Source organism: Bacteriovorax sp. HI3 (assembly GCF_059738875.1).
In genome coordinates this window covers 230,686-345,531 of sequence record NZ_AP026946.1, presented here as the reverse complement: position 1 = coordinate 345,531, position 114,846 = coordinate 230,686, and the positions used below count along the sequence as shown (strand labels likewise).

General features: G+C 40.8%; 107 protein-coding genes, 2 tRNA genes, 3 rRNA genes and 1 riboswitch (2 of these 113 cut by a window edge). Of the genes, 26 read left to right on the top strand and 86 right to left on the bottom strand.

Translation table 11 applies throughout. The features are described from left to right. Window positions 1-122, top strand: partial view of a dTDP-4-dehydrorhamnose reductase gene (rfbD, locus tag AC6JA8_RS01620; RefSeq protein WP_497975469.1) — the end only. 703 nt of this gene lie to the left of the window's left edge; only the last 122 of its 825 coding nucleotides appear in the window; its start codon lies beyond the left edge, outside the window; its stop codon occupies window positions 120-122. Here rfbD and AC6JA8_RS01615 read toward each other — a convergent pair. From AC6JA8_RS01615 to AC6JA8_RS01560, 12 genes are all read right to left on the bottom strand, one after another. Further along, the gene (locus AC6JA8_RS01615) at window positions 115-870 is read right to left on the bottom strand and encodes an oxidoreductase (RefSeq protein ID WP_497975468.1); all 756 of its coding nucleotides are present in this window, start codon (window positions 868-870) and stop codon (window positions 115-117) included. The genes rfbD and AC6JA8_RS01615 overlap by 8 nt on opposite strands. Then, window positions 867-1,562, bottom strand: a complete 696-nt coding sequence (locus AC6JA8_RS01610; protein WP_497975467.1) for an acylneuraminate cytidylyltransferase family protein — start codon at window positions 1,560-1,562, stop codon at window positions 867-869. The genes AC6JA8_RS01615 and AC6JA8_RS01610 overlap by 4 nt, the downstream gene beginning before the upstream one ends. Then, complete coding sequence (locus AC6JA8_RS01605) at window positions 1,559-2,470, bottom strand: Gfo/Idh/MocA family protein (protein WP_497975466.1); 912 nt, start codon at window positions 2,468-2,470, stop codon at window positions 1,559-1,561. The genes AC6JA8_RS01610 and AC6JA8_RS01605 overlap by 4 nt, the downstream gene beginning before the upstream one ends. Beyond that, on the bottom strand, window positions 2,467-3,516 hold the full coding sequence (locus AC6JA8_RS01600) for a nucleotidyltransferase family protein (RefSeq protein WP_497975465.1): 1,050 nt from the start codon (window positions 3,514-3,516) through the stop codon (window positions 2,467-2,469). The genes AC6JA8_RS01605 and AC6JA8_RS01600 overlap by 4 nt, the downstream gene beginning before the upstream one ends. Next, the gene (gene neuC / locus AC6JA8_RS01595; RefSeq protein ID WP_497975464.1) at window positions 3,509-4,651 is read right to left on the bottom strand and encodes a UDP-N-acetylglucosamine 2-epimerase; all 1,143 of its coding nucleotides are present in this window, start codon (window positions 4,649-4,651) and stop codon (window positions 3,509-3,511) included. Before neuC ends, AC6JA8_RS01600 begins: the two co-directional genes overlap by 8 nt. Further along, window positions 4,648-5,652 carry an N-acetylneuraminate synthase gene (gene neuB / locus AC6JA8_RS01590; protein WP_497975463.1) on the bottom strand — a complete coding sequence of 335 codons (1,005 nt, stop codon included), beginning with the start codon at window positions 5,650-5,652 and terminating at the stop codon, window positions 4,648-4,650. Before neuB ends, neuC begins: the two co-directional genes overlap by 4 nt. Continuing rightward, a complete protein-coding gene (locus AC6JA8_RS01585; RefSeq protein WP_497975462.1) occupies window positions 5,645-6,625 on the bottom strand; it encodes an NAD-dependent 4,6-dehydratase LegB in 981 nt (326 codons plus the stop codon). The genes neuB and AC6JA8_RS01585 overlap by 8 nt, the downstream gene beginning before the upstream one ends. A gap of 11 nt (window positions 6,626-6,636) precedes the next feature. Then, a complete protein-coding gene (gene rfbB, locus AC6JA8_RS01580; protein WP_497975461.1) occupies window positions 6,637-7,626 on the bottom strand; it encodes a dTDP-glucose 4,6-dehydratase in 990 nt (329 codons plus the stop codon). After that, a complete protein-coding gene (gene rfbA / locus AC6JA8_RS01575) occupies window positions 7,619-8,512 on the bottom strand; it encodes a glucose-1-phosphate thymidylyltransferase RfbA (RefSeq protein WP_497975460.1) in 894 nt (297 codons plus the stop codon). Before rfbA ends, rfbB begins: the two co-directional genes overlap by 8 nt. A 90-nt stretch (window positions 8,513-8,602) precedes the next feature. After that, a complete protein-coding gene (locus tag AC6JA8_RS01570; RefSeq protein WP_497975459.1) occupies window positions 8,603-9,808 on the bottom strand; it encodes an O-antigen ligase family protein in 1,206 nt (401 codons plus the stop codon). 89 nt (window positions 9,809-9,897) lie between these two features. Then, complete coding sequence (locus AC6JA8_RS01565) at window positions 9,898-10,578, bottom strand: peptide arginase family protein (protein WP_497975458.1); 681 nt, start codon at window positions 10,576-10,578, stop codon at window positions 9,898-9,900. Further along, window positions 10,575-11,462: an aldose 1-epimerase family protein gene (locus AC6JA8_RS01560; protein WP_497975457.1), complete on the bottom strand. Its 888-nt coding sequence runs from the start codon at window positions 11,460-11,462 to the stop codon at window positions 10,575-10,577. Before AC6JA8_RS01560 ends, AC6JA8_RS01565 begins: the two co-directional genes overlap by 4 nt. A 68-nt stretch (window positions 11,463-11,530) precedes the next feature. Here AC6JA8_RS01560 and AC6JA8_RS01555 point away from each other — a divergent pair, with 68 nt between their 5' ends. From AC6JA8_RS01555 to AC6JA8_RS01545, 3 genes are read left to right on the top strand one after another with little or no spacing between them, the layout of a single operon-like run. After that, window positions 11,531-12,478: a methylenetetrahydrofolate reductase gene (locus tag AC6JA8_RS01555; RefSeq protein WP_497975456.1), complete on the top strand. Its 948-nt coding sequence runs from the start codon at window positions 11,531-11,533 to the stop codon at window positions 12,476-12,478. A 3-nt stretch (window positions 12,479-12,481) separates the two neighbouring features. Beyond that, window positions 12,482-16,165 carry a methionine synthase gene (gene metH, locus AC6JA8_RS01550; RefSeq protein WP_497975455.1) on the top strand — a complete coding sequence of 1,228 codons (3,684 nt, stop codon included), beginning with the start codon at window positions 12,482-12,484 and terminating at the stop codon, window positions 16,163-16,165. Then, complete coding sequence (locus tag AC6JA8_RS01545; RefSeq protein WP_497975454.1) at window positions 16,152-16,619, top strand: hypothetical protein; 468 nt, start codon at window positions 16,152-16,154, stop codon at window positions 16,617-16,619. The genes metH and AC6JA8_RS01545 overlap by 14 nt, the downstream gene beginning before the upstream one ends. 95 nt (window positions 16,620-16,714) lie before the next feature. On the opposite strand, the gene AC6JA8_RS01540 is transcribed toward AC6JA8_RS01545, so the two are convergent. The 3 genes from AC6JA8_RS01540 to AC6JA8_RS01530 all read right to left on the bottom strand — a co-directional run bounded on the left by AC6JA8_RS01540 (window position 16,715) and on the right by AC6JA8_RS01530 (window position 17,934). Further along, window positions 16,715-16,927, bottom strand: a complete 213-nt coding sequence (locus AC6JA8_RS01540; RefSeq protein WP_158649518.1) for a hypothetical protein — start codon at window positions 16,925-16,927, stop codon at window positions 16,715-16,717. A gap of 127 nt (window positions 16,928-17,054) precedes the next feature. Further along, window positions 17,055-17,576 carry a hypothetical protein gene (locus AC6JA8_RS01535; RefSeq protein ID WP_497975453.1) on the bottom strand — a complete coding sequence of 174 codons (522 nt, stop codon included), beginning with the start codon at window positions 17,574-17,576 and terminating at the stop codon, window positions 17,055-17,057. A 22-nt stretch (window positions 17,577-17,598) separates the two neighbouring features. Beyond that, entirely contained in the window at window positions 17,599-17,934 is a 336-nt protein-coding gene (locus AC6JA8_RS01530) for a hypothetical protein (protein WP_497975452.1), read from the bottom strand. A 149-nt stretch (window positions 17,935-18,083) separates the two neighbouring features. On the opposite strand from AC6JA8_RS01530, the gene AC6JA8_RS01525 reads away from it, so the two are divergent. After that, window positions 18,084-18,863, top strand: a complete 780-nt coding sequence (locus tag AC6JA8_RS01525; protein WP_497975451.1) for an endonuclease/exonuclease/phosphatase family protein — start codon at window positions 18,084-18,086, stop codon at window positions 18,861-18,863. On the opposite strand, the gene AC6JA8_RS01520 is transcribed toward AC6JA8_RS01525, so the two are convergent. After that, complete coding sequence (locus AC6JA8_RS01520) at window positions 18,834-19,742, bottom strand: phosphatidylserine decarboxylase (protein ID WP_497975450.1); 909 nt, start codon at window positions 19,740-19,742, stop codon at window positions 18,834-18,836. The two genes, AC6JA8_RS01525 and AC6JA8_RS01520, sit on opposite strands and share 30 nt — an antisense overlap. A 69-nt stretch (window positions 19,743-19,811) precedes the next feature. Here AC6JA8_RS01520 and AC6JA8_RS01515 point away from each other — a divergent pair, with 69 nt between their 5' ends. Then, a complete protein-coding gene (locus AC6JA8_RS01515) occupies window positions 19,812-20,879 on the top strand; it encodes a S1C family serine protease (RefSeq protein ID WP_497975449.1) in 1,068 nt (355 codons plus the stop codon). On the opposite strand, the gene AC6JA8_RS01510 is transcribed toward AC6JA8_RS01515, so the two are convergent. Genes AC6JA8_RS01510 through AC6JA8_RS01500 form a run of 3 tightly spaced genes read right to left on the bottom strand, consistent with a single transcriptional unit; the run spans window position 20,876 to window position 23,609 of the window. Beyond that, window positions 20,876-21,589: an ABC transporter ATP-binding protein gene (locus tag AC6JA8_RS01510; RefSeq protein ID WP_497975448.1), complete on the bottom strand. Its 714-nt coding sequence runs from the start codon at window positions 21,587-21,589 to the stop codon at window positions 20,876-20,878. The two genes, AC6JA8_RS01515 and AC6JA8_RS01510, sit on opposite strands and share 4 nt — an antisense overlap. Further along, window positions 21,586-22,545, bottom strand: a complete 960-nt coding sequence (locus AC6JA8_RS01505; protein ID WP_497975447.1) for a FecCD family ABC transporter permease — start codon at window positions 22,543-22,545, stop codon at window positions 21,586-21,588. Before AC6JA8_RS01505 ends, AC6JA8_RS01510 begins: the two co-directional genes overlap by 4 nt. Then, on the bottom strand, window positions 22,542-23,609 hold the full coding sequence (locus AC6JA8_RS01500) for an ABC transporter substrate-binding protein (RefSeq protein WP_497975446.1): 1,068 nt from the start codon (window positions 23,607-23,609) through the stop codon (window positions 22,542-22,544). Before AC6JA8_RS01500 ends, AC6JA8_RS01505 begins: the two co-directional genes overlap by 4 nt. Before the next feature lie 73 nt (window positions 23,610-23,682). Further along, window positions 23,683-23,757: riboswitch (adenosylcobalamin-variant (AdoCbl-variant) riboswitch) on the top strand. Between the two features lie 22 nt (window positions 23,758-23,779). Between AC6JA8_RS01500 and AC6JA8_RS01495 the strand changes: the two genes are divergently transcribed. Further along, window positions 23,780-25,591, top strand: coding sequence for a TonB-dependent receptor plug domain-containing protein (locus AC6JA8_RS01495; RefSeq protein ID WP_497975445.1), 1,812 nt, complete (start codon window positions 23,780-23,782; stop codon window positions 25,589-25,591). On the opposite strand, the gene AC6JA8_RS01490 is transcribed toward AC6JA8_RS01495, so the two are convergent. The 9 genes from AC6JA8_RS01490 to AC6JA8_RS01450 all read right to left on the bottom strand — a co-directional run bounded on the left by AC6JA8_RS01490 (window position 25,588) and on the right by AC6JA8_RS01450 (window position 32,774). Next, window positions 25,588-26,607, bottom strand: a complete 1,020-nt coding sequence (locus AC6JA8_RS01490) for an ABC transporter permease subunit (RefSeq protein ID WP_497975444.1) — start codon at window positions 26,605-26,607, stop codon at window positions 25,588-25,590. The genes AC6JA8_RS01495 and AC6JA8_RS01490 overlap by 4 nt on opposite strands. Next, window positions 26,604-27,635, bottom strand: a complete 1,032-nt coding sequence (locus AC6JA8_RS01485) for an ABC transporter permease subunit (protein WP_497975443.1) — start codon at window positions 27,633-27,635, stop codon at window positions 26,604-26,606. Before AC6JA8_RS01485 ends, AC6JA8_RS01490 begins: the two co-directional genes overlap by 4 nt. A 13-nt stretch (window positions 27,636-27,648) precedes the next feature. Continuing rightward, window positions 27,649-29,277 (bottom strand): ABC transporter substrate-binding protein, encoded by a 1,629-nt coding sequence (locus AC6JA8_RS01480; RefSeq protein ID WP_497975442.1) that lies wholly within the window; start codon window positions 29,275-29,277, stop codon window positions 27,649-27,651. Between the two features lie 59 nt (window positions 29,278-29,336). Continuing rightward, window positions 29,337-30,026: a hypothetical protein gene (locus AC6JA8_RS01475; protein WP_133566673.1), complete on the bottom strand. Its 690-nt coding sequence runs from the start codon at window positions 30,024-30,026 to the stop codon at window positions 29,337-29,339. A 69-nt stretch (window positions 30,027-30,095) separates the two neighbouring features. Further along, complete coding sequence (locus AC6JA8_RS01470; RefSeq protein WP_497975441.1) at window positions 30,096-30,608, bottom strand: hypothetical protein; 513 nt, start codon at window positions 30,606-30,608, stop codon at window positions 30,096-30,098. Continuing rightward, window positions 30,592-31,005 (bottom strand): hypothetical protein, encoded by a 414-nt coding sequence (locus AC6JA8_RS01465; protein ID WP_102242085.1) that lies wholly within the window; start codon window positions 31,003-31,005, stop codon window positions 30,592-30,594. The genes AC6JA8_RS01470 and AC6JA8_RS01465 overlap by 17 nt, the downstream gene beginning before the upstream one ends. Window positions 31,006-31,024: 19 nt before the next feature. Further along, a complete protein-coding gene (locus tag AC6JA8_RS01460) occupies window positions 31,025-31,495 on the bottom strand; it encodes a hypothetical protein (protein WP_497975440.1) in 471 nt (156 codons plus the stop codon). Window positions 31,496-31,537: 42 nt separating this feature from the next. After that, on the bottom strand, window positions 31,538-32,350 hold the full coding sequence (locus tag AC6JA8_RS01455) for a matrixin family metalloprotease (protein ID WP_497975439.1): 813 nt from the start codon (window positions 32,348-32,350) through the stop codon (window positions 31,538-31,540). Window positions 32,351-32,432: 82 nt separating this feature from the next. Further along, window positions 32,433-32,774: a hypothetical protein gene (locus AC6JA8_RS01450; RefSeq protein ID WP_102242082.1), complete on the bottom strand. Its 342-nt coding sequence runs from the start codon at window positions 32,772-32,774 to the stop codon at window positions 32,433-32,435. Between the two features lie 284 nt (window positions 32,775-33,058). On the opposite strand from AC6JA8_RS01450, the gene AC6JA8_RS01445 reads away from it, so the two are divergent. Next, on the top strand, window positions 33,059-33,976 hold the full coding sequence (locus AC6JA8_RS01445; RefSeq protein ID WP_497975438.1) for an alpha/beta hydrolase: 918 nt from the start codon (window positions 33,059-33,061) through the stop codon (window positions 33,974-33,976). On the opposite strand, the gene AC6JA8_RS01440 is transcribed toward AC6JA8_RS01445, so the two are convergent. The 5 genes from AC6JA8_RS01440 to AC6JA8_RS01420 all read right to left on the bottom strand — a co-directional run bounded on the left by AC6JA8_RS01440 (window position 33,966) and on the right by AC6JA8_RS01420 (window position 37,674). Further along, window positions 33,966-34,400, bottom strand: coding sequence for a hypothetical protein (locus tag AC6JA8_RS01440; protein ID WP_497975437.1), 435 nt, complete (start codon window positions 34,398-34,400; stop codon window positions 33,966-33,968). The two genes, AC6JA8_RS01445 and AC6JA8_RS01440, sit on opposite strands and share 11 nt — an antisense overlap. Before the next feature lies 1 nt (window position 34,401). Beyond that, window positions 34,402-34,827 carry a hypothetical protein gene (locus tag AC6JA8_RS01435; protein WP_497975436.1) on the bottom strand — a complete coding sequence of 142 codons (426 nt, stop codon included), beginning with the start codon at window positions 34,825-34,827 and terminating at the stop codon, window positions 34,402-34,404. A gap of 253 nt (window positions 34,828-35,080) precedes the next feature. Continuing rightward, window positions 35,081-35,524: a hypothetical protein gene (locus AC6JA8_RS01430; protein WP_497975435.1), complete on the bottom strand. Its 444-nt coding sequence runs from the start codon at window positions 35,522-35,524 to the stop codon at window positions 35,081-35,083. A gap of 185 nt (window positions 35,525-35,709) precedes the next feature. Next, complete coding sequence (gene groL / locus AC6JA8_RS01425; protein ID WP_497975434.1) at window positions 35,710-37,353, bottom strand: chaperonin GroEL; 1,644 nt, start codon at window positions 37,351-37,353, stop codon at window positions 35,710-35,712. Window positions 37,354-37,386: 33 nt separating this feature from the next. Further along, the gene (locus tag AC6JA8_RS01420) at window positions 37,387-37,674 is read right to left on the bottom strand and encodes a co-chaperone GroES (RefSeq protein ID WP_491633723.1); all 288 of its coding nucleotides are present in this window, start codon (window positions 37,672-37,674) and stop codon (window positions 37,387-37,389) included. 170 nt (window positions 37,675-37,844) lie between these two features. Between AC6JA8_RS01420 and AC6JA8_RS01415 the strand changes: the two genes are divergently transcribed. Beyond that, window positions 37,845-38,255 carry an OsmC family protein gene (locus AC6JA8_RS01415; protein WP_497975433.1) on the top strand — a complete coding sequence of 137 codons (411 nt, stop codon included), beginning with the start codon at window positions 37,845-37,847 and terminating at the stop codon, window positions 38,253-38,255. On the opposite strand, the gene polA is transcribed toward AC6JA8_RS01415, so the two are convergent. Together polA and AC6JA8_RS01405 are read right to left on the bottom strand one after the other, a co-directional pair. Further along, entirely contained in the window at window positions 38,247-40,907 is a 2,661-nt protein-coding gene (gene polA, locus AC6JA8_RS01410; RefSeq protein ID WP_497975432.1) for a DNA polymerase I, read from the bottom strand. The two genes, AC6JA8_RS01415 and polA, sit on opposite strands and share 9 nt — an antisense overlap. A 30-nt stretch (window positions 40,908-40,937) precedes the next feature. Then, window positions 40,938-41,441 carry an RDD family protein gene (locus tag AC6JA8_RS01405; RefSeq protein ID WP_497975431.1) on the bottom strand — a complete coding sequence of 168 codons (504 nt, stop codon included), beginning with the start codon at window positions 41,439-41,441 and terminating at the stop codon, window positions 40,938-40,940. A 165-nt stretch (window positions 41,442-41,606) separates the two neighbouring features. On the opposite strand from AC6JA8_RS01405, the gene trxA reads away from it, so the two are divergent. Together trxA and gmhA are read left to right on the top strand one after the other, a co-directional pair. After that, window positions 41,607-41,930, top strand: coding sequence for a thioredoxin (gene trxA, locus AC6JA8_RS01400; RefSeq protein ID WP_497975430.1), 324 nt, complete (start codon window positions 41,607-41,609; stop codon window positions 41,928-41,930). A 3-nt stretch (window positions 41,931-41,933) separates the two neighbouring features. Then, the gene (gene gmhA, locus AC6JA8_RS01395; protein ID WP_497975429.1) at window positions 41,934-42,515 is read left to right on the top strand and encodes a D-sedoheptulose 7-phosphate isomerase; all 582 of its coding nucleotides are present in this window, start codon (window positions 41,934-41,936) and stop codon (window positions 42,513-42,515) included. 71 nt (window positions 42,516-42,586) lie between these two features. Here gmhA and AC6JA8_RS01390 read toward each other — a convergent pair whose 3' ends face one another. From AC6JA8_RS01390 to AC6JA8_RS01355, 8 genes are all read right to left on the bottom strand, one after another. Next, complete coding sequence (locus AC6JA8_RS01390) at window positions 42,587-43,033, bottom strand: hypothetical protein (protein ID WP_497975428.1); 447 nt, start codon at window positions 43,031-43,033, stop codon at window positions 42,587-42,589. Between the two features lie 113 nt (window positions 43,034-43,146). Next, window positions 43,147-43,422, bottom strand: coding sequence for a hypothetical protein (locus AC6JA8_RS01385; RefSeq protein ID WP_497975427.1), 276 nt, complete (start codon window positions 43,420-43,422; stop codon window positions 43,147-43,149). Between the two features lie 3 nt (window positions 43,423-43,425). Further along, window positions 43,426-44,355, bottom strand: a complete 930-nt coding sequence (locus AC6JA8_RS01380) for a tetratricopeptide repeat protein (RefSeq protein WP_497975426.1) — start codon at window positions 44,353-44,355, stop codon at window positions 43,426-43,428. After that, the gene (locus AC6JA8_RS01375) at window positions 44,352-47,243 is read right to left on the bottom strand and encodes a tetratricopeptide repeat protein (RefSeq protein WP_497975425.1); all 2,892 of its coding nucleotides are present in this window, start codon (window positions 47,241-47,243) and stop codon (window positions 44,352-44,354) included. The genes AC6JA8_RS01380 and AC6JA8_RS01375 overlap by 4 nt, the downstream gene beginning before the upstream one ends. Next, window positions 47,243-48,661 (bottom strand): tetratricopeptide repeat protein, encoded by a 1,419-nt coding sequence (locus AC6JA8_RS01370; protein ID WP_497975424.1) that lies wholly within the window; start codon window positions 48,659-48,661, stop codon window positions 47,243-47,245. The genes AC6JA8_RS01375 and AC6JA8_RS01370 overlap by 1 nt, the downstream gene beginning before the upstream one ends. A 20-nt stretch (window positions 48,662-48,681) precedes the next feature. Further along, on the bottom strand, window positions 48,682-49,395 hold the full coding sequence (locus AC6JA8_RS01365; RefSeq protein ID WP_491633717.1) for an outer membrane beta-barrel domain-containing protein: 714 nt from the start codon (window positions 49,393-49,395) through the stop codon (window positions 48,682-48,684). 71 nt (window positions 49,396-49,466) lie between these two features. Beyond that, on the bottom strand, window positions 49,467-52,736 hold the full coding sequence (locus AC6JA8_RS01360) for a UvrD-helicase domain-containing protein (protein ID WP_497975423.1): 3,270 nt from the start codon (window positions 52,734-52,736) through the stop codon (window positions 49,467-49,469). Next, on the bottom strand, window positions 52,726-54,963 hold the full coding sequence (locus AC6JA8_RS01355; RefSeq protein WP_497975422.1) for a PD-(D/E)XK nuclease family protein: 2,238 nt from the start codon (window positions 54,961-54,963) through the stop codon (window positions 52,726-52,728). The genes AC6JA8_RS01360 and AC6JA8_RS01355 overlap by 11 nt, the downstream gene beginning before the upstream one ends. A 97-nt stretch (window positions 54,964-55,060) precedes the next feature. On the opposite strand from AC6JA8_RS01355, the gene AC6JA8_RS01350 reads away from it, so the two are divergent. Beyond that, the gene (locus AC6JA8_RS01350) at window positions 55,061-55,897 is read left to right on the top strand and encodes an Hsp33 family molecular chaperone HslO (protein WP_497975421.1); all 837 of its coding nucleotides are present in this window, start codon (window positions 55,061-55,063) and stop codon (window positions 55,895-55,897) included. On the opposite strand, the gene AC6JA8_RS01345 is transcribed toward AC6JA8_RS01350, so the two are convergent. Continuing rightward, a complete protein-coding gene (locus AC6JA8_RS01345) occupies window positions 55,894-56,925 on the bottom strand; it encodes a hypothetical protein (RefSeq protein ID WP_497975420.1) in 1,032 nt (343 codons plus the stop codon). The genes AC6JA8_RS01350 and AC6JA8_RS01345 overlap by 4 nt on opposite strands. A 157-nt stretch (window positions 56,926-57,082) precedes the next feature. Between AC6JA8_RS01345 and AC6JA8_RS01340 the strand changes: the two genes are divergently transcribed. The 6 genes from AC6JA8_RS01340 to AC6JA8_RS01315 all read left to right on the top strand — a co-directional run bounded on the left by AC6JA8_RS01340 (window position 57,083) and on the right by AC6JA8_RS01315 (window position 67,000). Further along, the gene (locus tag AC6JA8_RS01340; RefSeq protein ID WP_497975419.1) at window positions 57,083-59,110 is read left to right on the top strand and encodes a heterodisulfide reductase-related iron-sulfur binding cluster; all 2,028 of its coding nucleotides are present in this window, start codon (window positions 57,083-57,085) and stop codon (window positions 59,108-59,110) included. A 7-nt stretch (window positions 59,111-59,117) separates the two neighbouring features. Beyond that, on the top strand, window positions 59,118-60,956 hold the full coding sequence (locus AC6JA8_RS01335) for a hypothetical protein (RefSeq protein WP_497975418.1): 1,839 nt from the start codon (window positions 59,118-59,120) through the stop codon (window positions 60,954-60,956). Between the two features lie 7 nt (window positions 60,957-60,963). Then, window positions 60,964-62,058, top strand: coding sequence for a hypothetical protein (locus tag AC6JA8_RS01330; protein ID WP_497975417.1), 1,095 nt, complete (start codon window positions 60,964-60,966; stop codon window positions 62,056-62,058). After that, the gene (locus AC6JA8_RS01325) at window positions 62,051-62,950 is read left to right on the top strand and encodes a hypothetical protein (protein WP_497975416.1); all 900 of its coding nucleotides are present in this window, start codon (window positions 62,051-62,053) and stop codon (window positions 62,948-62,950) included. Before AC6JA8_RS01330 ends, AC6JA8_RS01325 begins: the two co-directional genes overlap by 8 nt. A gap of 70 nt (window positions 62,951-63,020) precedes the next feature. Further along, window positions 63,021-64,331: a histidine--tRNA ligase gene (hisS, locus tag AC6JA8_RS01320; protein WP_497975415.1), complete on the top strand. Its 1,311-nt coding sequence runs from the start codon at window positions 63,021-63,023 to the stop codon at window positions 64,329-64,331. A 2-nt stretch (window positions 64,332-64,333) separates the two neighbouring features. Beyond that, complete coding sequence (locus tag AC6JA8_RS01315; RefSeq protein ID WP_497975414.1) at window positions 64,334-67,000, top strand: valine--tRNA ligase; 2,667 nt, start codon at window positions 64,334-64,336, stop codon at window positions 66,998-67,000. Window positions 67,001-67,056: 56 nt separating this feature from the next. Here AC6JA8_RS01315 and tig read toward each other — a convergent pair whose 3' ends face one another. The 19 genes from tig to AC6JA8_RS01220 form a co-directional block, all read right to left on the bottom strand. After that, on the bottom strand, window positions 67,057-68,340 hold the full coding sequence (gene tig / locus AC6JA8_RS01310; protein ID WP_497975413.1) for a trigger factor: 1,284 nt from the start codon (window positions 68,338-68,340) through the stop codon (window positions 67,057-67,059). Window positions 68,341-68,447: 107 nt separating this feature from the next. Continuing rightward, a complete protein-coding gene (truA, locus tag AC6JA8_RS01305; protein ID WP_497975412.1) occupies window positions 68,448-69,215 on the bottom strand; it encodes a tRNA pseudouridine(38-40) synthase TruA in 768 nt (255 codons plus the stop codon). After that, complete coding sequence (locus AC6JA8_RS01300; protein WP_497975411.1) at window positions 69,202-70,173, bottom strand: hypothetical protein; 972 nt, start codon at window positions 70,171-70,173, stop codon at window positions 69,202-69,204. The genes truA and AC6JA8_RS01300 overlap by 14 nt, the downstream gene beginning before the upstream one ends. A 35-nt stretch (window positions 70,174-70,208) precedes the next feature. Then, complete coding sequence (gene pssA / locus AC6JA8_RS01295) at window positions 70,209-70,967, bottom strand: CDP-diacylglycerol--serine O-phosphatidyltransferase (protein WP_497975410.1); 759 nt, start codon at window positions 70,965-70,967, stop codon at window positions 70,209-70,211. Window positions 70,968-70,979: 12 nt separating this feature from the next. After that, window positions 70,980-71,639 carry a phosphatidylserine decarboxylase gene (locus tag AC6JA8_RS01290; protein ID WP_497975409.1) on the bottom strand — a complete coding sequence of 220 codons (660 nt, stop codon included), beginning with the start codon at window positions 71,637-71,639 and terminating at the stop codon, window positions 70,980-70,982. Next, window positions 71,640-72,230, bottom strand: coding sequence for a hypothetical protein (locus AC6JA8_RS01285; protein ID WP_497975408.1), 591 nt, complete (start codon window positions 72,228-72,230; stop codon window positions 71,640-71,642). Beyond that, entirely contained in the window at window positions 72,230-73,804 is a 1,575-nt protein-coding gene (rseP, locus tag AC6JA8_RS01280) for an RIP metalloprotease RseP (protein ID WP_497975407.1), read from the bottom strand. The genes AC6JA8_RS01285 and rseP overlap by 1 nt, the downstream gene beginning before the upstream one ends. 24 nt (window positions 73,805-73,828) lie before the next feature. Beyond that, window positions 73,829-74,659, bottom strand: coding sequence for a phosphatidate cytidylyltransferase (locus AC6JA8_RS01275; RefSeq protein WP_497975406.1), 831 nt, complete (start codon window positions 74,657-74,659; stop codon window positions 73,829-73,831). After that, the gene (gene uppS / locus AC6JA8_RS01270; protein WP_491633698.1) at window positions 74,659-75,420 is read right to left on the bottom strand and encodes a polyprenyl diphosphate synthase; all 762 of its coding nucleotides are present in this window, start codon (window positions 75,418-75,420) and stop codon (window positions 74,659-74,661) included. Before uppS ends, AC6JA8_RS01275 begins: the two co-directional genes overlap by 1 nt. 11 nt (window positions 75,421-75,431) lie before the next feature. Beyond that, window positions 75,432-75,989 carry a ribosome recycling factor gene (frr, locus tag AC6JA8_RS01265; RefSeq protein ID WP_497975405.1) on the bottom strand — a complete coding sequence of 186 codons (558 nt, stop codon included), beginning with the start codon at window positions 75,987-75,989 and terminating at the stop codon, window positions 75,432-75,434. A 35-nt stretch (window positions 75,990-76,024) separates the two neighbouring features. Next, window positions 76,025-76,735: a UMP kinase gene (gene pyrH, locus AC6JA8_RS01260; RefSeq protein WP_102242045.1), complete on the bottom strand. Its 711-nt coding sequence runs from the start codon at window positions 76,733-76,735 to the stop codon at window positions 76,025-76,027. Between the two features lie 71 nt (window positions 76,736-76,806). Further along, on the bottom strand, window positions 76,807-77,463 hold the full coding sequence (gene tsf, locus AC6JA8_RS01255) for a translation elongation factor Ts (protein ID WP_102242044.1): 657 nt from the start codon (window positions 77,461-77,463) through the stop codon (window positions 76,807-76,809). A 38-nt stretch (window positions 77,464-77,501) separates the two neighbouring features. After that, window positions 77,502-78,299, bottom strand: a complete 798-nt coding sequence (rpsB, locus tag AC6JA8_RS01250) for a 30S ribosomal protein S2 (RefSeq protein WP_497975404.1) — start codon at window positions 78,297-78,299, stop codon at window positions 77,502-77,504. A 172-nt stretch (window positions 78,300-78,471) separates the two neighbouring features. Continuing rightward, window positions 78,472-80,898, bottom strand: coding sequence for a DNA translocase FtsK (locus tag AC6JA8_RS01245; RefSeq protein WP_497975403.1), 2,427 nt, complete (start codon window positions 80,896-80,898; stop codon window positions 78,472-78,474). Window positions 80,899-81,065: 167 nt separating this feature from the next. Continuing rightward, window positions 81,066-81,182: ribosomal RNA gene (gene rrf, locus AC6JA8_RS01240) — 5S ribosomal RNA — on the bottom strand. 135 nt (window positions 81,183-81,317) lie between these two features. Next, a 23S ribosomal RNA gene (locus AC6JA8_RS01235) occupies window positions 81,318-84,236 on the bottom strand. Between the two features lie 138 nt (window positions 84,237-84,374). Further along, window positions 84,375-84,451: transfer RNA gene (locus AC6JA8_RS01230), tRNA-Ile, on the bottom strand. A gap of 119 nt (window positions 84,452-84,570) precedes the next feature. Continuing rightward, window positions 84,571-86,121, bottom strand: a 16S ribosomal RNA gene (locus tag AC6JA8_RS01225). The 16S, 23S and 5S rRNA genes sit together here with 2 tRNA genes alongside, the layout of an rRNA operon. 271 nt (window positions 86,122-86,392) lie before the next feature. Then, window positions 86,393-86,468 (bottom strand) — tRNA-Ala (locus AC6JA8_RS01220). Between the two features lie 200 nt (window positions 86,469-86,668). Between AC6JA8_RS01220 and AC6JA8_RS01215 the strand changes: the two genes are divergently transcribed. After that, window positions 86,669-87,259, top strand: a complete 591-nt coding sequence (locus AC6JA8_RS01215; protein WP_497975402.1) for a peptidylprolyl isomerase — start codon at window positions 86,669-86,671, stop codon at window positions 87,257-87,259. Window positions 87,260-87,376: 117 nt separating this feature from the next. Next, complete coding sequence (locus AC6JA8_RS01210) at window positions 87,377-88,144, top strand: hypothetical protein (protein ID WP_497975401.1); 768 nt, start codon at window positions 87,377-87,379, stop codon at window positions 88,142-88,144. 50 nt (window positions 88,145-88,194) lie between these two features. On the opposite strand, the gene ygiD is transcribed toward AC6JA8_RS01210, so the two are convergent. Further along, window positions 88,195-89,058 (bottom strand): 4,5-DOPA-extradiol-dioxygenase, encoded by an 864-nt coding sequence (gene ygiD, locus AC6JA8_RS01205; RefSeq protein WP_497975400.1) that lies wholly within the window; start codon window positions 89,056-89,058, stop codon window positions 88,195-88,197. A 172-nt stretch (window positions 89,059-89,230) separates the two neighbouring features. Here ygiD and AC6JA8_RS01200 point away from each other — a divergent pair, with 172 nt between their 5' ends. Then, on the top strand, window positions 89,231-89,947 hold the full coding sequence (locus tag AC6JA8_RS01200; protein ID WP_497975399.1) for a protein-tyrosine phosphatase family protein: 717 nt from the start codon (window positions 89,231-89,233) through the stop codon (window positions 89,945-89,947). On the opposite strand, the gene AC6JA8_RS01195 is transcribed toward AC6JA8_RS01200, so the two are convergent. From AC6JA8_RS01195 to cyoE, 8 genes are all read right to left on the bottom strand, one after another. Then, window positions 89,939-90,379 (bottom strand): hypothetical protein, encoded by a 441-nt coding sequence (locus tag AC6JA8_RS01195; protein WP_497975398.1) that lies wholly within the window; start codon window positions 90,377-90,379, stop codon window positions 89,939-89,941. The genes AC6JA8_RS01200 and AC6JA8_RS01195 overlap by 9 nt on opposite strands. A 111-nt stretch (window positions 90,380-90,490) precedes the next feature. Continuing rightward, window positions 90,491-90,781, bottom strand: a complete 291-nt coding sequence (locus AC6JA8_RS01190) for a cytochrome C oxidase subunit IV family protein (RefSeq protein ID WP_158649515.1) — start codon at window positions 90,779-90,781, stop codon at window positions 90,491-90,493. An 18-nt stretch (window positions 90,782-90,799) separates the two neighbouring features. Then, complete coding sequence (locus AC6JA8_RS01185; RefSeq protein ID WP_102242036.1) at window positions 90,800-91,513, bottom strand: SCO family protein; 714 nt, start codon at window positions 91,511-91,513, stop codon at window positions 90,800-90,802. Between the two features lie 3 nt (window positions 91,514-91,516). Then, window positions 91,517-92,401, bottom strand: coding sequence for a c-type cytochrome (locus tag AC6JA8_RS01180; protein WP_497975397.1), 885 nt, complete (start codon window positions 92,399-92,401; stop codon window positions 91,517-91,519). 11 nt (window positions 92,402-92,412) lie between these two features. Further along, window positions 92,413-92,994 carry a cytochrome c oxidase subunit 3 gene (locus AC6JA8_RS01175; RefSeq protein ID WP_102242034.1) on the bottom strand — a complete coding sequence of 194 codons (582 nt, stop codon included), beginning with the start codon at window positions 92,992-92,994 and terminating at the stop codon, window positions 92,413-92,415. Between the two features lie 5 nt (window positions 92,995-92,999). Continuing rightward, window positions 93,000-94,727, bottom strand: a complete 1,728-nt coding sequence (locus AC6JA8_RS01170) for a cytochrome c oxidase subunit I (protein WP_497975396.1) — start codon at window positions 94,725-94,727, stop codon at window positions 93,000-93,002. A 37-nt stretch (window positions 94,728-94,764) separates the two neighbouring features. Next, window positions 94,765-95,580 carry a cytochrome c oxidase subunit II gene (locus tag AC6JA8_RS01165; protein WP_497975395.1) on the bottom strand — a complete coding sequence of 272 codons (816 nt, stop codon included), beginning with the start codon at window positions 95,578-95,580 and terminating at the stop codon, window positions 94,765-94,767. A 312-nt stretch (window positions 95,581-95,892) separates the two neighbouring features. Further along, window positions 95,893-97,719, bottom strand: a complete 1,827-nt coding sequence (gene cyoE / locus AC6JA8_RS01160; protein WP_497975394.1) for a heme o synthase — start codon at window positions 97,717-97,719, stop codon at window positions 95,893-95,895. A gap of 125 nt (window positions 97,720-97,844) precedes the next feature. Here cyoE and AC6JA8_RS01155 point away from each other — a divergent pair, with 125 nt between their 5' ends. Together AC6JA8_RS01155 and AC6JA8_RS01150 are read left to right on the top strand one after the other, a co-directional pair. After that, window positions 97,845-98,945, top strand: coding sequence for a tryptophan 2,3-dioxygenase family protein (locus tag AC6JA8_RS01155; RefSeq protein WP_497975393.1), 1,101 nt, complete (start codon window positions 97,845-97,847; stop codon window positions 98,943-98,945). Then, window positions 98,938-100,095: an aminotransferase class V-fold PLP-dependent enzyme gene (locus AC6JA8_RS01150; protein WP_497975392.1), complete on the top strand. Its 1,158-nt coding sequence runs from the start codon at window positions 98,938-98,940 to the stop codon at window positions 100,093-100,095. The genes AC6JA8_RS01155 and AC6JA8_RS01150 overlap by 8 nt, the downstream gene beginning before the upstream one ends. On the opposite strand, the gene AC6JA8_RS01145 is transcribed toward AC6JA8_RS01150, so the two are convergent. From AC6JA8_RS01145 to AC6JA8_RS01110, 8 genes are all read right to left on the bottom strand, one after another. Next, on the bottom strand, window positions 100,092-100,619 hold the full coding sequence (locus tag AC6JA8_RS01145) for a DUF420 domain-containing protein (RefSeq protein WP_491633682.1): 528 nt from the start codon (window positions 100,617-100,619) through the stop codon (window positions 100,092-100,094). The two genes, AC6JA8_RS01150 and AC6JA8_RS01145, sit on opposite strands and share 4 nt — an antisense overlap. 5 nt (window positions 100,620-100,624) lie before the next feature. Further along, complete coding sequence (locus AC6JA8_RS01140) at window positions 100,625-100,843, bottom strand: hypothetical protein (protein WP_497975391.1); 219 nt, start codon at window positions 100,841-100,843, stop codon at window positions 100,625-100,627. Between the two features lie 6 nt (window positions 100,844-100,849). Then, entirely contained in the window at window positions 100,850-101,482 is a 633-nt protein-coding gene (locus tag AC6JA8_RS01135) for a cytochrome c oxidase subunit 3 (protein WP_497975390.1), read from the bottom strand. A gap of 10 nt (window positions 101,483-101,492) precedes the next feature. Continuing rightward, entirely contained in the window at window positions 101,493-104,306 is a 2,814-nt protein-coding gene (locus AC6JA8_RS01130) for a c-type cytochrome (protein ID WP_497975389.1), read from the bottom strand. Between the two features lie 58 nt (window positions 104,307-104,364). Further along, entirely contained in the window at window positions 104,365-105,447 is a 1,083-nt protein-coding gene (locus AC6JA8_RS01125; protein WP_491633678.1) for a cytochrome b family protein, read from the bottom strand. A gap of 32 nt (window positions 105,448-105,479) precedes the next feature. Next, window positions 105,480-106,262 (bottom strand): cytochrome b N-terminal domain-containing protein, encoded by a 783-nt coding sequence (locus AC6JA8_RS01120; RefSeq protein WP_497975388.1) that lies wholly within the window; start codon window positions 106,260-106,262, stop codon window positions 105,480-105,482. A 48-nt stretch (window positions 106,263-106,310) separates the two neighbouring features. Then, a complete protein-coding gene (locus AC6JA8_RS01115) occupies window positions 106,311-106,811 on the bottom strand; it encodes a QcrA and Rieske domain-containing protein (protein WP_497975387.1) in 501 nt (166 codons plus the stop codon). Window positions 106,812-106,929: 118 nt separating this feature from the next. Continuing rightward, window positions 106,930-107,820 (bottom strand): HEAT repeat domain-containing protein, encoded by an 891-nt coding sequence (locus AC6JA8_RS01110; protein WP_497975386.1) that lies wholly within the window; start codon window positions 107,818-107,820, stop codon window positions 106,930-106,932. A gap of 136 nt (window positions 107,821-107,956) precedes the next feature. Between AC6JA8_RS01110 and AC6JA8_RS01105 the strand changes: the two genes are divergently transcribed. Continuing rightward, window positions 107,957-108,502 (top strand): hypothetical protein, encoded by a 546-nt coding sequence (locus AC6JA8_RS01105; RefSeq protein ID WP_102242021.1) that lies wholly within the window; start codon window positions 107,957-107,959, stop codon window positions 108,500-108,502. A gap of 3 nt (window positions 108,503-108,505) precedes the next feature. On the opposite strand, the gene AC6JA8_RS01100 is transcribed toward AC6JA8_RS01105, so the two are convergent. Beyond that, on the bottom strand, window positions 108,506-109,807 hold the full coding sequence (locus AC6JA8_RS01100) for a hypothetical protein (protein WP_497975385.1): 1,302 nt from the start codon (window positions 109,805-109,807) through the stop codon (window positions 108,506-108,508). After that, window positions 109,807-110,982 carry a thiolase family protein gene (locus tag AC6JA8_RS01095; protein ID WP_497975384.1) on the bottom strand — a complete coding sequence of 392 codons (1,176 nt, stop codon included), beginning with the start codon at window positions 110,980-110,982 and terminating at the stop codon, window positions 109,807-109,809. The genes AC6JA8_RS01100 and AC6JA8_RS01095 overlap by 1 nt, the downstream gene beginning before the upstream one ends. 90 nt (window positions 110,983-111,072) lie before the next feature. Between AC6JA8_RS01095 and AC6JA8_RS01090 the strand changes: the two genes are divergently transcribed. Both AC6JA8_RS01090 and AC6JA8_RS01085 read left to right on the top strand, forming a co-directional pair. Then, complete coding sequence (locus AC6JA8_RS01090) at window positions 111,073-111,492, top strand: hypothetical protein (protein WP_102242018.1); 420 nt, start codon at window positions 111,073-111,075, stop codon at window positions 111,490-111,492. A 23-nt stretch (window positions 111,493-111,515) separates the two neighbouring features. Next, entirely contained in the window at window positions 111,516-111,947 is a 432-nt protein-coding gene (locus tag AC6JA8_RS01085; RefSeq protein WP_102242017.1) for a FliG C-terminal domain-containing protein, read from the top strand. Here AC6JA8_RS01085 and AC6JA8_RS01080 read toward each other — a convergent pair. The 4 genes in view from AC6JA8_RS01080 to AC6JA8_RS01065 are tightly spaced (at most 9 nt apart) and all read right to left on the bottom strand, a layout consistent with a single transcriptional unit that may run on beyond the window. Next, entirely contained in the window at window positions 111,944-112,414 is a 471-nt protein-coding gene (locus AC6JA8_RS01080; protein ID WP_497975383.1) for a Crp/Fnr family transcriptional regulator, read from the bottom strand. The genes AC6JA8_RS01085 and AC6JA8_RS01080 overlap by 4 nt on opposite strands. Then, window positions 112,392-113,312: a Ppx/GppA phosphatase family protein gene (locus AC6JA8_RS01075; RefSeq protein WP_497975382.1), complete on the bottom strand. Its 921-nt coding sequence runs from the start codon at window positions 113,310-113,312 to the stop codon at window positions 112,392-112,394. Before AC6JA8_RS01075 ends, AC6JA8_RS01080 begins: the two co-directional genes overlap by 23 nt. Then, a complete protein-coding gene (mtnA, locus tag AC6JA8_RS01070) occupies window positions 113,309-114,355 on the bottom strand; it encodes an S-methyl-5-thioribose-1-phosphate isomerase (RefSeq protein ID WP_497975381.1) in 1,047 nt (348 codons plus the stop codon). The genes AC6JA8_RS01075 and mtnA overlap by 4 nt, the downstream gene beginning before the upstream one ends. Before the next feature lie 9 nt (window positions 114,356-114,364). Continuing rightward, on the bottom strand, window positions 114,365-114,846 hold the 3' portion of the coding sequence (locus tag AC6JA8_RS01065; protein WP_497975380.1) for a hypothetical protein. It continues 1,801 nt past the right edge of the window; the window shows 482 of its 2,283 coding nt (coding positions 1,802-2,283); its start codon lies off the right edge, out of view; its stop codon occupies window positions 114,365-114,367.

Genomic DNA, 114,846 nt, shown 5'->3' with positions numbered 1-114,846 from the left:
CAACAAAGGCCGTGCGTCCCCACTTCAGCTTATTAAGTAAAAGAAAAATCAAAAATGATTTAAATATGCAGATTACTCATTGGGTAGACACCCTTCATGAAGTTGCTCATCAAATTAAATAGAGAACCCATCATCAACAACAATATTTTGTCCGTTGATATAAGTTGAATCCTGCGACAGTAAAAAGATCAGACTTCCTGTAATGTCATCTGCATTCAGCATTCCCTTATTAAGACAGTTGTCCTTATATTTTTGCAGGAAGGCTTCTGGTTGGGCATCCAATAGCCCCCCAGGGCTTATACAGTTCACACGAATATTTTTGCCTGCCGTATATTTTGCCATGTATTTGGTCAGATGGATCAGACTCGATTTAATCGCCGCGTACTCCACTGGCATTGTCATGTGAGTGTCTTTATATATTTCAAACTTAGGTGCGACGACACCATAAATTGAAGAAATACTGACTATGTTTCCAGAACCTTGAACTTCAAAAAATTTCATAAAACATTGGGAAGTTAAAAAGTATCCCCCAATATTAAGATTTAAGTTTTCGCAAAAATCATTATAAGTTACGTCATAGAACTTCTTACCGTAATTCTTATTACGAGGATACGCATTGTTTACAAGTCCATCAATATGGCCAAACTTCTTAGACAAATCCTGGATAAGAGAATCTAGTGATTCTTTTGACGTAATATCTAATTTAGCAGGATAAGAATTGGCAATTCCTGATGAAACCTTTGAAGCTCTATCAAGATCTATATCAGCAATTACGGCAATTGCGCCTTCTGCTGAAATTTTTTTACAAAAGGCCTGACCTAATAATCCTGCCCCACCTGTCACGACAATAACTTTATCTTTTAATTTCATTGATGTTTTTCCATGAGTAATTTTACAATTTCAAAATCAAGGTCGGAATCAATGTCTATTGATCTCTCCTCAGGCATTACAAAAATCTTTGTACGCTCATTTAGAACTGATTCTAACTTAAAGAATTCTTCGCGCTTCCATGAATAAATTGAAGCGTTCATATCAAAGCATTTAGGGGCATCTTGACGTCTCACAATTGGTCTGTCGAGTTTTTTGGCCAGATTAACAAAGCCATTTTCGTTCATCTCAACCAAATTAAAATAAGGCGATCGCCTTGCCGTCATACCTGTAATGACGTTACTGCAATCATCAACTTCAGTCATCTCGACAACACCTTTGATATCTTCAATAGTTCTAAGTGGCGACGTACAATCCAAGTCGACAAATACATCAAATTTTTTATTCGTTATTTTCTCGGCCATCATTGCACAGTGTTTAATTACGGGAAGTTTTGCTGCAGTATCTGTTGCTAACTCCTCCGGTCTCTGAACAGTAAAGTCAGCTCCGTACTCCATCGCGGCATTCAAAATATCTGGAGAATCAGAACTCACCACAACATATTCAAATAGCCCTGAAGCTTTTGCTTGCCTGATACTGTGAGCGATTAATGGAAGACCTCCGATAACTTTTAGGTTTTTCCCTTTAACACCCTTTGAGCCTCCGCGAGCACAAATTGTACATAATCTCATCATAGTTTTATAACCTTCCCCTCTGCAGAGGAGCTTTCAGCAGCCTTAATTAATAGAAGAGTGTTCATGGCATGCTCGTAAGTACAAAAGTTTTCAAACGTGTTGTTTAAAATATTTTCGACTTGGCTTAAGTAGGTATTAACTGCCTTTACACCTGTTAGTATCACTGTGCTGTCTTCTATTAATTCTCCCTTGATTAAGTCAAGGTTGTAAGTGTGATCGTTTGTATTGATAATAATTTTTCTAGTTGGACTTCTATCGAGATAATTAACTGTGATATTCACAGAAGCAGCATTAGTGCATTTGCCTATTAAGTGAAAAACATCGTCACTAGCAATTTCCAGGTTGCTAAAATGCCCTCCAAGAGCTGAAACAAATTCAAATCTACCAGTCAACCATGTCGTATAATCCAACTCATGGCTGAGGTCACGAATGACTCCTCCGCCTAGTTCTTTTTTTGCTGAATATGTCTCTTTGTAATCCCTACCAGGGCGCCATGTTGGCAAATACTGGCCACAGTAAACATTGGCAGAAATAATCTTTTGATCTTTTAATTTTTCCTTTAAAGATAAAAGCAAAGGGCTCATTCTCAAATTATAGAGCACAAAAATATTTTTGAAGTGATGATCCAGTTCGACAGGCTCTTCAAAGATCGGTTTTTCAACAAAAACACTCTCAGTGAAACGAGCGGCCACCAAATCAGTGAGCGACTGAAAATGTTTACTTGTTTCATTAGTAATTAAAACAATGTCTGGAGAAAAATTCTCTACTGCTTCTTTTACATTCGAAAAAGTCTCAAAAGGAGTGCCTGTCTGAGAGGAAACTAATCCAACTTTGGCGGACTGGGACTTAAAAAGCTCAGCGTGTCTTTTTCCAATTGAACCATATCCTATCAGAAGAACTTTTTTCATTTTCTATCCACTGAATAAAATTCTCTGGCATCATTTAAGTCTGACTCTCTTCCCACATCAATCCAGTTTTCAATGATAGGGAAACATGCAATGCTCATTTTCTTTTCCAGCATACAGTTAAGTAACGTCGACATGTCGTAATAGCTGCCTTGAGGTATGTTTAAAATAATTTCAGGCTCAATTACGTAAATCCCGGCATTAACATTGAAATTATAGACAGGTTTTTCAATGAATGAATTAACCATACCATCTTTGATATCCACGACTCCAAAAGGAACCTGGATCTCATGCCCGCGAATGCCCATTGTAATTTTAGACTTATGTTCATAGTGAAATTTGAGCAACTGCCCCAGATCTACCTGGGTCAACAAATCTCCATTCATAACGATAATTGGAGACGAAATATTTTTTGGCAATAGAGACAGCGGCCCAGCTGTCCCTAGCCTTACGTTTTCTTTCAGATATGAAACGTTACAGTTAAACTTTGATCCATCTCCAAAATGATTTTCAATGATTTCCGCTTTGTAGTTCAAAGAAATAAAAAAATTACTGAATCCTTGATCAATAATTTTCTTCATAATCCTTTCAAGCATTGGTTTACCTGCAACCTCTACCATTGGTTTGGGAATATGTTCTGTAATCTTACCTAAACGAGTTCCCATACCTCCGGCCATCAAAACAACATAAATGTCATCGTGATTTTTATTGCTTTCAGTACTAAAAATATCTACCAATTGTTTTTTTTCATTCAGGATTGGAAACGATTGAATATCTTTTAATTTTAGAAGATCTTTTTTTTGAGATTCGCTAAGCGACTCATTACCATAAATAAAATTTTCTTGCATCGCGGTCGTAACGCTGTCATTCATTGAACAACCTTTAAGCAACGCTCTTCTAATATCTCCGTCTGTAACTGAACCACAAACAGTATGAGTATCTGTTATAACGTAAATTCCTCGATGGCCGCCTAATCCGTTAAGCTGCTCCATAGCGTCTTTAATAGTCTTATGATGAAGGATCGTAAAACCTTTTAATCTATCATGCATTAACTCGCTCCAGATCATGAAATTTCTTTTGATTGGTAAATTTTAGCTGCGAAATCAGTTTTATAAATGGCTTTGCGAAATTCCCCGTTCCATACAGAAGGGAGTTTTGTTTTGTATAGGGCTCTTTTAAAAGTGTATTAAGTGCTTCATAAATTTCTTTTTCACGACATTCCACATGAGTCACAATCTCATCGTCATAAAGTCTGCCTTTTTGCCTCTCTCCAATATTGAGGGTTTTTGTTCCAACAAAGGGGCTTTCTAAAATACCACTTGAAGAATTTCCAACAACAAGATCAGCAATCTTTAGCATACTTGAATATTTAAGTGGCCCAAGATTTGTGAATAAAAAAACATTTGGATTTTTAGCTGCATAGTCTTTAAGGCTGGTCGCAATTTTTGAATACCCTGGATCGGAGTTTGGAAGAGAAATAAACTGTCCGACATTCGGAAATTTCTCTAATGCTCTAAGAAGGTTTGAAATATCTTCACTGGCCCCAGTAACCGGGTGAAAAGTTACCAGCACATTTTTACTTAAAAATGTTGCCCCTAAACTTTTTGCCAGCTCTTCCTTACTCATTAAGTTTTGTTTTAAAAAATTTTCTAATCCGGGAGCTCCAAGATTAAAAACTCTTTCAGGGGCTTCCCCCAATTGAATAACTCTCTGTCTATAAACTTCAGTCGAAGTAATATGATATTGGCTTAGCTTTGTAATACAATGGCGAATAACATCGTCAAAAGCACCTTCAGTCTTCTCTCCCCCGTGCAAATGAATAATTGGAATCGAAAGAAAAAAGGCTGCCTGAGCAGCTCCCAAGATTTCATAACGATCACCAAGTAAAACCACAGCGTCAGGCTGAAGCCTGATTAGGGCCTGAGAAATGTTTTTCACAGCTTCAGACAGCTGAAGATTAACTGAGTTTACAGAATCATCCAATGATCCTAAAGAAACTTTCTCATCGACCTGAATCTGGTCAATTTCAATTTCTTTATATGTTTCACCAAAGACTGGAGATAAGTGCATACCTGTCGCAATAACTTGCAATTGCAAATCCGCAGAAGACTGGACTTCTTTCATGGACCATTTTAACAATCCATAATCAGCTCTTGTCGATGTAATGAAACAAATTTTTTTCATAGTTCTACAATCTCATCCTCTGAGAAATTTCTCTTGGCCGTTTTTCCATAAATTTCTTTAATTTTCATTGGAGAGATCCCTGTGCCAGGTCTTTTTGTCGTAAGATTCTCTTCCGAGAAAATGTCCCCTGCTTTGATCTCTTTTCTGGCAACCACTGACTTTCTGGCAACTTTGATATTTTCAAGTTCATTAGCCGTGGGCTTCTTATCTTTTGATCCAAGAGCTTTTTCAATGTTTCTGACTGAATCGACAAGATTTTTTAATTCTTCCGGATTCAATGAAGCTTTATGGTCAGGTCCCGGCATATTTTTATCAAGAGTAAAGTGCTTTTCGATAACTGTCGCACCAAGCGCGACAGCTGCAATAGCAACCTCAATTCCATTCGTATGATCAGAATATCCAACGGGCACCCCAAATCTTTCAGCGATTGCTCTCATTGCATTTAGATTAACATCACTAAAGCTTGTCGGATAATCAGTAGTACAGTGAAGGACAACTAGCTTTTCTCTTGAAGCACCAGCTTCAATTAGAGCCTTTAAAGCAGCATCTACTTCCTCAAAAGTGCACATACCTGTCGAGACAATAATAAGTCCGCCTTCCTTGCCTATAAATTCAAGATACGGCAGGTTTGTAATCTCCCCTGAAGGTATTTTCCACAAATTCATTTTAAGAGTTTTTAAAAAATTTAAACTCTCAAGATCAAATCCCGTTGAAAGAAATTCAATTCCCTTCAATTCACAGTATTTTTTCAGCTCAATGAACTCTTCTTCATTTAACTCAAGACGCTTAAGCATCGCAAACTGCGATTCACTAACGTTTGTATTTTTTGTCTGATATTCGGCCATTTTTGCGGACTTCGTTACCAGGTTTTCAGCCTTAAAAGTCTGAAACTTTACAATATCAGCCCCGGCCAACAAGGCTTGGTCCACTAATTCTTTAGCAATCTTGATATCACCATTATGATTAACACCTGCTTCTGCAATAATAAGAACTTTAGACATTATAAATTCCAGCTTTATATTGTTTAAGATTCTCTTTATTGAGAAACCATTCAACTGTCTTTTCCAGACCAGCTTCAATTGAAATCTCAGGAACGTATCCGGTCAGTTGCTTAATGAGAGTATTATCACACCATAACCTATGGACTTCAGATTTTTCCGGACGTAGTCTTTGCTCATCCAACAGGAAAGTCACGTCACTGTTCATAATTTTTTTAATAATATTCAGAGTATCCCCAATAGAAATCTCGTAATTTGAACCAATATTAACTGATTTTCCAATCGCTTCTTCACATTCTGCGAGTGCAATAAAACCACGGCAGGTGTCTGTCACGTAATTAAAATCTCTTGTTGGTGTCACATCACCAAGCTTGATTTCTTTCATCCCTGAAGCAATTTGAGAAATAATTGTCGGAATAACTGCGCGAGCAGATTGCCTAGGCCCATAAGTATTAAATGGCCTCGCAATAGTTAGTGGAAGAGAAAATGAATTAAAAAAACTCATTGCCATTGCATCGGCTGCAATCTTCGAGGCGCTATAAGGTGACTGTGGTTGCATCGGATGTTTTTCATCGATTGGCACATACAAAGCAGTCCCGTAAGTTTCACTAGTTGAAGTATGAATTACTCGCCTAACTTTATTTTCCATTGCAGCTTTGCAAATATTAAGAGTTCCATTGATATTTGTATCAACATAACTTGCTGGTGCTGAATAGGAGTACGGAATCGCGATAAGCGCTGCCAGGTGATAAACGGTATCAATTCCTTTTGTAATTTCATTACAAAAAAATGGGTCTCTAACATCACCAGTAACCACTTCTACCTTATCGATACATGCAATTGAATCCAGCCATCCCCAGCTGTTAAATGAATTATAAAGGGCAAGAGCTCTTACAGAGTATCCTCTGGCAACAAGCATCTCAACTAAGTGTGAGCCGATAAAACCGTCTGCACCTGTCACTAAAACTTTTTTCAACGAACAGCCCCCTAAGATTTAAATTTTTCTTTGTAATAAACAATTGTCTTCTTAATGCCTTCTTCAAAAGTTATTTGCGGTCTCCATCCGAGATCACGTGTCGCTTTTTCAAAGTTAATTGCATATCTGAAGTCATGGCCCTTTCTATCTTCAACAAATGTAATCAATGATTCAGGTTTACCAGTTGCTGCTAGAATTTTTTTCGTTAATTCTAAATTTGTTAACTCTGTAGCTCCCCCCAGGTTGTAAACATTTCCTGGAGTTCCTTTAACAAAGGCCAGCCATGCGCCAACATTATGGTCATCAACATAAATCCAATCGCGAATATTAGAACCATTTCCATAAACAGGAATAGATTCATCATTCATAGATTTTTTTAATACTACTGGGATAAATTTCTCATCAAACTGATATGGTCCATAATTATTTGAACATCGAGTGATAATCACGGGAAGTTTATGAGTTTCATAGAAGCTTCTTACCAGACAATCTGCTCCTGCTTTTGAGGCAGAATAAGGACTATTTGGCTCAAGTGGGTTATTTTCCGTGAAAGCTGGGTCTGTGGCTGAAAGTGTTCCATAAACCTCATCAGTAGAGATTTGCAGATAACGAAACTCTCCTGTTGCTTTGAATCTATTTAAACTCGAGTTTAACAGATTCATAGTCCCCAGAACGTTTGTTTCAACAAAAAGATTTGCTGATTCAATTGAGCGATCTACGTGAGACTCTGCCGCAAAATTAATACATCCATAAAAATTTTCAGATTGAAAAAGCTTCTCAATCTGATCACCATCTCGAATATCCATTTTCACAAAACTTAAACTCTCTGGATATTGATTTAGCTCAGGTTGAATGTTCTCCAGTCTAGCTGCGTATGTAAGAGAGTCGAGAATAACAAAATTGTACTCTGCTAATATTTCTTTTTGCGTACAAATATTTTTTACAAAATTCGAACCAATAAATCCTGCACACCCAGTTAATAAAACTTTTTTCTTAAGCATGTTGCCCCTCGATCTCACTCGCTACATTTTGCAGGTATTTTTTATATGGACACTCCGGAAGTGTTCCAACAATTTTGTTGTAATTATCAATCGTAATAAAATCCATCCTCAAAGCAATCTCTTCAAGACAAGCAACTTTCAATCCTTGTCTTTCTTCGATTGCTGAAATATATGCGGAAGCCTCCAGCAGTGATTTCGGTGTCCCCGTATCAAGCCAAGCTACACCTCTGGAAATAACCTGTGCCTGAAGCTCTCCTTCCTGCATGTACATTTTCAACAACTCTACGATTTCTGTTTCACCGCGAGCACTTGGTTTAATTTTTTTTGCTTTTTCACTTACCGAATTATCAAAAATATATAATCCAGGAATTGCGTATTTTGATTTTGGGGCCTTTGGTTTTTCTTCAAGACTCAATACTTTTTGTGTCTTTGCTTCAAACTCAATAACACCATATCTTTCAGGATCGCTTACGGGATAAGCAAAAGCTTTTGCTTTAGCCGGTGAAAGAAGAGCATTCTTAAAAAATTTAATATCACCGTAAAACATATTATCGCCAAGAATAAGCGTAACGTTATCGTTGCCAATAAACTTCTCACCTAGAATAAATGCATCAGGTAGTCCTGTTGGTTTTTCCTGGATAACATACTCAAGCTTAATGCCCCACTGGCTCCCGTCACCTAAAAGACTTTTAAAATGTACTTGATCATGTGGTGTTGTAATAATTAAAACTTCTCGAATCCCACCCAGCATTAAGAGACTCAAGGGATAAAAAATCATTGGCTTGTCGTAGATGTTAAGAAGTTGCTTAGTGATAATTTTTGTCAGTGGATAAAGACGTGTCCCCGATCCACCAGCCAAAATAATGCCCTTTGTTACTTTGTTCATAATTACCTAGTTTTGCATATTAAATTTATCGCAAAATAGTATTAAAAAAATAGGTGTAAGAAAAGAGAATTACATTGGAGAAAATAGTTTTTAGGAGTTTGAGATCTCTTTCGTTTTCACTTGAACAAAGGAGCTTATTGAATAGGCTGCAATTATAAAAAAGAGATTAATTCCAAGGCTGATTGTTGACTGGGTCAAACCGCCTATAAAAAATGTAACAATGAAAGGCAGTCCAATCTGAGCAAGCACATCCGATCTGTTATAAAGTTCTTTAAACCAAAGAACTAACCATAAAATAAAAGTTGTAACCCCTAATAGCCCTGTAGATCCAAGCATTTCAAAAACATTATTATGAGCATGTCCTTTAAAGTCAGGAACCAGAAAATGGTATCGTTGCTTAATATTCACAGAGTGTTTTTCAAAATTTAAATATCCATACCCAAACACTGGCCTCTCTTTAAAAGCTGCAATTGCGGCCTGCCACTGCCCGAGCCTGGTTGCGTCATAATCCTTCCTATGCATCGCTTGTCCCGCTGCAAAGTAGACAATCGCTCCAAAAACAATGATTCCTCCAACCGCAGCAACGAACCATTTTTTATGATTTTTGAAAAAGTAGAATGGAATCGCAAATAAGAAGCCTAGCCAGGCCCCTCTAGTATAAGAAAGATAAAGACCGGCAAGATTTATAATGAAAACGGCATAGACAAAATTCATATTGATATATCTTTTGCACTTTTCTCGATAAATAATTACTCCCAAAAGAATAATTAAAAAATAAGACATGTTATGAGCGTAATTCATCAACATACCAAAAAAGCCACCAACACGTGTATCGTTAGTTGGCGCACCAATAAAAATCAAGCTATGACCAAACTTAATTTTTAAAATTCCATACACCGTTGCTAGCGTTGTTCCCAAACATAATGCATACAAAATATAAGATATTTTTTTTTCGTTAAAATGATTTTTAAAAACCCATGCAAGAGGCCCTAGAGAAACAAAACCAAAAATAAAGTATTTTGCTTTCGCTATTGGAACATAACCTCTCACTGCAATATCTTGATTCACTAATACGGACAAAATAATGACAATGTTCATCGCTAAAAGCGCCCATGCACTTTTGGGCCATGAGGAATAATTTGTTCTAGGAATGAAATAAAGAGCAGGCAGGATCATCAAAATATGAGACAGTGCCAGGATAGTAGGCGACGTCAAAAGTCCAATGGCCAAAACCAATAAACTTCCATAAATCATCCACTCTAACACTTCATCTAACTTCGAATTCACTTTTTCCATGGAACAATACTAAAGTATAGGAATCATTAGTTCAACAGTTTCTCAAATTCTTGATTTCAACAATTGTGTTCTAGAGCAAATGAAATTTATTACAACCGGCAACTGGAAAAAAACGTCAGCACCTCTTCTGCTTTCTTCCAACTTCCGCAGCATTCAGGACTAAGTGAAATTGTAACAACATCCACTATCCCACTTTCAAGACCTTGCTGAATAGAATGAGACAAACTTTCCAAATAAGAATGACTAAAAAGCATTGTCTTTTGCGGAGCCGCTGAAAAAAAATAGTCCAGATCAAGATTTACAATCCAAGGCAGATCATTAACGTAGCGAGATCCTCCAAAAACATCTTCAAGATATTTTTGCAGATAATACGCTCCAATATCTTCATTTAAAGTTTTATCCTGCCCAACTTTATGGGTCGCCGAAACGGTCTTTCCTACCAACTCAGGATATCTCTGCAAAAAAATTTCAATATAATTATCCCACCTAAAAAGCGGCATATTTATATCGTCTTGCCAAGTTGTTCGATATTCATTCAAACTCATCGACCATAAATCATGATTGAAGTGCTTGAGCGCTGACTCACTCATATCCGGATGAGCATCGATATGCAAAAGATTATACTTTTTCCCTTTCTGCATCTTTTGAAACCAGCACCAAAGTGCCAGTCTATGGTTATCCATAATAAAAACTTTGCCTTCGTTCCAAAGGACATTGTCTTCAGAGGAAGCCGAAGCTCCCCTTTTAATAAGCGGGATAAGAAAACTCATTTCTTTTTCCTCAATGGATCCGTTTCTTCCAAATAGGCCATCTCAATAGAATAAGAAAACCCAAAAATCTCCCCGGCCCCAAGAGTGATAAGACCATTCTTAGTTTCAAAATTCTTATCACTATCAACAGAATCACATACACCATACCACGGTTCAATACAGACAAAAGGCACATCACCTTTCCCCCAAACTCCTAAAAAAGGAGTGTGAGAATGAACGCGGATAATCTCATTTCTCTTTTTATCAATAAGCTCAACAAACTTTGATTTAACCTTTTTAAAAATCAATGCATCATCGGCAAACAAACCCTTTTCCAACTGGATGCTTTGAGCATTTAGCCCAAAAGGTCTCGTCAAGTTGACCAGGCCATTTTCCACGCGAAAATACTCTTTTTCTTCTTTTTCAAAACGGATTTCGTAGTTTGTTAATACGTTTGTTTCAAAAGCAGGATGTGCTCCAATGGAAAAATAAATATCCTGACGATCGTCGTTTTTTACAAAATAAGAAATAATGACTTTTGAACCTTCCACTTTGTAGCGGACTCGCAATTCAAAACAGAAGGGGTACTGATTAAATGTTTCTTGCGTGGCCACTAAAAGAAATTCAATTTCCGAAGCTCCACATTCAGTACACTTAAACTCGTAATCTCTGGCAAAGCCATGTTGAGGCATTTTAAAGGTTTTGCCTTGAAGATAATACTCATCATCCTTAAGTTTACCGACAATAGGAAATAAGACAGGAGCAGAACGCTTCCAGTTTCTTTCATCACCAAGCCATAAAAGCTCGCGATGCCAATCTCTGGAGAAAAGACGCTTCATTTCTGCGCCAAGACTCGTCACTTGGACGATTAAAGAATTACTCTCGATTTGATACCAATCACTCATACTTAATTTAAGTATAATTGGAGCCTTTTTCTATCACAAGTCAATAATTCCTGCTATAATAAGGCTCTATGAAAGTCACTGAACACTTAGAGCGCGCAAAAAACCCATTGTTTAGTTATGAGATCGTTCCTCCTCCGAGAGGAAGATCTGTTCAAGATATCATCGATATCGTTGAAGCATTAAAACCCGTTCATCCCGCATGGATTGATGTTACGGCTCATTCCTCTTCTGCTTATTACAATGAAAAAGAAGACGGAACAATTGAAAGAAAGATTTATAAAAAGCGTCCTGGGACAATCGGCATTTGTGGAATTATCCAAAACCGCTTTCAGATTGACACAGTTGTTCACTTGCTTTGCCTGGGGTTTTCAAAAGAAGAGACAGAAGATGCTCTTCTCGAACTAAATTTCTTGGGTATTCATAACATCCTCGCTCTTCGCGGCGACGGACCAAATTATAAAAAAGAAATCTCTAAAAGCCGAAGTGCTAATTACTATGCTTCGGATCTGGTTGAACAAGTCAAGGCCCTTAATAGCGGCAAGTTCCTGGATGAAATTGAAGGTGGTTCAAAGTTTGATTTCTGCATCGGTGTCGCTGGATACCCAGAGAAGCACTTTGAAGCTCCAAATTTAAAACTCGACCTAATCAACCTTAAAAGAAAGGTTGATGCAGGCGCTGATTATGTCGTGACCCAAATGTTCTTTGATAACAAACACTATTTTGAGTTTGTTAAAGAGGCCCGCGCTGCCGGCATCACTGTGCCAATTATTCCGGGAATCAAAGTTCTAAAGAACACGACTCAGCTGGTGAGTATCCCTAAAAACTTCTATATTGATTTACCAGATGAACTGGTGGAAGCTGTCACCAAAGACCAGAAGAACGTTACCCATATCGGAAAAGAATGGGCTTCAAAACAAGTTCAAGGTCTTTTAGAGGGAGGCGCCCCATGCGTTCACTTCTACATTATGAATGACACTAACACTGTTGTAGATATCGTTAAAAAATTCCAAAAGTAAGTTATGAAAAAACACCCTACGCTGATTGAACTTGAGAAGACCCTGCAAGAGAGAATTCTATTTCTCGATGGCGCTATGGGAACCATGATCCAAACTTACAAACTAAAAGAAGAAGACTTTAGAAAAGGTCACTTCGAAGACCATGCTGGCGACTTAAAAGGAAACAACGATCTTTTAAGCTTAACTCGCCCAGATGTCATTTATGCCATTCACATGAAATACCTGGAAGGTGGGGCCGATATTATCGAAACCAACACGTTCTCAGGAACAAAGATCGCACAAAAAGATTACGATCTTGAACATATCGTCTACAAGCTAAACTATGAATCGGCCAAGCTGGCCAAAAAAGCTTGCGATGATTTCATGGCCAAAAATCCAGGAAAGAAATGTTATGTTGCTGGTGCTCTAGGGCCAACGAACAGAACGCTCTCTCTTTCTCCTGATGTAAATAACCCGGCCTTCCGTGCTGTGACTTTTGATGAGTTAGTAGAGGACTACTATGAGCAAACAAAAGCACTAATTGAAGGTGGAGCTGACATTCTTCTGCCGGAAACAACTTTTGACACTCTCAATTTAAAAGCGGCGATCTTTGCCATTGAAAAATACCAGGAAGAAATCCAGACTAAACTTCCTCTGATGTTATCGGTGACAATCACTGATGCCAGCGGAAGAACTCTTTCAGGACAAACAGTAGAGGCCTTCTGGAACTCTGTTCGTCACGCAAGACCTCTTTCTGTCGGACTCAACTGCGCTCTTGGTGCTAAAGAAATGCGCCCATACCTAGAAGAGCTTTCGAATATTGCTGACTGTTTTGTGAGTTGTTACCCGAATGCCGGTCTTCCTAACCCACTTTCTCCTACCGGTTACGATGAAACACCTCTGATGACTGCCAAGTTCGTTGGTGAATTCGTCGATAGTGGATTTATCAATATCCTGGGTGGGTGTTGTGGAACAACTCCAGATCACATTGCTGCCATTGTTAATAAATGTCAGACGAAAAAGCCGAGAAAAAGAGCAGAAATCAAAAAAGCCACTAGGCTTTCTGGGTTAGAACCATTTACAATTGAACTTACACACAACAATCCCTTTTATATGGTCGGTGAACGCACAAACGTCACCGGCTCTCCTTTATTCGCCAAACTTATCAAAGCAGGAAATTTCGACGAAGGTCTCTCTGTCGCCCGCCAGCAAGTGGAAAACGGAGCAAACATTATCGATATCAACTTTGATGAAGGTCTTCTTGATTCAAAAGCATGCATGACTCACTTTTTGAATCTTGTGGCCAGTGAACCAGATATTGCCCGCGTTCCTATCATGATCGATTCTTCAAAATGGGAAGTTCTTGAAGCAGGATTAAAATGTCTTCAAGGAAAAGCAATTGTTAACTCAATTTCACTTAAAGAAGGTGAAGCTAAATTCTTAGAGCAAGCTCGCCTTATCCAGCGCTACGGAGCAGCTGTTGTTATCATGGCCTTCGATGAAAAAGGTCAAGCGGCAACAAAAGAAGAAAAAGTCAGTATCTGTAAACGTGCTTATGACTTACTTGTCACTAAGCTGGATTTCGATCCATGCGATATTATCTTCGACGCCAACATCTTAACGGTGGCCACAGGAATCGAGGAGCACAATTCTTACGGAGTCAATTTCATTGAAGCCGTGAGAGAAATTAAAAAAGTTTGCCCAGGTGCTTTAACCAGCGGTGGGGTTTCTAACTTGTCTTTCTCTTTTAGAGGAAACAATATTGTCCGCGAAGCTATTCACTCTGTGTTTTTATTTCACGCCATCAAAGCGGGATTAGACATGGGGATCGTCAACGCCGGAATGCTAGCTGTGTACGATGAAATTGATCCGGAACTAAAAGCAAAGTGTGAAGCGGTTGTTCTCAATCTTCACCCACACGCCACAGAAGAGCTTTTGGAGCTGGCAGAAAAATTAAAAAATCAAAAATCTGATAAAACCGAAACCAAAGTCGATGAATGGCGCAACTTCCCTTTAGAAGAGCGCATCTCTTATTCGATGGTGAAAGGTTTAGACCAATACATTGAAGAAGACACAGAAGAGGCGCGCAAAAAATTCGGTCGCCCGCTCAATGTTATTGAAGGTCCTTTAATGGACGGGATGAAAGTTGTCGGTGAGCTTTTTGGGGCCGGGAAAATGTTCCTTCCTCAGGTTGTTAAATCGGCGCGTGTTATGAAAAAAGCCGTGGCCTATCTTGAACCATTTATGGAGCAAGAAAAACTGGAAAACAAAAATGTACGCGAGCAAGGTGTCTTTGTTATCGCGACTGTTAAAGGTGACGTTCACGACATCGGAAAAAATATCGTTGGTGTTGTTTTAGCGTGTAACGGTTATAAAGTTATCGATCTGGGTGTTATGGTTTCAGCTCAAAAGATCCTCGATGTGGCGATTGAAAACAAAGCTGACATCATTGGTCTTTCGGGTCTGATCACTCCTTCACTTGATGAAATGATCCACGTGGCGAAAGAAATGGAACGCCAGGGATTTAAGACTCCACTTCTTATTGGTGGAGCGACAACCTCTAAGGCCCACACGGCCATTAAGATCTCTCCACACTACAATTCTCCCATCGCTCACGTTGGTGATGCTTCACTAGTTATTGAAGTGTGTACAAATCTCCTGTCCCCAGAGCGCCGTGGTGAATATGTAAAAAACCTAAACGAAAGCTTCCAAAAAATCAGAGAGAGACATGCCAATCAGTCTCAAGACAATGAACTGATCTCTTTAGAAGAAGCGCGTGCTCATTCATTTAAAACAAACTGGGAACAAGTTGAGATTGCAAAACCTTCTCGCGTCGGTGTTTTCACTCTGGATATTTCACTAGAAGAAGTTGTCCCTTATATCGACTGGTCTCCGTTCTTCTGGACGTGGGAACTAAAAGGGACTTACCCAAAAATCCTTGGCCATGCGACGTATGGGCAAGAAGCTCAAAAACTTTTCCATGATGCTCAAGTTCTGCTCAACAAAATTGTAAAAGAAAAAATCTTCTCACCGAAAGTGGCCATCGGTATTTTTAAGGCCTTTTCACAAGGTGATGATGTGATTGTGAATAACAACACAACTCTCCATTTCCTGCGTCAACAAAAAGAAAAAATCGGTGACGATGGAGTCTACTACTGCCTGGCTGATTTTATCGCACCAGAAGGTCACAACGACTATTTTGGCGGCTTTGTGGTCACCGCAGGTCATGAAGTTGAAGCTTTTGCTAAAACCTTCCAGGACAAGCAAGACGACTACTCATCAATCATGGTCAAGGCCATTGGTGATCGTTTAGCTGAGGCCCTGGCAGAGCTAGCGCATAAAAAAGTCCGCGATATCTTCGGCTATGGGTTAAATGAAAATTTATCCAACGAAGACTTGATCAAAGAAAAATACCGTGGAGTCCGCCCGGCACCAGGTTACCCAGCTTGTCCTGATCACACTGAAAAAGAAATCCTGTGGAATCTTTTAAACGCTAACGAACTTACAGGCGTTACATTAACAGAAAACTTTGCGATGAATCCGCCAAGCTCTGTTTCTGGTTTCTATTTCAATCACCCAGAGGCCCGCTACTTTAATGTAGGAAGCATCGGTGAAGATCAAAGTGAAGACTACGCAAAAAGAAAAAATGAATCTCGCACTTATGTCGAGAAGTGGCTTGCGCCCAATTTAGGATATGAACCAAAATAATCCGCCGAAAAAAATATTCAGGACTTTGGAAGACGTTATCACTGAAAAAGGTGAAGACTGGCGAAAGACACTCGATTACGCCCGCCAGACGGTTCCAGAAAAATTTCTCTCTGATAGAAACCTGATTCGCTTAACCAAAGGTGCTGCAACCATTCCTCAAACTGAACTCATGGTGAAACTTTTATACCAAGACAGCAAAGAGCGTCCGGTGGGTATTCCTGGCATCGATCTTTTTTTTAAAGTGGTCGATCATTCCAACTATTCTCTTGGGGCATGGCTTGCGGCCGTTACTTTTTTCAATGACTGGCTTACAGAGCAAAACCGCACAACCTCATTTCAAAAAATGCTCGGCTATCTTCAATGCTGTGAAGAATCTCCTGAGAACAAAGACATCGATCATAGGTTTTTGGACTTAGTAGAAGACATGCTGAAGACACATGGATACGTAGGATAAGATTAAAAAAAGTTTGAACCGGTAGAAATAAAAAAGGCCCCTTTCGGAGCCTTTTTTATATTAGTAAAACACTCTTACGAGTGGTTAATAACTAATTAGTGAGCTGGAGCAGCTTCTGCAGCTGGAGCAGCTTCTGCAGCTGGTGCAGCTTCTGCAGTTGGAGCAGCTTCTGTAGCTGGAGCTTCAGTAGCTGGAGCAGCTTCAGTAGTAGCAGCTGGTGCAGTTTCAGTAGTAGTTGCTTCTTCTTTTTTTGAGCAACCGAAAGATACAGCAGATACAACAAGAGCAAGAACTAATAATTTTTTCATCTCAAATCTCCTAAGTTTCGTTTAGATGATGACGTGTTACCGTGCACAATAATGATTACTAAATTTATATTACTTTTGCTGTATCGAAGTCAACTGTCTTTCTTAAAAAAGTTAAAAATATTTTAATCTAAACTGCCTGCAAAACTCCCTCAATTAAATCCGAGTAGTGAGATAATCCCCAGACCACTACACGCTGTTCACAGGTTTTTTCCCTCTGAGGATGGTATTTTCTCGCCTCTTTCACTCCATTGAAAAAACCTTCCAGCGTTGCCATATGGGATTTTAGAATCAACTCCTCTTCTCTTGTTAACCAGACCTTTTGGATTTTAAGTTGTGGCCCATTTTGAGAAGAAGGCTGAGTTTCTTTTTTAAAATACTGATTCACTAAAGAAGAGAAGATTTCTCGGGCCTCTTCTTTGACGTTTTCTTTCCTATTCACTTCACTTAACCATTCGAAACAATGGTCTTTATCGATGGAATAAATCCCACTTCGATAACGAACCATGTTCCTCATGAGTAAATTCGGCAGAATGTTTAACAACAATCCATGGCTTAAATTCGTATCAATTTCAATCTCTTGGATGTTCTTTTCCTTTTTAGAAAGCGATTCAATCACCATTCTTTCAATCATTAAAAGTCCGTCGCTCATTGTATTTCCCCCCGTGCGTTAATTAAGCTGTTAATGTGTCGGAAGTGGCCGATTTCTGAACCTGAATGAGTTTCCAAACTTCCAGTTTTCTTTTTAGGAATTGCTCCAAATCCTTGATGGCATCCGGGCTTAAACGAAGTGAGCATTCAAAGGCAATCGCCTCAATTCCATCAGTTAATCCCATTTTCTCTTTCACTTTTTTATTAAAAATCTGGTACTCCGAAAGCTTCATCGTGCTGCCGTTAAAAAGCCTGAAAACTCGGGTGATTTGAATCCCAGTGTCCTCGGAAATTTTCTTTAAAGTTGGTTTGCCATTTAAAAGCACATACTGATTTAAAATCGTTTTCTGTAAGTCCATTGTCCCTCCCTTTTTGCCTGACTCCTAAAGCAGGGGGTGTGCCAAGGCTTTTGATGGGATAACGTCATGAAATCAGGCCATAAGGAGGGGCCTTGAGAGAGAATCATGTTCTCATATAAGAATGTTCTGTTCTAAAATAAGAACAATTTATGAAACTCAAAATACTCTCGTCCAACATTCGTTTTTCCAATCCCGCTGATGGAGTCCACAACTGGGAAGCCCGCATGCCTCTTTTGGTAAAACTCTACCAGGATTTTAAACCGGACATTTTGGGAACTCAGGAAGGCAGAATTGGGCAACTAAAAGAATTAGACGATGCCCTTCCTGAACTTGTTTTAGTGGACTCTCACAGAAACTGGATTGATGAGCGCATGTACCCGTGTCTGTTTGTGAATCCCAAAACGGTGAAAGTTGAAAAATCCGGAGACATTTGGCTTTCGGAAACCCCTCATACCCCGGGATCGAGTTCTTTCCAAAGTATGTTCCCCAGGCTTTGCACTTGGGCAGATGTAACTTTTCTTGAAAATGGCCACCAGATGATCATCATCAATACCCACCTGGATCACGTTAAGAGTGAGACCAGGCAACAGCAAATTGAAGTCCTGATCAAAGAGATCAAATCGCAAAGCTCGCGCGAGGTGATTATTATGGGGGATTTTAATGAATCACCAACAACAGCACTTCAGGATACTCTAGTTAAAAGTTTTAATTTAAAAGATCCGTGGAAAGAAAAGAAACTTCCCGAGGAAACCAGTCATCATAGTTTCCTCGGTGATAAAATGCCTGAAGGCGATCGCATTGATTGGATTTTAATTCCGAAGAGTTTTAGTTGCGAAGATATCCGTCTGGTAAAAACAACAAGCGCTGAGGGACTCTTTCCCTCTGACCACTACCCGCTTTTAGCAACGGTCAGCGACACTCATTCCTAAATGAAGATAGGTCTCCATTCCTTTTTTAGTATTGGCCAGAATGTCTGCGCTTGGTTTCCATTTTCCTTTTTCACCAACGACAATCACTGTTGAGCCACCAAAAAGGAAATAACCTTTTTCCTCTCCGCGAGCGAACTCTCTACCTTTATCTAAAGGTTTTGACTGGATGATTTTTCCGACACAGATTGCTCCTACTTCAATGTAGGCTAGTTTTCCGAAATTCTTTGTTTCAAGAATCGTGACGTGTCTTTCATTCGTGATCAGAATATCTTCTTTTGATTTTAGCGCTAATGGATTTACTGAGTGGTAAAGCCCAGAGACGCGGTAATCATCGACAATTTTTCCATCATCAGGGAAATGGTAGCGGTGATAATCTACCGGGCAAAGCCTGGCTAAAAGTAGTGGCCCGTCTTCAAAAGTCGATTCCCATTTGCTGTTAGCGATTAACGCTTTTGGTTTTAAGTTGTGCCCTTTGACAGGAACAGTTTCGTTATCCAGAACACTCTCATAGCCGTAATAACGGGCTTCACTAAAAGCTGCCATCTCAGATGGATTCTCTACAATTGGACGCTTTCCTGGGCGAAAACGGCGGATAAAAAACTGATTAAAAGTTGAGTAAGGAGATTGTTCAGTTCTTCCGTCTTCAGGAAGGTAATCATCCATTTGAATCTGGAATTTTTTAATAAACGGTGCAACTTTTTGCTGACTTAAAGGTAAGTCTTGTAAGGCCCCATAAAATTTACTGATTGGCGCTTTGCAAACAAGGTGAGAAAGGCCTTTTCCACTTGGAGATTCGTAAAGCCACTCAATAAATTTATCTCCATAAACCATTTCGTGATCTACTTTACCCGTTACGCGGTTGTAAAACTTAATTTCCACCTTAACCCCTTGCTCAAAATGCCTTCCGGGATTATATCTATAGAGTACATTCCATGCAAGGAGGAGTTCATGCGTAAGTTAAGTCTTTTAGTTGTTCTAACTATGGCTTTAGCTGTCCCTGCGTATTCACAGCAAAATGCCAAAAAAGAAGCGGCCATGCTTCTGGACAACGAAAAAAATTCTATTAGCGTTTTCCAAAATACGGCCGATTCTGTCGTCAACGTTTCCAATTTAAAAAAAACCCGCGCCATGTTTGATATGGACGCTACCGAAGTTCAGGCCGGAATGGGCTCGGGACTTGTTTGGGACACAACTGGACACATCGTCACTAACTATCACGTTGTCGATGGTGGAGACTCTTTCACTGTGGCCTTTAGGGAAGACCAGAAACAATACAAAGCAAAGCTAGTTGGTGGCGATCCAAAAAACGATATCGCTGTTTTAAAATTACTTGAGCTTCCAAAAAATTTAAAACCAATCGTCCCAGGTGACTCAAGAACATTGCTGGTTGGACAAAAAACTCTGGCGATCGGAAATCCACTTGGACTTGATCACACACTAACCACTGGATCTGTTTCTGCTCTTGGAAGAAAGATTAAAGGTTTTGGTGGCGTTTCCATCAACGGAATGATTCAGACAGATGCTTCGATTAACCCAGGTAACTCTGGTGGAGCTCTGCTTGATTCTCAAGGAAGACTGATTGGAATGAACGCGATGATTTACAATGCCGGAGGAGCTGGGGCTTCTGCTGGTCTTGGTTTTGCTATTCCTGTAGCAATTATCAAAGACATCGTTCCACAAATCATTCAATACGGACGTGTCATTCGCCCTGGTCTTGGAGTCGCTATTCTTGAAGATTACTACGCTGCCCGCTTTGGTCTGCGCGAAGGTGTCATGGTGAAATTTGTCGATCCAAAAGGTCCAGCTTCAAAGGCAGGACTTCAAGGAATCACTCGCGATCGTTTCGGCCAGTACTACATTGGTGACATTATTGTTGGAATCAACTCTGATTCAATTAAAAGCTACGACGATCTTTATTCGACAGTTAACAAATATAAAATTGGCGATAAAGTAAAAGTGAAAATCGTCAGAGACGGAAAAGAAAGAACCATTGATGTAACGTTAGTACAAATTTAAAGATTAAAATTCTTAGCCAAAAGCCCCGAGCGATTCATTTCCTCGGGGCTTTTTTTATGAAGCACACCTTGGGAATCAACCAGCCAGATTTGATCAACGATATTTTCAACCAAGCTTAGATCATGGGTGCTAAAAAGCACACCGACGCATTTATCCAGGCTCACCGATCTTAAAATTTTCATCAATTCAATCTTTGAAGGAATATCTAAATAAGTTGTTGGCTCATCTAAGAACAAGTAATCCGGAGTCTGCACCAGTGCGCGCGCAAGCAGTGCTCTTTGTTTTTGTCCGTCACTTAAATCAGAAAAAAACCTGTCGGTAATAGATTCGATATTAAGCATTTTAATGATGTCATTTACAGCAGCTTTGTCTTCTGCTGCAACTTCTCCCCAGAAGTTAGTGTAAGGAGATCTGCCCAGCATAATGAGCTCAGAAACGCGTAAATAATCGACCTGAACCCTATCGGTTAAGACCACTGAGATTTTTTTGGCGAGGTCTAATTCAGAATAAGTTGAAAAAGGTTTTTCATCTAAAGACAGCTCGCCTTTAATAAGCGGATTTAAACCCGTAATCGTTTTTAAAAAGCAGCTCTTCCCTACGCCATTGATTCCCATGAGGGCAATCAAGTCCCCTTTTCTCAGCTCTCCTGTAAGTTCGGCCAGAACTGTTTTATGGTTAAAGCCAACCGAGAGATTGTTAAATGTAATCATACAACTCTCCTGTCGCGGTAAAGATAGAGAGCAATCACCGGAGCACCGATTAAACCTAAAATGGAATTTGTTGCCAGTGAGTATTCACTGGTAAAAATAAGAATTAATTCCGTGAAAAGTGCCAGAGAACTTCCGACAAAAAACACCGCTGGCATCACCAGGCGGATATCACTTCTTTTCATAAAAGTGCGGGCAATGTGAGGAGCAATGATTCCAATAAACCCAATCGGGCCACAGTAAGCAGTGACGATGGCCACTAAAAATGAACACACTAAAATGAGAATTGTTTTAAAGCGTTTTACGTCTACACCCATGCTACGAGCATAGTTTTCGCCGATAATAAATTGGTTAAGCCCCTTTGGAAGAATGGCCAGGAAAACTAACCCTAGAAGTCCAAAGCCAACAAAATATGGAAGCTCTTCAATTGCCACTCCCTGAAAACTTCCCATCGACCACATTAAGAAGTTTTTTACCTGAAGACTTGGAGTCATATTCACTAGCACACTGATAAAGCTTGCCGTAAAACTTGCAATTAAAAGCCCAAGAATCAAAAGACTGATGCGGTTAATATTCTTTCTGACTAAAAAAGTTAAAAGAAGGAAAACACTCAAAGCACCCAACATCGCCATCAGCGTCTGACTAAAAGGCGCAATTCCCGCTGGTAAAAATGAAGCCCCCATAATAGCGATGGCCACACCTAAACACGAACCGGCGTTGATTCCTAAAAGATCAGGTCCCGCTAATGGGTTTTGGAAAAACACTTGTAAGAGAAGTCCTGATCCGGCAAGCATTCCTCCGGCCATAAGGGCCACGATAATCTTAGGAAAGCGTAGCTGCCATAAAAGCAAATCGTCTTGGACATTAAATCCGGCCTCTCCATAAACCAAAAGGATCGCAGCTAAAAGCACGGTGATCAGAAAAAAACTAAAAATGGTGACTAAGGGTCTGCTGTTCATTTCAGCTCCTTATACCAGATTGTTTTTTCATTGGGCAATTGAGAAGGATGCATTATTGCAAAGAAATCTTTAATAAGAAGATCAGGACGGGCCACACCTGTTTCCCAGAAATCACTAAAGCCATACTGATTTATAAGTTTTGTATTATTAAAGAGAGGAACATCCTGGAATTTTTTATAGCGCGAGTCTTTTCTCATGCCCTTAGCATCTTCCCAAGTATTCTGTGAAAACCAGAAGTCTGGTCTTTCATTGATCTTTAAAACTTTTTCCAGAGAGACATACTGAGTCTGGTTACTATCGCTCTTTAGCAGAAGCTCTCCTCCGGCATCATTGATAATGATCGCTAGGTCACTCGTGCCACCACATGTAGACCATTTTCCACTTTGAATATCGCCAACCAGGATTTTGGATTTTTTAAGCCCAATAGCTTGCTTTTTAAATTCATTGTAACTTGTTTTGATTTTATTAAAGAGCTCTTGGGCCTCTTTATCTTTTTCAAAAAAGACAGCTTCAAAAACAATCCACTCAGCTCTCGCCAAAGGATGTTTTTCTTCAAAGTCATAATTAAGAACAATGGGGATTTTTAACTTTCTTAATTGTTTTACTCTCTCCACTCCTGCATTGGCAGAATAGGCCATGACCAGGTCAGGTTTAAGAGAAAAAAGCTCTTCAGGATTCATTTGGTAATTAATCTCTTTAATTTTTTGCGACCTAATTTTGTCGTTAAAGATATAACGGCTTCCTTGAAACCCAACTAAAGTGTGCTCGAGATTAAAGGCCGAGAGAAAATATAAATGTGTCGTTGAAGAGGAAACAAATCTTTTTGTTTTAGATGTCAGCACCGCCAGATTCGTTTCACATTTGAGTGGAGCGTCTGCAACAATATAGCGCTCAAGCGAAGGCGCCTTTCCTGCATCTACAATTTTATAGTTATCATAGTAAGCAATGGTGAAATATTCAGCGTAAGCTGGTTTATAAACCTTAAGTGGTCTGGCTGCTTCACAATCGGCAGCGTGGGCCTTAATTGAAAGGGCCAGAATAAAAATGAAACAATAAAACTTCATTTAAAAAGTCTAAGGCCCCTCATTTTTATTGTAAAGTGTCCTCCTTTCCCTATAATAGAGGCAAGCTCAATGAAGAATAAGAAGTAGTGAAGTTTGGTGAGATTCCAACGCTGTCCCGCAACGGTAAAGCCCGATCCCTTTTTATTCCCTTATTCACCCGTGGAGGAACTATGCTTGGAAAAATCACGCACGCATCTCTTATTGCCTTTTTAGCCTCGCACGCAGCATTCGCTGGCGATGACATCATCGTTACTGCCGATAGAATTAAAAGTACTCTTGAAAAATCACCTTCCGATATTAAAGTGTTCGAAAAAGATGAAATCAAAAAGGCTTCTTCAATAGTTGAACTCCTTTCAAGAGAATCAGACCTAACATTATCACAATCGGGGCCAGTGGGTGGAAACACCAGCCTTTTCCTGCGCGGAACTGAGTCCTCTCAAGTGCTAGTGGTTATTGATGGTATTGTCATGAATGACCCCAGTAATCCGACTCGCCAGTTTGATTTAGGAAGATTGAGTTTAAATAATATTGAGCGCGTAGAAATTCTAAAGGGGTCGCAAGGTCTTCTTTATGGATCAAATGCTATTGGTGGCGTTCTCGTTATTACAACTAAAAAAGGTTCCGATAAACTTAGTGGGTCTGGATTTGTTGATTACGGAACTCACAACACTCTTAATGCTGGAGTCAATGCTCAGAAAAAATTCAACCAGACATCAGTGAGTTTTGGAGCTGACCATTTAAAGACAACTGGCTTTTCAGCGGCTAATGACTCTCGCAATCCCAACGCTGAAAAAGACGGAGAAAAACGAACCACTCTTTCGGCCGCTCTTGCTCAAACTATTTCGAGTGGGGAATTCAACCTGAATTACCGCTACGTCAATGACGAAGTCGACCTGGATAAAGGCGGTGGGGCCGGTGAAGATGATCCAAACGACTCCCAATTTACTGAGCAAAAATTTATGAAGGCCGGATACACTCAAACCTGGTCATCAGGGGAAACATCCCTGAACCTGACTCGCTCTGAGCATCACCGCACTCTAAATGTTAGAAGCGACAGCAAACACACGGCGGCTTCATCAACGACAACTAAAGGTGAAATTAACGGCGTAGCTCTTAATCACACTCAGTATCTCAATGACTTCTTCACGCAGAACTACAACTTCGATTACCAGCATGAAGAAGACCAAAAGAAAAATACTAACGAAAATTTCAGTTTCTTTTTATACAACCGCCTGGAGTTTGGCCCGGCCGTGGCCAATGCCGGAATCCGCTTGGACAGCAATCAATCCTTCGGTGAGCATGTCACATATAAAATTGCCCTCATGCACTTTTTTACTCACTTCAACCTGAAGATGGCCTATTCAACTGGTTTTAGAGCACCAAGCTTAAATCAACTACACGATCCTACTTATGGAAATAAAAACTTAAGCCCGGAAGAAAGCCAGACAGCTGAAATTGGATTTGAAGTTCCGGTCACTGAAAACGGTAAGTATATTGGGACTCTTTTTTACACTGATATCAAAAACCGTTTAAGTTATGACCCGGTCACTTTTGTTAACCAAAACAGAGGCACGGCCAGAATCATCGGAGTTGAAAATTCTTTTGCCGCTAAATTGACGGAAGATTTAAGCTCAAATACGTCCGTCACCTGGCTTTCTGCCCGAGATATGACAGCGAAGAAAAAACTCGCCAGACGCCCAAATATCAATGTTAAAACTTCAGTAGACTTTGCTCCTTCCAATAAAGAATTAGTCAGTGTTGAGGGGGATTTCACAGGTAAAAGAAGCGATGTCGATAACCTTGGAAACACGGTTAACATGCCATCGTACCTGATTTTCAATTTGCGATATGAAAGAGAATTCAGGGCCAACACTTCTATTTACCTGAAAGTGAAAAACCTGCTCGATAGAGACTACGAAGAAGTCTACGGCTATGGAACAGGTGGAAGAATTGCTTCTGTTGGACTTAGATACGTTTTCTAAGTCATGTTCGGGTCCATTGCATCTCTAACTCCCTGACCGATTAGGTTCAGGAGTGTAAGAACAATGAAGAGCGCCAGTGACGGGTAGAACGCTAACCACCATGCGATGGTATAGTTTTTCTGAGCTTGTGCCAGAAGTTCTCCCCAACTTGGCGTTGGAACCTGAAGACCAAACCCCAGGTAATCAAGAGCTGCAAGACCTACGATTTCAGCCGCGATCGTAAACGGCGCAAACGTGATAATCGGAGTTAATGAGTTCGGCAGAATGTGCTTAAAGATGATCTTCATATTTGAAGCCCCAAGAGACTTGGCCGCTTCAACGAATTCGCGGTTTCTGTTTTTTAGGAACTCACCACGCACGTAGTATGAAATGTTAATCCATGCAAACACGCATGAAATCAGAATCAGCATTCCCAGAGAAGGAGTGAAGATTGAAATAAGAATGATAAGAAGGAAAAACTGAGGAACAGTACTTAGGACCTCAACAATCCTCTGGCCGATGAAATCTACTTTCCCGCCGAAGAATCCCATCACTCCACCAAGAATTGTCCCGATAGAAAGTGAGATAAACCAAACAGCAACAGCATAAGAGATACTGTATTTAAATCCATAAAGCAGTCGAGTAAATACGTCACGTCCGCGGTCATCTGTTCCAAAGATATTTGTTTCAGATGGAGCCGACGGATAAGAGTCTACTTTTGAGTTACTTTCAAACGGGTCCCATTGAACAATTGGCCATAAAGCATAATCGCCCTTGCCCATTTGTAGAGCGCGGTAATCCACATCAAGAGCATCAGTGATCCCGAAGTCAGAGGCATTATAATCCTTGAAGATTGGGAAATAAGTCGTTCCATGATAACTGATCATCAGTGGACGGCTATTGGCGATGAATGGTGAAAAGAAAGTTGCTAGAATTAAAAAGACTAAAACAAACGATGAGATCATCGCTGATTTACTTTTTTTGAAAATCTTCCAACGTTTACGAGTTAGTTCATTAGTCATGTAACGTTCGATCATTTGAAATCAATCCTTGGGTCAACAGCAATGTAAGCTAAATCGCTGATCAGGTTTCCAACTAACATGAGCACACTCTGAATAAAGATCAGACCCATGATAACGTTATAATCTCTCTGAAGGATTGATTTATAACTTAGAAGCCCCATTCCATCTAACTGGAAAATACTTTCCAGAAGAAGAGAACCAACGAAGAAAACTGAAATAAATCCACCGATACCCGTTACGATTGGGATCAATGCATTTCTTAGTGCGTGCTTTAGGAAAACCACTTTTTCAGGAACACCTTTGGCACGGGCAGTACGAATGTAGTCCTTTTTAATTTCATCCAGAAGCGAGTTTTTCATTAGCATAGTTAGAACTGTGAAAGATCCAATCATGTAACAAATGAGCGGCAGGATAAAGTGGTGAACGCGGTCGACGATTTTTCCCCAAAGAGTCAGATCGTAGTAATTGTCAGAGTAAAGTTCCCCCATCGGAAACCAGTTGTAGAATCCCCCACCCGCAAAATAAACGATGAGGAGAATCGCTAGCATAAAGCCCGGGATCGAATAGAAGACAAAGAGGAGAAAACTGGAAACATAATCAAAAGCTGTTCCGTGCTTTACTGCCTTAATAACCCCTAAGACTACACACACCAAATAAGACATGATCAGGGAAACAACTCCGAACTGCAGAGACACTGGAAGCTTGCTGGTAATAACATCAAGTACAGGCTCTTCGTAAGTAAAGCTCTCACCGAAATCAAGTTTGGCGATATTCTTCAGCCAGATCCAGTAACGGATATGTACCGGCTTATCGAATCCATATTGTTTTTTAAGGGCCTCAATAACCTCTTCAGAAACTGCGCTACTTTTTGAGTTGTCGCCGTTACTTCTGCCTTCGTTCCCCATTCCACCGAATTTCATTTGCTGAATTCGCTGTTCAATTGGGCTTCCGGGAGCAAGGTTAATGATAACGAATGTGACCAGAGTGATCCCGAGCAAGGTCGGGATCATGATCAGTAATCTTTTTAAGATATAAGTAAACAAGAAAAACCTCTAGTTATTTAGCAATCCACCAGTAATCAGAACCGATCGAGTAAGTGTATGTATCTTTTTCTTTACCGATACGATCTGTGTGAGCGTAGAACTTAAATTTTCCGTTAAACAGGAAGATATAAGGAACGTCTGCTGCGATTGTTCTGTAAACTTCGCGAAGTTTTTTAACTCTTGTCGCTTTATCCATAATTAGACGAGACTCATCAATAAGCTTGTCTACTTTTGGATTGTTGTATTGAACAAAGTTTGATCCAGCGTTCGCAATAGATTCTGAGTGCCAGATTTGTTTTGGATCCCAATCAAGGTCTCCACCACCCCATGCTAGACGAACAGCTTCGAACTTTCTTTCATCAAGAAGTTTAATGAAGGCGTTCCACTCAACAACTTTTACCTGAACATCAACACCAACTTTCTTAGCATCTTCCTGGAATGTCGTCAGGAATTTTACGAAGTCTGGAAGTGGTTCAAGGATTGTGAATGAAAGCTTAACTTTTTTTCCATCGATCATCTTATCAAGGATTCTATCCCCGTCTGTATCTTTCCATCCGTCTTCAGTTAACTTCTTAAGAGCTAGCTTTGGATCGAATTCAAGAGCTTTAACAGTTGGATCAGCATAGTCCGATTGTTGGTATAGAGGTCCAGTTGCTGGAAGAGAGAAGTTGAAAAGAAGTTTTTCAATCATCTTCTTTCTGTCAAACAGGTGAACCATTGCTTCTCTTGTCTTAACAGACTTGAACATTGGGTTTGTCAGGTTGAATCCTACGAAAGCGTAACCTGAGACTTGTTTGTTTTGAGTCTTAATCTTATGAACAGACTTACCCCATTTAGGGCCGTTTGTTTTTTGAGCGTATTCTTCTGGTTGAAGAGCTAGGTAATCGATGTCTCCGTTCTCAATTGATCTGATAGAGATCGTTGAGTCCTGGATAAATCTCATTGTGATCGTCTGGAAATTGTGGATTCCTTTTAGTGACGGTTCACTTCTTCCCCACCAGTTAGGGTTAGATGTAAGCACGATTCTCTTAGCACGGTCGAATTCCTTAAGCATGTAAGGACCAGTTCCCACTAGAGTTTTGTTCAGGATCTTTTCCTGCTCTTTGCTTGGGTTCTTGTATAAGTGCATTGGAACAACTGTTAAACCAGCAGCAACTGTGAAGTTGTTGAAGTATGGAGTTCCTACTGTGAACTTGATTTTGTTTGGAGCTACGATTTCAACAGATTTGATGTTTTCGTAGTAAGGCTTTAAGTGAGCTGTTTTGTAAGTGTCTTTTGGATCCATGATCGCATCAAAAGAAAACTTAACATCTTCAACTGTAAGTGGTTTTCCATCGTGCCACTTAACTCCGTCTCTTAGTGTGAACTCAAAAGTCTTTCCGTCTTTTGAAATTGTCCACGACTTAGCAAGAGCTGGTTCCCACTCTCTTGTGTCTGGGTTTCTTGTTAATAAACCTTCCATGATCATCGATTGAACTTCACTTGCGTAAGCATCAGATGATGACAGAGCATTTAAAGTTGTAGGCGCTTGACCTAGGTTGATTTTAAACTCTCCACCGAATGGAGCTTTTGCATTTCCGACAGCGAAGGCAGTGTTCATCACGCCAAGCGCCAATGATAGAGCAATCACACACTTTTTCATTGTATTTCCACCTTTTTAAAAAATTAATACAGCTTAGAATAGAAGTGTGCAGAGTTCAATTATTTTTTGAAATAGAGATTAGAGTCCAGAGACCATCTGTCGAGTGTAAGATTCTCATCTTTGATCTTATACTGCTCAAGCTTTTGGTCAATTTCATCCAAGCGGCGTTCTAAATCTTTATAAGACCTTAGCGAGTACGTTCTATCTTCATCCAGGGCATGGAGTTCTTTCTGCCACTCTTGTTCCAACTTGTCGCGCAACGTCTGGTAACGCGCATTGATGGTATTGATCCTCTCAACATGGCTTTGGATCTCTTTATTCTTCATCTCCATTTGGCCTTTAACTGCCATGCGTTTTTTAATAAGTATACCTACCACTTCACGGCCCATCTTGACGTTGTTCTGCAGGTCCTCACTAAAAAACTTAAAGTAGGCCCCGGCCGTAAAATAGAGATTCTTTTCACAGAACTTCATGTCCGGTATTTTTAAAAGAATATAATCAGCAGTTCTCCCCATGACATAAGCTTTGCACTTAAGAGTGGAGTTCTTCTCATCCCAGAATTCAATTTTATCTTTGACGTTGATGTACTTAACGTTGTCGAAATCGACTTTTACTCTGACGACAGAAATATCGCGGCTGATTTTAGAAATGCGCCCGGAGAAAATCCCCTCTTCAGAAAGCTGAGCGCTCACTGTACTAGCAGTAAACAAGAGCCCCAAAAAAGGAATAAATGAACGCAATAATCTCATTCTTCCATTATCCAAAGCTATTGGATTTTCGTCCAGATGAGGAAGATTATACTTGAGTGGATTGATTAACTATCTAAGCTTTAAAAGGAAATAGTTTGATTGATCTTCTGCCTGGTAAAGCAGAACTTCAAACTGCCCAAGAGTGGCCATGACGTCTTTTAACTCTTGCGAGTCTTTAAGAACAACCAGGCTGCTTTTGTTTTTAAGTCCTTTAAGAACTTCGCGGTCGCGTTTTAGGTCATCGCTAAAAACGATGTTAGTTTTTTCATTGAGTTTTTTTGCCGTCTTTAAACCTTTTGTTGCCAAAAGATTTGTCGAAAACTCGTCCATCTTTCCTGTTGAGAAATAAGAAAGGTCCTGAGAGTTCTCTGGCATATGGTTCAGTACTTCATTCCAGAACAATGCAGTCGAATCTTTTCTCTCCCCTGATGGAGCTTCTGTACTCTTCACACTTCTTGAATTCTTCACGCCAGAAAGCGCCTCATATCTTCCTGCCGGAATAGCTTTTCTTGTTTGCGAAGAAAGTGCAAACGGGATAGCGAGTACGAAAAAAAATGCGGCGATATTAATTGTCTGTTTCATGTTCTGCTTGTTCTTTAATAAGTCCCATCTCAACGTCAATATACAGATTCAGAGTTTCGAAATGCTTTTCCAGCTCTCGCACATAAGCATGCACTTTATCTTCTACTCGATTAGGCATGTCCTGTGTGTGATTAAGATACCAGCGCATTTCATCGACCTTGCTGTAAAACAGATCGAGTCCTACGAGCACTTCCTCTCCACAAAGCATTAGTTCTTTAATGCTTGTCGAATCGTAACGATTATTAAAAACCGCCGGGAAATGATCTCTGGTTCTTTTTAGTGAAAACTCGTACATGTATTCTGGCGACCTGAACTTGATTCTCTCAAACAGTCTTTTGGCATCAAGCTTTAGAAGCATGAGCATACGTTGCGTTTCTTCACTAATTTTTACTTTCATAGTGTTTCTATTTTACGACTTAATTTGAATTAGTCATAGAAGGCAATTTTGCTCTACGCCCGCCTGGCCATTCAACAGGAGCATTGCGGTCTTTGTAAAATTCTACGGCAACCGTCATCGCTACTTGTTTTACGTTCAGTGGAAGTTGAAAATACCTGTAGACATTTTTGTTTTCAAACTTCATCGCGTTCTCAACCTCTGAAAACGAACTGATATCATAAACCATAAGCTTACCAGAGGCCATAGCACTATCAAGAAAATTTTTTCTAGCATCGTTAAATGCAAACGCAGAAGAAAAATCATTTCTCACAACAATCACATGATGTTTTTTATTCTTATCAATGTTTTTTAAGTCGTGAGATTCGATGGGAAGTAAACTTATATTAATCTTCCCTAGTACTTCTGCTAATACATAATACGTATGATCTAGCTCGGTTTTAGTTTGAAGGTAAAAAATGTAATTAATGTGGGTTTGGTTTTCTGCACTCATGCTCTCCTATTCGGAGAAACTCAGCAAAAAATTACTTTTTTTTTAATACCTGATCAAAACCTTTTGTCTTCTATTTTTCTCGATTTTCCCAATGAAAGCGATCAACATCATACCCATAATTAGGGACCCTAAGAAGTTTGCCATTGCTCCACCTGAACCACCTGAATTTTTTGAAATATCTTCAATTGTTCCACAGGCTGCCACTTTCTTTTCTTGTGTTGAAAGAGGTGAAACATAACCAGTCGATTGCCTTTTTAGTGTTTCATCAACTACCGCATTCACTCCCTGGATATCATCTGACTGAAGAGTTGTCGCAGATCCAAGGCTTGCCGCCATGACTGCACCAGAGTCTTCCGAGTGATCAAGTCCAAGAGTATGTCCAACTTCATGAAGGATTGTTGTCTTTAAAGTGTTGCCCCAGTTCTGGCGAAGGTAGCTGATACCTCCGTTTAGAATGATAACTGTCTGCTCGAAATATGTTCCTCTGTTGTAGCGGATAGTGATTGCCAGAGTTCTTGAAGGGTCATACCCCGTCTCAGCTCCGAAGTTATCCGACCAACGGATATAACTTCCTGAATAGCTCGTAGAGTTTTGAACAGCACTCAACTCCCAAATATCTTTTCCGATCACTGATTCCCATTCGGCTACGGCCTGGTTGGCCAGAGTTTCAAGGTTTTGAGCATCGGCAGAAGCTGCGAATTTTGCCATCTTTATTGGAAAAGCACGCCAGTAAAACCCATTCTTAAAATCAGAAGTGAATGTATAGGCTTGTGCGTTTGAACTTAATCCCAGAAACAAGAAAATGGCCATTAGCGAGAGGGGGATACTAATGGCCAATTTTTTTGTGTGCTTCATTTTACTTCCTTGTAAAAATTATCACTTCGTAACTACCTTCCATCCGTGGAAAGCATTAAGAAACTTTATATCTATCTAATAACTATAATTTTGAAAAAAGAGTCGCCGAACATAACCAGACATCATTGGATTCAAGAGTGTAAATCTCACCGCTCTTGAACTTCACAGGTCCATCTTTGACGACCTGGATTTTCTTTGAAAGGACTTTTTCACCTTTCAATGTCTGAATAATCTGGAAATCAACTTCGACTTTAGGGAATGCAGCCTGGGATTCAACATCCTCTACATTCGTGACTGTAGCAATATACTTTTCGGGACAAGATAGGTTAAAAGCCGACGTTGCTAATGCGTTTTCCACGCCAAAAGATCCAGCTAAACCGACAAGTGTAACAGCGACCTTTCCTAGTCTTAATAATTGCTTCATCCTAAAGCTCCCTACTTAAATATTCTTCCTTGAGGTTCCAAATCCTTGGTGGAAATCTTCCATGATCTCCTACTTTTTACTATTGCAGGCTGTATGCCAAAAGAAAGTAATTTATAACATCTTGATAGCCTAAAACCCCCTCAATTAATCAGTGACGAAAAGGCCCTAAACTGACTGATTAGGTGTCAAAAGAAAATGTCAGACTTCAAAATTTTGACCTCATTACCTTTTTACAGAGGGAGAAAGCACTAAAGTAAACTTTTTGAAAGTCCGACTAAAGTCACATGAAAACATCAATTAAGACTTTAATAGTTGCTCTTTTTTGTACACTATCACTCTCTGCCAAGGCGGAAGACCCGGGTTCAGTCGGTCTTTATACCAGTAGCGTTTTTGCCCTGAGGCCTGTTAACAAAATAAGTGAAATCCTAAACACTTTTCACGAAGAAACTCCAGATAAGAACATTGTTCTTTATATTCATGGCCGTGGAAGACATGTAGATGAAGAATGGCAGATGATTTCGAATCTAGAAAAAGTTCACAACGTACGAGTTGTAATGTTTCACTGGCCATCGTGGTCTTCTCTACTGACTCGCCCGGTGGAAAATGCCAAAGCTTCGGCCAAAGATCTTTCAGTGGTTCTTCATGGAATCAAAACATATAAAGAAGAACACCCTGAAGTTTTCGAACGAAAGAAAATAACTTTACTCACTCACAGCATGGGTCATATCGTCTTGCGCGAATACACTGAAAAGCTTTACGCTCGCGATCTCAATGAAGTTTATGGAAAACCACTTTTTGATAACTACATTTCCGCTGCTGCAGATATCGGTCTTACAGACCACAAAGCATGGCTTTCTAAAATAGACTTTGCCGGACACAGACATGTTTTAATGAACAACCGCGACCTGATGCTTATTATGTCTTATCTTCTAGACTTAAAAGCAAAACAGCCGCTTCTTTATAAATTGGGATTGGGATTTGGAAAAATTCCTTCTAAAAGACGTGCTGAATTCCAGGACCCGGAAGCTATTTATATCGACCTTTCAAAGTCGCTACAGACAGACCACAGGTACTTTGAATCTAATAAACCGATTATGAAGAAACTCTTCACGCCCATGTTAAATGGCGAAGTCTTTGCTCCCAAAGATTTAACAAAGGCGCGCGTGAAGGAAGAAGACAATATCTTCTACGTTATTGATTAGCTCTTCTGTAGGTTGCTTTCGTGTTAGTTAAAACACCATTAGAAGCATTGTAGATCGTCGACTTTTCCATTAGATCACCAGTTGCTGTCTGTGAGTATTTATTCACGGCCCTCACTGGTAAAAAGATCGAAGGAATGCCTGGGTCTTTTTTATATTGAACCTTAACTTCCAGGACTAGCTCCTCGCCAGCAAAAGCTCCGCGCCCCATAGCACGAACTTCCTGATCATCTTGAACCACAGTAAATTGGTTATCTAAAAGTAAAGTGTGAGTCAGCGGTCTTGAAAGAACTGAGACTTCTTCGCAGCCTTTTTGAGAAAGAATAATACTCTCCCCATTTTTATCAATGTAAGAGCCAGTTAAATCAGGACAAGCAAAAGCATTTACTGACAATAGGCCAGCTGCAATCAGAATCAATGTTTTCATTTTATTTTACTCTTCTAAAAGTTACGTAGTCTGTTCCCAGTTCCGATCCATCTTCCTTGAAAGGGCGGATCTTTTCAACCAGGTTATTAAACTTATCAATTCGGTAGGAAGTAATCCAACGAACAGGAAGGTCAAACTCATTGCTCCCACCCCAGTCCATACGGATGTCGATGATCAGGTCATCTTTAGTAAAAGAAACTCTCGCATACGCCGTCATCTTGCCGTCTGTCTCCAGAACTCTTTCAACGTTGTCTGCTAGTAATGTGGTGGTACTTTCTTCATCTGACCAGGTAGTGCTTTCGCATGCTACTTGAGTGATTGTCTTTACGAGATCTTCATCACTGTCATAGAAAGAACCAGTGATATTAGGACATGCAAGGGCGCTTGCGGAAAAGGCAAGCGCCGCCACTGCAGTTAAAAACTTCATTATTGATTGACCTTCAGGCGCATCTCTTCACGGAATGCAGTTAACTGCATTGAAGAAATTTCAACGAGGCATAGAACGATCAGAACACAAAGTCCTGCGCTTAAAATAGCTTCCATAATCATCTCCTTGACTAATTGCACGCAAATCCTTCACGCACACCCATAATAGATTATAGGGCTATTTAAACATTCAAGTCATGATTGTGACAAATTATTTGGGCCCCGAAGGGCCTATTGTAAGATAAAGATAAAATTTAGATTCTTTGGTGCAAAGAAGTCATTGAAGCTAGGACGCCACCTGTCGAATTAAAAATTGTTGTGGTCAAAACGACATTGCCACGAGCGTCTTTCACATAGACCTCTAAAATTTTTACAGGGATAGCTGTTGGCGGCACCTCTGGAGGTAAAGGTTTTTTGTATTCGATGCGATGATTAAGAGTCAAGTTTACGCCGATAAAAGCGGCCGCAGTAAAAACCCTGACATCTTCGTTTTCTTCGCTCAGTCTAAATTGGCCATCAGTGATAATCGTATCCGATCCATCTGAACCAGTAACCGTCACACTCGCACAGGCCGATTGAGAGACTGTATAAATCTCGTTTTGTTCGTTTTTATACCTTCCAGTGAAGTCAGTGCATGCAAAGGCTGCAGAAGAAAAAAATGTAAAGAGAGACAAACAAAGGGCCAGTACAACTTTCATAAATCCTCCTTAAAATTTAGTGCTTGGAAGATTAGGCATGAGGAAATTGTGAGTGTAAATGGAGGCCAATTGAATTAAGGAAAAAATGAGAATCAGCGACGTGGGATGTTTAATGCTGGAAATAAAAAAGGGAGTCCGAAGACTCCCTTAATTGGTTTGCAATTGAGATTGATGTAATTAGTTAATTACATCATGCCGCCCATTCCACCCATGCCGCCCATTCCGCCTGGCATTCCAGCAGGAGCGTCAGTTTTTGGAAGGTCAGCAATCATTGTTTCAGTTGTCAGCATTAGACCAGCAACTGAAGCTGCGTTTTGAAGAGCTGAACGAACAACTTTAGTTGGGTCGATAATTCCGGCTGCAACTAGGTTTTCGTATTTTTCATCGCGAGCGTTGAAACCGAAAGCTTTATCTTTGTTAGCTTTAACTTCGTTAACAACAACTGATCCTTCAAGACCTGCGTTTGTAGCAATTTGTCTTAGAGGTTCTTCAAGAGCGCGCTTAACGATTCTGATACCGAAGTTTTCTTCTTCGTTGCGGCCTTTAAGGTCGTTTAGAACAGTTGAAGCATGTAGAAGAGCTGATCCACCACCAACAACGATACCTTCTTCAACAGCGGCACGTGTAGCGTGTAGAGCGTCTTCATATCTGTCTTTCTTTTCTTTCATTTCTGCTTCTGAAGGAGCACCAACTTTAATAACAGCAACACCGCCGTCGATTTTTGCTAGTCTTTCTTTCAGTTTTTCTTTGTCGTAGTCAGAAGTTGTTTCTGCGATTTGAGCTTTAATAGCTGCAACACGGTTTTGAACTTCTGCTTTGTTTCCATTTCCATCAACGATTGTTGTGTTTTCTTTGTCGATTGTAATGCGTTTTGCTGAACCAAGAACGTCTACACCTGAAGTTTCAAGTGACATTCCAAGCTCTTCAGAAACCACTGTTCCACCTGTAAGTGTCGCGATGTCTTTTAGCATTTCTTTTCTTCTGTCACCGAAACCTGGAGCTTTTACAGCTGCAACCTGAAGTGTTCCGCGAAGCTTGTTAACAACAAGAGTTGTTAGAGCTTCACCGTCGATATCTTCAGCGATGATAAGAAGTTGTCTTCCTGATTGAACTGTTTTCTCAAGAAGAGGAAGAAGTTCTTTCATTGAAGAGATTTTTTTATCAGTGATTAGGATGTTGCAGTTATCGAAAGCAACTTCCATTTTTTCTGGATTGTTTACGAAGTATGGAGAAAGGTATCCACGGTCAAACTGCATCCCTTTTACTACGTTAAGTTCTGTTTCAGCAGTTTTTGATTCTTCAATCGTGATAACACCGTTGTTTCCTACTGTAGACATAGCTTCAGCAAGTTTTTTACCGATATCGTGATCGTTGTTTCCAGAGATCGTTCCAACTTGAGCGATTTCTTCAGATGTCTTGATTGGTTTAGACATAGTTTTAAGTTCAGCAATAACCTTTGATACTGCAAGATCGATCCCGCGCTTAAGGTCCATTGGGTTGTGACCAGCTGAAACTAGTTTTACACCTTCTTTGTAGATTGCTTGAGCAAGTACAGTTGCAGTTGTTGTACCGTCTCCAGCATCTTCGTTTGTTTTTTGCGCAACTTCTTTAACCATTTGCGCGCCCATATTTTCGAAGTTGTTTTCAAGTTCGATTTCTTTCGCTACAGACACACCGTCTTTTGTGATGTGAGGAGCACCGAAAGATTTTTGGATAACAACGTTACGACCTTTTGGTCCTAGAGTTACTTTTACAGCGTTTGCCAGAGCGTTTACACCGTTAAGAATCAGAGTTCTTGCGTCTTCTGAATATTTTAATTCCTTAGCCATATATTTCTCCTAAATGGTTTTTTACTTTAAAAATTATTGAAGGATTCCAAGAATCTCTTCTTCTTTCATGATCAGAACTTCTTTCCCATCAACTTTTACTGATGTTCCAGAGTATTTTCCAAAAAGAACTGTATCACCAACTTTAACGTCAAGGTTGCGAACACTTCCGTCAGTTAGTCTATAGCCAGTTCCAACAGCAACGATTTTACCTTGAGAAGGTTTCTCAGTGTGGTTGTCCGGAATAATGATTCCACCAGCTGTTTTTGTTTCTTCGTCTAAGCGTTGAACGACAACGCGGTCTTGTAACGGCTTTAATTGCATAAGTCCTCCTAATAATTTGAACTCTAACAATGTGGTATCAGACCCAATGAGTGTCAAGGTTAGACCCTAAAAATTATTTTTCCAGTGACGGCAAAGGGTGTCATTTTTGCTTTTTACCGGGGACTGGAGCATTATTTCCGGCATAGGTTTTTTTACTTAAGGAGACAAATATGGTCACAATGACTGGGATTTATGAAGGAGATAAGCACTGCACGCTAACCCACGGTCCTTCTAGCACCCAAATCCATACTGACGCACCCAAGGACAATAATGGTCGCGGCGAAGCCTTTTCCCCTACAGACTTAATGGGTGCTGCATTGGGGAGCTGTATTCTAACAACAATGGCCATTTACGCTGAAAAAAATGGAATTGATATTAAGGGGGCGAGTTTTCAAGTCACAAAAAAAATGAAGCTCTCACCTAGGATGATTGCTGAATTAGAAGTGGCCATTACCCTACCGGCCCACTTAACGGCCGAACAAAGACCGACGCTGGAGGAGATTGCGCATACGTGTCCTGTAACCAGAAGCTTAAACTCAGAAGTTAAGATTCCGGTCACATTCACTTATCAATCACTTTAAATCGTACCAGTTGATTCCTACACCCATATCAACTTTAAGTGGTACGCGAAGATCGACAACATTTTCCATCCCTTCGCGTACCAGCTCCTTCATCAGGTTTAATTCATCTTCTTCAACTTCAAAAATAAGTTCATCGTGCACCTGAAGAAGCATTCTTGATTTCAGGTTTTTCGCCGTCATTTCCTGATCGATTTTAATCATCGCCAGCTTAATGATATCGGCAGCTGTTCCCTGAATCGGGCTGTTGATGGCCATTCTTTCGGCCTGGGCCTTAATCGTTCTGTTTTGCGAGTGGATATCAGGTAGAAGACGTTTTCTTCCGTGTAGTGTCTCCGCGTATCCCGTCTGCTCTGCCTTGTCTTTTAAAGTATCAAGGAAAGTTTTAATCGAGCTAAAACGAGTGAAGTATTTATCAATGTATTGCTTAGCTTCTGTGCGGGAAATTTTTAAAGTTGCAGCCAGACCAAAAGAAGACTGACCGTACATTAAACCGAAGTTGACTGTCTTTGCCATCGAGCGGTCATTCTTAGTCACTTGAGTAATAGGAATATCTAAAACTTCAGACGCTGTCTGAGCGTGAATATCCAAATTATCCTGGAACGATTTTAACATCGTCGGGTCTTCTGAAAAATGAGCAAGAAGACGAAGTTCGACCTGAGAATAATCGGCAGAAAGCAAGATCTTTCCTGGTTTAGCAATAAAGGCCTTTCTTACTTTCTCACCCATCGGACTTCTCACCGGAATGTTCTGTAAGTTAGGATTCGTCGATGAAAGACGCCCCGTCTGCGCGACTGTCATATTGAAATTTGTATGGATGCGTTTTGTCTGTGGGTTAACCAGCTCTGGAAGGGCCTTAACATAAGTTGAAAGGATTTTTCCATACTCGCGGAAAGTTAAAAGAAGACCTGGAACTTCACTAATGTTCATTCCATCAAGTTCTTCTAGCACTTCAGCGTCTGTAGAATAACCTGTTTTGGTTTTCTTCACCGGTGGAAGGTTCAGCTTTTCAAAAAGAAGAACTCCTACTTGTTTTGGAGAATTTAAATTGATCTCCCCTCCGGCCAGTTTAAAGATTTCGTCTTCAACTTTTTTAATTTCAGTTGAAAGCTCAACTTCAAACTCGCGCAGGTAATTTGTGTTAAGAGAGATTCCCTCTTTCTCCATTTTTCCCAGTACTGAAAGAATGTTGAGATCGATCTTATTGAAAATATCCATCAATTTCAGGTCACTTAATTTTTGCTTAAAGATTCTCGCTAAAACAAAAATTGCGTAAGCGCGATCTCCATTGGCCTGATGTTCATCAGGGCCAGCTTCCATATCCAGGTATTCCTTCATGATGACATCAAGGTCATGGCGAAGTCCTGCATTGATATTAAAATGGGCCAGTGTCACGTCAAAACGTTTCGCTTCAAACCCCCATCCGTTAATAACCGAATGGACGTAATCGCGTTTTAAGTTGTCAGAAATCACTTCCAGGTCTTTGTTGTTCCAAAGGGCCTTAAGGACACCTTCAACCAGATTTTGGTCAGCTGAATAAGTATGTGTTTCATTGAATGAAAAATATGTGCGTGAGATTTTTCTCGCATAGATATCATCGCTGTCAAACAAGTTATAAACAGCAACACTTTCTGCTTGTTTTGCTTGAGTCAGGATTTCATCGAAGTTATTTTCATCTAGGTCAACGACAGTAACTGATGCGCCTTTTGTTTGATTAAAAAGTGAACTTTCAATCGGGCCATCATCAGTTGTTCCACCTGTACTCTTATCTGTTTCACGTGCCAGGTGATGCTGAAATCTCATTTCCTGAAGTTTAACCAGGATTGATTTGAATCCCAGGTCTTTTAAGAAATCAGAAAGCTCGTTTGTTGGATAAAAACTCACCGCTGTTTCTTCAGGAGTGTGACCTAAATCTACATCTGTTACGATTTGAACTAGTTTTTTTGAAAGAAGGCCGGCCTCAAGGTGATCCGTGAAAGCTTCAATCACTTTCTTTCCTTTCAATTGGTCGCGGTTAGCGATGATATTTTCCAGCGTGCCGTACTCTTTTAAAAGTTTAGCCGCACCAACCGCACCAATCCCTTTCATTCCAGGAATGTTATCTGACGTATCCCCGACAATTGAAAGGTAATCGACGATTTGTTCCGGGCGAACACCCATTTTTTCTTCAACATCATCAGGCGAGTAAAGTTTGTCTTTCATCGTATCGAGAAGTTTTACGTTCCCGCCTACAAATTGCATTAAATCTTTATCCCCTGATGCGATAAAGATCTCATCAAACTGATCTTTCCACTGAACCGCTGCCGAACCAATGATGTCATCGGCTTCGAAGTTCTCATGACTGAAGGCCGGAAGATTCATTTTTTTACATAGCTCTTCGATTAAAGCAAACTGCGGAATCAATTCCTCAGGTGGCTCAGACCTATTGGCCTTATAACCTTCAAAAAGTTCATTTCTAAACGATCCGCCCTTGGTATCACGGGCAAGAAAAACGTGTGTCGGTCTGTGATCAGAAAGAAGCTTTAAAAGCATCGTGAACATTCCGTACACCGCATTTGTCGGCACGCCTTCCGGTGAGTGCATCGGACGAATAGCAAAAAAAGCACGGAAAATAAAATTTGAGACGTCGACGATGATCAAACGTTTTTTCGACATAAATTAATCCTGAATGATTGAGCTAAAAAACTAGATAGAACCAGTTGTATTCGATGTGAACCAACTTGTCTTTCGATTTTTGACTCCAGCAAAATTATCGTCGTTGGCCATGACAGAAGTGTCTGCCATTACGTCGCCGAGACGATGTCCCGAGTCGAGATTGTAAAGGAGATAAAGTTCAAAACCAATAAGCACAACCGCAAGAATCGCTCCTAAAATCCAGCCGATAACCGGAAGCAAAAGAGCGACTAAAAGTGGCAACGTAAAAGGCAAATTTCTAATCACTGATTGTTTGTATGAACAAGGAGAACCATCTTCCAAAGATTTTACGGCAAATCCCATAAACTTCTTTCCAGCTGACTGTCCATTACTCATACCGTCACACAGCGACATGTAGATAATTCCCAGAACAACACCCAATGGAAAAAACCAAATAGAAAAACAGGCCACGATAAACAGGTCGATGGCCTTGGCTATGAGACGAGTTAATTTGGCGACTCTTATCGCTTTTTCCAATAGATATTTTCTATCCATAAATCAATCTTAGTGACACACCCAAGAAAAAGCAAAGAAAAACCCTTGTTTACGCCTAAGAGTTACAAGAGCGAAACCAGGGTGTATGCGAGGCATGATATTTTTTCATTTTCACCACCTTACGACTTAATGTAGAATGAATCTTACAACAAAAAGGAGTTCCTCATGGGATCAGTAAATAAAACAGACGTAGCACACTTCGAGTCAGATGTATTAAAAGCAGATAAACCAGTTTTAGTAGATTTCTGGGCTGAGTGGTGTGGACCTTGTCGCGTACTTGGACCAATACTTGACGACGTTGCTCGTGAATTAGGTGAAAAAGCTCAAATCGTAAAAGTTAACGTTGATGACAACCCTGAGCTTGCTCAGAAATACGGAATCCGCGGAATCCCAACGATGATCTTCTTCAAAAACGGTCAAGCTGCTAAAACTCTAGTTGGAGTTCAAGCAAAAGACGAAATTAAAAAATCACTTGAAGAGATGGCGTAATTTATGTTTGCACTAGAGTCGCTACAAGATGCACAGAAAGTTCTTAATGCGTTTGTTGATAACAAAGGCAACGTTGAATTAATCAATAAGGCCATCAATCTAATGGTTGATTCTTATAAAAACGACGGCAGAATGTTTAGTTGTGGAAACGGCGGCTCTATGTGCGATGCTATGCACTTCGCTGAAGAGCTTACTGGAAGATTTAGAAAAGAAAGAAAGCCTCTAGCGGCCATGGCCATCAACGATCCTTCTCACCTAACTTGTGTTTCAAACGATTACGGGTACGACTTCGTTTTCTCTCGCTACGTAGAAGCTTGGGGAAATAAAGGCGACGTTTTACTTGCAATCTCTACTTCTGGAAACTCACCTAACGTTCTTCTTGCTGTAGAAGCTGCTAAGAAAAAAGGCATGAAAGTTATCGGCCTTCTTGGAAAAGGCGGTGGAAAGCTAAAAGACATGGTGGATGTTCCACTTATCGTTGAATCAAACGTCAGCGATCGCATTCAAGAAGTTCACATTAAGTGCATCCATATCTTTATCGAAGGTATTGAGCGCTCATTGTTTCCTGAAAACTATAATAAGTAGTCATTCAAACATAATAAAAAAGCTCCGTAACAGGAGCTTTTTTTTTGTTCAAAAATGATCGTTCTTAAGAATTAATAAATCGCACCCATCACAATAAACAGCGCCGCCATATTAGTAATCAAAAGCCACTGTTTTGAATGCGTCTGGCGATAGTTCATAAAAGCATCAAGCAAGAATACCTGTGCCCATAACATAAAACCTACGCGGTAAATAAAGCCGCGGAAGGCATCGTTAACATTAAAGACATCGAGCAAGAAAGGTAAGCTAAAAAGAACCAGGAAGACGATCGACATAATTGAGCGCTTGATTCTCTCATCCTGATAAAAGATTAAGTCTGGCTTTCGTAATTTGATGTAGAGATCGTTTAAGAAAAGCACGTAAACGAACACAATCAAATAATCATCAAATGATTTGAACCCTATTAAAAGCTGGCATAGCAAGAGAGTACTAAAGGCCAGAAGCAATGCCATTTTCACTCGGGTCAGTTGTAAACCAGAAATGTTCTTTAACACGTTCATGGGACTAGTATAACTGATGATCCGAATTTAACCGTGGGTCAGGTCTAAGGTCTTGAAATGCGGTTTGGCAGGACCTAAGACCCTGCCAACAAAGGATGTCAGAGCTAAGTGTACTAGCGAACGCGCTCGATTCCCTTCTTGATTTCCATTGTGAAGGACTTTCTGTAAGGAAGGCGGTTCGTGAAGCGCTTTTCATGGATAGGTGAAATCGAGATATCGCTTGGCGCTCCCGTGTCCCCTTCAATGTTCAGGTCATCAAAATCAAACTTCTCATACTGCTTGTATGTGTAAATGACTTTTTTGTTTCCACTTTTTCCTTCTCCGGCGATATCGTCCTGAGCGAAAAGAGTGCTAGATGAAAGAAGAAGTGCAATAAATAGTGTTTTCATATTTTAATTCCTGATAAATCTTTCTACTTTTTGAGCGTATTCACTAATAGGACCCGATGGGCTTGAGACGTTTGATAAAACAGTCTGAGCATCAATCGGACGATTGAGTAGCTTTAGAGCGACAGCATAATTTAATCCAACAGAAGGAGTAGCGAGTGTCGCTTTATCAAACTTACCGTAGATATCTACAGCGCTCTGATAATCACCTTTGATCAAATAAGCAGACGCTAGTGCTGATCCTACCTCCACATCTTTTGGACTGCGCTTTTGTAGTCCTTGAAAAATAGGAAGAGCTTTTCCAACAGTTCCAAAACGCAGATACAACTGTGCCAGGTTATAAGTTGGAGTCACTGCAAATGTATTTAAATCTGAAGCCAGCTTAAAGGCCGCAAGAGCTTTCTGGTATTTCCCTTGCTTTTGGTAAACAACACCAAGGTTGTTGACCGGTGGGATATACTTGCTGTCTAGGTCGCGCGACTTATTGTAGAAAAGAATCGCTTTCGCATAATCAGATTTTAAGAAGTAACAAGTTCCTAATTGATTCCAGTAACTCGTGTTGTTCTTAAATTTTGTATACTGATCGTCAGCAATTTTTAAAGCTTCGTCGTATTTACCTTGATAACACTTAATATTCATCACAGTTAAAGGATCATCATTTCCTTTTAGTGCTTCTTCAAGTTTTGCTGGAGCTAAAGACCCCAGAGACTCTTTCACTAGTGCATATGATGACTCATCCGATGAAGAGAAATCAAATTCATCTTTATCAGCATTGTATTTTTCTTCTTTCTTCTTATCGAAGTCTAACTGCTCTACCCACGAAAAATCCTCTTCGGCTGAGCTCACTCCTCTTTTAGAAGAAGCGATTTCGCGAGAGACATTCGATGTTGTCGAACACGCTGAAAGAATGAGAAGTAGTGGTAATAGTTTTTTCATTTCGCACCTGCCTTATCCATCAGAGCGTTTCCTTTTTCATTGTAGTACTCTGGAATAATTGCATCATTTTTAACCAGGAACCATCCGTTGTCTGAAGACAGAATGTTTTCCTTTTCGATTTTCTTAATAGCTGTTTCTCTGAAATCCTGCGCTTGTTTATCTAGCGGGCTTGCTAACTTTTGCATCCCTTTTTGGAAAGACGACACGTACTCAGGAGATTTTCCTGGAGGTGTAAACTCAGTGATCTCTTTTTGCAGTCCTTCGTGAGCTTCTACGATGTAGCGGTAAGCTTTTACGATACCAATCCCTGAACCAAGTTCAGCAATCGAGATCGCTTCAGTTGTAATCTTATCCAGCATCACAAATTTGTTTTTTAAATTCTTGTTATACTCAGCTTCCGGGAAAGCAAGTCTCACTGAATTTAATCTCTTCACCTGGTCTTCCAATGCGTTTAAGCGAATAAGCGCAATCGCATCCAGACCTTCAAGTGGAACATCCATTTTAGATTTTTTAGCTGTTTCAAAATAAGTCAGCATTTTGCTTCTTACTTTTCCAGCATCTTCTACTCTACCGATATTTTCCAACTCGTTAGCAAGAAGACTTGATGGGTAAATTAACTGAGGCCACATTTCTTTTGTCGCTTCCAGTTTTTTGATCACTTCATTAAACGATCCCCACTTGCTAGCTGCTGCCAGCTCATTTAAGTGATCGAGGTAACCAGGAAGGACAACATCATTTCCTAGACCACATTTTGGAGCTTTTGCCAGAAGGTTTAAGCTCTTATCAAACTGTCTGTCTGCCAGGTAAATAACGTTGGCGTTTTTAAAGTAAGTTTTGATATTTTTTGAATTCGTCGTACAAATTTTATCAAAGATCTTCTCGCTTAAGGCCGCTGATTCAGCAAACTGGCGTCTTTGGAAAAGGTCAGTTGTAAAAAGAATAAAATCTTTTTCAAATTTCACGATTTCTGCCGGCTCCATCATGACAGCGGCGCGGTCTGCCCATCCATACATTTGCTTCCACTCACCTGTCTCGTAGAATAAAACGGCGATGTTATAAGCAGCTGTCTTTTTAGCTTCTTTGTCTGTCTCTGGTGATTTATAGATTTGCAGGTAGCCTTTTAGAGCTCCACGCTTATCTCCTTTGATACTGGCCTGTTCAACTTTCTCAAACTGCATTCCCAGCATAAGTGTCTTAACTTTTTGGCCGTACTCAGGGTTAACTTTGAATTCATTTGATTCAATTCTTTTTGCCCATCCAAGAAGTGCGGCTTTGTTGCCGGTGTCTTTATGGAAGTCCATTACCTGCGCTAGCATTTTTTCCTGAGTTTCAGATTCAGCTGGAAAGTTTGACTTGTAGTTAATAAGTGTTTTTTCAGCCCCAGCAATATCCTTTTTCCCCATTTGAGTTGAGAATAAACGCTGATAAACAACACTCGATTTCTCACCTTTTGGGTTAACGGCCAGGAATCCTTCATAAGCTGGAATTAGATAGTCTTCCGATGTTTTTTTGCTTACATTTTTCCCAAGAGAAACCATCAGAGCGTTACTCGCCAATTCCTCAGTCTTTTTGTCTTTGTTGGCCTGTGAACGCTTAATTGATTCTGCATAAAGAGGAACTGCTTTATCATACTCGCCGATAGCAAAGTACGTCTCCCCTGTATGGAAGTAGGCCATTTGAGATTTCTCAGGAGAAAGAAGAGCGCTCATCATGAAATATTCATTGGCAGCTTCTGCTTTTTTCGTGCGAATCTCTTTTTGGTTTTCATAAGTCTTGGCCACCAGCTGCTGTTGGATAAGCGCAGACATTTTTTCAACGTTAAATTTCAGGATCTCAATTTGATCCGGGCTTAAATTCCCTTTTGAGAATTGACTGGTTAAAGCACGGCTTGTTTCCAGATGCTTTTGATCGCGACCAAACTTTTCATACAAGCTGATAAGTTCGATATTAATATCGTTTTCTTCCTTTTCACTTGTTTTGTACTGAAGAGCATCACTTAAAGTCTTCTCGGCCGCGGCGAATTTCCCTTGCGACTTAAGGTACTTTCCTACTTTTAACATAACGTCTGAAACTGATTTACCATTCTTTTTGTAGAAGGCAATCGCCTCATTCGATTTCCCAGCTTCTGTATAAAAGAAGGCCAGGTCGCGCTCGATACTTTTTGTCATATCGATGTATTTGGGATTTTTAGAGAGTTCATATGACTCTGTCATGACATCAATCGCTTTGTCGTGACGACCCATTTTGAAATAAGACCAAGCTAGGTTGAAAGCATCTTTCGTCCACCACTTATCTCTTTTTGTCTTAAGTGCCGTTTCATAAAGGTTCATTGATTTATCAAATGATCCTTTGTTGAAATAAATTTCAGCAAGAGCAATGCGCGATTTATCAGCAATCACTGAATTACTTTTTGATTCTTCCAGAGCTTTCTGGAAGAACTTTCTCGACTGTTCTTCTTGTTTTAGTTCCTTGGCGTTGTATGCCAGGATATAGTAAGCATCGCCTTTCTCATCAAATTTTTTAAAGTTCTTTAAAAGAACTAAAACTGTTTTTTGAGCTTGGTCAAAATAACGGCGCGATTCTTTAAAATACTCATCTTTGCTGCCTTTCTCTCTTTGGGCCGCAGGAACTTCAAGGTACTTTTGGTTTTCCTGATCTTTTAACAAACGGGCCTTTTCTAAAAGAACTTGGGCCATGCGTAGCATTAGATCCGGTCTTTTTGCACCGACTTGTTTATTAAGACGAGTGACCTCGCGAAGTTCTTCATCTAAAACCTTAATTAACTCAGCTCTTCTTTGCTCAACATCAGCCTTCGCCTCTTTGATGACCAGAGAGTTTGTTAAAAAAAGTCCTAAACAAAACGAGAGTAGCATTTTTCTTTTCATCATTACTTACATTCCGATTTAAGCGAGAATACATAGTCACCAAGTTCATCGGCCCAGAACTCGCCATTAAATGTCCAAAAGTATTGTTTATCTGTTCTACGTAAGTGAGCGACGTTCCCTCTTGCTCGGCCATCACCGCCGATAGAGATGTCTTCGTATAACTCTGTTTTTCTCTTCGATAAAACTTCCAGCTTGATATAACTCATATCTTCGAAAGCACGCACGACTTGAGCAGCATATAATTGAAGCTGTCCGCGGATATAACTTCCGATCAGGTTTCTTTGTAAGCTTAGAGACTCGCGAAGGTTTTCGTTTAAAGCTCCCTTTAGCGCATCATTTGGAAGACCTTTTAATCTTTCAATTTCATCACGTCCATTGTTAAACGAGTTGTAAAGCTCCAGGTAAGCCGGGTCTTTCCCAATAGAAGCCAGCGCCGTACTTAGGATTTTATTCTCTCTATACTTTCCTTCTTCGCGGTCTTTAACCAAAAGGTAGTACTGACGGTAATCTTTACCAAGAGAATCAATGAACTTCTTGTATCCAATGTTGGCAGTTTCATAATAAGTATAGAAATCTTCTACCGTTTTCTTTGAATCATCCCATAGACACATTTCCATATAAGAAAGCGCCTTTAGAACTTCAATCTCAGGATTAAAAGTGTAGCTAAAGACTGGCGCCTTGTATGTTACAAGCTTCCCTAGAGTACGGTTGTAATCTTTTTGATAAAAGCTGTTCCATGCTTCTTCAAACAGGATTTCCGGCCAGATATAAGATGACTTCGGAAGATCCAGGTAAGATGAATAGGCCAGGTCAAACTTAGCTAAAGCAAACTGAGAACGAGGAATACCCACCACACAATAATCGCGAGTGATATTCAGCTGTCTGATACGGTCTTTGTTGCTTTCTTTTTTAATTTGAGATTCTGCAACTTCGATACACTCTCTAAAGACTCCGGCCGCTTTATCCTCTCTTTTGCTTACAGAGTAAGCACTCCCTTCTAGCAGAAGAGCAAATGGTTTTACCGGATGCCAGTCTTCGATCTTACGGTCAAGATACTTAAGCGCCTGATCAAACTTCCCTTGGCGGAAAGCCTTTCTTGCCAGAATGTAACGGATTGTTGGTGCATTTGATTTCTCCAGAATGTTCGCTGGAAGAACCTCAAACTGCTTTACCCCAACCTGCGTGATAAGTTCATCAAGAACCTTATCAAGAGCTGCATCGTTGACTCTATTTGTTGAGGCCATGTACTCCTTAATAAAAGGAATAGCACTGAAATACATTTTGTCTTGCACCAGCTCTGCGGCCAGTTGCGGGTAGCGGGACTTATCACCCGCTTGATAGATTCTTCTTGCACCTTGAATTGAAGCATGGGCATTCATTCCAAGGGCCAGGAAGAAAAGTATTAAACATGATCTTTTCATTTTCACTTCTCCCTAAAAACTTAGAATGTGTAACCAATAGACGCCGTCGCATCAAAGTTCGACTTATAGCTTGATCCCGAAGTTGAAATATTGTCTGCGCTATAGTGAACCGCTGTTAAGTCAGTTCTCACGCTGAAACTTTCGTTGATATAAAACTTAAGACCAGCAGACCACATGATCCCGCTGTGTGTTTCTTCTGTTTCAATCCCTTCAGCTGTTTGCCCTTGAGTGAAACGAAGCTTGTTATTTTTCTCTTTTAACTGAGCGTATCCAAGACCAAAAATCCAGTCCATGTAAACGATCTTGTTGAATGTATTGATCTTGCTGTAAAACGGTGACCAAAGAAACATTGCTCCCATGTAGCTGTCGACAATTCTTCTAAATGGAGTTGTACCAGTTCCCCCACCACCTGAGTTACGAACACCTTTTGCTGTTTCGTTTTCTTTCCCTGAGTTCTTTGAGTATAGAACTTCAAAACCATAGTCTTCCGTGAAGAAGTATCCTGCACGTCCCTGGATTGCTGTTGAATCAACGAATGCACCAGAAGTTGTGATCCCCCCACCTACGTTAATATGGGCGTGATTGGCCTTTCTAAATTTTCTGTTTTGAAGAACGAAAACTTCTTTATCCGGATCAAGCCATGAAAATTCGTAAATGTCTTTTTCACTGGCGAATAAATTTGTTGTGAAAGTTAATGAGAAAAGAACTAGAGAAGCCAAAACTTTTGATTTCATACGCATCCTGCTTTTAAAATTTCCTAAAGTCTATCCAAGGTCTAGAATTTAGTACTATTTTAACACAGGACCTATGTCTCGCAACTCGTGGCAGTTCTTTTATAGTGGATGCACATTGATGAGTAGTCACAGGCCGAGCAGTGATTCAAATTAACTTGATTAAGCGACTCTGTTTTTGTCCAGTTCTCAAAGAGAATTTGAGAAATTTGGGCAAGACTCATAGTTTTGTTCACCAACTTTTTTTCATCGACGTAAACCAATGAGAGGGGGATCATTTTTTCCGGAGTAAAATACTTCAGCTTTGCATATGCGTACCCATAACACATCAACTGGAACCAATAGCTTTCTTCATTCTTCTCATCGCGAAGACCCGTTTTGAAATCCCAAACAACAACTGAGTCCTGATCTTCAAAAATTAAATCCGGTGTTCCTGAAATCATTTGTCCAAAAAGAGAAAACTTAATCTGCTTTTCACTGATAACATTTTTTCCGTTGGAAATATTATTGGCCTCTTTAAATGCCCACTCTATTTTTTCTTTATCAGCGCCGTTGACTTGATCAAGAGTCATCTGATTGAGAAGCAACTTCGAAAGGTGCGCATGCACTTTCGTTCCGCGCTCCATTGAAGAATAAAACACTTCTTCCGCTTCAATGGCCTCTTCTTCATCAAGTTTTAAGAATAGTTGTTTATCAATTCCGGGAGCTGGAATTTTACAAATATTAGAAAGGTAAAATTTAAATGGGCACTGAGCTAATTGAGCAAGTCTAGTTACAGATGTCTCTGCAAACACCCCAAGTTTTGTTTTTTCTTCAGAGGCAATTAACCCAAGTGAATCTTTGAGAATAATGGGGATATCGACTTCTTGATGAATCGTATTTTTTCCCAGGCTCAGGGTTCTTTCTGTTAAAACATCTGAAGCCGGAGCAAGTCTCATCGCTCTAATCCAGTGATTGCTCCCGGGTGAAAGTTGCTTTTCTTTTCCGTCAATATTGGCCCACAGGTCAACCCAACCTAAGTATTTCACTGCACGCGTACAGGCTACATAGAGAAGCCTTTTACTTTCAGAGAATTCTTTAGCGCGGTCTAGTTCTGCTTCGTAATAATAAACAGGTGATTTATAAAATTTCTTTTGATTATAGGCTTTCTTCCATCTAAAACTTTTTGGCAGCTTACCAACAGTTTCAGTCTTTCCCATCTGCAACCCATTGCTATGAATCCCACCTAAAAGAACGGCATCAAACTCCAACCCTTTTGAAGCGTGGGCAGACATAATAATAACTCTTTTAGCTCTTGCCCCATTCATTAATTCAAGTGAGTACTGTTCTTCACTTTCAGTTGAAAGCAAGTGAAAAACCTTAATTGGATCTTCATTACAAACGCGGCAGATAGAATCAATCAGCGCACTGTTTTCCTGGTACTGTGAATTGCTAATTCCCAGCGAATAAACCAGTTTATGGAAGGCCAGGCGCAATCCTAAGATGGCAAGATCGCCAAGGAATTTTTCTTCGATTTCTCGGGCAGTGCTCTTTACGTTCAACACTTCCAGAAGTGAATTAAGCAGGAAATGAGTTGAACGAAGTTTCTTTTCTTCGTTGGCATTAAGCTTTAACTCAATGGCCCTTAAAAATAAATTGATGATCGGGTCTTCAGCATACTGCACTTTAACTTGGGCACTAAAGGCCACTTCATTCTCAGCTAATAAATCTAAAAGAAGCGCACTTGGACGAAGTTTGCGGTAAAGCACACAGACACTTTGCATATCATCGCGATTTAAAAGCTCGCGGATAATTTCATAGAGGGCTTCAGCTTCATAAAAATCCAGATCGAGTTTTTTATCGCTCTCTAATCCTTCAATCTCTGTCTTAAAGCGCTCAACCTGTCCTAGAGTATTTTTAATCTCTGGAATCGTCTGAGGCTCCATTAAAACTGTATTCGGATCTTGTCCTTCAAACCCATAACCTAATGGAAAAACCGTTTCAAAAAAATGGTTATTGAACTTGATGACTTTTCCAAAAGACCTGAAGTTATTTTTTAACCAGATATTATTTTCAGTTCCCAACATTTCTGAACATTGGTTAAAAACCAGGAGCTCTCCACCTCTAAAACCGTAGATCGCCTGTTTTTTATCCCCAACACAAAAGAGTCTCTGGTGATTATCGCCTACCAGGTGCTTAATAATTTCATATTGAACTGAAGAGGTATCCTGGAACTCATCGACAATAAAATAGTCGTAGTTCTTTTTAATCTTTTCTCTGATTTGTGGATGTCTAAGCCCTACGCAGGCAAAGTACTCCAGATCGGAAAAAGCAAAACCTTTTTCCAAAAAGTAGTTTTCATCAATAAAGTTGTAAACTTCTTTAAAAGTCTCAACCCACGACCAATAAATATCGTAGTGATCAATAAAGTTGGTCAAGTCTTCATGAATATCTCTTAATTCTTTAACTAAAGTCTTTAGTTTTTCCAGAGCGTATTTTTGGTCTTCATTCATCGCTTTAACTTCGCGGGGAAGAGTTCCTACACTAAGGGCCCACTGGGCATATTCACGAAAGTTCTGGGCCTTAAAGCTTCCAAGTCTTGAATAAAGTTCGTCATAACTTTGAAGAAAGACAAACCATCCTTTCTCTCTTTCTTTGGCATCAGCATTTACATCTACTGACGAAGCAAGAAATTCTTCCAGATCCAGTGTCGAAATCAAATCTGTGATAAATGATTCCAGTTCTTTTTCTGGAGAAGTCTTAACTAATGGCTCTTTCCACATCAGCCTCAATTCTGGCGAGTTATAGATTTCAATCATCGCTCCGATTAAGGCCTGTGAATTCGCCTGGAAGATTTGATTCAAACGATTATTTTTGGAAATAAACCACAAGTTAAAAAGGTTTGAGATTTTATTTTTAAACTCGACGCTGCTTAAAATCTGAATATCGTTACCGACATCAGCAAAATATCCTTGAGATAAAAGCTGATGACAAAAAGATGAAATCGTCGTGATATTCATCATCGAAAGATATTGTCTGATAAGAGACCAAAACTCTAGAGTTTTTGCATCTGAAGCATTTTCACACAAATCATCGATTCTCTTCATCATACGAATCGACATTTCTCCTGCGGCCTTTTTAGTAAACGTCATTAAAACGAGCTTAGGCAATTGGAAAGGAACGACATGGAGCCATTCCGATGACGGTGTCTTTACCCTCAAGTTATCCAGCCAGGTAATGATGTGCTCAATCAGAACAAAGGTTTTCCCCGACCCTGCACCGGCAGAAAGGATTTTTCCTCCTTCGTGGTGAATGGCAATTTTCTGTTCTGCGTTTGGAGACTTTGCGCCTGAATTAAGACTCACAAGTTCCTCCTTTTAGACAAAACAAGTTCACCGGACAGAAATGGCAAACCTTATTCTCTCTGGGATTAGGACGGAAAACTTTCATGGCCTGAATATCTGCAATCGCCGTCTCCACGACTCCCGCCACACTCTCCAACGAAGACCCCAAAAGTTTCTGGGCCTCATCAGTATCAAAAAATAATTTATCATCTGTCAGGTCACTTAAGTTTAAATAACCGAAAGCATCGATCTCATGACCTTGATGTTTTAGCACTAGAAGATAAACCCATAACTGAATTTTCTTAAACTCTACCGTCTCTGTTTTAGTTCCGGCCGCACTGCTTGATCTTTTAAAATCCAAAATGCTGACTTTGTTATCTGAGGAAATCATCAAGCAGTCGATAGAACCGTGAAGGTTCCATGGATTCTGCCCCAGCGGGACCTCAAATTTAATTGTAGTGATATTTTTAAGGCGAATAAGGTCTAATAAAAAGACAATCCCATTCCAGGTATAATGCATGATCTCGTTATAACTTCTCGCCTTTTCGGTTTCTGTTAAAACCAGCTTGCTGGTTGCGAGGTATTCATTGAAAACCTTCACACAAATCGCCTGATGCAAATCAAGCTTGATCTCTTCGGTGATATTAGAAGCAATCCCTGAAAAATAATCTGCAATAATCTGGTGCTCTAGATTTCCTAATTCATCAGGACCCAGGCTTGCTCTCTCCATTGGGCGGTTATCAATTTTCTCAATGTGCGTGAAATAAAATTTCTGTGGGCAATCAATAAAGGTCTGAAGCTTAGAAGCCGAAAAAGTCTTTTGAGTAAAAGGCCCTTCTTTCATTTTGGGAAGCAAGTACTCATGGATCTTTTTAATAGAGTACTTCACCCCCAGGTCTAAATCCTGAACATCAAAGTTCTTAAGAACTTCTCGCCATGAAAGATCCGTTTCTAAAACCTGCTCTTCAATTAAAAGAATTGTTTCTGGATGCCCTAAAACAGAAAGGAGCTCATATTTGTGAAATAAAAATTCCAATCCCGCACGCTTAATTGGCCCAATGGCCCTTAAGGCCTTGGTCATAGCTTCACTTAAAATCTTTTCATTGGCCCTAAAGCCTCCAAGACTTCCTGTGGCCAAAACAGCAAGAGGCTTTTGATCATTCCTAAAATTCAAAGCGTTCATATCTAAAAACGATCTTTGGATTTCTTCTTCCAGCGTAATAAAACTCACACGTGGAGAATTTAGTCCTACGATGATTTCCAGGATATCAACGGCAAAGTGATCAATCAGTGACTGAAATTCGCTATAAGAAGCCAGCGCTTCTTTGGCCAGGTCAATCACTTTAAACTTGCGATACTCTCCTTTTTCCTGCGCGCTGATTTTAAGTGCGTCCAGGTGCAGGTCGAGCTCAGTGGCCGTATAACTTTTTACGTCTTTTAATTTTTGTCTTAAATCCCCAATGAGCCACTCAGTCTCTGAAGCAAAAAGATCTTCTGTCGTTTTAAAAAAAGAATTTTTCCTTTGGGCTTCCTGGAAACCCACTAGCCCCACTCTTGTTCCTGCTAAAAGCAGGTCGTAGCCTGAATGGTTTTCAAAAAATTTATTTAAAATGACATTGCCCTTTCCCTTAGGAAGGACACTGACTTGAGTCGGAATCATTTCTTTTAAGCGCGCTTTAGGTTCTTCTTGTGAAATCCATTTAATCCAATCATTAGGTAAGGCTTCACTGTAAACAGGGGCCGGGAAAAAAACATCAACTTCCTGCTCTTCGCTTAAAACCTTAACCATATCTAACTGCACACCGCTCATGTGCTTAAAACCCACAAACCACATAGGACGGTGGAGTTTTGATTCTGTTACCTTCTGGTAACTAGCGTGCTCGTCGACGATCTTTTCCTGATCGAGGTAAGTCCAAAACACCAAAATTGATTTAACGATGGTCTCGTCGAGCTCTTTAAAGAACTCGGCCAGAAGTTCCAGGTTTAGAGTAAATGAGCGAAGTTCAGTAAAAAGCTCAAATGACTCCAGAAAAATAGCTGTTTTTTCATTGGGAAAGTAATGCTTCCAAACGGCCGAAAGTTTAACCATTAGCTCTGACTTTCTAGCGCGAACCAGGCCCAGGCCTTTTAAATGGTCAGCAGTCCATTTAGAAATAGTAATGATTTCAAGTTCTGGAAGGAGATTTCTCAGGTTGTCGGCAATCAGTGGGCTTGGACAAATAACCAGCGGAGCACTTTCCTTTTGCATTTTGGAAAGCAAATCTTGGTTGGAATCATAAAAAACCACTTCTAGCACAACGCTTTTCTCCAAGACAAAACCGGGAATATTTGGTAAAAATTATTTTATGCTTCCAGAAAGTCGATTGTATAGTTTTATTGACCAAAAAGAGGGCTTCACGCTCCACTTCCTTGAGGGTCAAAAGTTAATTAATGATCTCGCGATTATTCACGAAGTCATTGGTGCCGGATTTCAATATTTCCGCGATGCCATCCTTTCGTTCCAACCGATGATTTCATTCTTAAAACCAGGCGAAGGTCTGGGAGTTTACATCGATTCTGAAGAGCCTTATTTCCGCTTAAAAATTGAAATGAGCGACCAAGGTCAGATGAGAACACTTCTTCTGCCTGAGCAGTTCAACGAATTCCCGAAATCGATTACAGGCAAATGCCGTATCGTAAAACTTCTTCCGGGTGAACTTCATCCATACACTTCAATTATCAATCTGGATCAAATTGATGCCCATGCTATGGTCAACAAGATCCTTTCAGATTCATACCAGGTAAAAAGCGCTATTCATGTTTCCCTGGAATCTGATCAAAGCATCATGCTGATGAAACTTCCAGAGATCAACGTCAACAGAGTAGAAACAAACTACAACATGAACATCGATCAATACTGGAAGAGCATTCAAGACAAAGTAGAAGAGCTTTTCAAAAAAGGTGCGACTGAACAAAGTGATATTCAACCTCACTTTGAAGGTCTGGGCCTAACGTTCCTTGGTTCAAAACAAGTTTCATTCAAGTGCACTTGTTCAAGACAAAGAATGTTTGAAGGCGTTCGCTCAATCATCTGGTCGAGCGGAATTGATGCCGTTTTTGCTCCTGATGAATCAAGCATCGAAACAAAATGCGACTACTGCAAAACCAGCTATCTTTTAACCAGAGAAGAATTTTCTAACTAGAATGGACTTACACTGTCCCAGTTGAATTTCTTATCTTCAGGTTTATAAATCATTCTTTTTAACATGTCTGATTCATCAAAGATCCCGCAGAAGTTTTCTGCCATTGATCCTTTTGCCAGAACCGGTGACATAAGAGATGAGTTTTTAAAATAAAGATTTTTTCCGGCCTTTTCAAAATCTGACCACTCTTTTCCCTGTAGAGGAAATTCAAGCATCATCGACTCTGCTCCGCTGACGACAACTAAAAGGTCATCACCTTTGTTACTTTTAATTGAAGAGACAATTCTGTCGATTTCCTGGAGAGACTCTTTCGCCAGGCTGATATCTTTCTTTTTAAGTGCATTTTGGAAATTGAAATCACGAACCACAAAAACTGAGCGGCGGTGATCTTTTGAATTCATCGTCCAAAGTGTTCTAAAATTATTTGAAAGGCTTGAGTAACAAATCCCTTTTTGGCATGAGCGATCGTAATAAAGTCCCGGACGAACCGTTTCTTTTGATTGATCAGGCGAGTCCTGATAATGGAACGTTTTTTGTGGGCCAATGTCTGGCCCCATTCTATAGAAGCGCATTTTACTTAAATCGATCATTTTACTGTTTGAGCAACCTAACGATTTCTCTAAACTCTGCTCCACAGAAGCTCCACTTTCCAAAACACTGACACTATAGCCAACGTCTTGCAGGAATTGCCATGAAGGAACGACGGTGTAATCTTCGCAAGTTCCTCTGATGTTTTTTGATCCTGTGATCTGCGACAAAAAGCTCTTACTCGCCTCAGGTCTTAGCTGGTACAGGTTAAAATTCCACATTTTACCTACGCAATCCACTTGTTCCAGGTTGGTTTTATGAGTGGCCTCTGCCACGTTAAAGCGCAGAAGTGGAATATGCTCTTCCGAAAAACCTGCAACCTGAATCCAGATAATATGGTCTGGCCTTTCCGAATACTCATGGGGCTCAAGATTTAATGTTTGTACTCTGGCGCATCCAAGGGCCGAAAGAGTGATGAGTAGAGCTAAAAATCTTTTCATAGGAACGCTTCCACTGATAGGGATAATAGATTTTTATTATGCCCTAATTAACTAAATTTCTCATTTAATTCTTTGTGATTCTCATCTATTCTATTCTGAGAACCACTTACATTTTATTACCGGATTAATTTGCTCGAGCATACTTAGGGGAGAAATTATGGGAGATGTTGCAACACTCGCCACCAGAGAAGTCATGTGGAATATTCCACACGCATTCAAAATCGTCATGTACATCATGTTCCTGACATCAATGGGATTTTTAATCAAAGGTTTTTATGACAAGTTGATGTTTGTCACTAAGGGCCAGGGAACGGATGGCCTTAAAGGTCTTCTGCCTGAAAAACTTCAGTGGGACAGATTTCTTCACACTTCTCTACTAACTGGAAAAGTTCCCCGTTTTAAATACGTTGGTCTTTTCCACAGTCTGATCTTCTACGGATTTTTTATTCTGTGGATTGCAACAGACATCGTTGCGGTTCACGCCGACACTCCTTTTAAAATTTATAAAGGGAACGTTTATATTATCGTTTCATTTCTTGCTGATGTTGCCGGAATCATGATCCTAGCTGGTCTTGCGATCGCTTACCACCGTCGCTACATCAAGCGCCCGGCTTACTTATCTGCAACAAGACCACAACAAGAACTTTTCATGTACTGGATGCTGATTGGTCTGGTTGTTCTTGGATACATGATTGAAGGTCTGCGTATTCTTGGAACGGGAATGCCGATCAACGAAGCGACATGGTCACCAGTAGGATGGGCCATTGCTCACTTCTTTAAAGCTTTCTCTTTTAATGACTCAACTCTAGCTCTTTTCTTTAGATCGCTTTGGATGATCCACATGATCAACACAATGGTGTTCATTGCTAGTATTGGGTACACAAAGTTCTCTCACATCTTCCTTCTGCCGCTTGCTTCTTTAGTGACCCCGGTAAGACGCGGAGCTGTTTTAAACCCAATGAACTTTGAAAATGAAAATGCTGAAACATTTGGTTTAGGAAAACTTTCTGAACTAACAATGAAAAACAACCTGGATCTTCTAACATGTGTTGAGTGTGGACGCTGTACTCAAGTGTGCCCTGCCAATCTTGCTGGAAAAATCCTGGACCCTAAAAAGATCATTACAAAAACTCGCGATCTTGCTTTTGAAACTCAAGCTAAAGGTGAAAAAGACGCTGAGATCTGGGGCGACAATCCTATTTTCCAATCAAACGAACTTGATGCTTGTACGACTTGTGGTGCTTGTATGGAAGAGTGTCCAGCAAACATCGAACACGTCAATATCATCATGGAAGCTAAACGCTACAAAGCTTTAACTCTTGGAGACATTCCTCCAGCTGCTGCTGATGCTGTAAACAAAATCAAAAATCAAGGAAACCCTTGGGGGATTGCTCAACACGATCGCTTTAAATGGGCAGACGGACTTGATGTTCCAGTCATTGAAGCTGGTAAAAAAGTGGATTACCTATACTACGTTGGATGTGCTGGTTCATACGACGGCTCTAACCAAAAAGTAGTTAAAGACACAGTTGCTATGCTAAAAAAAGCAGGCGTGAGCTTCGCTGTTATGGGAAAAACTGAAAAATGTAACGGTGACCCTATTAGAAGATTTGGTGACGAGTATTCTTTCTATGAAATTGCCATTGAAAACATAGCCAACATGAGACAATACGAGTTCGGTAAAGTTGTTACCCACTGCCCTCACTGTCTACACACTATTGGAAAAGAATACGCTAAGTTTGAAGATGGTGCGTTTGAAACAGTTCACCACACTGAACTTCTGGCAGAACTGATTGACAAAGGTAAGCTATTTCCTGAAAAAGCGATCAACGAAGAACTTACTTTCCACGATCCATGTTATTTAGGCCGCCACCACGGTCAATATAATGCTCCTCGTGCGATCTTAAACTCTATTCAGGGTCTGAAGATTAAAGAAATGGAGAGAAGCAAAGATAAGGCCCTATGCTGTGGTATGGGTGGAGGAAATATGTGGTACGAGCTTCCAGAAGGCGAGCACATTGCAAATAACCGACTTAAAGACATTGGTGAAAAAGAAGTTAACAAATTGGCTACGGCCTGTTCTTATTGTATGATTAACTTTAATTCATCAAAAGCTCACGTTAAGGAAACGGAAAACCTTGAAGTTGAAGATATCGCATCTATTCTGGCAAAATCAGTTTTATAAGATAGCTATGCTTATCGGCCTTACCTGTTTATCAGGTAAGGCCTTCTCTCAAGAGTCTTCTACTCCCGGAATCATTGAAAGCTTCGAGCGCCTCTTAGAACTTCACAAAGACCAATTCCAAAAAAATAAATCCCGTATTCAATCTAACTTAAAAGCAGTCTCCAATCTTTCTGGTTACGCCGACGTTAAACTTGATCCACAATACGTGAAATCTATAATCCTTCACTCTGATGAGCGTTTCTTAAAATACGCTCAACAAGATGAGTGTAAATTTCTTTCCTCTTTGGAAACAAATCTGCTTAAAACAGCAGAAGGTAATATCGACAACATCCTGATTGAATACAAAAACAAAGATGGCTCGACTGATTCGGCCTCAATGTTAAAGGATGATTTTTTTGAACAAATTTATAAAAGAAAGTGTTTAAACAATCGCGAGTTCTCAATTCTCTTTAGTGAAATCAACGCTCAAAAGACAATTGAAGGAATCAAATTCAGCGTTCCTAAAAATAAGGCCGAGTGCTCAACCATTCACAACGAATGGCTGGCCAACCCATTTACACCTTATCTGTGCCGCATTCAGCAAGTCTTTAAAAAACCTGCTCTTAAAAGACAAGCTGATTACTACCGCGAACGCATCCCACTTATGCAACGAGTGTACCTGGATAACCTCTGCAACTCTTTAAGTAATCCCGAACTTTTTTGTTCGAGCTATTTAAAAAGCGATGTATGGAGCAAAATCTTAAACTCAGAACTTCCTGATTATAAGATGAGTTATAAATGCCAGCAGATGTACAATAAGAAAGACAAACTCACTCCGATGGAAATGAAAAACTGCGCCAGCAAACTGGCAACAGAAAACACCTTCTGTGAAACCAGAGGGAACCAGGACTTTCCATCCAACTTCCCTCTACAAAACTGTAGCAATATTTCTCTGGCGCTGAACAAATCAAAACTAATTAGCGATTACCACGATTGTCCGGGAAACATTGACAACGAAGGGCTGACTAACATTCACAGAATTGTTAATCATTTCTCACCTAGACCGATTGTGACTTCAAGGGACACTTGTGCAGGTGAAGCTAACTACACACTGGCAAAACTCAATCTCGACGTGAAACACGAAGCTGGATGGCCATTAAAAGTTTGTTACATGAACCGCATCGACAACAAAGAAGCTTGCGTAACTTATATTCCTGGTTCGCGTGCTGATGAGCCTCTAAGTGAAGACCAAGTTGTGGCCAGAATCCTTTACCAGCAAAAAGGAGCTCCACAAAAGACGACTTGTCGAATTGTCGATTCTCGAACTTACAATCCTGTTCGCTCGGAGTTTAAGTTTGGCTGCTTCATCGTTTACAGTGCTGATCTTTGTACGACTCTTTCTTGTGATAAAAAAGTTATCTGGGAAGAAAAAGTTCAACAAGACATTAAGTTTATCGGGGTTCCGGTATTTGATTATTTCCCGACATCATACTTGAATGAACGTTACGCTTTCACCAATTTATTAGACGAAGTCAAAGGAACTCAAGATCGCATGATCAGAAATCTCACAGATGTGAAGTTCTTCTTGGATAAGATGCCTACGGGAATCATTCATGGAATCGGCTGTGCTGAAGATATGATTCCTGAACAATTTATGAGAACAGCGATCAATCAGTGTCACCCAATGCCATTTATCGTTGATGGACACGTTGTGAAGAATAATGAAACCTGGCTGGTTACTCGCCTGGCAATTGATGATGTACACACTCCTCGATTGTTGATGTGGCCAAATATTTTTAACGCTGTCAGTGCCTATCAGGAGCTACACCCGTTAAATACATGGACGTTATATGGCATTAGAAAATAAGAAGAATATGATACTAAAATTAATCTTCGCCTTTCTACTGGGCCAAAGTGCTCAGGCCAAAATTATTTTGCCTGAACTTTTAGCGAAACAAGCTGTTAACAATATCCGCTTCCTCAGCCAGGATGGAAAATTCACTTATTATCAAAAGCGCTCGGGAAGCCTTCTTTTCTCCAGCAATTATAAAGTAGCGGAGTTAATCAAAGGTCAGATTGGAACGCAGTATACTTTAATCGGTACACCTGCGAGAAAAAAGATCGTAGTCATGCAAAATGAAAACTTCCATACGTTCTACTCTATCAGGTCCCGTGAGAAAATTTTTCTCTTGGATTTTGGTGGAACAAATCCAAAAGAAGTGGGCATGGGATCAGCGGCGGCCCTTCATCTTAATGATACGTGGCTTTCATACTACGACTACTATTCAAAAGTTTTAAGTTTTGAGAATACGACCAATGCGGCCCTTAAGTTCAGTTTAAAACTCAATAACCGAATCAATCCCTACTTTACTCCTCAAGTCGTGATGAGTGATGACAACACTGTTTATTACACTGACCTAGGTGAGAACGGAGCTGTCGGACTTCTGGAATTTAAACGCAATACTGGAAAAGCAGAACTTATCTTCAAGGCCACCACCCCAATGGTAAAAGCAGAAATCTGTCTGCACAACGACTACCTCGTAATGGGTCTCTTTGGACTTAACTTCTCTAAAAATGGCGCCACTATTACCCGTGCAGCTTTACCTCTGAGTGATTTTAAAAAACGCGAAACGATTTACACATCGTCGACGAATGACTTTGGTCAATTAGTTTGCGATTTCAGCAAAGACTACATCACTTTCATTAAAAACTTTGGTAGCAACGACCAAATCAGCACCGACCTGGTCGACCTGAATCCGTCTAACAAAGAAATTAAAATGCTTAGTGAAATGAAAACCATTACGAGTGTCATCAACATGGATGGAACACTTTTGGCACTGGATAAAGGTAAATACTATATTGTTAAAGGCACAATTGATTATAAAAACATTGACTCACTTAAGGCCCTTCCTCCAAGTGGAGCGAGTGAAGCCATTAAGCAGATTGATAAAGAATTAGATAATGAGTAAAGCGATTAAAACATTCACTGTGTCTGCTCTTCTCGCTTTAAGCGTACAGAACACACACGCCGAAAAAGTAGCGGCAGGATCTAAAGAATTGCCTTTAGAAGTGAATCTATTAATTGATAACCTTCAAAATAATAACCCGGATATTTTTCCAAAAATCCTACCGGATCTTCTCAATATCGACCGCTATGCCCGCTCAATGAGTAAAGAAGACATTTTCCTGATTGGGAAAATTGAAGTTTATAAGACATTGCTTAAAAATTACGATGCTGCCATTAAACAGCCAGTCGATGGAACGAGTTTAACGACTCTCAAAGCAGCTTTGGGTAAAACGAAAGACAATTTCACTAAGTGGTTTCTTCAGGCCCTATTAAAAGACTGCGAAGACCTGATGAGCAACAAGCTCTATAAAGAATTTTTACTGCAAAAAAACAACGGCCTTAAAATAGAAAAAGTTGAGTACCGCAAACTGGAGAAAAAAGGCGAGCTTCTGCAGTATTGGATTTCTAAAATCAATCCAAATGCCCAGGATTTTCCCGACACTCTAAAAAATGACCTCACTCCAAAGATGCTGGAGACGTTAAAAAACATCTCGAGAAGCTTTGAACTCATGGCCAAAGAAAGCAGCCTTTCACCTCTGGCCCCAGAACTTAAAGACGAAACAGAGCTTAAATTCTTTGCCGTCAAAGATGTGGCCAAAACCCCTGCCAAACCTGCTGCTCAGACCAGTGAGTCTAAGAGCGTGGAGGAAATCCTGGCCCCTGTCACCGACGTAAAACCGGAAGAACTTCCTCAGCCGACCCAAGAAAATTGGCTTGAGGATGAAAACACTCCTGCGTCTCTGCAAAATCTTCCAAAACCAAGCAATGACGCTGATTGGCTAGAAGACTTTTAGCCCATTTCGTGATAAAATCTCTCTCTGAAAATGCCTTCATTTTCGATAATGTTTGTAAGGAATAAACTCAATGGCGCTTAATAAACAGCCCTACCGCGGAACCCGTGACTTTTTCCCAAAGTCTAAAAGGGTGCAGGATTATCTTTTCTCAGTCATGACTAAAACAGCAGAAAGCTTCGGTTACGAATCTTACGAAGGTCCACTTCTAGAAGAAGTCGATCTTTACCTGGCAAAGTCTGGCGAAGAGTTAATCAATGAACAGATTTACTCTTTCACTGATCGCGGTGAAAGACATGTGGCCATCCGTCCAGAGATGACTCCAACAGTTGCTCGTATGGTTGCTCAAGTTCACCGCGAGTCTAGTAAACCTCTTCGTTGGTTCTCAATTCCAAGAATGATGAGATATGAAAAACCTCAGCGCGGAAGAATGCGTGAGTTCTGGCAATTAAACTGCGATATCTTTGGAGCTCCAGGAAGAACTGGTGAAGTTGAAATCCTTCAAGTCGCTATCGAGTTATTCGAAAGCTATGGAGCAACTAATAAGCACTTTGAAATCGTTTTAAATGACCGCGCGATTGTCGACGCTGTCTTTAAGCGCATGATGAAAGCGGACGAAAAACAAACGTACCGTCTTTATAAAATTGCCGATAAATCAAAAAAGGTAAATGAAGAAGCTGTTAAAAAAATGGTTGGTGAAGTTGGGTTAACTCCAGAAGCCGAAAATATTTTTTACAGTTATCTACAATTAAAAACTTTTGCTGATGTAGATAGCTTCTTAAAAGAGCATAACGAAAACGAAATCGCCGTTGCTTTTGCTGATTTTATAAAACTCACAGATGCAAACGGCTTAAATGAATACTTAGTGTACGACCCAAGCATCGTCAGAGGCCTGGATTACTACACAGGAATCGTCTTTGAAATGTTCGACAAACACCCGGACAACCGCCGCGCTCTTTGTGGTGGAGGAGCCTTTGCGAACCTACTTCAAATTTTTAACGAAGACCCACTTCCTGGAGTCGGTTTTGGTTTAGGTGACGTCACGCTGGAAGACTTCCTGACCGTGCACGGCCTTCTTCCAAACCTGGACAATCCAACAAACGATGTCCTGGTCACTTTCCAGGAAGACAACGGACTTGAAGCTTCAATGAATCTAGCCAAGGCGATGAGAAAAAAAGATCTTAAAGTCGTCACAAGTTTAGAGGCGCTGAAGTTTAAGAAAGTCTTCCCGACTGCTGAGAAAAAGGGAGTCAAGTTCGTCACCCTGATGGGAAGTGATGAAATGGCAAAAGGAGAGATTCAATTAAAGAATCTCGCAACAAAAGAACAACACACTTTCAAGATCACTGATCTGGAAGAAATGTTAAAAATAATGAAGGCTTAATTATGACAACAAATACAACAGAATTAGCAACAACCTACTCTCCCGCTGACGTTGAAACTAAATGGTACAAAACGTGGGAAGACGGAAAATACTTTAAACCAAAAAAAGGAAAGGCCAACAAACCTTTCTGTATTATCGTTCCACCACCAAACGTAACTGGTAAACTTCACGCTGGTCACGCCCTGGATATCACAACTCAGGACTCTTTAATCCGTTTTAAAAGAATGAAAGGTTTTGAAACTCTTCTTCTTCCAGGATTAGACCACGCTGGGATCTCAACTCAATCAGTAGTTGAAAAAATGGTTTTCGAACAAGAAAAGAAAACTCGCCGCGATTTCTCGCGCGAAGAATTCGTTAAGAAAATCTGGGCATGGAAAGAAGAATACGGAAATCATATCCTTAACCAACAAAGAGCAATGGGAACAAGCTGTGACTGGGATTACCTGACGTTCACACTTGATCCGATTCCAAATAAAGCAGTAAAGAAATTCTTCGTTGATATGTACAACCAGAAAATGATTTATCAGTCTGACTACATCGTTAACTGGGACCCTATGCTGCAATCAGCGGTTTCTGATGCCGAAGTAGAACACAAAGATGTTCAAGGTAACTTCTTCCATATTAAGTACGCCATCAAAGGCTCAGAGGACTTCTTAGAAGTTGCAACAACAAGACCAGAAACTCTTTTTGGTGATACAGCTGTTGCAGTTAACCCAAATGATGAGCGCTTTAAACACTTAATTGGAAAAACAGCGATTGTTCCACTATGTAACCGCGAAGTTCCAATCATTGGCGATGAGCACGTTGATTTAGAAAAAGGAACTGGATGCTTAAAAGTAACTCCAGGTCACGACTTCAACGACTTTGAAATCGGAAAACGCCACAACCTTCCAATCATCAACATCTTAAACAAAGACGGAACGATGAATGAAGAGGGCCTGGAGTTTAAAGGTCTGGCAGCGAAAGTTGCTCGTAACGTTGTTTCGAAAAAACTAGAAGAGCTTGGGCTTTTATTAGATAAAAAACCGCACATGCACCCGGTTGGTCACGGTGAGCGCTCAGGTGTTCCAATCGAGCCGATGATCTCAAAACAATGGTTCGTTAATGTTACAGACATGAGCCGCCGTGCTGTGGAAGCTGTTGAAAACGGCAATATGAAATTCTATCCCAAAGAATGGGAAAACACTTATTACTCTTGGCTAAGAAACCCTAAAGACTGGTGTATCTCACGCCAACTTTGGTGGGGACATCAGATTCCAGTTTTCTACTGTGACAACAATCACCAGTGGGCAAGTGAGCACGATGAAACTGAATGCCCAACTTGTAAGTCTAAAAATGTTCACCAGGACCCTGACGTTTTAGATACATGGTTCTCATCAGGACTATGGCCGATGTCGACATTAGGATGGCCTGATCCAAAAGCGATGGAAGAGAAAAAATTCTCTACCTTCTTCCCGACTTCAGTTTTAATTACTGGATACGATATTATCTTCTTCTGGGTTGCCCGCATGATGATGATGTCTCTTCAGACTCAAAACCAGGTTCCATTTAAAGACACTTATATCCACGCTATCGTTCGCGATAAACTGGGAAGAAAAATGTCTAAGTCCCTTGGCAACGGGATTGACCCATTCGATATGATTGCTCAGTACGGAACAGACGCTTTCAGATTTACTCTGGCCGCTGGTTCTGGATACAACCGCAATATCAACCTCGACCCGGATAGAATCGGTGGGTACAGAAACTTTATTAACAAAGTTTGGAACGCTTTCCGCTTTATCTACCCTCACCTTCAGACTGGATCGGCAAAGATCACTGACATGTCAAAACTCGACCACCACGAAAGATGGATTTTAGCAGAGCTCAATACAACTGCTAAATTAATGAACGAGTCGATGGAAGTTTACCGCTATGACGACGCTTCAGCGGCCATTTATTCATTCGTTTACGATAAGTACTGTTCATGGTTTATCGAGCTTTCGAAAAACATTTTAAACGGCACTGATGAGGCTGCAAAAGCACGTCGAGTTTCGGTATTAAAGTTTGCTTTCAGAAAAATCCTGGCCCTGATGCACCCACTGACTCCATTCATCACTGAAGAGCTTTGGTCATACTTAAAAGAAGCTAATGAAGACCTGCTCATTGCTCAGGAATACCCGGAATACGATGCTGCTCTTGAATTCAAAGAAGACCAGGATCAAATGAATAAGTTCGTTGAAGTTACTACGGCGATTAGAAATCTTCGCGCTAGTGTAAACATTAAACCTAAAGACGAAGTTAACGTTGAGTTATTCACCGATAATCAGGACCTGATCAATTATTTCAGAAATAACTTCATTAACTTCCAGGAACTGGCACGTGTAAAAGATCTTAAAGTTGGCAATAAGGAGCTTAACCGCCCTAACAAGTCGATCGTTAACGTTCTCACTCACACGGAAATCTTCCTGCCTCTAGACGGCGTTATTGACCTGACAGAGCAGATTTCTCGCCTTGAAAAAGAACTGACAAAAACAAAAGCTGATTACGCTAAATATGAAGCAAAAATGAAGAATGAAAACTTCATGAAGAATGCTCCTGAAAACGTAAGAGCTGAAGTTATACAGAATGAAAAAGAGCTTGGTGAGAAGATCGCAAGCTTAATGGAAAACATCACTCAGTTCAAATCATAAGCGACATTTAAAAGACCAAAAAAAGGCTCCTTTCGGAGCCTTTTTTATTTTAACAATTATGAAATTTTAAGTTTCTTCTTAAGAGCGTCGAAAGTCTTTTCTTCGCGGATAGCGTACATAAGATTGTTCTTAATTTGCGCATTTCCTGAGTAATACTTCTTAACTGTCTCTAGATCGATTCCAGCTTGAGCTGCACTTTCTTCAAGTTTTTTGTTGAAGTCAGCTTCTGAAGTTTCAATCTTAAACTCTTGAGCTAGGTGATCTAGAACAAGTCCTGATCTTACCTGGAAATCAGCTTTAGTGTTGATATCGCCTTTCCATCTTTCGAAGTATTCACCAACCATATCGTCGTTGAAGCCTTGAGCCTTAAGGTTCTTAGCTAGATCGTCTTGAAGGTATTTTTCTTGGTTTTGAACAAGAGTTGCTGGAACGTCGAACTTGTTTTCTTTAACAAGTTTTTCCAGGATTTCTTGGTGAAGTTTTTCTAGAGCTTGTCTTTCTTTTTGAGCTGCTAGGTTCTTCTTGTTTTTTTCGTTGAAATCAGCAACCGACTCATATCCGAATTCTTTTGCTAGTTCATCGTTAAGAGTTGGGTATTTCTTTTCTTTGATTTCAAGAAGCTCAACTTCGAATTTTACTTTTGCGTTTTGAAGGTCAGTTGCGTGGTAATCGGCCGGGAAAGTAAGGTTGATGTCTTTTTTATCACCTTTCTTAAGTCCGATCATTCCGTCTTCGAATCCTGGGATAAATTGCCCTGAACCGATTTCAAGAAGATATTCTGAACCTTTCATGTTTTCTGGTCTTGATCCGTCAGCTTTAACGCCTTCGAAGTTAAATACTGCAAAGTCACCTTTCTTAAGAGCGTGCTTAGCATCCGTTACTTCAGTCATTTCTGCTTTTGAACCAAGGTAGTTCTTTGTTAGTTTTTCCATGTCTTCGTTAGACACTTCAACACTGTCTTTTTTGAAAGAGTATGAAGAGTAATCAGCAAGTTTAATTTCCGGGAAGATTTCAACTACAGCGTCGAAAGAAACTGATTTACCTGCATCGTATTTTACGTTTTCGAATGCTGGGTAACCAACAGTTTTTAGTTTTTCTTTGTTAACAGCTTCGAAAAGTTGAGATTGCACGAATTGGTTTAGTGCATCTGATTCGATTTGTGGTCCGTATACTTGCTCTACCATTGAAAGTGGAGCTTTACCTTTTCTAAATCCCTTAATGTTTGTTGTAGCTTGTTTTCTAACAACTGCAGCCTTAATTTCTTTTGATAGGTCTAGAGTTGCGAAATTGAACTCAAGTTTTTTTGTGCATCCGTTGACGCTTTTTACTGTGTAAGACATAAAAATCCTCGCTTAAAAATAGTTCTCCAAAAGTATTTGAGAGGGCCCTAATTGTAAAGAGTAAAGACAACTTTTCCCCAATGAAAACGCGGTGAATTTAGTGGACTTTAATAGTGCACTTCTTTGAGGTAAAGACCCTGCGGCGGAGCTGTTGGCCCCAGGCGATTAGGTAGAGGCGTTTTGAGTGATTTTTCAAGATCTTCCAGTGTGATTTTCCCTCGGCCAAGGCTGATAAGTGCTCCCATCATCAGGCGCACCATCTGCTTAAGAAAGCCGGTTCCAGTCACTTTTAAGACATAATACTCGCCAACTAGGTGGGCCCAATGCCCTGTTGACTCTAAGCGCACTAGTTCACATGAGATAATTTTACGCACAGTGCTCTCAACTTCCGTCCCCACACACTGGAAATTCACAAAATCATGCTCGCCGCAAAAAAGTTGGCAGCCTTTTTTCATGGTCTCAATGTTGAGCTGAAATGGAAAATAAGTCACAAGCTCTCTGGCAAACGGAGAGATATTTTCTTCAGTCGCAAAAACATAATTATATTCTTTTGATTTAGCACTAAAGATCGGATGAAAGTGCTCAGTCACTGATTCGGCCGCGATCACGCGTATGTCTTCCGGAAGATTTGAATTCATCGCTTTTGGAAGACTGGCCACAGGAATATCAACCGGGATTTCAATACGCACAACCTGTCCAAAAGCATGCACGCCCGAATCCGTTCTCCCTGACCCCACCGATTTAATTTCATCTGACTTAGAAAGAATCCTCAAGGCAGAATTGATTTCTCCCTGAATCGTTTTTCCCGAAGGCTGAACCTGGAACCCTAGATAGTTCGTGCCTTTATATTGAACAGTGATCTTATAAATATTCAAACGTAAAACCTACACCAAACGACGTCCCCGAAATCTTGATGTCGTCCTGGAAATTTGCATAGTTTTGATGACGGACTTCAAGGTTTAGAAATAAATTCGTGATTTGGCTAGAGGTAAATAGATCGTATGCTGTCTCTTCGTTAAATCCTGAAAGGTTAATCTTAAGTTGAGCGTTGGCAAAGTATCCCGGACTGTATTGAATCTTTCTCTTTCCTTTCTCTCCGCGCTGAATGTCTGATCTGTTTTGCATTAACCCCAGCACACTTGGGCCAGCAGTTCCTGCCATTTTAAACCACGTATAGACAGGAATCTCTAATCCAAGTCCGGCATCAATAGGAAGTTCCCAAAGATTGATCGTCGTATCACTTCTATTTCCATTAACAAAAAGACCTTTACCTGAGTTGTAACCAATACCTGCACCAAAAGACCAATACCCATTAAGTGCAGCTGTCTTAAAAACATAAGAATCGTGGCGAACAAAAATTGACCCACCTTTAACGCTCTTATAACCTGTCCCCACTGTCTGATTGATAATGTCGTTTGGAGATTGATAATCAAAGTTGTTCTTAATAAACGAGATATTCAAACCACCAGTTGAAGCTTTTCTGAAATCCTTGGCCATCTTAAGCTTATCCAACTCAATATAGTTTTCCTGTTTTTCATATGTACCAGGAAGCGTATAACCAAAATCTTCATACTTTTTCTTCGGTGTAACCTTGTCACTGACTTCTTTAACCCCGTGGTTAAAAATGTAGTCTTCACCTTGTGCTTTAGATTTTTCAACATTGTCAGATGATTCACCATCGACCAGAAAAGGACTGTTCCCAGAAGCTGTACTCGCCCCTAAAACGTCTTCAACATTTCCATCTTCAGAAACATTCTGACGTAAATCAGTAGCGTGTAATGGCGCTGATAATAGAGCTAGAGTGATAAGAAAAGCTAGATTCCTTCCAGGCATATCAATACTCCTACATAAGTATCTTTTAAATTTTTTTAGTCGACGTGATCGTCGTCATCATGCTCACTCTTCCAGTTGAACATGTCTTCCATAGCACCTTTGTTCTTAAAGAAATAAGCAAGGGAGCCAAGAACATAAACTAAAATCACTCCACCAATCATGATTTCTTCATATAAGAAAGTCAGGATGATGATTGAGAAAATGATAAAAAGAACTCTCTTCTTGTGCTTTCTTACCCACTCCGATTTCTTAAACGAGTTAAATGGAATGTTTGAAATCATCAGGAAAGAGTAGAAAAGAACGTAACCAATAAGCAATGGACGGAAATCCATGATCTCAGGAACAACAGATGAGAAAAGTGTAAGCCCAACCATGGCCAGCGCTCCACTTGGAATCGGCAGACCTTGAAAGTACTCAGAACTTACTTTATCAATGTTGGCATTGAAACGAGCAAGTCTTAAAGCTCCACATAGAAGGAAAATAAAAGAAGTGATCAGGCCAATACGGCCAAGATCGCTGAAGAATTTATTGTAAACAAGAAATGCCGGGGCCACACCAAAAGACACAACATCTGAAATAGAATCAAACTGCTCACCAAAAGCAGACTGAGTTCCAGTCATACGCGCAACTCTTCCATCAACTGAATCAAAGATAGCGCCTAAAACTAAAATCATTGAAGCTTGATAGAACTCTCCCTTCCATCCAAGAATGATCGAAAAAAAACCACAGGCCATGTTTAGTGCTGTGAACGTGTTAGGAAGAAAAAAAGCGAGCCTGCGCGGAGTATTTAGCATTTAGAATAACCTTTAAGCGTGGTCAGGAATTACTGCGATAATTGTCTCACCGCATGTAATCTCATCATTTGTTTTAACTAGTATCTCATATTTTTTTGGTAAATAAAGCATCACTGTTCCTCCAAAAGGAAAGTATCCAATATTCACCCTTCTTCCGCCGCGGTCTCCCGGCATGACCATTAATTCAGGCCACAAACCAAGTTTGCACTTAAAGAAAGTAAGCCCGACAGTCTCGCCACGATTGTCCAGGGCAAGGCCTACACCTTTTCCCTCTTTCGTCCCGATCACCTCTGAGGCCACATGAGTTCTTAAAAAAGACTGTCCTTTTAGCACGTGAAGCATCTTCACTTCAGAAGAAAGAGGAAGGTTAATTCCCATCTCTTTCCACCATGGAATCATAATTTGAATTTCGATTAATTGGTCACCATACATCCCGTGCGAAACGTTGTGTTCAATGTGAACGATCTTCCCGTTAGACGGAGAAAAGATCACTCCTTTAGTGACAACGGGATCATCGCGGAAGTCATTTCTGCTTCTTCTTAAAGAGACATACAAAATAATATAGGCCAGAAGTAAAACGGCCAGGGTCTTATAGAAGCTAAAAAGCCAAAGCATAACGAATAACACGATGGCCAGTGTATTGAATCGAGGTGGAAGATAAGACTTCAACATTTATTTGAACTCCTCATCCAGAGTTCTAAAATAGTATGGAGCTTCTCGCATCTTATCTTTGAAAACTTTTGAGAAGATTTTTTCAGACGATTGATGAATCAATTCTTTTGTCGTTTTTAGTCCAACAAAGTTTTTCCCGTCATCAGCAAGCGTGTACCCTAAAGCAGGGTCAACAATTTTGTAATCAGCAGCACTGACCAGCGATTTCTCTGCCAGGTTAGACTGTAAATCCCAGTTATAGATGAACACCTGCCCTTTAAAAGCATTTGTCACCCAATAACCTTTCTCTACTCCAGCAAGCCTTGGGGCATCGAAATGAAGGAAAGAAAAAACTTTCTTATCATCCCAGGCAAGCACCTGAGCGATTCCTTCTCCCAGCCTCATCCCGGTATAAGAACCGGGACCAGCTGAGAAAAAGAAATTCATTTCTTTTAAATTGAGTTTGTATTTACTGATGAGATTATAAATCTCTATATGGATGACTTCCGATGGTTTTTTCTCTCTAGTGTCTTGATACTCAATCCACTTAAAGTTTTCATCGAGAAGGCCGATTACCAGCCCGGAAGTACTGTCCACATATAAAGAATGCATTAGAAGAACCTGGTCACATCATTAAAGATTGCACCAACCATTAACATTAAAAGCACCGATAGTCCCACCTGTTGAGCAATTTCCATCTTTCTTCTTGAAAGCGGCCCACGGTTAATGATCTCAAGGGCGATAAACATAATGTGCCCCCCATCAAGAACAGGAATCGGGAATAGGTTGATGACCCCAAGGTTAACTGAAATCAACGCCATTAGCTGGAAGAAATATGACAGCGATGTGTTGAAAGAGTCATGGGCCACTTTACCAATCGCCAGAGGTCCACCGATTGATTTTAAAGATACCTGGTTAGTTAACAATTTTACGAATCCATCAACAGTCTTTTTCATCGAGTCCCATGTGCGGGCAACCGCAACAGAAACAGAACTGAAAAATCCTTTTGATTTAGTTAGAACGAAGTTCGTCTTTAGAACTTCAATGAAGCTATATACCCCAAGAAGTTTTGTCGATTTTCCGTCCTGCATGCTTACATCTGGAGTGACAGTGAATTTTTTTAACTCTCCTTGAGAGTAAACTTCCACTTCTACAGAAGTTTTTGTGTAAGTTTGAAGTTTTTCTCTTAACTCTTCAAAGCTTGAGACTTTCTGACCTTCAAGGGCCACGAAAACGTCATCCCCTTTGATCCCTACTTTATCAGCAGGAGAACCCATGTTTACACTTCTGACCATAAGGTCGATAGTTCTGAAATTTTTCGCCTGAAGAGCGGCCACCATCGTTTTCAAATCAGTGTACTCAACTGCGATCTCTTGTCCTTTTGTCAGATCAGCTTTAATTTCATCTGAAGACAGGTCTTCAGTTTTAGCTACCGGATATAAATAAAGAGTTTTAATTCCCGTCAATGTTCCAAGCTCTTCAATTGAATGAGAGAAATCCACCTGGTCTTTTTTTACTGAAACAACGTAGCGGTTAGCGCTTGGATCAACCACTAACGGTTTTCTTAAAATTGGTGGGTATTTTAAAACTTCATCAAAGAACTTATCGCCCTGGAAGTTTACACTCAGCTCTTGCAGCTCTCCGTTTCTCTTAATTGTTAACTGGCTAACAACTGTGCTTCCTTCAACCATTAGGTCTGATGGGTTGTACACTTCGTTGTTGTTTACCTTAACTAGAACGTCCCCTGTTCTTAAACCATTTTGATAAAGAACAGATTCAGGAGCAATCGCTCCGATTTTAATTTCTGGAATTCTCTCCCCTACAATTAAAAGCGAGAAGAAAATAACGAATGCCAGGATGAAGTTAGCTAACGGTCCACCCATAACAATCCAGAAGCGAGCCCACTTACCCTGGTGAGTAAAACTTTGTGCTCTTTGGCTTTCAGGAATTTCGTCTTTATTAAACGGATCATCACCGAACATTTTTACGTAACCACCTAATGGAATAGCGGAAACGGCGTATTCAGTATCACCCCATTTTTTCTTGAAAATCTTCGGTCCAAACCCGATTGAAAAAACTTCAACTCTTACACCAAATAGTCTGGCGAAAAGAAAATGTCCCAATTCGTGAAAGAATACGAGTGGGCCTAGGAAAACAATAAAAATAATGATTTTTTCTAATAACATGGAAGCCTCTAAAAGGAGAGAATACTAAAGTAAGTGCTGTCCCAGATATTTTACAACAATCACGAAAAAAGGCGATAGGAAGATAAGACTGTCTATGCGATCGTAAACCCCACCGTGTCCGGGAATCAGGTTTGAACTGTCCTTGATCGCAAACTCTCTTTTCATTTTAGACTGAACTAAATCACCAACTTGAGACATAGCTCCGCAAACAGCGAAAATAGCTGAGTAATACCATCTGAAATCACCGAAAAACTGCCACCATGCCAGTGAAGCAAGGACAGCTGCTATCATCATCCCACCAATTAGACCTTCTACGGTTTTTTTGGGACTTACGGCCGGCCATAATTTGTGTTTACCAAAATTTTTGCCCACAAACCAAGCACCAGTATCCATAGAGTAAGTAACGATCAACAGCATTCCCAGGATTTCTCTCCAGTATTCGCTGTCGAAATAAATTCCAATTGAAAGAAGCGGCAGCATAACAAAAGTTGTAATGATGGCCGGATTTTTTCTCGAGCTATTTTTCATAAACTCGCCCGAGCTTGGAATTTTAAATAAATAATAAATAAGAAAAAGATTTAAAAAGATCGCCGCGACTGTGAAGAAACCAAGCGAGAGTTTTGCGCCCAGGACATTCACCGACACAAAAAGGATGATGAAAAATCCCATCACATATTTGTAATTAAATTCTTCTCTTCTTGTCTGAGAAAAATTCACCAGAAGTTCATCAATACAAAGTAAAGCTGCTGCCAGGATAACTGCTAACGTCGTCCACTTTCCAAAAATAACCGCTACGACAACAATAGCAGCCATAACAAGTGCGGAAATGATTCTTGCTTTTGTATTAGACACCATTACCCTCGAATTATTCTCTGATTTTCGCGGGCAACGATCACATTCGTTTCAAGATTAGCCGTCGGAGCAATGGCCCCAAATCTTCTCTCTCTTTTTGCTACTTGCTCGATAATGAATCTGAATTCAGTCACCGTAAAATCCGGCCACTTTGTTTCAGTGAAAAACATTTCGGCATAAGCAATCTGCCACAACATAAAATTAGATACGCGGTGATCTCCACCCGTTCTAATTAAAAGATCCACGTCTCCAAGATCCGGGATCATTAGAAATTCATTCAAATCATCTTCGCTCATCTCTTTGCCAGGGTTCGCTTTCATAAAACGATTAACAGCATAAGCAATTTCAGAACGAGCTCCGTAACCAAAAGCAAATGTCAGCTTCAAGCCTGTATGGTGAGCAGTCTCCCCTTCAAGTTGAGCGATAAGTTTCTTGGTTTGTTCTGGAAGATTAGAAACATCTCCCATGATTCTAAAACGGATGTTATTTTTTAGAATTCTTTCGCGTTCCTTTTTTAGGAATTTAAAAAGTAGATTGAAAAGAACACGGACTTCCGTCTGAGGACGGCTCCAGTTCTCTGAAGAAAAAGCATACATTGTTAAAGCTTCAATACCTAAGTTATCCGCTTCTTCAACGATAGTTGAAACCACTGCAGACCCGCGCACGTGCCCCCAGACTCTGGGATGCGAGCGTTGTTTTGCCCAACGGCCATTGCCATCCATGATGACAGCGACGTGTTTAATATTGTGGCTGAGTGGTTCCAAACTTTTCCTTATTAGATTGCAAGAACTTCTTTTTCTTTGTTCGCAACCACAGTATCGATTTCTTTTGTAAATTTATCAGTGATATTCTGAATTTCTGTTTGAATCTTTTTAGAATCATCTTCTGAAATCGTCTTATCTTTTTCTGCTTTTTTTACAGCTTCGTTAGAGTCACGTCTTAGGTTTCTAAGAACAACTTTAGCGTCTTCACCGATTTTTTTAATTTCTTTTGCAATGTCTTTTCTCTTATCTTCAGTTAGTGAAGGAAAGTTAAGACGAACAAAATTTCCATCGTTCGTTGGAGTCACACCAAGGTTCGCACCAAAGATTGCCTTTTCAATTGCAGCAATCATCGTTTTATCGAATGGCTGAATTTGAAGTAAACGAGCTTCTGGAGTTGAGATTTGTCCCAACTGAGAAATCGGGCTCATTGTCCCGTAGTATTCAACTTGTACTCCATCAAGGATAGAAGCAGATGCTCTTCCTGTGCGTACTTTTGTAAGTTGGTGTTTAAGTGAATCAACTGCTTTTTTCATTGAATCATTTAATGAAGTTTTTGTTTCATTCATCATAATGACATCCCCTTAGTTAGAAATAGTTATGTTATCTATTTGTTAGTTACAATCGTTCCAATTGTTTCGCCCATTACTGCGCGCTTGATATTTCCTTCTTCAAACATATTGAAAACAAGAATATCAATTTCGTTGTCCATACAAAGGCTGATGGCCGTAGAATCCATGACCGAAATGCCTTTATTTAGAACGTCGATAAACTTTAGTTTATCAATTTTTACAGCATCTTTAAACTTCATTGGATCTTTATCGTAAATTCCATCAACTTTTGTTGCTTTCATGATTACATGTGCGTCAATCTCGTTTGCACGAAGCGCCGCAGCGGTATCCGTCGTAAAGTACGGGTTCCCTGTTCCTGCCGCGAAAATCACCACTCTTTTCTTCTCAAGGTGGCGAACTGCACGTCTTCTGATGTACGGCTCAGCGATTTCTTGCATATCAATCGCTGTCAGTACGCGTGTATTGATTCCATGTCTCTCAAGGCTGTCTTGAAGTGCCAGAGAGTTGATAACTGTCGCCAGCATCCCCATGTGATCCGATGTCGTTCTATCCATTCCTTTTGTAGCTCCAGCTACACCACGGTGAATGTTACCACCACCAATAACGATTGCGATCTCAACACCCATGGCCTGAAGTTCTTTCACCTCAGTTGCAATGTTTGTCAGAACGTCTGCTGAAATTCCATGCCCTTGCTCACCAGCAAGTGCCTCTCCTGAAAGCTTTAAAAGAATGCGATTATACTTCATTAGGTTTCCTCAAATTTGGGTCAAAAAAAAGGGGCCTTTTGAGCCCCTTTTTGTGTTTGGTAAATTCTTAATTACTGTTTTCCACCAGTCATTGAAGCAACTTCAGCTGCGAAGTCGTCAACTTTCTTCTCAATACCTTCTCCAAGTGTGAACTTAGCAAATCTTCTAACGTCGATTTTCTCTCCGATTTTGATTGTTAGTTCATTGATTAGGTCTTGAACTGAAATGTCTGGGTTCTTGATAAATTTTTGATCAAGAAGACAAACTTCAGTAGAAAGTTTTTTAACTTTCCCTTCAACGATCTTAGAGATCATTGCTTCTGGTTTTCCTTCTTCTTTTAACTGAGCTGTATAGATCGCAATTTCTCTTTCTACGAACGCTTGGTCCATTTCAGAAGATCTTACGAATTTTGGATCAGCAGCAGCGATGTGCATAGCTACGTCTTTTACGAAGTTTTGGAAATCGTCAGATTTTGCTACGAAGTCAGTTTCACAGTTGATTTCAACCATTACACCAATTCTTCCACCGTGGATGTATGATCCGATTGCACCTTCAGCTGCAATTCTAGATTGTTTTTTCTGAGCAGCTGCAAGACCTTTTTGTCTTAGGTAATCGATCGCTTTTTCAAGGTCACCATTAGTTTCCCCAAGTGCTTTTTTACAGTCCATCATTCCAGCGCCAGTTTTTTCTCTTAGTTCAGAAACAAGCTTTGCAGTAATTTGTGTCATATCTATTCCCTTTATCGTTTAAATTAAGTTCTTAAAAATTATTCTTCGTCAGCAAGATCGATGTCGTTTTCGAATTTGCTGATGATTTCTTTTTCAAGAGCAAGGTCACGAGAAGAATCTTTTGAACCTTTTTCAAGCTTGTTGTTCTTCTTAGCAAGGTTTAATCCTTCTGCTACTGAGTTTGCGAAGTATTCTGTGAACATAGACACAGACTTAATCGCATCGTCGTTTCCTGGAACTACGAAATCAACACCAGTTGGGTCACAGTTTGTATCTGTGATAGCTACAACAGGAATCCCTAGGTTGTTAGCTTCTTGGATAGCGATTCTTTCGTTGTTTGGATCGATAACAAAAAGAGCTCCTGGAAGCTTTCTCATTTCTTTAATCCCACCAAGAACTTTTTCAAGTTTAATAACTTCTTTCTCGATGTTGATTCTTTCTTTCTTAGTTAGAAGACCGAAATCTCCTGTTTCTTTCATTTTTTCTACTTTGCGAATTTTATCGATAGATAGAGCTACAGTTTTGTAGTTTGTAAGCATCCCACCTAACCATCTTGAAGTAACGTAGTTTGCTCCACAGTCCTGAGCAGCTTTTGTTACAACGTCTTGTGCTTGTCTTTTTGTTCCTACGAAAAGAACTGGCTTTCCTTCAGCTGCAGTTTTCTTTAGGAAATCGTAAGCGTCTTTTGCTAGAGGAATAGTTTTAGCAAGATCGATAATGTAGATACCGTTCTTCTCACCATAAACGTATTTTTTCATTTTTGGATTCCACTTTTCAGTCTGGTGACCAAAGTGTGCGCCTGCTTCTAGTAGGCCTTTTAGAGATAATTCTGACATAGATACTCCGTTGGTTAATCGAATTGCCTGTGAGCCGCCAAAGACGGACCAACATTTCAGACAACTGAAATTATTAATGAGCTAGATATGTAACACGGAAGAGTAAGTTTTTGCAAGGAATATGAGAGATTCAAGAGGGGTTTTCCCTCTCAAATCTCCAATGAAAATCTATTTAAGTTAACGACTCAGAACCCATCAAAACTTTACGCGGTTTGGAACCCTGCGCAGGCCCCACAACACCCTGAGCTTCCATCTCTTCAATTAAGTTGGCCGCTCGGTTATACCCTACTCCAAGACGTCTTTGAAGCAGTGAAGCACTCGCTGAACGGTGCTCTAGCACCACGCGAACTGCCTCATCGTATTTGTCATCTCGTCCACCTGATGAAGACTCACCACCCTCGCGAGTTGTGACAGCTGCCATCGGCTCTTCTTCTCCGCCATTTTCCAGGAATTCCATAATGTGCGGGTTATATTCTGGAGTCATTTCCGACAGTTTATCGGCCAGAGCTTCGATCTCGGCCTCATCAATAAACGCCGAGTGGATACGAGTTGTATCTACTCCGTACTTGTAAAGCATATCCCCTTTACCAAGTAGTTTTTCCGCACCCATCGCATTGAGAATCGTTCTTGAGTCTTGTGAACTCGTTACACGGAAAGAAACACGCGTTGGGAAGTTCGACTTGATAACCCCAGTGATAACATCAACTGAAGGTCTCTGAGTCGCAACAATTAAGTGAATCCCTGCTGCACGGGCCTTTGCCGCCAGACGGTTAATTTGCGTTTCAATCTCCTTCCCTTTTGCTGAAAGAATAAGATCTGCAAACTCATCCACGATAATAACGATAAATGGAAGTTCGTATGTATCTTCACTCGCATACTCATAGTGCTTTCTTAATTTTTCCAGCGCCTGAGGTTGAGCATTTTTTAATTTATGGTTGAAACCTTCAATGTTTCTCACCCCAAATTCCGACATAATTGTGTAACGTCTATCCATTTCCTGACAAGCCCACAGAAGCGAAGTCGCCGCCGTCTTTGGCTCAGTAATAACCGGCATTAGCAGGTGAGGAAGACGAGAATAAAGTGCAAGTTCCAGCTGTTTCGGGTCAATCAGGATCAGCTTCATTTGGTTAGGCGACTTCTTAATTAAAAGCGACACTAGAACCGAGTTAATGAACACCGACTTACCAGCACCAGTTGATCCGGCGACCAGCATGTGTGGCATCGCTGCCAGGTCTACGACAACAGGCTCACCGAAAGCATCTTTCCCCATTGCCAACGGAAGATGGTGAGAAGTATTAGTAAAATCTTTCGACCCAATGATTTCATCAAGGAAAATAAAATCGCGCGGATTTCTTGGAACCTCAATCCCTACAGTCGTTCTCCCTTTCATTGGGTAAACCATACGAATCGGCGATCCAGAAAGCGCAAGCGATAAGTCTTCTGCAATTGAAGTCAGACGAGAAACCTTCTCCCCTGGTCCAAGCTCCCATTCAAAAGTATCAACCACCGGCCCTTTAAGCACGTTGATGATCTGACCTTGAATCTTAAATTCTCCAAGCTTCGCCTGAATTTTAGAGATAATATCGTGGAAGTATTTTTCATCCGGTTGATGAAATTTTGTCTCTTTTTTCGTATTTCCCAACTTAACCAGATTGTAATACTGGTCATCGTCAAAGCTATCAACTTTATGAGCACGATTTTTAAATGTTGAGATTTCCGACTCATCCACATACTCATCGTCATCATGAGAAGACTGCACCACCACTGGCAAATGCTCTTCCATCTCATCTTCATCAACCACTGCCGGCTCAACTTTTTTTGCCTCAGTAATTGGAACAAGGAACGCTTCACTCTTAACTTCTTCTGCATTTTCAGCAGCTGGAGAATGATCCGGAAGTAAAATTGGAGCCGCTTCTTCTTTAGCCGCCTTCTCAGCTTCTTTAGCTTTTAAAGCAGCTTTTGACATTGGAAGTGCTGCCGGTGCTGCCACCATTGGCTCTTCTGCCATTTCTTCTTCAAGCTCATCCTCACCTTCAGTTTTCGGTTTAATAAACTTGTCTTTTAGTAATAAAAACTTCTCCTGAACTGGAGCTGTTGCAGCCTGGTAATCAAAATTCTTAAATCCAGAAGTCGCTTGTTGAACTTTTTCAGTGAAACCACCTCTAAAAGTCCCCCATAAAAATAACGTTCCAGCAGCGGCCCAAACCAAGAACATTGAAAACGCTGAAAACGTCATATCAAGAATTTGATATAAACCCGCCCCTAAAAGCGACGGTTGAAAATAGAAAATAGTAAGTAGGGAAAAAATTGAAAGTGAAAAGATATTTAAGGCATCAATCCAGTCTGCTCTTTTTGAAAAGACCAAAACGTAGAATGAAGTAAAGATAGCACATGGAATGAAAACCCACGGCCCAGAATAATAATTGATGAAATTTAAAAAACTTGTTCCATAGTAGCTGAAAAATCCACTCGATGATGCTGACGAAATCGAAAGATAATTATCCGGCAAAGTGTCTCTGTAATAAAACACCACCAAAGTAATAATCGTCAGAAAAAAAAGAGTAAAAAGCTCATATTTAAGTATTTTTGTATTCATCATACTTAAATTCTACATCATGCTTTGTCGAACTCAACTGAAAACATCCGCGTATCAAGTGCTCATGACACCTTATTAAATACTGCAGGTTTAACATCGATAAAGTTCTTGTGAATTGAAAAAAGGCATAAAAAAACCCGAGAACAAGCTCGGGTTTTTTATAAAACAAGAGGGTGCATTGACCTTTTCTCACACCAAGCTTCCCTGGCACTACCTTCGGCGCTGAAGAGCTTAACTTCCGAGTTCGGGATGGGATCGGGTGTTTCCTCTTCGCTAATAACACACCCAAACTGGATATATCGTTAACAAACTTATAATTTCGAAGCTGTTTATATGTCTTTCAACACTACAAATCAACCTCATTTTTGAACATTTTTAACATTCACAAAACAAGACCAAATAAAAGCAGAACCCATGTAATCAAAAAAAAGCAAAACGACAAATTAGTATTGGTCAGCTCAAAGCATTACTGCTCTTACACCCCCAACCTATCAAACTCCTAGTCTAGAAGTTGTCTTAATAGAAATCTTATCTTGTAATAGGCTTCCCACTTAGATGCTTTCAGCGGTTATCCCTTCCGAACTTAGCTACCCGGCGATACAACTGGCGTCATAACCGGTTCACCATAGGTTCGTCCAACCCGGTCCTCTCGTACTAAGGTCAGATTTACTCAAATTTCTTACGCCCACGGAGGATAGAGACCGAACTGTCTCACGACGTTCTGAACCCAGCTCGCGTACCGCTTTAATTGACGAACAGTCAAACCCTTGGGACCTGCTCCAGCCCCAGGATGCGATGAGCCGACATCGAGGTGCCAAACCTCCCCGTCGATGTGAACTCTTGGGGGAGATCAGCCTGTTATCCCCGGAGTACCTTTTATCCGTTGAGCGATGGCCCTTCCACTCGGAACCACCGGATCACTAACACCTGCTTTCGCACCTGCTCGGCTCGTTTGCCTCACAGTCAAGCTCCCTTATGCGTTTACACTCTATGGCCGGTTTCCATTCGGCCTGAGGGAACCTTCGTGCGCCTCCGTTACTCTTTAGGAGGCGACCGCCCCAGTCAAACTGCCCACCAGACATTGTCCCCCGACCGGATTACGATCGTAGGTTAGGATTCCAATTAACATAGGGTGGTATTTCAAGGTTGTCTCCCCGTACACCGGAATGCACGGATCAAAAACTCCCACCTATCCTACGCAATGTTAATCGAAACCCAATGCCAAGCTACAGTAAAGGTTCACGGGGTCTTTTCGTCCTTCCGCGGGTAGCGCGTTTCTTCACGCGCTCACCAATTTCGCTGGGTCTCCTGTTGAGACAGTGGGGAAGTCGTTACGCCATTCGTGCAGGTCGGAACTTACCCGACTAGGAATTTCGCTACCTTAGGACCGTTATAGTTACGGCCGCCGTTTACTGGGGCTTCAATTCAAAGCTTCTCTTGCGATAACCTCTCCTTTTAACCTTCCAGCACCGGGCAGGCGTCAGCCCATATACTTCCACTTACGTGTTTGCATAGACCTGTGTTTTTGATAAACAGTCGCTACCCCCTTTTCACTGCGACCTCCAACAGCTTGACCAGCAAGTGATCTTACCATCAAAGGCGTGCCTTCTCCCGAAGTTACGGCACCAATTTGCAGAGTTCCTTAACAAGAGTTCTCCCAAGCGCCTGAGGATTCTCTCCTCATCTACCTGTGTCGGTTTATGGTACGGGTTAATAAAAATCTCCTAGCGAAACTTTTCTGGGAAGCCGAGGATCATGAACTTCGCTTGCGCTCGTATTCGTATCTCAGAGTTAACGCCGACCGGATTTGCCTAATCGACCCCCTACATACTTAAACCACAACCAATAAGTGGCTTCACTACCTTTCTCCGTCATTCCATCTAGTCAAACGATTTTTACTAAGTACAGGAATATTAACCTGTTGGTCATCCACTACGCCTTTCGGCCTCATGTTAGAACCCGACTAACCCTGGGCGGAGTCACCTGGCCCAGGAACCCTTAGATTTACGGCGGAAGTGATTCTCACACTTCTTATCGCTACTCATTTCAGCATCAGCTCTTGTGAGACCTCCAGCGCTCCTTACGGTACGCCTTCATCGGCAAACACAATGCTCTCCTACCAATATTTACATATTCCATAGCTTCGGTACGTCACTTTAGCCCCGTTACATTTTCGGCGCAGAATCACTAGTCCAGTGAGCTATTACGCTTTCTTTAAAGGGTGGCTGCTTCTAAGCCAACCTCCTGGATGTCAAAGTAATTCCACAACCTTCTCCACTTAGCGACGATTTTGGGACCTTAGCTGATGGTCTGGGCTCTTTCCCTTTTCACGACGGTCCTTAGCAACCGCCGTGTCACTGCCCGATAGTACTCAATGGTATTGTGAGTTTGATATGGTTTGGTAAGCTGGTAAGCCCCCTAGCCAAGTCAGTGCTATACCCCCATTGGTATTCGTCGGACGCTGCACCTAAATGCATTTCGGAGAGAACCAGCTATCACGGAATTTGATTGGCCTTTCACCCCTAACCACAAATCATCCCAGACGTTTTCAACCGTCACGAGTTCGGTCCTCCACGAGGTATTACCCCCGCTTCAACCTGTTCATGGCTAGCTCATCCCGTTTCGGGTCTATGACATGCTACTAATCGCCCTATTCAGACTCGGTTTCCCTACGGCTACACCTGCAACGGCTTAACCTCGCAACATATCATAACTCGCTGAATCATAATGCAAAAGGTACGTCATCAGGCTTTACAATAACCCTCTGACTGTTTGTAAGTGTATGGTTTCAAGATCTATTTCACTCCCCTCATCGGGGTTCTTTTCATCTTTCCCTCACGGTACTTGTTCACTATCGGTCAGCAAGTAGTATTTTGCCTTGGAGGGTGGTCCCCCCAGCTTCAGACAAGGTTTCACGTGCCTCGTCCTACTCAGGATACTCACTAGAGGACAATCATTTCGGATACAGGGTTTTCACCTTCTTTGACCGGACTTCCCAGACCGTTCTCCTATAATTGCCTTTCCGTATGTGAGTCCTACAACCCCAGAATACAAGTATTCTGGTTTGGGCTCTTCCGATTTCGCTCGCCGCTACTGCCGGAATCTCGTTTGATTACTCTTCCTGCAGGTACTAAGATGTTTCAATTCCCTGCGTTCGCTCCTATGTAACTAGTTTACTCATTACATGGTTCACACTCTTTCAAGTGTGAAGGTTTCCCCATTCGGACATCACCGGATCAAAGTCTATTTGCCGACTCCCCGATGCATTTCGCTGGCTAATATACGTCCTTCTTCGCCTCTTGCTGCCAAGATATTCCCCATACACCCTTAATAGCTTTTTTCATTTTGTTATTAAGTTATATTTAATTTAATTTCAAATAACGAGGGCATTACTCTCGTTACTTACATGGGTTCTCGTCTTCTATCTGATCCTGTTATGTCAATGTTAAAGAGCTAATGTTTCAATTCGTCCTAATTAATGGTGGGTCTGGCAAGACTCGAACTTGCGACCCCGTCCTTATCAGGGACGTACTCTAACCACCTGAGCTACAAACCCAATTTTTATAATTAGATTGAAACAAAATATTTCTCTTATAGATCTAAAGAAATTCAAAAATAAGAAAGGTCTTCCAAACAATTTGACCGGATAAAGCTCCTATAGAGCTGGATCCTTTAAAAGGAGGTGATCCAGCCGCAGGTTCCCCTACGGCTACCTTGTTACGACTTCACCCCAGTCATCGTTTCGACCGTAGACGCTCCCCTCCTTGCGGTTAGGGCCACGGCTTCAGGTAAAAACAACTCCCATGGTGTGACGGGCGGTGTGTACAAGGCCCGGGAACGTATTCACCGCGGCGTGCTGATCCGCGATTACTAGCGATTCCAACTTCATGGAGTCGAGTTGCAGACTCCAATCCGGACTGAGATCGGTTTTTTGAGATTGGCTCCCCCTCGCGAGTTCGCATCCCTTTGTACCGACCATTGTATTACGTGTGTAGCCCTAGACATAAGGGCCATGAGGACTTGACGTCATCCCCACCTTCCTCCTGGTTAGCCCAGGCAGTCTTTCTAGAGTGCCCAACTTAATGCTGGCAACTAAAAATGGGGGTTGCGCTCGTTGCGAGACTTAACCCAACATCTCACGACACGAGCTGACGACAGCCATGCAGCGCCTGTCACTACATTCCCCGAAGGGCACTCCCTCGTTTAAAAGGGATTCGTAGGATTTCAAGCCTAGGTAAGGTTCTGCGCGTTGCTTCGAATTAAACCACATAATCCACCGCTTGTGCGGGCCCCCGTCAATTCCTTTGAGTTTTAGTCTTGCGACCGTACTTCCCAGGCGGAACACTTAACGCGTTAGCTACGACACTGAAGGGGTCAAATCCTCCAATATCTAGTGTTCATCGTTTACAGCGTGGACTACCAGGGTATCTAATCCTGTTTGATCCCCACGCTTTCGCGCCTCAGCGTCAATACTCGTCCAGGAAGGCGCCTTCGCCTCTGGTGTTCCATCGCATATCTACGGATTTTACCCCTACATGCGATATTCCCCTTCCCCCTCCGAGATTCTAGACCTGTAGTTTCAGACGCAGTTTCGAGGTTGAGCCCCGAGATTTCACATCTGACTTGCAGGTCCGCCTACGCGCGCTTTACGCCCAATAAATCCGAACAACGCTTGCACCCTTCGTATTACCGCGGCTGCTGGCACGAAGTTAGCCGGTGCTTCCTCTATGTGTACCATCAAACAATCGGCCTATTAGACCAACTGCCATTTTTCCACATTAACAGAGCTTTACAGACCGAAGTCCTTCCTCACTCACGCGGCGTTGCTGCGTCAGGGTTTCCCCCATTGCGCAATATTCCCCACTGCTGCCTCCCGTAGGAGTCTGGACCGTGTCTCAGTTCCAGTGTGTCCGATCATCCTCTCAGACCGGATAGACATCGTCGCCTTGGTAGGCCTTTACCCCACCAACTAGCTAATGTCCCGCAGGCCCATCTAATAGCGAATGCATATGCAGAGGCATTCTTTCAAGCACAGTCTTAAAACCGTGCTTCGTATGCGGCATTAGCCAAAATTTCTTCTGGTTATTCCCCTCTAAAAGGCAGGTCACCTACGTGTTACTCACCCGTGCGCCACTTTACTCATCCCGAAGGACTTTCACGTTCGACTTGCATGTGTTAGGCACGCCGCCAGCGTTCGTTCTGAGCCAGGATCAAACTCTCCAAGCTTCAATATAAAATTTGATTTAAATTTAATTTAACAAACTACTATACGGATTGATCTATTCATTAATTACCAGTGACAGGAAATGTACTGGCTCCGACTTTTTATCACTTTCAACTTTATTACAACTTGAGCTTTTAACAGCGTGACTGAATAGTTACGTCAGATATTTTTTGTTTGGGACCTTTCTCATCTTGAATCGAAACCTTTCGGTTTCAAATCTTTTATCTCTATTAGAATTTTAAAGAACTAAGTTACGTTTAGTTTTTGAAAGAATGGTGGACATGACAGGAATCGAACCTGCGACCCTCTGCGTGCAAGGCAGATGCTCTCCCAACTGAGCTACACGCCCAAAAATCTATATATTTCTATAACGATGATTTGTGTTTCGGCAATCAGTCTTAACTTCAAACGTGAAGAGGAATTTAATCAAACGATGATAAAGTGTCAACACAAAATTAAGAAAATATTAATAAATTTTAAAAAAACTTTTTTAAACTCAGATTCTCGGTATAATTTATCTAATAACAATTGCTTAACGTGTGACGGCATATGAAAACTATTAAACTTTTTTTATTCGTAACTTTAATTGCACTCGCTGGCTGCAATAGAAACAGCCATAAAATTGAAGTGATAGCGAATCCTAACGGCGAAGAAATCGATATTGAGAAATTAAAAACAGATATCGGTGGTCTCTCTACTGCTTCTGCTACAATGAAAACTGTCCATGGTGATATCGTTTTCCGCTTCTATACTAAAGCTGCCCCAAGAACATCTGCTAGAGTCATGCAATTAATTCAAAGCAAGTTCTACGATGGTCTTATTATTCATAGAGCGATTCCTAATTTCATTATTCAGACTGGAGATCCTACTGGTACAGGTACGGGAGGAAGCGGGCAAAAGTTAAAAGCTGAATTCAATGAGCTTCAACACATCAAGGGAACTATGGGTATGGCCCATGGAATTGATAATGACTCTGCTGATTCACAATTCTATATAAGCTTAACAACTCTCCCTCACTTAGATGGAAAGAATACTGTCTTCGGTCAGGTAGTAGATGGATTAGACATTCTTCCTAAGCTCTCTAAAGGAGACCGAATCATTTCCATTACTTTGAACCTAAAAGACACTTCAGCTAATTAATCATACTGTTTAAATCTTAGACGGCCCCTTATAGAAAATACTAAGGGGCTACATCCTCGTCTCACCTTCGTTCATAATTCCTACAAACATATAACAAACTTTCCCTGAGGAGATTTTATGAAGAAGGCACTTGTTCTTGGTCTAGCTGTATTAAGTTTTCAAGCATTAGCGGACGTTCGCGTCGGAATTACTATTCCAGGAAAAAATGGTGGGCGTGATGACCTGCCAATGTGTTTAAAAAATCTTGATAATGCCAATAGAAGAATCAATGATCTTCAATCACAACTGATCTCTTGTCAGAATTCATCTAAGCCAGGTGGAGGAAGAGAAGTTGAAGAACTAAGAAGAGAAAACAGAAGACTAAACGATTCAATTGACCGTCTTAATAGCGATAACCGTTCACTTTCAGAATCAATTTCTCGCCTGAACTTTGATAACAATAATCTACTTGATTCAAATAACCGTTTAATCAGAGAGAATATGGATCTTCGTCGTCAGATCGATGATATGCAAGCTCCAAACAGAAGCCTGGGATTCTTTAGCTATGCTGGATGTAAGGACTACGGTGGGAATGTCGAGCTAAAACAAATCCAGAGTGCAGAAGGAAGAGTTCCTCTTGAGGCCGAAACAAATGCAACTCAAAAAGTGTCTTCAACATTCTCATGTCTATATGGAATTAAAGTAGCTAAGACAGAAGAAATTTTAACAACTGAATCGAGAAACTACTGTGTAGCTGCATGTAAAGACTACGGTGGAAATGTTGATGCAAAAACGGTGAAGTCAGGAATGGGAAGAAACCAAACTGAAGCTCAGTACAATGCGATGAAAGAAGTAGCTAGAACAAATAGCTGTCTATACGGAATCAGAATCCAAGCTTGCCAATAATCACAAATAAAAAGGGGCCCGATAAGGGCCCCTTCTAGTCTTAGGAGGACTTAAGCGCCGATTAAAACCGAGCGCATCGAAAGGCTTCCAAGTTCAAAATCTTCATAAGGAAAAATCACTTTTTCATTCGGGTCACTCGCACCTAACACATATAAAAGAGGAAGGTAATGATCAATTGATGGGTGGGCCATCTTCCAAAGTGGATACTTTGAAGGGTCTTCGGCCAAAAGTTGGGTCATATCATTTTTTAAAATAGCGTCTTTAATAATGCCGTCAAACTCACGTGCCCATTCAAAAACAGGTGCTGTTTCACTGCGGCTCAATTGGCGAAGATTATGGACGATGTTTCCACTTCCTATAATGAGTACACCTTCTTCGCGCAGTTTTTTTAATTCCTGAGCAAGTTTATGGTGATCGCGAAGGTTCATAAAATTTTGGTTGAGCGATAGCTGCACCACTGGAATGTCTGCCTTCGGGTACATATGGTGAAGAACACTCCAGCCTCCGTGGTCAAATCCCCAGTCGAGATCGAGCTCGGCCTGATAAAGATGCAGGCTGTTTTTTACTTCACCCGCTAATTCCGGATTTCCAGGTGCCGGGTAGACAATGTCCGAGAGGGCCTTAGGGAAGCCGTAAAAATCGTAAATCATCTTAGGTGTAGGAGAGGCCTGAACCTCTACTCCTTTGGTCATCCAGTGAGCTGAAACCATTAATATTTTTTTAGGGCGAGGAAGTGTTTCACCCAAAGTTCTTAGATGGCAGGTAAAAGCATTGTCTGCCAGCGCATTCATAGGGCTTCCATGTCCGATAAAAAGCACGGGCATTTTTTGAGTGGATTTTGATCCTATATAAGTTGTTGCTGTCATGGCGACCAGTCCTGTTCCGGATAATGTTAAAAAAGTTCTTCTATCCATCCTTCTATTTTAAGCCTCTCTCGTAAATATTCATAATTCAAAGAATTTATCGACTTAATAAGCGAATCGAAAGGTGATCGGGAATGTTTAACAGAGTGAAATATTTATAACCGGCATAGGAAGCCGCTTTGATTCAGGCTATAGTCCGGCCAACTCAAACAGGTCGTAAAATATGAAAGCTTCTATCCTTTCTTTTGTGTTATTGGCTTCAGCTCATTCACAGGCGTTTGCCGGTAGTGCTTCCATCATGCCTTCAACTTTTACCGAGACGGGAATTCCGAACTCTCACCTGGTTTCAGAAAATGTGATCCGCGGGATGGCCCCGAGAAACAAAAAAGAGATGCAAAAACTTTTAGACTTAGGAGTTGAGAAGTTTTTAATGATTAAAATCGACACTAACGGGGATATAGCCCGCGAGATTGAAACTCTCCAATCGCTGGGAGTTTCTGAAAGCGATATGATGCATTTAGATTTTCCATGGAAAGACATCACTGATTACGGCGCTTTTTGTGAAATGACAGTGGATGCTCTCAACATGCTTAAAAATGCTGAAGCTAACAATCAAAAAATTTATTTCCACTGCACTTTGGGAGAAGACCGCACAGGATACCTGGCCGGGCTTTACAAAATTTACCGTGGTGATAATGAATCGAGAAAAGAAATCTTTGAAAACGAGATGTGCGATAAAGGGTATGAGGCTGGGAATCCGACTAAGATTTATTCTGTCGTAAAGAAGGTTCGCGATGGACTGACTCCTGCCTTTATGGGGATGGCAGATCTTATTGAGAAGAATCCTGGAAAAAAACTTTCGAAATCAATGTGCAAAGGCTTAGTGATTCCGAAAGTTAATTTCAAAGAGTACAGCTGTAAAAAATCGAAATTACTTTAAAATCTTTTTGCTTCCTAAGAAGTGAATGTTTCCATTTGCCACTTCCAGGGTGAATTTATCGCCCATTGAGCTTTCATATCCAACAGAGATGTCATCAACCAGCTCGATTCCAAGATCTTCAAGTGTTGTCTGCGCTTCAACCGAACGGTTGCTGTTAATCACAACATTTGATCCCGGAAAAAAAGTAAACGTGCACGATGCTTCGATTTCTGATTTTCCGCAAACAACTTTAATTGTTTTATCCTGAGAGATGGCCTGGAAAGAATTTTTTCCTGCGCCCAATCTTCTGATTAAATTTTGAAGATCTGCTTCTTCGCCTCTTTCGTTAACTAAAACGATAACTTTTTCTGGACGATAGAATACGCCGACTGAATCGCTGGCGGCCATTGCTGTGCCTGTTAGAAGAAGGGCAAAAAGTGAAAGAATTTTCATGTGTGCATCTCCAGATAAAATGATGAATATTTTTTATCTTGGGATGAGTGAAGAGACAAATAAAAACGGGCCCGATAAGGGCCCGTTCTTTATTTAAAAATGTGAAAAAGATTAACGATACATTCCTTCAAGGATTAGGGCCGCAGCGTAAAGAACTGCTGATAGAGGGACAGCTGCAATGACTTTCATCCATGCTGTTTCTTCCTTTAAGTGCATATAGAAGTAAGCAACAACGAAAGCTTTACCGAAAGCTAAACCAACAAGAGCAACAACCTTGTGCCAGTATTCTGTTTTCAGACCTGGAATCATAAGCTCAAGCAGGGTTAAAAAAGTCAGGACAAAAAATATGATGATATATTCTTTCGTGTGGCTTTTGTATTCTTTGTGGTTATGGTCGCCCATGGTTATCTCCTCTCTTTACTAATTTTGTACAGCTGGTTGTGGTTGAGCATGACTGAAACTGTTGTTTACTAGAAGTCCAAGATCGATCATCATTTTATCCATCTCAACTCTTTCAGTTCCGTAATACCCTCTAATCTGTCCTTTATCGTCTACCAGAACTAATTTTTCTGAGTGAGCAATATCGAACAACGTAATTTTTTCTTCTGCTAATTGTTTTTCAATCGGCTCTTTTGATCCCATCGGAACTTTGAAGCCATTGATAACGATTTTTTCCAGGTCGCCTTTTGTTCCTGTTAAGTAGTTCCAGATAAAAGGGTTTGAGTGTCTTTTTCTGGCGTACTTATAAAGAACTTCCGGAGTATCAACTTCTGGATCAACAGTGAAAGTCACAATCGCTGCTTTTGTCCCAAGTCCTCTGATTCTTTTTTGAACCAGGTCCATTTTCGCCATCAGTGCCGGACAAGTTGTCGGGCATGAAGTGAACATAAAGTTAGCGATATAGAATTTTCCCTGAAGCTCTTTTGTTCCAAAAGGTTTTCCGAATTCATTTGTTAGAGTGAATTCTGGAACCTTGTAATAAACAGGCAGCGGTGGTGGAAGTGTACGGTGAAGTGTCCTGTACACTGGATAGCTGAAAGATAGGACCCAAAAAAGCAGCCAGAAAGATTTCTTTCTGACTAGTTTTTGAAACCAGTTATCTTCTCTATAAAATCCAGTCGCTGTTGTTGTCATAAATTAATTCTTAATGTTTTCCAGAAGCTTAGCTCTTGCTGGAGTTCTCTTCATATCCATTAGTGATTTTACATAATGAGCTACGGCCCAGATTTCGTCGTCCTGAAGAACGCCTTTCCAAGAAGCCATTGCTGTTCCGCCGACACCAGAGTTTAGGCGAACGTATAGCTCTTCAACCGTAGTCGCAGAACGAACAGAGTCGTATGTGAAATCAGGTGGCATAGTTGCAACACCGTAGTCAGATGGCTGTAACTTTACGTGGTACATATCTGGGTCAAATTCAGTAACTGGTGCTCCGTTAATTTTTTGAGCGATTTGGCTAAATTCTGCGTGAGAAACGTAAGCTCTATGGCATGTCCAACATTGAGCAACTACGTGGAAAACTTCCTTCCCTCTTTGGATTGCACTTTCTTTATGAGCTTCTCCGTACGGATCTTTACCAGCAACAATCACGTCACCAAGTTTTTTGTCAGCCCCTTCCCACTTTTCTGGTGCGAAAGTTTTGATGTATTGAACGACGTCATGCATTTGCTGTTGAGATAAATCCCATGGAAGCATAGCTGTACCATGTAGACCTCTTTTCAGGATTTCGTAGAAGTCTTCGTCATGTGGAAGTTCCCCAGAGACAACTCTACCGAATTTAAACTGTCCAAGTTTGAAGTTTCTTGGTGGAACAGTTAGCCCTTTTGCAGCTACACCTTTTCCATCTCCGTTTACACCGTGACATGGCATACAGTATTCAGTGTAAAGTGATTTACCGTCATTCAAACTTTTTGCCGGAGCATAAACTCCACCTGCAAAAATTTTGTCTTCTTTGAAGTGTGTTTCACTACATGACACTAATGCCAGAAGTGAGAAGACGGTTAAAGTTAGTTTCAAACCTTTCATAGTATTCCTCATTATAAAACGAAAATAGTCACAAACATTATTATCCAAACGATTCCAAGAAAGTGCCAAAACTTGCCAACATTCGCGACTTTTACAGCCGTCATCGAATCCGCAGTTTTAAGCGCGCTATATAACCACACTAAAAGTCCAAGTCCTGCTACAATATGAGCGGCGTGGATCCATGTGAAAGCGTAAATAATCGAAGCAAAAATTCCAGAAGAAACAAAAATCCCGTGAGACTTAAGTTGGTTCCAGAATAAAAACTGGCTCACCATAAAGGCCACACCAAGAATTAGAGTCCAAGTCAGGCCTCTTTTGTCTGCCATCCCTTTCACTACATTCTTTTCAAAAGACATATAGATGATAGAGCTCAGAACAATAACTAGCGTGCTGATTGTAGGAAGAAGAAGCGAAGGCTTCTCCATTCCGGCCGGTGGCCATACTGGAGCAGTAAAACGGTAAATCGCAAAGCCCATCATCAATGTTAAAAATAACATTCCGAATGACACTAAAGTCACAATCATAGCAATCGTAGAGATAACTTTATCCCCTTCTTTTGCCTGTGCGATATTATGTGCCTGTGCTTGTGCCATCTTTATTATGCTCTTACTAATTCTTCAGTTTGATATTGGAAATCTTTCCCAGATAAATTCGGGTTACCGAATTCATGTGGTCCACACTTCACCACTGGAACTTCTTTGAAGTTATAGTGTGGAGCTGGTGAAGGAATAGTCCATTCAAGTGTTCCAACTTCCCAAGGGTTTTGCGTAGCAATTGGCCCTTTGAACATTGAGTAAACAAAGTTGTATACGAAGAACAACTGAGCAGCACCCATTGTTAAAGCTGAAATTGTAATGAACATGTTCAGCGGGATTAGGTTTTGTAGGAACTCATAGACGAATGGGTTGTAGATACGACGGTGCATACCAGCGTGTCCGATAACCATCATTCCCATGAAGATTCCGTTTAGACCAATCATTGAAATCCAGAAGTGCCACTTCCCTAGTGTTTCGTTCATCATGCGACCGAACATTTTTGGGAACCAGAAATAAGTTGCAGCGAATCCACCAAGAAGAACCGAAGCGGCCATCGTGTAGTGGAAGTGACCAACTACGAAATATGTATCGTGAAGGTAAAGGTCAGTTGAAACAGTTGCCAGGTATAGACCAGTTAATCCACCTAGACCGAATACGAATACTACCCCAAGAGAAAATAGCATTGGAGTTTGGAATCTGATCGCTCCTTTCCAAAGTGTCCCAAGCCAGTTAGCGAAGAAGACAGCAGAAGGAATCGAGATCGTCATTGTTAACATCATGAAAGATTGAGTTAACAGTGGAGACATTTGAGTTGAGTACATGTGGTGACCATAAACCAGAGTCGAAAGAATCGTGATTGATGTCATCGCAAGTGCAGTAGCTTTAGCTCCGAATGCTGGCTTTCTTGCAAAGAATGAAAGAAGGTCAGATACGATACCCCAAGCTGGAAGAATAAGGATGTATACTTCCGGGTGACCGAAGATCCAGAAAACGTGCTGGAATAGTACCGGGTCCCCTGATCCTGAAGTAGCGGCTGCTCCAGCAAGGAAGAAAGTTGTTCCGAATACGCGGTCAAAAGTTAGAAGAAGAAGACCTGCTCCAAGAACTGGAAGGAAGATAGCGTTCAGGATTGCTGTCAGCCAAAGTCCCCAGATCGTAAGTGGCATGTCGAAGTAACCCATTCCCGGTGCTCTTAATGTAATGATAGTCGCGATATAGTTTACCGCACCCATTGTCGAAGAAACCCCTAGAACGAATAAAGATAAACACCAAAGAGTCTGACCAACACCGGCCGAACCAATTAATGTTGAAAGAGTTGGGTAAGAAGTCCATCCACCTGCTGCTCCTCCTAATGGAGTGAAAAGTGAAGCAAGAAGAAGGATTGCTGAAACGAATGCTAACCAGAAAGAAAGCATGTTCAGTGTCGGGAAAACCATATCGCGCGCTCCAATTAAAAGCGGAATACAGTAGTTACCAAAAGCACCAATCAGAATTGGAGTAATGGCAAAGAAGATCATGATTGTTCCGTGAAGCGTGAACAGCATGGCGTATGTATCTGGTGGAACAACTCCTCCCGTGTGTGGGAAAAGGATCTGACCTAGAACTGGAAATGGTTCTCCAGGGAAAGCCAGTGTCCAACGGATAAGAAGTGCCATCATCCCGCCAATTCCAAGGAAAGCAATTCCGTACCACAGGAATTGTTTTGCAATGACTTTGTGGTCAAATGAGAAAACGTACTTCGACAAGAATGTCGTAGGTGCGTCGTGAATTTCTTGTTCAAAAAATGCCATGAGTTTCCTCTCTATCTTTAATAATCAAATTCAATAATTAGTTAGATGCTACCCACTTCCATCCCCAGAAGATGTCAGCGTTGTCTTTTTCAGTTACGTTAAGCGCACGCTCTTGCATCTCACCCATCCAAGTTTTGTATTCTTCTTGAGTGTACACAGTTAGCTTCGCTTGCATTCTGTAGTGGAAAGTCCCGCACATTTCTGCGCAGGCAATATCGTATAGACCTGGCTTTGTTAGTTCATACCAAAGTCTTGAAATTCTTCCTGGCATTGCATCGACTTTTTGACGAGCGTTCGGGAAGTATAATGAGTGGATTACGTCTTTAGATGTAACTTGGAAGATAACTTTTTTTCCAACTGGAAGGCGAAGATCGTTAAGAGTTACAACGTCATCTTCAGTGTTGAAGATTCCATCTTTACCTGGGTAGCGGAAGTTCCATGCCCATTGTTGAGCAAGTACTTCTACGCGGATGATATCTTCTTTTTCATCTGGGTATTTTAAAAATACGTTTACGAAGTCACGGTTAGAGATCGTCGTAATTTGCATATCTACCATGATGAATACTAAGGCACCGATAGCTGCAACGATAGCAATTTGCTTTCTGCTTGTTCCGTGAGTGTAGTGTGCTTTAGGGTGTTTCTTTTTTGAGTAAAGGTATGAGAAACCAAATAGTCCAAGACATACCAACACGAAGAAGAAAAGGATCAACCAAGTCGTCAGCATGAATAAGCTATCGATTAAGTGTCCTGTTGTTGAAATATCAACTGGTGGTTTGATCGCTTCAAAAAAGCTAACATTAGCTTGCGCGCCGGCCACGAAGTATTTCATAAAAAAGTTCAAAAGAAGATTCATATCAGCAATCCTGTCTTGGGAAAGTTAAAGATGCGTTATTATTATCAATTATTGATGTATATCATAATCAAAAATTCTAATTTTAGCCACTAGCTAATCTTATAAAAAGTGGTCCGATGGTGAGCTCTCTAGCCTGCATTTTTTCGGGGTAGCCCGAACTCTTAAAAACACACCGACCTCTTTAGTCGTTCAAGACTAGTAAAAATGCTCCACTGGAGCATTTTTTCAGGGTAGCCCGAACTCTTAAAAACACACCGACCTCTTTAGTCATTCAAGACTAGTAAAAATGCTCCACTGGAGCATTTTTTCGGTCTACTTAAAAAATATGAGCGCCATCAGGAGTAATGGGAGGTAAAACAACGACCCATAAAAGTAATTTCTTGCCCACTCCCTTTCCTTTGCCTGGTCTTGTTTAATGAAGAATCCAAAGGCCGAGTAGACTAAGAAAATCCCACTTAGAACAAATGCTGCTCTGGTATAAATAAAACTTGCATGAGAAAAGATCGACGGCAGAAGCGAAGTCACGAACAAAAAGCCCGTGAAAACGAAAATCCCTACTTTTGTAATAGTGATCCCACGTTTTAAGTTGGGATAAACCTTAATGCTCGCCGCACCATAGTCATCTGCGTGGTAAAGCGAGATGGCTAAGAAGTGTGGAAGTTGCCAAACAAAAAGAATCAAGAAGAGTGTGATGGCCATGATATCAATTTGACCCGTCACAGCAGTCCATCCCATGACAGGTGGAATCGCTCCTGGAATTGCCCCTACATAAACTGCAAGCTCACTCTTTTGTTTCATCGGAGTGTAAGCGTACAGATAAAGAGCTGCGGCAATTAATGCCAGGACCCCGGTTGTCAGGTTGATGAACATGCAAAGGGCCGGAACAGAAATAAGAATCATGACCGCGCCAAAAATCAGCGCCGTTCTTGGATTCATTCTCTGAGCTGGAAGAGGACGATCTTTTGTACGATTCATCTTCGCATCGACTTCGCGCTCGATGTAGCAGTTAAGTGCAGCTGCACCGATAACCACCATGGTAATTAAAAAGAAGGCCAGTAGTGCTTTGAAGAAATTAATTTTGTCCGGAGCGATTAAGGCCCCCACCATCGCCGTCACCATAACGAGTAACGACAGCCTTGGTTTTGTTAAATCAACTACATCAGATAAGAATGAGTGACGATTACCTAAAAAAAAAGAGTCTTCCACATCCTTCATCATTAAATTTAATTTCCATAGGGAAATCAGAGAAAGAGCGGCCCCTGCTAAGTGCAGAGTTGTGGGAAGAACACTCATGTTCAGCCAGATAGTCATGATTCCGATGAACACCTGGAATGAAACAAAAATAAAAGGAAGAATACTTGCTGTTCTTAAAGTCTTATCACCTTTAAAGAAGTGGTAAGTCTTAACAGAGAAGAATGAAACAACTAAGAATACGATCACGCCGTACATACGGTGGATCATGTGCAGTTGAGACGGATGCATTGAAGGCCAGATCTTTAATGACCAGCTAGTCACATCCATGCAAAGGAAAGCACTGTTTGGTCCAAGACCACAGGCAGCCCCTGCTCCGGCGTGTCTCATGAACGCGCCAAGAAGAATTTGAGAATAAAGAAGTGCCAGGGAAAATAAAATCCCATGACGAACAACTGGCTTCCAGTTCTTCTGGAACTTCTCTTTCACAGCGGCCGAAAGTTCGCGGGCCGGATTAACCAGCGTCGCAGCTTTGTGGTGAATGTAAACGATGAAAGAAAAGAAGATCAGTGAAAGACCTAAGTGAGATGTCGACACAATAGTAGGAAGTTTGTAGATAACAGTGATCCCACCAAGAGCTCCCTGAGCGATAACCAGGAAAAGAGCAAGAAGAGAAGCCTTGAATAAGTGCAAGTGAGCTTCTGATTTTTTTCTGTCGTTAAAAGAAAACACCACCATCCCAATTGTCAGTAAACCAACAAAGCTCGCCAGAAGACGGTGGCCGTGTTCGATAAGAATCGCTCCTTCCATGTTTGGAAAAACCTGGTCGTAGCATAATGGCCAATCTGGACAAGCAAGACTTGATTGAGTGTTGTGTACAACTGCTCCCCACATCAGCAGTGCAAATGTGAAGAAGACGTTAGTCAGTGAAAGATTCTTAAGACGCATATCTTTTACTCTGTATTAGGGCTGTAATCGGTGCCCCATTTTATACTAAATCTTTCTTGCAAAGTCATACAGTTCTTGAGGATAATTTCGCTGTAAAAAGGGTCATTTTCGTAAGGAGTAAGCACATGCATAAAAACAAAGGTCCAGTCTATTATGGGGACTATTTACAGCTGCCTAAGCTCCTCGATTCACAACTGCCCCTGAGCCGTAAATATGCCGATAGCACTAACGGCGAATGTCATGATGAAATGCTTTTTATTGTGGTCCACCAAGTCTATGAGCTTTGGTTTAAACAAATTATCCACGACCTGGACTCTGTTCTTTCGGTTTTCAAGAAAACTTACATCCCAGAGGTAGAACTCTCTTCGATTGTTCAAAAGCTTGAACGCATCCAAAAAATCCAGGGACTCCTGATCGGCCAGTTCGATGTCTTAGAAACAATGACCCCAATGGATTTTCTGGAGTTCAGAGACCTACTCATCCCGGCTTCAGGATTTCAAAGTGTGCAGTTTAGAGAAATTGAAATCAAGCTAGGCCTTCATACTAATGATCGTTTAGATGTGGACCGCGAATTTTTCATGGGACGCCTTGATGAAAAAGACAGAGCTCACCTGACGGAAGTTGAAAAATCACCGACGATTTTAAAATGCCTGGAAGGATGGCTTGAGAGAATCCCATATACAAATATGGAAGGATTCAACTTCTGGAGTGAGTATCAAAAATCAATCAATGATATTCTAAAAGATGACCAGGATATTATTGAAACCAACAGCGCTCACCTTTCTGACAGACAAAAACAAATTCAATTAGAAAATTTAAAACTCACTCGCGAAACATTCTCGAGTTTATTTGATGAAACAAAACATAAAGACTTGATTGAAAAGAATCAAAGAAAGCTTTCTCAAAAAGCCATCCTCAATGCTCTTTTTATTCTTCTTTATCGTCATGAATCTATGCTCGCTCTGCCTTTTCAAGTTATCACCGGGCTTATGAATATTGATGAGAACTTCACGACGTGGAGATACCGTCACGCACTTCTTGCTCAAAGAATGTTAGGGACAAAAATTGGAACTGGTGGATCATCAGGGCATCAGTATTTAAAGAGAGCTGCTGACAACAACCGCGTGTTCTTAGACCTATTTAACCTTTCAACATTTTTGATTCCAAACTCGAGACTGCCAAAGCTTCCGGTTGAAGTTAAAAAGAAGATGAGTTTCCATGTATAAAAAATATTATTCACACTTTTTAACGGCCAACCCACATATTCAGCATTACGCCAGCCATAGCCACCACTTCTGGCCGGATGTCACTCGCGAAGCGACGCTGGAGTACTGGGATGATTCAGCAAAGTATGTGGATGATAAATGGGGTCATATTTTTTCAACAAAACTTCCGGCCACTCAAAAGCTGATTGCTGAAATTTTAAATGTTTCTCGTCCAGAGCAGATTGTCTTTGCTCCCAATACACATGAGTTTGTCTACAGGCTCTTTTCTTGTTTTGGCACAGGCAAGACGATTTCTGTTTTAACGACTGATTCTGAGTTTTACAGTTTTGACCGTCAGGTCAATCGCTTAAGTGAAGATAAGATTGTTTCAGTTGAAAAAATGGCCACCCAGCCCTTTGATAATTTTGAAGATCGTTTTATTGAGAAAATAACAACGAATCACTACGACATGATTTTCTTAAGTCACGTCTTTTTTAATTCGGGAATGGTGGTTAAAGATCTTAAAAAAATTGTCGACGCTGTAAAAGAAAAAAATACGATGATTGTCATCGATGGCTACCACGGATTCATGGCCGTGCCGACAGACTTAAGCGCAATCGAAGACCGCATCTTTTATATCGCTGGTTCATATAAATACGCCCAAGGAGGAGAAGGCGCCTGTTTTATGGTAGTGCCTCCTCATGCTGAAAACCTTCGCCCTCTTTATACTGGATGGTTTGCAGGGTTCACCAGTCTGGCCACTGACGGTGGAAACACAGGCTACTCTCGAGACGGTTACCGATTTGCCGGATCGACCATGGACTTCGCTGCCCTTTATCGTCTAAACGCTGTTCTTTCTCTCTTTAAAAAAGAAGGATTAACAGTTGAAAAAATTCATGCTCACGTTCAAAAGCTACAGAAAAACTTCCGCAATCATCTCCTGGAAATTGATCACAATTACTTAGTTGAAAAGAATATTCTCAGTGTTGATTACGATAACCATGGGCACTTTTTAACTTTTGCTATGCCAAGCCCGGAGCATACAAAAAAACTTCATGATGAACTTCGTGCGATCAATGTGTGGACTGACTTCCGCGGAAGCAGACTGCGTTTTGGTTTTGGGATTTATCAAAATGATTGTATCGATCTGAGTGCGCTTAAAAAATCTTAGTTAAACCACTTAAGAATCACGAAAATCAGAACACCTGTTACTGAAACATAAAGCCAGATAGGAAAAGTGTATCTCGCCACTTTCTTATGTTTTTGGAATTTTTTAGTAAAGGCCAGGTATAAAGTCGTCAGGATTAATGGAACCTGCACGATTGAAAGTAGAATGTGAGTGATCAAAATAAAGAAATAAACTGGACGAATCCATCCTTGGGCCAAAAACTTAGTGTCCCCTTGGAAATGGTGATAAGTGACATAACTGACAAGAAAACATGCTGATGTTAAAGTCGCGGCCAACATCAAACGAACATGCAGTTCGCGGTCATTGGTTTTAATCGCGTAATAGCCAGTCACTAAGAAAATAGCAGTCAATGCATTCAAGAAAGCGTTCACGGCCGGAAGTGAACTCACCCATCCGTTGTCACCAACACTTGCACCTGTCTTGAAGTAGATTAACCAAAAAAGAAAACCAATAACAGCGGCACTGAGAAGTCCGATGATTGCAAATACTGTTTTATCAGAGCGCATAGGATTTAGCTTTTAGAGTTAAGATCAGTATTGTTGATGTTTCTGAACTTAATGAAGGTTTTAAACAAGTAGAACATTGGAAAGTAGATAACCAGAATAAAAGCGCCAACAACCCAAAGGTAGTATTTATCATTTGGACTCGACCCCATACACACCGGGCAAGCAAGTGCTTGCCCAGAAGTGATAAGTAATAATGTCGAGACCAATGATAATTTTTTTAACATAAGTTTTTACAGCAGGTAAACGAACGTGAATACAAGGATCCAAACAAGGTCAACAAAGTGCCAGAAAAGACCAGCGATCTCAAGTTGGTTGTAGTCTCCATTGTCGAAATCACCGCGGTAAGCATGAACGAACATAGTGATCAGGTAGATAACCCCTGAAAGAACGTGCAGACCGTGGAATCCAGTAATAGCAAAAAATGTCGAAGAAAATAGTGCATCACCGTGAGCGTAAGAGTTGAAGCTCATCCCCATTGCATGGTGAAGGTGGTGATACTCGTAAGCCTGGATCGAAAGGAAGGCAACCCCACCAAAGATCGTAGCTGCTAACCATCTTAGCATTGCTTGTCTATTTTTCTGCTTACAAGCATCAATCGCAAGAACCATTGATACTGAAGAACAGATTAGAAGGAATGTCATGAAACCTGAAAGCTCAACACCACCAAGGGCTTCAGCTGGGTTTGGCCATGCGCGAGTCCATCTTAGAACTGCATAAGAGATAAGAAACCCTGAAAACGACATACCGTCGGTTGCAAGGAATAACCACATCCCGATTTTCCCTGGGCTTGCTTTCGCAAACTGAGGATCGTGTGGATACTCGTGGTATGGCTGTGGTCCATCATGAGTATGAGAGTGTCCCATGTCTTTACTCCTATTGTCCTAATTCAATAATGTATTTAGTTAAACCGTTAATTTGCTTTTCAGCATCTCCACCAAAGTAACTTGGTTCGATTGGCTCTTTACCATTTTCACCGAAGAAACTTGGCATTGTCGTACCAGGCAGGATTGCTTGTGGGTTTGTAAGCCACTTTTTAATCCATGATGGTCTTAGACGCTTGCTAGCTTTTCTTAAATCTGGAGCCAGTGGAGTTTCTCCATTGAATCCTTGAGTGTGACACTGAACACAGTTTAGAGCTGTAAAAAGTTTCAGTGTTTCTTCACGTTCACCTGGTGCCCACTTCACGAATTCAGCTGGCTCTTCAAACGTTGGTTGATGAGCACCTTGCTGGAATCCTGCGATCAGAGTGTTTTTCTCTGCAGTTGTCAGGTTGAATGTTGGCATTCTTACCGACAGCCATGGTCTGATCTTTTGGATCTCAGGGTTTGTTAAGAAGTGGTAGAACCAGTCAGTCTGGATTCTGTGTCCTTCGTTAACAAGTCTTGGTGGACCTTGGTTGATATCATCAGCGTACATACCAAGAATGTTACCTCTTAGACCGTCGATCTGGTGACAGGCCACACATCCGTACTTGTTCGCTACTTTCATAGCATCGTTATATAGTGTCTCTCCAGCATTCAGTCTCTTCACTCCAGCTAGTGGAAGTGGATCAGAAACTTGTCCAAGAAGAGCAACTGTAATTTTCTTAGCTTCAGCTTCACCCATGTAGAAGTTCGGCATTTTGTTTAAGTCACGGAACACTTTATCGATACCGATATCCCATCTTCTTGGGTTTTGTAAGTGAGCTGTGATCCATGCATCTCTTCTAGGAGCAACATCGTGCTGGATACCAAAACCAAACTGAGTGATTGGTTTTGATCCTTCTTTTGTTAACTCTGGTCCGATAGGAGCATAGTCTTCAAACCCTTCGATGTTGTGACAAGAGAAACATCCGTACTTACCAATTGATCTCTTACCAAGATCAAGAGTCTTTTCACGGTCGCCCATCTTAGCGACTTTTGCTTTTGCATTTTCGATCGTGTCGAATGCAGATAAGTAGTCAGCTAAAAGTTCGTCACGAGCTTTTAAATCAAATGGTGCGAAAGTTAAGCTTTCGAACTGTTTGTTTCTTAGAGAAATCAAGTAAGCTGTGATGTCGTTCGCTTCAGCGTCTGTTAGACGAAGAGACGGCATGATCGAATCTTCTTGATAGTGCCATGGTTTTTTAATCCATGACATGATCCAGTCTGGAGATACTTTTGATCCCAATCCAGATAACCACGGTCCAGCGTAAGCTTTAACCGCTTTTGACTGATCTTCTAATCCATCTACACCGTGACATCCCATACATCCGATGCTTGAGATTAGCTCCTTACCTTTATCGGCGTTTCCACCGCGGTACTTTTCGTTCGGTTCGTATGGCTTAGACTTATCCCAAATGTACTCGGCCATAGCGTTAACTTCAGCAATGTTTAGACGAACAAATTCTGGTTTAGAGTTGTTCGACTGTCTAAAGAACGCCGGCATTTTTGTGTGTTTATTGAAAGCTTTTGGCTCCCAAACCCATGACTTGAACCATTCTTTATCAACTTTTCCAGCGATCTTAAGAAGTGATGGCCCCATCTTTCTCTTGTGTTCCCATCCTGCAATCTTGTGACAAGCATTACATCCGTACTTCTCGATTGCCATACGGCCTTCGTTAAGAACTGTAGCACCTGGGATAAGTTCAACACCTTGGTGACACTTAACACAGCTTGCTTCCGTTTGAGATTTTGTGAACATTGGCTGAGGAACCTTGTGTGGTTCATGCCAGTTGTATTTTTTTACCCAGTCTTTTTCTTGCGCTTCAGAATCAGGCATGTGAGCAGCTGAGTTGAAGTCGTTAACTCTGTGTCCTTCCCCACCGTGACAAGCCGTACATCCAATTTGTTTCATTGGGTGTTTTGATTCTAGACCAACGTATTGATCTAAGTTCGGGTGAGTCTTAAATGGGTTGGCTTCTTTTTCAAATCCAGGTTGGTCAATGAAAGTGTGACAAGTAATACAACGGTCTACTTTCGGAACCTGACGGAAATATCTGTCATCAGTTACGTTGTTAACAACAATCTGGTGAATCTTGATTGTTGGGTCCATGAAATCGATGAACGGCAGGTTTCTTAGAGCGAAAACCGGCGTGATATCTGTCGACTTCTTGGCCATCTTTAATAGCTCTAAAGTGTTAGTGATATCTTTGATTTCTTTTTCAGTTTCTGTGACTTCTTGATTTAAAGTCGCGATTTTAGCGTGAGCTTCTTTTTCCTGGGCCTGGTAAGCTTTCAGGTCATCTCTACCTTTATCAAAATCGGCCTTTAGTTCTTTAAGGTCTTTATAGAACTTGCCAACTTTTTTGAATTCTTCGTGAGCTTCAGCTGTTTCAAAGTTAAAGTTTTTAGCACCAACTTTACCGTTTAAAACCCCGTTAATAATTGTTTGAGCTTTGATTTTTGCAATAATTGCAGCTAGCTCTTTTTCAGCTTTTGCGATCTCTTCTTTTCTGCTGGCAACGATTTCGTTTCCTTTAGCAAGACGAGCATTTAATTCAACAAGCTTCTTATCATCAATGTTTTTAGCTGCTTCTTTAATTTTTGCATCTAAGTGACGTCTTTGAATTTTCATCGCTTCTACTTGATACGCTTTCCACGGTCTCATGTAGTCATCTAAGAAAACCCAGATAGTTGTTACGAAAAATATAAAGGACAAGATCGCCATGATCTTGTGGAGTTTTGGCATGCTGTATGCCATTCCTGGTTCCTTATTATTCTCACTCATTTTCAATAATCCTTAATAATATAAAAATCTTAAAATTAAATTACGGCCATTAAACCTATTACAGGTTGAGCTCCCACTCTGGTAGAGCAACGATATACTTCAAGCTAAATAACCAGCGAAGAACCATCTTAATCGGTAAACTCATCATTACTACAACTAGAGTCATGAAGATGTAGTAACGAATTGATCCCAGGTTTTCGTAAAAGTCGCGTCCAAATTTAGTCGCGCGAGCAAACCAAACAGGGATAACTGTAAGGTATAGAAGAGTAAGAATGATCCCGAAGATTTCTCTGACAACCAGGTTCTTCGGCATTCCGATTCCTAGACCTTTAATCCAGATAAATTCAGAAAGGTTGATGTTGTATTCGGCCACAATTTTGTGGAAGTCCCAGTACTCGAATGGGCCATAGAACGTCCAGTTCGGACCGCGGAAGAATACCCCTACGATGATTAGGTAGATCCAAAGAACTAGCCATCCATATAAGAAAGAAATGATCGCCCATTTTCTTTCCATGAATGTGTAGTATCCGTTCCCTTTCGGGTTTGTATCAATATAAGGAATAGCAATTAGACCAGCTACGATTAGACCAGGTAGAACTACCCCGGCCATCCAAGGGTCAAAGTATACAAGCATTTCTTGAAGACCAAGGAAGTACCATGGAGCTTTCGCCGGGTTTGGTGCCCAAGTCGGGTTAGCAGGTTCTTCAAGTGGAGCTTTAAAGATAATCGCCCAAATAACCAGGAAAGCAGTACACGCGATGATCGCGAATAATTCTGTGTATACAAGGTTAGGCCATGACCAAACTTTTTCTCTGTTTTCAGGAAGAGCTTCAATCGGTCCAAGTCCCTGCTCAATTCTCACATCGTTTTCAGCTGCTTTGTGTAGTGAAAACCACGTCGTGAAAGACACGAGGATTAACAGGATCCCGATAGGAATGTTATCCGGAGTCTTGATGATCAGGAAGAAGTTAGGATCAGCGAAAAACCATGCAACAACAGGAATAGCGATGATCGTTGACCAAATTGCGAATTTCTTCGATCCAACAAAACGATAGTACTTCACCATTAGAAAGAACAATACCGTCGTAATCGGAAACGAGATAATCGGATCGGCTAAGTGGTTAATAAATTCTTTTAACATTTTCTATTTTCCTTAATAGTTTTTTGTATAGCTTAAAGCGGAGCTGAGATCCCACCGTCTTTACGAACTCTCCAGAAGTGAACTGCAATTAAAACCCCAACAACAAGTGGGATGAATACACAGTGAAGAATGTAAAAACGAAGAAGAGCTGGCTCACCTACGAAACGTCCACCAAGTAGCTGGAAACGAACGTCGTTCTTATCAGAAACCATTACGAAGTCACCGATACGAGCTAGCATGGCCCCCGGACCACCGTTCCCCATGAATGGAGTAGCTTTGGCCATGTTCGATCCTACTGTAATCGCCCAAATAGCTAGCTGATCCCATGGAAGAAGGTATCCAGTGAATGAAAGAAGAAGAGTTAAAACTAAAAGGATAACACCAATACCCCAGTTGAATTCACGAGGTGGTTTATATGAACCTGTCATGAATACACGGAACATGTGAATCCACACTGTAATAACCATGGCGTGAGCTCCCCAACGGTGAATCTCTCTCATGATCCCTAAAGGTACGTGCTCTCTTAAAGCGATGATGTCGTTGAATGCGTATTCAGCTGTTGGTCTGTAGTAGAACATTAGAAGAAGACCAGTCACTGTTAATGCAAGGAAGATGAAGAACGTAAGTCCACCCATACACCATGTGTATCCAAGTTGAACCCCTGACTTCTTTAGCTTGATTGGGTGAAGGTGAAGAAACACGTTACCAGCGATAACCGCGGCTCTGTTACGAGCGTTATCTGGTGGACCATGTCTGAAAATTGATTTCCAAACCTGCGTGTCGCGAACTTTTTTTGCTAATCCATTTCCTGCCATTTTAAAAACCTTGTTCGAAATATTTTTTAAGTTTTATTGTTTTACTAATTACACTGGTAAGAAAGCATCCGGGTTATCCCACTCGCCTTTTTCAGCGCGGTAAACCTTTGTCTTATCAACTTTGATTTTTCCATCTGGTTGAAGAGAGATTTTATATCTTTCAAGTGGACGTGGTGCCGGCCCTTCGAAGTTTACACCTGACATGTAGTAACCAGATCCGTGACATGGACACTTGAATTTTAATTCAGCTGGAAGCCAGTTAGGAATACAACCTAAGTGAGTACAGATGTTCGATACAGCAACAAGACGTCCTTCGTACTTAACCATCCACACACCAAATAACTGCTTGTATCTTTCATCAACTCCGTTGGCATAATCAGCAGGAGTTCCTGCTAAGAATTCCATCTCTGGATCGAAGTTAACGTTAGGGTAAGAAAATCTGAAGGCCATACTTGCAAGTCCAGCGCATGCAGCTGTGAACATGACCCATCCAACTGTGAGATAACTAAAAAACTCACGACGATTTAAACTCTGTTTTGTGTCACTCATGACCAAATTCCTCGTTATAGACGCAAATAAGCCGAAACCTCGATCAGACTTTTTCTTTGTCTTGGTTTCAGCTAAAGTTGTTAAAAAAATTCAATACTTAGATTATGCGAAGGATCGTCTATTTTTTCAATAGATTTAATACTTCTTTCGCTTTTGTAGCGACAGAAATATTCTCGTCCTTTTCCGCTGTCTCTAAAATAGTATTGTTTAAAATGTCCCAATTATATTTTTGTAGAGTGATTAAAACACTCAACTTTAAATCTGAAATTTGTTTTACATCTAGTGCCGGAGGTAAAACGCGCGCATCCTTTGGAGGATAAGGAAGTTTTAAAATTTCTTCCAAATGCTCTTTTGCCACTTCATCTTTGTAAGCAATTAACGCTGTCGCCGCAGCGTATCTAACCACAAGGCTTTCATCGCGAAGAAGACCTCTAATCCCCTCTTGCGCTTCTGGAACCTGGTGAGTTGCAAGTGCTAGTGTCGCAGCTTGTCTTAGAATGGGTAATTCTGATTTAAGCATTGCTGTTACTTTTGTCCAATCAAAGGAAATCCCTTTAGGCATGTTGGCTAAGGCCACTACAGCATGAAACTTAACGTCAGTATCGACATCGTCTAATGCGATTTGTAATGTCGGTAAAGCAAGGTCAGTACTTAACGCACCTAGTGCAGCAATAATGAACCCTCTTGTTCTTGGGTCCACTGAATCTTTATAGGCAACTGTTAAATTCTCAACCAACCAAGGATAATCTTCGGCAGGAATCTGAGCACTGTTAATTTGTTTTGAAAGTTCGTAAGCTGCTACCCACTTATTTCCAAAAGTCTTTGATTGAATTTCGTTTACTAAATCTTTGTACGATCTTTCTGCTGAAAGCATTTTCGTTACACCGAAAATGATAAGCGCACCTACAAGAACGATGGCAATAGGAACCACAAGGCTTCCAACAAAGGGATTCTCAAGAATTTTCTTTTGAGTTTGAGGGGCTTTCGAATCAGTAGATCCAGTCGACATGTTTAGCACCAAAAGGCCTGGGCCTCATTTTTTTGTTACTTTTTATTTCTTAAAAACGTTGTTAATGATAAATAGCAAATCTACATTACCATGACAATTTATTTGAGCCTTTTCAAAGAGAAATAAGCGAGAAAATATGGCCTACCTACTTCGTACTTTAATCATCCTGATGGTCGTCAGTATTATCCTAACAGCACTACTTGCGTTAGGCCTTGTCCATATGCAGTTTTCGCACATTCAGCTGGCAATTCCGGCCTTTATTTACACTATTTTCGCCCAAGCATTCGTTATGTTTTACTTTATTGGCGTAGCTCGTCTAACAAATAATGTTTACGCTATCGTCTCAAGTGGAACTAACCTGAATGAGCTTTTTGATGAACCGCCGTCGGATCTTACTCCGTATATCGAAAAGACAAAAAAATTTGTTGAAGAAGCTGACCGTTCAAAGAGACAAACAATTCCCTGGACTATTCTAATGCTCATTTTGGGAATGATTGCTTTCTTGCTTGGCGGTGCTCATGACACAGGTCTAGTACAAAAGACAACTCACTCTGGTGTTGTCCTTGGATTTTTTGTGGCCATGATGATCGGCTTTTTTAGACAGTGGTACTATCTTGGAAAATCACACATTCTTCTGCGCAAGCTCAAAGGCCTGTACATGATGAATGATGCTCAAATGTAAAAGCTAGATACTCTTTACCATGATGAAGACGCGAGTCTTCCCCGGCACATTCTTTACGTTCGAAGTATTGCTTTCAAAAAGTTTTGATTGATTCACTTTCATTGCTTCGCTCATAAAATCTTTGAAGCTATTGCGAGGAATGTAGATATTGTAATAGACTCCACCAGGAACATCGTTGCCTGGCTTCGAATCCCCAACCGGGCTTCCTTCATATTTTTTAACCAGCTCGTTGAGCTGATCGCGTGTCGCATACGTGTTGGTCGACGTCATCATCAAGCGATAAATTTTTGTCGTTCCACCTGTTGTTTCGCGGTAGCCGTTCGGGTTTTCAGCGTCGCCTTCATATTGAGAAGCTTCTTTGTCCGCTTTGTTTAAATCGCGCGGAATGTTTTCAAACGATGTGAGTGTGACTTCCGATTCTTCTTCGTACTTTTCCGGATCGAAGAATTCGTTGATGTCATCACTCTTTGAAATATCTTTAATGCCATCGAAGTCTAACTTAAATTCTTTAACTGGCTTTTTCTCAAGGCCTTTAAAGACACCACTTTTATTCAACCAAGTGAATTGCGGCTCATAAATGCTGACTCGATTGGCGAGATGTTTTTCATACCAGATATTTCCCTGGCGGACTCCGTAAATTGTCAGTGTGAAAAGTAAAAGCAAAATGCTGATGTCTTGAACCACGCGCACTTGCTTTAAAAAACTCGAGCGCTCTTTGATTTTGGAAAGATCAAAACCCTTTGTTCCAAAATCGGCCTTCATGCGCTTTTGGAAAACACCCCACTCATCAAAAAGTGTAACTTCCATCGAGGGCATGATCTCATCTTCACGCGATCCACTTTCTGGACGATCGATGCTGATGTCTTTTTTTATTTTTTCAAATGAAGTGTGCAGGTTTGGACTTAGAACATTTCCCACCTGAAAGACTTCGCTGAAATACTGATCGAGATGCGGGTACTCATCTAAAAGATAGTTTCTTAAGATGGTTGCAACCAATGATGGACTCAAATCTGACTCGTGAGCAATCTCACCTACTGTCTTATTTTTAAAAAGGAAAATATAACTTAAAAATTTATCTCGCAGCCATAAAAACCACGAAGAAAGCGAGCCAATTTTAACTTGTGAATAGGCATAATCAAAACGCACGATAAGACTTTTTACCGTCAAGTTCTCTTCGAAGAAAACATCCCAGAAAGCTTCAAATTCTTTCTTAAATCTTCCCTGCCAGGTCAATCCATCGAGGTTGAGGTTCAACCATTTTCTGAATTCATGGTAATCGTTATGAGTTAAAACCAATTCGTTCATTAAACTCTCTTAAGTAAGACGGCAATCCCTTGTCCGCCCCCGATACACGCTGAAGCGATACCATATGTTTTTTTATAGTGAGCTAATTGACGGGCAAGTGTGTGAGCGATGCGCACACCTGAAGCCGCCAACGGGTGACCTAAGGCCACAGCTCCACCCCATAGATTAATTTTTTCGTGTGGAATGTCTACATCTTTCATACATGAAAGTGCTTGGCCGGCGAAAGCTTCGTTGATTTCGAAAAGATCAATATCTGAAAGCTTCATATTCGTTTTTGCTAAAAGACCTTTAATCGCAGGACTTGGTCCAATCCCCATAATTTTTGGATCGACACCAATCACAAACCCGTCGACGATTTCAGCAAGTGGAGTGAGCCCTTCTTTTTTTACAAAAGATTCACTGGCAACAATCACTGCCGCGGCTCCATCAACAATTCCTGAAGCCGAAGCTGCTGTGACAACTCCATCAGTTTTAAATGTTGGCCTTAACGATTTCATTTCATCTAATGAAGCATCATCTCTTAGGTGTTCATCTCTATCACATGAACCTTTTTTAAGTGGAAAAGGGGCGATTTCACCTTGAAGCAGGCCATCTTTATAAGCTTGCGTTGCACGTGCATGAGAATTGTATGAGAAAGTATCACACTGCTCTCTTGTCACTTGAAATTTTTCTGCCAGGTTTTCTGCCGTAATCCCCATTGGAGTCTGGGCGTATTGATCAGTCAGTGCATCTAAGAGCATATCGACTGTTTTTAACGATCCGTATTTGGTCCCGAAGCGAGAACCGTATACAAGGTGAGGAACCATCGACATATTTTCAGTCCCAGCAGCAAGCACACAACTTGCTTCACCTAACTTGATAAGACGAGCGGCACTTAAAATGGCCTCGATACCCGATCCACAAAGTCTATTGACGACAATACCTGGAGTTTCTTGCCTACACCCTACTTTCAGGGCCAGATGGCGACCGCCATACATTGTATCTGTTGAAGAAGAAACGACACTTCCTAAAATAACCTGATCTATTTTTGCCGGGTCTAATTTGATTTCAGAAATCAGCGCTTTAGATGCATGCACTGCCAGATCTACAGGGGTTACGTCCTTTAAAGAGCCACCAAATTTACCAAAAGGAGTGCGTTTCCCTTGAACTAAGTAGATCTTTTCCTGAGCGGACATATTTGCCTCCTACATTTCTGAATTTAGTCTTCGTATCATAATGTTAAGACGTACTTAAATTCTTAGCAAAGAATTAAAAGAAGGGAACATATGTCCAGTATAAATGATCTTAAAGCTCAAAAATATGTAGAGGCTGAAAGCAAGCGCTACGAGAGTGAGCTTAAGCAAATGAAGACTGAAAACGAACGCACTTACACTTCAGAGTCGAAGCAAAAAGAACTGGAGTTAAAGAAGATGCGCGATGACTATGACACTCGCATCAGCAACTTGAAAAATGAACAGGAAAGAAAGCTGGGAGAGATTCGTCAAAAGCACACAAGAGGAATGGCAGAAGAGCAAACTCGCCTGAAGCAGGAACTGGAAAACCTAAAAAAGGTTCACGGTGACCAGGTAGAAGAAATTAAAATCAGCCAGCAAAATGAACTAACAGAAATCAATGAATCTCATCAGCGCACTCTGGATAACGCCAGAGAGAAGTTTATGAGAGAAAATTCAAAGTGGAAAACATAAGGTCGTAGCTCGTGGGAGAATTAATGGAAAACAATAACAACAGCGCTAGTGGTGTATTTATTAACGGAAAAGCTCAAATCATTGAGATGCTCCAACATATGCCAAGAGAAGAGCGTGCGAAGCTTCTAAAGAACCTGAAAATCAGAAACCCACAACTTGCCGAAGAGTTAACTGAACAATGTTTTACATTCTCTGATCTGGATAATCTTTCAGATACAGAACTGTCTATGATTTTTAACTACATCACCGCTCCTATTCTAGGGATGGCCCTAAAGAATATCGAGCGTTCATTCCAAAGAAGACTTCTTTCTCTGGCAAACCGCGAGTATGCCGAAGAAGCTTTCCGCGTATTGAAAACTCCTTACTCTACTGAGAAAAGAGACATCAAAAGAGCTCAAAACAAAATTATTGAAGTATTAGTGTCACTTAAAAAGAGAAAGCAAGTTCAGTTCTAGTCCTGAGAATTAAAATCAGCTAGCGCTTGAATGTATTTCTTTTCTTCATCCTTGGACATAACAAGGCGCGGGTCTTTTTCCGTCGCTAAATTATGCTCTTCGATCATGTCCTGCGTGTGCTTTAAACGCTCGCACAGGGTCTCAAAGATTTCAGGAATCCATGATGGTGAGCTCTTGATCACCGAGAGGACATCTTTTTGATCGACTAACACTAGCTCTACATCTGTTTTAGCAATCGCTGTTAATTCGTTTGGTTTGTTCGTTAAGATCGCCACTTCGTTTAGGATCTCGCGCTCCCCACACAACTGAATAGCGCTCAAATTCTGGCCTTTGAACTTAATGAGTCTCACTTCACCTTTCTTGACCAGGTAAAGATACTTTGATGGTTTTCCTTGAGCAAAAATCACTGTGCCCGCTTTAAAAAGAATAGGTGCGTCTGTTCCCTTACCTGCCGATAAATTGCTCATCAATTCCTCCAGAAATCACAGTTCCGTAACGAAGACCACGTGTCGATACTTCCATTGTATCAATATTTAATTTCTTGCCAATAAGCTCGACGACCTTTGATCCACCGGCCACCATTGGTGCTCTTTTTCCCAGGAAAGGAAAAAGAAGCAGAAGGTTTTCTACTGTCGTGTTTTGCAAATCGCGTGAAAAATCCTGGAATGACTTAAAAGCGATTTTCATGCCTTCAATCTTTTTATCTTCATACACGCGCTGACCTAAATACATTGAAGCAAGGGCCGTCATACTTCCGGCCACACATACTAATGTGTCAGTGTGGTAGTGACTTAAATCCGGACTTAAGATCTCTCCCATTCGCTGGTCAAATTCGCCCTTCTTCTTCCAGTCTGTCGCTCTGACTGAGCCAACAGGAAGACTGACTGTCTCAACAATCTTAAATGGGTTTAAATGGATTTTAATCAGCTCTGTTGAAGCTCCACCAACATCCATAACCACGATACTATCGCGCTCTTTGCTAAAAGAAGAAACCACACCTAAGGCAGTGTAATAGGCTTCGCCCTCAGAACTTATAATTTGTACGGAAAAACCTAGTTCCTCTTTGATCTTTTGATAAAATTCGCGCGAATTCGTCGCTACACGACTGGCCTCTGTCGCCGTCATAATAGTGTCCTGGACTGGAAAATTGATTTTCTCCAGGAGTTTTTTATATTCGCTTAGGGCCTCATAGGTCGCTTTCATTGAATCGGGATGAAATTTTTTCGTCACATCCAGGTCTTTTCCCAGTGATGTGATAAAAGATTCATTTAAAATTTCGCGAGTGATAGTCCCGCTTTTTTCATCAATTTCTGCTGCTAAAAGAAGCACAGAATTTGATCCGATATCAATACTAGCTCTTATCATTTTTGACCTGCTACATTCCTTACGTTTTCTGGTGTCACTGGATTGATGGCCCCATTTTCACAAAGGATGGCCGTAATGCATGAGTGATCAGTAACATCGAAGCTCGGATTTAAGGCTTTGGCTTCAGGGTGAGCGATATGTGTTCCCTTAAATTTTAAAATCTCGTTCGGGTCGCGCAGTTCGATTTCAATTTGATCTCCCGTTTTCATCTCAAGATCAAATGAACTTACAGGTGCCACGATAAAAAATGGAATGCCGTAGTGTTTAGCGATAATGCTTAAGCTTGAGGTCCCCACTTTATTGGCCGTGTCTCCGTTTTCAACAATGCGGTCAGCCCCTGCGAAAATAGCATCTACCATTTTATTTTTCATTAAGTATGAAGCGGCACCTTCAACCACGATTTCATGATTGATGCCTTCTTTAATAAGTTCAAAACTCGTAAGTCTTGACCCTTGAAGGTATGGTCTCGTTTCAGAAGCAAAAACATGTTTTACTTTCTTTTGCTGGTTGAGGTGAACAATCACACCTAAGGCAGTTCCTAAAACTCCGCAAGCAAGTGTTCCAGTATTACAAATCGTCATCACGTTAAGTGGACGATCGCCGTAAATTTTCTGCAGCTCCACTTCAGCAAACTTGGCCATCGCCAGGTTTTTTTCATAAAGGTTATTCATTTCAGCTAAAGCGTGGTCAACCAGTTTTGGGTAAAGAGCAGATAAGTGAGTTTCACTTCTGGCCATTTCTACGCAACGATCGATTTCGTAGGCCAAGTTAACAGCTGTCGGGCGTGCACTCTTTAAGTACTCAGCCGCTTGCTCAAATTGAGGCAAAACAACTTTCGGATTGTTCTTTAAGAACAGGGCCAATCCCCAAATTCCGGTAAAACCAATAAGAGGAGCCCCCCTCACCACCATGTCCTGAATAGCGCGGAAGCAGTCTTCAATTGTTTTAGCTGTCATATAGACTTCTTCCAGTGGAAGAACTCTTTGGTCCAGGAGTTTTAAGACTCCGTTTTCATATTTTAATGGCTCTACTACGTTTTTCATGTCTCTCTCTTATTTTTTCTTAAACAGACCGTTTAGAAGTCCTTTTACTTGTTCGCGAGCTTTCTCTGGAACAACTTTATCAATATTTTTATCAATAACTTTTTGAGCAGCTTCCACACCTTTTGTTTTAAGTGCTGACTTAGCTACACGAGAAACTGTGAATTGAATTTCTGGTTTCATCGCAAACCCCGGTCCACTTACGCGAACTGGAAGCTCTTTAGACCCCAGGTTCTTTTGCAGAACTTCACCAATTTTTCCATTCTCTGTCATGTAGACATCCATACTTGAATTTTGTGAGCCAGGCAGAGGATAAATTGATCCACTTCCTTTTAATTCAACTTTTTTATTTAACCCAATAAAGTTGAATGAAGAGATTGTGTAGTTGTCTTGCTTAAAGCGACCTTTCATTGTCATTGTTTCAAAATTTCCATCAAGCTTAACTTGTTTGTCCTGGACCTGGTCTTTAACAACCGGGATGCTTCCCAAGATTG

What these genes read in the sequence shown, in the direction of transcription:
- gmhA (WP_497975429.1), top strand. Translation starts at nt 41,934, where the DNA reads ATGTTTGCACTAGAGTCGCTACAAGATGCACAGAAAGTTCTTAATGCG.
- AC6JA8_RS01170 (WP_497975396.1), bottom strand. Translation starts at nt 94,727, where the DNA reads ATGGCATTTTTTGAACAAGAAATTCACGACGCACCTACGACATTCTTG.
- AC6JA8_RS01560 (WP_497975457.1), bottom strand. Translation starts at nt 11,462, where the DNA reads ATGAGTGATTGGTATCAAATCGAGAGTAATTCTTTAATCGTCCAAGTG.
- AC6JA8_RS01565 (WP_497975458.1), bottom strand. Translation starts at nt 10,578, where the DNA reads ATGAGTTTTCTTATCCCGCTTATTAAAAGGGGAGCTTCGGCTTCCTCT.
- AC6JA8_RS01215 (WP_497975402.1), top strand. Translation starts at nt 86,669, where the DNA reads ATGAAAACTATTAAACTTTTTTTATTCGTAACTTTAATTGCACTCGCT.
- AC6JA8_RS01105 (WP_102242021.1), top strand. Translation starts at nt 107,957, where the DNA reads ATGGCCTACCTACTTCGTACTTTAATCATCCTGATGGTCGTCAGTATT.
- AC6JA8_RS01185 (WP_102242036.1), bottom strand. Translation starts at nt 91,513, where the DNA reads ATGACAACAACAGCGACTGGATTTTATAGAGAAGATAACTGGTTTCAA.
- ygiD (WP_497975400.1), bottom strand. Translation starts at nt 89,058, where the DNA reads ATGGATAGAAGAACTTTTTTAACATTATCCGGAACAGGACTGGTCGCC.
- groL (WP_497975434.1), bottom strand. Translation starts at nt 37,353, where the DNA reads ATGGCTAAGGAATTAAAATATTCAGAAGACGCAAGAACTCTGATTCTT.
- cyoE (WP_497975394.1), bottom strand. Translation starts at nt 97,719, where the DNA reads ATGCGTCTTAAGAATCTTTCACTGACTAACGTCTTCTTCACATTTGCA.
- AC6JA8_RS01090 (WP_102242018.1), top strand. Translation starts at nt 111,073, where the DNA reads ATGTCCAGTATAAATGATCTTAAAGCTCAAAAATATGTAGAGGCTGAA.
- AC6JA8_RS01535 (WP_497975453.1), bottom strand. Translation starts at nt 17,576, where the DNA reads ATGAGCGACGGACTTTTAATGATTGAAAGAATGGTGATTGAATCGCTT.
- AC6JA8_RS01465 (WP_102242085.1), bottom strand. Translation starts at nt 31,005, where the DNA reads ATGAAAGTAAAAATTAGTGAAGAAACGCAACGTATGCTCATGCTTCTA.
- AC6JA8_RS01110 (WP_497975386.1), bottom strand. Translation starts at nt 107,820, where the DNA reads ATGTCGACTGGATCTACTGATTCGAAAGCCCCTCAAACTCAAAAGAAA.
- AC6JA8_RS01615 (WP_497975468.1), bottom strand. Translation starts at nt 870, where the DNA reads ATGAAATTAAAAGATAAAGTTATTGTCGTGACAGGTGGGGCAGGATTA.
- AC6JA8_RS01420 (WP_491633723.1), bottom strand. Translation starts at nt 37,674, where the DNA reads ATGCAATTAAAGCCGTTACAAGACCGCGTTGTCGTTCAACGCTTAGAC.
- AC6JA8_RS01355 (WP_497975422.1), bottom strand. Translation starts at nt 54,963, where the DNA reads ATGCAAAAGGAAAGTGCTCCGCTGGTTATTTGTCCAAGCCCACTGATT.
- rfbB (WP_497975461.1), bottom strand. Translation starts at nt 7,626, where the DNA reads ATGCTTAAGAAAAAAGTTTTATTAACTGGGTGTGCAGGATTTATTGGT.
- mtnA (WP_497975381.1), bottom strand. Translation starts at nt 114,355, where the DNA reads ATGAAAAACGTAGTAGAGCCATTAAAATATGAAAACGGAGTCTTAAAA.
- AC6JA8_RS01300 (WP_497975411.1), bottom strand. Translation starts at nt 70,173, where the DNA reads ATGCCTGGAAGGAATCTAGCTTTTCTTATCACTCTAGCTCTATTATCA.
- AC6JA8_RS01075 (WP_497975382.1), bottom strand. Translation starts at nt 113,312, where the DNA reads ATGATAAGAGCTAGTATTGATATCGGATCAAATTCTGTGCTTCTTTTA.
- AC6JA8_RS01325 (WP_497975416.1), top strand. Translation starts at nt 62,051, where the DNA reads ATGAGTAAAGCGATTAAAACATTCACTGTGTCTGCTCTTCTCGCTTTA.
- AC6JA8_RS01165 (WP_497975395.1), bottom strand. Translation starts at nt 95,580, where the DNA reads ATGAATCTTCTTTTGAACTTTTTTATGAAATACTTCGTGGCCGGCGCG.
- AC6JA8_RS01460 (WP_497975440.1), bottom strand. Translation starts at nt 31,495, where the DNA reads ATGAGTGCAGAAAACCAAACCCACATTAATTACATTTTTTACCTTCAA.
- rpsB (WP_497975404.1), bottom strand. Translation starts at nt 78,299, where the DNA reads ATGTCAGAATTATCTCTAAAAGGCCTACTAGAAGCAGGCGCACACTTT.
- AC6JA8_RS01475 (WP_133566673.1), bottom strand. Translation starts at nt 30,026, where the DNA reads ATGAGATTATTGCGTTCATTTATTCCTTTTTTGGGGCTCTTGTTTACT.
- AC6JA8_RS01380 (WP_497975426.1), bottom strand. Translation starts at nt 44,355, where the DNA reads ATGAAAAAACTATTACCACTACTTCTCATTCTTTCAGCGTGTTCGACA.
- AC6JA8_RS01135 (WP_497975390.1), bottom strand. Translation starts at nt 101,482, where the DNA reads ATGGGACACTCTCATACTCATGATGGACCACAGCCATACCACGAGTAT.
- AC6JA8_RS01275 (WP_497975406.1), bottom strand. Translation starts at nt 74,659, where the DNA reads ATGGTGTCTAATACAAAAGCAAGAATCATTTCCGCACTTGTTATGGCT.
- AC6JA8_RS01455 (WP_497975439.1), bottom strand. Translation starts at nt 32,350, where the DNA reads ATGAAGCACACAAAAAAATTGGCCATTAGTATCCCCCTCTCGCTAATG.
- AC6JA8_RS01350 (WP_497975421.1), top strand. Translation starts at nt 55,061, where the DNA reads ATGCTTCCAGAAAGTCGATTGTATAGTTTTATTGACCAAAAAGAGGGC.
- rfbA (WP_497975460.1), bottom strand. Translation starts at nt 8,512, where the DNA reads ATGAACAAAGTAACAAAGGGCATTATTTTGGCTGGTGGATCGGGGACA.
- AC6JA8_RS01480 (WP_497975442.1), bottom strand. Translation starts at nt 29,277, where the DNA reads ATGAAAAAGTGTGTGATTGCTCTATCATTGGCGCTTGGCGTGATGAAC.
- AC6JA8_RS01600 (WP_497975465.1), bottom strand. Translation starts at nt 3,516, where the DNA reads ATGCATGATAGATTAAAAGGTTTTACGATCCTTCATCATAAGACTATT.
- AC6JA8_RS01080 (WP_497975383.1), bottom strand. Translation starts at nt 112,414, where the DNA reads ATGAGCAATTTATCGGCAGGTAAGGGAACAGACGCACCTATTCTTTTT.
- rseP (WP_497975407.1), bottom strand. Translation starts at nt 73,804, where the DNA reads ATGTTATTAGAAAAAATCATTATTTTTATTGTTTTCCTAGGCCCACTC.
- tsf (WP_102242044.1), bottom strand. Translation starts at nt 77,463, where the DNA reads ATGACACAAATTACTGCAAAGCTTGTTTCTGAACTAAGAGAAAAAACT.
- trxA (WP_497975430.1), top strand. Translation starts at nt 41,607, where the DNA reads ATGGGATCAGTAAATAAAACAGACGTAGCACACTTCGAGTCAGATGTA.
- hisS (WP_497975415.1), top strand. Translation starts at nt 63,021, where the DNA reads ATGGCGCTTAATAAACAGCCCTACCGCGGAACCCGTGACTTTTTCCCA.
- AC6JA8_RS01365 (WP_491633717.1), bottom strand. Translation starts at nt 49,395, where the DNA reads ATGAAATCAAAAGTTTTGGCTTCTCTAGTTCTTTTCTCATTAACTTTC.
- AC6JA8_RS01495 (WP_497975445.1), top strand. Translation starts at nt 23,780, where the DNA reads ATGCTTGGAAAAATCACGCACGCATCTCTTATTGCCTTTTTAGCCTCG.
- AC6JA8_RS01470 (WP_497975441.1), bottom strand. Translation starts at nt 30,608, where the DNA reads ATGAAACAGACAATTAATATCGCCGCATTTTTTTTCGTACTCGCTATC.
- AC6JA8_RS01610 (WP_497975467.1), bottom strand. Translation starts at nt 1,562, where the DNA reads ATGATGAGATTATGTACAATTTGTGCTCGCGGAGGCTCAAAGGGTGTT.
- neuC (WP_497975464.1), bottom strand. Translation starts at nt 4,651, where the DNA reads ATGAAAAAAATTTGTTTCATTACATCGACAAGAGCTGATTATGGATTG.
- AC6JA8_RS01145 (WP_491633682.1), bottom strand. Translation starts at nt 100,619, where the DNA reads ATGCGCTCTGATAAAACAGTATTTGCAATCATCGGACTTCTCAGTGCC.
- AC6JA8_RS01245 (WP_497975403.1), bottom strand. Translation starts at nt 80,898, where the DNA reads ATGATGAATACAAAAATACTTAAATATGAGCTTTTTACTCTTTTTTTT.
- AC6JA8_RS01200 (WP_497975399.1), top strand. Translation starts at nt 89,231, where the DNA reads ATGAAAGCTTCTATCCTTTCTTTTGTGTTATTGGCTTCAGCTCATTCA.
- tig (WP_497975413.1), bottom strand. Translation starts at nt 68,340, where the DNA reads ATGTCTTACACAGTAAAAAGCGTCAACGGATGCACAAAAAAACTTGAG.
- AC6JA8_RS01605 (WP_497975466.1), bottom strand. Translation starts at nt 2,470, where the DNA reads ATGAAAAAAGTTCTTCTGATAGGATATGGTTCAATTGGAAAAAGACAC.
- AC6JA8_RS01440 (WP_497975437.1), bottom strand. Translation starts at nt 34,400, where the DNA reads ATGAAAACATTGATTCTGATTGCAGCTGGCCTATTGTCAGTAAATGCT.
- polA (WP_497975432.1), bottom strand. Translation starts at nt 40,907, where the DNA reads ATGTCGAAAAAACGTTTGATCATCGTCGACGTCTCAAATTTTATTTTC.
- AC6JA8_RS01530 (WP_497975452.1), bottom strand. Translation starts at nt 17,934, where the DNA reads ATGGACTTACAGAAAACGATTTTAAATCAGTATGTGCTTTTAAATGGC.
- AC6JA8_RS01180 (WP_497975397.1), bottom strand. Translation starts at nt 92,401, where the DNA reads ATGAAAGGTTTGAAACTAACTTTAACCGTCTTCTCACTTCTGGCATTA.
- AC6JA8_RS01555 (WP_497975456.1), top strand. Translation starts at nt 11,531, where the DNA reads ATGAAAGTCACTGAACACTTAGAGCGCGCAAAAAACCCATTGTTTAGT.
- AC6JA8_RS01540 (WP_158649518.1), bottom strand. Translation starts at nt 16,927, where the DNA reads ATGAAAAAATTATTAGTTCTTGCTCTTGTTGTATCTGCTGTATCTTTC.
- AC6JA8_RS01195 (WP_497975398.1), bottom strand. Translation starts at nt 90,379, where the DNA reads ATGAAAATTCTTTCACTTTTTGCCCTTCTTCTAACAGGCACAGCAATG.
- AC6JA8_RS01315 (WP_497975414.1), top strand. Translation starts at nt 64,334, where the DNA reads ATGACAACAAATACAACAGAATTAGCAACAACCTACTCTCCCGCTGAC.
- AC6JA8_RS01100 (WP_497975385.1), bottom strand. Translation starts at nt 109,807, where the DNA reads ATGAACGAATTGGTTTTAACTCATAACGATTACCATGAATTCAGAAAA.
- AC6JA8_RS01405 (WP_497975431.1), bottom strand. Translation starts at nt 41,441, where the DNA reads ATGGATAGAAAATATCTATTGGAAAAAGCGATAAGAGTCGCCAAATTA.
- pssA (WP_497975410.1), bottom strand. Translation starts at nt 70,967, where the DNA reads ATGCTAAATACTCCGCGCAGGCTCGCTTTTTTTCTTCCTAACACGTTC.
- AC6JA8_RS01570 (WP_497975459.1), bottom strand. Translation starts at nt 9,808, where the DNA reads ATGGAAAAAGTGAATTCGAAGTTAGATGAAGTGTTAGAGTGGATGATT.
- AC6JA8_RS01430 (WP_497975435.1), bottom strand. Translation starts at nt 35,524, where the DNA reads ATGAAAGTTGTACTGGCCCTTTGTTTGTCTCTCTTTACATTTTTTTCT.
- AC6JA8_RS01385 (WP_497975427.1), bottom strand. Translation starts at nt 43,422, where the DNA reads ATGAAAACACTATTTATTGCACTTCTTCTTTCATCTAGCACTCTTTTC.
- AC6JA8_RS01415 (WP_497975433.1), top strand. Translation starts at nt 37,845, where the DNA reads ATGGTCACAATGACTGGGATTTATGAAGGAGATAAGCACTGCACGCTA.
- AC6JA8_RS01515 (WP_497975449.1), top strand. Translation starts at nt 19,812, where the DNA reads ATGCGTAAGTTAAGTCTTTTAGTTGTTCTAACTATGGCTTTAGCTGTC.
- AC6JA8_RS01175 (WP_102242034.1), bottom strand. Translation starts at nt 92,994, where the DNA reads ATGGCACAAGCACAGGCACATAATATCGCACAGGCAAAAGAAGGGGAT.
- neuB (WP_497975463.1), bottom strand. Translation starts at nt 5,652, where the DNA reads ATGTCTAAAGTTCTTATTATTGCAGAAGCAGGTGTTAATCATAATGGT.
- AC6JA8_RS01545 (WP_497975454.1), top strand. Translation starts at nt 16,152, where the DNA reads ATGAACCAAAATAATCCGCCGAAAAAAATATTCAGGACTTTGGAAGAC.
- AC6JA8_RS01345 (WP_497975420.1), bottom strand. Translation starts at nt 56,925, where the DNA reads ATGAAAAGATTTTTAGCTCTACTCATCACTCTTTCGGCCCTTGGATGC.
- AC6JA8_RS01500 (WP_497975446.1), bottom strand. Translation starts at nt 23,609, where the DNA reads ATGAAGTTTTATTGTTTCATTTTTATTCTGGCCCTTTCAATTAAGGCC.
- pyrH (WP_102242045.1), bottom strand. Translation starts at nt 76,735, where the DNA reads ATGAAGTATAATCGCATTCTTTTAAAGCTTTCAGGAGAGGCACTTGCT.
- AC6JA8_RS01130 (WP_497975389.1), bottom strand. Translation starts at nt 104,306, where the DNA reads ATGAGTGAGAATAATAAGGAACCAGGAATGGCATACAGCATGCCAAAA.
- metH (WP_497975455.1), top strand. Translation starts at nt 12,482, where the DNA reads ATGAAAAAACACCCTACGCTGATTGAACTTGAGAAGACCCTGCAAGAG.
- AC6JA8_RS01285 (WP_497975408.1), bottom strand. Translation starts at nt 72,230, where the DNA reads ATGCATTCTTTATATGTGGACAGTACTTCCGGGCTGGTAATCGGCCTT.
- AC6JA8_RS01435 (WP_497975436.1), bottom strand. Translation starts at nt 34,827, where the DNA reads ATGAAGTTTTTAACTGCAGTGGCGGCGCTTGCCTTTTCCGCAAGCGCC.
- frr (WP_497975405.1), bottom strand. Translation starts at nt 75,989, where the DNA reads ATGATGAATGAAACAAAAACTTCATTAAATGATTCAATGAAAAAAGCA.
- AC6JA8_RS01115 (WP_497975387.1), bottom strand. Translation starts at nt 106,811, where the DNA reads ATGAGTGACACAAAACAGAGTTTAAATCGTCGTGAGTTTTTTAGTTAT.
- AC6JA8_RS01095 (WP_497975384.1), bottom strand. Translation starts at nt 110,982, where the DNA reads ATGTCCGCTCAGGAAAAGATCTACTTAGTTCAAGGGAAACGCACTCCT.
- AC6JA8_RS01140 (WP_497975391.1), bottom strand. Translation starts at nt 100,843, where the DNA reads ATGTTAAAAAAATTATCATTGGTCTCGACATTATTACTTATCACTTCT.
- AC6JA8_RS01375 (WP_497975425.1), bottom strand. Translation starts at nt 47,243, where the DNA reads ATGATGAAAAGAAAAATGCTACTCTCGTTTTGTTTAGGACTTTTTTTA.
- AC6JA8_RS01125 (WP_491633678.1), bottom strand. Translation starts at nt 105,447, where the DNA reads ATGTTAAAAGAATTTATTAACCACTTAGCCGATCCGATTATCTCGTTT.
- AC6JA8_RS01490 (WP_497975444.1), bottom strand. Translation starts at nt 26,607, where the DNA reads ATGATCGAACGTTACATGACTAATGAACTAACTCGTAAACGTTGGAAG.
- AC6JA8_RS01335 (WP_497975418.1), top strand. Translation starts at nt 59,118, where the DNA reads ATGCTTATCGGCCTTACCTGTTTATCAGGTAAGGCCTTCTCTCAAGAG.
- AC6JA8_RS01390 (WP_497975428.1), bottom strand. Translation starts at nt 43,033, where the DNA reads ATGAACGTGTTAAAGAACATTTCTGGTTTACAACTGACCCGAGTGAAA.
- AC6JA8_RS01120 (WP_497975388.1), bottom strand. Translation starts at nt 106,262, where the DNA reads ATGGCAGGAAATGGATTAGCAAAAAAAGTTCGCGACACGCAGGTTTGG.
- AC6JA8_RS01085 (WP_102242017.1), top strand. Translation starts at nt 111,516, where the DNA reads ATGGAAAACAATAACAACAGCGCTAGTGGTGTATTTATTAACGGAAAA.
- AC6JA8_RS01290 (WP_497975409.1), bottom strand. Translation starts at nt 71,639, where the DNA reads ATGTTGAAGTCTTATCTTCCACCTCGATTCAATACACTGGCCATCGTG.
- AC6JA8_RS01190 (WP_158649515.1), bottom strand. Translation starts at nt 90,781, where the DNA reads ATGGGCGACCATAACCACAAAGAATACAAAAGCCACACGAAAGAATAT.
- AC6JA8_RS01155 (WP_497975393.1), top strand. Translation starts at nt 97,845, where the DNA reads ATGCATAAAAACAAAGGTCCAGTCTATTATGGGGACTATTTACAGCTG.
- AC6JA8_RS01510 (WP_497975448.1), bottom strand. Translation starts at nt 21,589, where the DNA reads ATGATTACATTTAACAATCTCTCGGTTGGCTTTAACCATAAAACAGTT.
- AC6JA8_RS01450 (WP_102242082.1), bottom strand. Translation starts at nt 32,774, where the DNA reads ATGAAGCAATTATTAAGACTAGGAAAGGTCGCTGTTACACTTGTCGGT.
- AC6JA8_RS01525 (WP_497975451.1), top strand. Translation starts at nt 18,084, where the DNA reads ATGAAACTCAAAATACTCTCGTCCAACATTCGTTTTTCCAATCCCGCT.
- AC6JA8_RS01210 (WP_497975401.1), top strand. Translation starts at nt 87,377, where the DNA reads ATGAAGAAGGCACTTGTTCTTGGTCTAGCTGTATTAAGTTTTCAAGCA.
- AC6JA8_RS01505 (WP_497975447.1), bottom strand. Translation starts at nt 22,545, where the DNA reads ATGAACAGCAGACCCTTAGTCACCATTTTTAGTTTTTTTCTGATCACC.
- AC6JA8_RS01340 (WP_497975419.1), top strand. Translation starts at nt 57,083, where the DNA reads ATGGGAGATGTTGCAACACTCGCCACCAGAGAAGTCATGTGGAATATT.
- AC6JA8_RS01330 (WP_497975417.1), top strand. Translation starts at nt 60,964, where the DNA reads ATGATACTAAAATTAATCTTCGCCTTTCTACTGGGCCAAAGTGCTCAG.
- AC6JA8_RS01370 (WP_497975424.1), bottom strand. Translation starts at nt 48,661, where the DNA reads ATGAAAAGATCATGTTTAATACTTTTCTTCCTGGCCCTTGGAATGAAT.
- AC6JA8_RS01150 (WP_497975392.1), top strand. Translation starts at nt 98,938, where the DNA reads ATGTATAAAAAATATTATTCACACTTTTTAACGGCCAACCCACATATT.
- AC6JA8_RS01445 (WP_497975438.1), top strand. Translation starts at nt 33,059, where the DNA reads ATGAAAACATCAATTAAGACTTTAATAGTTGCTCTTTTTTGTACACTA.